Genomic DNA, 115,343 nt, shown 5'->3' with positions numbered 1-115,343 from the left:
CGGAAACGCGGATTATAATATTTATGGCTCTATTACGTTTTGTATAGGCACTAAAAATTCGATTTGTAAATCATAGGCTAAGTCAAGATTTTGCTAATGATATTTTTGGTGAAATTTCACTATTGTTTTAAGATCGTATTTTTTAATTAACTCTTGATTATCAATATTCTATATCTTCGTAAGTGACAGATTCGGCCAGCCAAAAAAATAGCAATGACGTTTTGAACCTCCATGATCTTCTCCGGTGCACAGGCAAAGTGCGCAAAGGCCAGACTGCACGCCGGGCCGGGTTTGGCTTGTGGGTGGAAGGATCGGGCAGTCTTGACTTTTTGGTTACCTTTTGTGTCAAGACAAAAGTAACAGCCCTTCGCGCGGCGATTGAGCGTGCCGATGCTCTAATTTAAGAATACTGATTGTCGGAGCAAAGATAGCACATTGATAATCAGCGCACCTAATATGATGCATACTTACCGCTTTTAAAAGATCCCTCCTCGCGTCGGGATGACATGATGGAGAGGGATTTAGTATTGACAATCAAAAACTTAACAGTACGTCATTATAAACTGTAATTTACTGGTTTATTTTTCATCAAAAAAGCAGCAAAGTAAATGGGATTTTATTCTATTACAAATTACGGCTTGGAATTCCAGCGGACAAACTATAACTATTTTACCCACGCTATTCGTCATACAGCCATATTTATCGATTAAGCGACAAATTATATAGGGGCAAACATCAAACCAAAAGGATAAATTTTATATTTGATTGATGCCTCAAAATAACACTCCAGTAACCACAAGATACATCGATCCTTTAGTTGATTTTGCGTTTAAGAAAATTTTTGGCAGCGAACCTAACAAAGATTTGCTCATTGCTTTTTTAAACGAGGTGTTCAGAGGCCGTAAGCACATCGCAGACCTGATATACAACAAGAACGAACATCCCGGCGACCTGAAAGATGAGGGCGCTGCCATATTTGATTTGTTGTGCACAGGGATAAACGGAGAGCAATTTTTAATTGAAGTGCAGCGGGGCAGGCAAGGATACTTCAAAGAACGGGCCCTGTTTTATACATCCCGCCTCATCAGTGATCAGGCTCCTAAAGGTAACCGGAAAGCATGGGGATACAACCTGACGGAAGTATATCTGATTGCCTTATTAGAGGATTTTACCTTAGAGAACGGCCCGCAACAAGAATATCTGTATGATATTTGCTTGTGTAACAGGCACACTGGCGAAATATTTTACGATAAGCTGGGTTATACCTATATAGAATTAGTTAAATTTGTAAAAAGGGAAAACGAACTGGCGACTGACTTAGACAGATGGCTATATGTGTTAAAAAACATGAGTAGCATGGATAAAATACCGGTTTACCTGCGGAAACCCATATTTGAAAAACTATTTAGCATAGCCGAATATAGTAACTTAAGCAAGGAGGAAAAAACGATGTACGATAGCAGCTTAAAATACAAATGGGACAATCAGAATGTTCTTGATTATGCGGTTAATAAGGCTCGTGAAAAGGGACGAGAAGAGGGTATTGAAGAAGGCATTGAAAAAGGTGTTGAAAGGGGGCTAAAGAAAGGTCGCGAAGAAGCACAAATCCAATTAGTTAAAAACCTTATTGCTCAAATTGGCTTATCTGATGAACAAGCCGCAAGCGCAGCTGAGCTATCTGTGGACTTAGTAAAGAAAATCCGATCGGAACTGAATAAATAGATTAACACATCCATTTTTCTTTATCTCTTTCAAACCCTGAAAAAACGATGTACGATAGCAGCTTAAAATACAAATGGGACAATCAGAATGTTCTTGATTATGCGGTTAAGGCCCGTGAAGAAGAACGCGTTAAATTAGTCAAAAATCTTATTGCTCACATTGGCTTATCTACTGAACAGGCTGCAAGTGCCGCTGAAGTATCGGTGGACCTGGTAAAAAAAATCAGATCGGAATTAAATAAATAGATTAATGCCCCTTATCTCTTAAGCCCTGTTAAGAAAAAAACGATGTACGATAGCCGCTTAAAATACAAATGGGATAATCAGAATGTTCTTGATTATGCGGTTAATAAAGCTCGTGAAGAAGGTCGCGAACAGGCTCGTGAGGAAGTACAAATCAAATTAGTGAAAAATCTCATCATTCAATTTGACTTCCCTGATGAACAAATTGCGCAAGCTATTGAAGTATCGGTTGACCTGGTAAAAAAATCCGGTCAGAAACTAACCAACAAGAGACTAACAAATAAACTTTTTCTGCCTTCGCTAATAACAGGGTAAACGCTCTGTAATTCCCGTTCAAGTTGTAGCTTTGTATCCGGCATCGTCGCCTGTTCAATAATATTAAATATGCCTTCTGCATCTTCCCTCAAATACAAGCACCTCTTTTTTGATCTTGACCATACCATCTGGGATTTTGACCGGAATGCCGAAGAAACCCTTCATGAGTTATTTGCCGTTTACAAACTGCATCAACTGGGCTTAAACTCGGCCGAGCTGTTTATCGAAACTTATACCCGTAATAATCATCAGCTTTGGGCTGATTATCATCTGGGCCGCATCAGCAAAGAAACCCTGCGCGAAACCCGGTTTAAAAAAACTTTTCTGGATCTGGGCGTTAGCCATGATGTAATACCCCTTCAGTTTGAAGACGACTATGTACGTATTTGCCCTACAAAAACCAACCTGTTCCCCGGTGCTCACGAAACATTGCAATACCTTCAGCAACGCTACCGGCTGCATTTAATATCCAACGGCTTTAAAGAATCTACCGAACTGAAGGTAATTAAAACTGATATAGGCCGGTATTTTGACAATGTGATCATATCCGAAGTAGTGGGCGTTAATAAACCGGATAAAGCAATTTTTGAACACGCGCTTAAACTGGGCGGTGCACAAAAACACGAAAGTTTAATGATTGGCGACAGCATTGAGGCCGATATACGGGGTGCACAAGGCTTCGGCATGGATGCCATTTATTTTAACCCCATGGGGCTGGATAAACCGGCCGACGTACCGATACAAATAACCCATTTAAATGAATTAGCTTTGTTATTATGAGTATAGCCGCCGATAAAAAACTGATTGAAGATACGCTGAAAGAATATCGCCGCCGTTTGGATACCATTCCCGACGATCAATTTAATGCAATGCCACCGGGTGGCGGATGGTCATACGGCGAGGTGTATTCGCATATTTTACAGGCTGATCTCGGCTCGTTGATCGCCATTGAAAAATGCACCAACGGAACCGGTAAGGTAGACAACAAAAGGCTCGGGTGGTTTGCCATGCTCATTTTTTTTGCCGGTCGTTTTCCACCATTTAAAATCAAAGCTCCTGCCAAAATAGAGGCCGCAGTTAACAATATAGGTAAAGAAGAGGCCCGTAATCTCATCATCAAATTAAAAAACCGCATGGATCAGTTAATTCCTGTTATTAACAAGTCATCCAGCTTTAGCAAAATAAAGCATCCGCGGCTGGGTTTGCTCAATGCAAAACAGTGGTTTAAGTTTATTGGCATTCATACCAAACACCATTTAAAGCAATTGGAGCGCATTGAAAAAAAAATTAAGTCGGCTTGAAACTTTTCATAATTAACAGCGTCTTAACATTCAGATAATCTGCTAATCAGATATTTGCACTTAACACTTACTAAGATGAATCAGGAATTTATCCATGTGTTTGAAGTTGGCTTGCTGTTAGTTTTAGTTGGCATTTTTTACTTCAGCCCCTTTGAGCTCAAAGTTAATGATGACGACGAAGACGACGATTAATTATCAGCAAGGCAACTTCCACTATTTAACCGGTTTTTTAAACCGGACTAAATATGCACCCTTAATATTTTGTCCCCCCTCCCAATATTGAATGGTAAAGCGCGAAGTTGATATTGTTGTTATTTCTGATGTGCACCTGGGTACCTACGGTTGCCAAGCCCGCGAGTTGCTGAAGTACCTAAAAAGCATCAAGCCAAAAATTTTGATCCTGAATGGCGATATTATAGATATATGGCAGTTTAGTAAATCGTATTTTCCGGAAGCGCATACCAAGGTATTACGCCGCATTCTGAAATTTGTAGCCGAAGGAATCCCGGTATATTATCTCACCGGTAATCACGATGAGATGCTGCGCAAGTTTGCCGATTTTAACCTGGGCAGTTTCCAGTTGCTAAATAAGGTGTTGTTAAATATCGACGGCAAAAAGGCCTGGATATTTCATGGTGATATTTTTGATGTTACTATGCAGCACTCCAAATGGCTGGCTAAACTGGGCGCAGTTGGGTATGATACCCTGATCCTGATTAACAGTATGGTAAACTGGTGCCTCAGATTGCTTGGCCGGCCTAAAATGAGTTTCTCGCAAAAGGTAAAGGCCCGCTTTAAGGACGCCGTTAAATTTATCAATCATTTTGAGCAAACCGCTGCCGACCTGGCCGTAGATAAAGGCTATGATTATGTGATATGCGGGCATATCCATCACGCAGAAATCAGGGAAATTAAGGGCGAAGACAGGGACGGCTCGGTATTGTACCTCAACTCCGGCGATTGGGTGGAGAGCCTGACGGCGTTGGAATATCAAAATAATACCTGGAGCATTTATAAATACCAACCGGATGATTTTAAAACAGAAGCCGAGGATGACGATAAAACGGATTCGGAAGATCTGGATGCTAAAATGAATGTGCTGGACCTTTTGGAGCGTTTTAAGCAGGAAACTAATTAAATAGGCACGAATTCCACTAATGGAAACTAATTTTCACGAATGGAATGGGCAAATTGATGGCGCTAATTTCTTAACAGCGAATAGAAGATAAGGATTTTACGGATGCCAAAGGGTAATAAAGCAATTAATCTGGTTAAAGGTACCTATCTTTGCGGGGCCTTTTGGATAACAAGCTAATGAAAATACTATACGCGATACAGGGAACGGGCAATGGCCATATCAGCCGCGCCCGCGAAATTGTCCCTCTGTTGCAACAATACGGTGAGCTGGATTTATTGGTAAGCGGTACCGAGGCCGAGATGTCGTTACCGCAGCCGCTTAAATACCGGTTGCACGGTGCCAGTTACGTTTTTGGCAAAACCGGCGGTATTGATAAGTGGGCCACCTTTAAGCTCATGGATCTGCGCCAGCTTTGGCACGACATGCGTAGTATTCCGCTTAAGCAGTATGATTTGATTGTGAACGATTTTGAACCTGTAACAGCATGGGCCTGCCGCCTTCAAAAAGTTAAGTCAGTTTCCCTGAGCCATCAATGTTCTTTTATATCAAAAAAAACGCCCCGCCCTGCCAAGTGGAATTTTGCCGAACTGATTTTTAAATACTATTCGCCAACAGATGATCACATCGGGTTTCATTTTGACAGGTACGATGATTTTATCCATACCCCCGTTATCCGCAGCCAGATCCGCAACCTGGAGCCGAGCCATAGGGGCCATTATACGGTGTATCTGCCCGCTTATGACGACCGCACCCTGGTAAAATACCTGAAACAAATAGATGTACCCTGGCAGATATTTTCAAAAAGGCAGAAGACAACCTATCAGGAAGGTAATGTGCAGGTTAACCCGGTTAATAACGAATCCTTTAATCAAAGCATGGCCAGTTGTGAGGGCTTATTGACGGGTGGCGGCTTTGAAGGACCGGCAGAGGCGCTGTTTCTGCAAAAAAAAGTGGTGATGATTCCGATGAAAGATCAATATGAGCAGCAATGCAACGCTTTGGCGGCATCAAGGTTAGGTGTGCCTGTTATCCACGAGATAGACGACACTTTTGTAGCTAAAATAAAAGCCTGGGTAGAAGACGATAATATCATCAAAGTAAATTTTCCTGACGAGACGGCCTCCATTATTGAAAACATGGTAAAAAAGTATGCGCGGTAGGCACCAACTGCCAGGTACTGGTTTTAAAACCAGGGCTTAAATTGATCTAACGGCGTAACTTGCTTTTAGCTTCGCTGTTTTTCTGCTAATATTGCTGCAAATAGTTCAAACCACATGATCAACGTTTTCAGAGCGCTTAATCCATTTAATATTCTTTGGCTCGGCATCGTTCTGATCGTGTTGCGTATAAGCTATTTAGTCTTGCCGCCTAACCATATCGAATTTACTTTTGTTGAGCCCTTTGCACGCCTGCTTATCCCGGTTAATTACGAAAACTTTTTTACCCCGGTTAATAATTTATTAATAGCGGCGGTAATGATTTTTATTCAGGCCCTTTGGCTCAACCAAATGGTTAACAAATATAGCCTGTTGGGCAGGCCTACTTTTTTGCCCGCGCTAATGTACGTTACCGTATCGGCCTTATTTACCGACTTTTTAATACTTAGCCCGCCGTTAATTTGTAACTTTTTGATATTGTGGATGATTGATAAGCTGCTAAAGCTTTACGACCCTACCAGCGCTAAAACAACAACATTCGATCTGGGCATGATAGTGGGGATAGGCACCCTCATTTATTTCCCTTATATCTATATGTTTTTAGCCGTTTGGGTGGGGCTTGTTATCTTCAGGCCCTTTAACTGGCGCGAATGGGTTTCCGTTTTGATGGGCTTTATTACTATATTCTTTTTCCTGGCGGTTTTTTACTACATGAATGACCGCATCGATCAGTTTTATAAAATATGGCTTCCGCTGGGCCACAGCTTTCCTAATAAGGTAAATATCAACTATTATCAATATATTGTATTGATCCCGGTAATTGTAATTTTGGCGCTTGGGATTTTTAGGCTGAGGGGAAATTTCTTTAAAAGCTACGTTCAAATACGCAAGGCTTTCCAATTACTCACGGTGATTTTTATTATTACCGCACTCTCCTTTTATGTAAAAACAAACTTCAGGTTAAGCCATTTTATTTTATGCGCCATACCCGCCTGCACCATGATGGCCTACTACTTTTTATATGCTACCAAGCGCTGGTTTTACGAAACCCTGTATCTTTTATTAATTATAGGCATCATTTACTTCCAGTTTAACAATTTTTAACTTTTAATTTCGTGCAAATGTGCCTGCTTGTATTAGTTTTGTAACATGAAGTTCGGCGTAGTCATTTTTCCTGGCTCCAATTGTGATCAAGATATCATTTATGTATTGGAGAAAATTATGGGTCAGCAAGTTGTGCAGCTTTGGCACAAAGATCATGATCTGCAAGATGTTGATTTTGTAATCCTGCCCGGTGGGTTTTCCTTTGGCGACTATTTACGCTCCGGCGCCATAGCACGCTTTTCGCCCATTATGCGCGAGGTGATCAGCTTTGCAGCCAAAGGTGGATATGTATGGGGTATCTGCAACGGTTTCCAGATACTGGCCGAAGCCGGTTTGGTACCCGGGGCCCTGCTGCATAACCAGAGCCGTAAGTTTATCTGCAATAATATTTACCTGAAGTCGCAAACTTCAAACTCCATGTTAACATCACAGGTTGACGCCGATAAGGCGCTAAAGATACCTATAGCACATGGCGAGGGTAACTTTTTTGCCGATGCGGATACCATTAAAGAACTGAATGACCGCGAGCAGGTGCTTTTCCGCTACTGCGATGCCGGTGGCAATATCTCATCGGCTTCAAATCCAAACGGATCAATTGAAAACATAGCCGGGGTATGCAATAAAAACCGTAACGTATTCGGCATGATGCCCCACCCTGAGCGTGCGGCCGACAGCCTTTTGGCAAACGAAGATGGGCTTGCAATTTTTGAATCCATATTATCGTTTGTGAAAGCCTGATGGCTAACCTGGTTATTGATATTGGTAACTCATTTACTAAAATAGCGGTTTTTAGCTTTAGTGAATTAATTTGGACCAAAAGTTACGTCGATATTGATAACCAGCTCATTGATGATGTTTTAAATGATTTTAAACCGCTTAAGGCCATCCTCTCAACAGTAAAAAAACAGCATACCGAAACCTGGGAGGCCTATTTGAGTACGCGCCTGCAGGTGGTTAAGTTTAAGGCAACTATGGCTAAATCCATCAAAAACCATTACCGCACGCCGCAAACCCTTGGGGCTGACAGGTTAGCGGCAGTTGCCGGGGCCAGGGCTCTTTATCCGGGCAGCAGTAATATGGTTATAGATGCAGGCACTTGTATTACTTATGATTGGGTAGATAAAGAGGGAAATTATTTTGGAGGGAGTATATCGCCGGGTTTAAACATGCGTTATAAAGCTTTAAATTATTATACCGCTGCCCTGCCCTTGCTCGAAGCGGATATGCAATTTAATGCAAATAGTGGCGACGATACCCAAACAGCTATCCGGTCTGGCGTGCAAAACGGCATCCGGTTTGAAGTTGACGGCTTTATACAAAGCTATTTTAATACAGGGGCTCCAATGAATATATTACTAACCGGGGGCGATTCTATTTTTTTTGATACTCTATTGAAAAATAGCATCTTTGCCGCTCACATAAAAATTGAACCTCATTTGGTTTTAAGTGGATTAAACGCAGTTATACAACAGCATAATGATTAATTATATCAAGTTTTTTTTAGTATTTCTATTTTCTGCCTCGGCAATAAGCGTATTTGCGCAAAGTAACGCTACCACAAGCTCCCCCTATTCAAAATATGGAATAGGCGATATTGACGAAGCCCTTTTACCGCAAACCCGGGGCATGGGGGGCATCAGTACAGCGGTGCGGAAGCTAGGCGGTAATGCAAGCGCTTATAATGATATTAACGTAATGAATCCGGCGTCATATAGTTCCATTAGCTTAACCACTATTGATATTGGCGCCTTTGGCAGCTTTACCTCTTTACGAACCAGCACTGTTGGCTCCCAAACCAGCACCAACTTCAGGTTAAGCCACATTGCCTTTGCAATTCCGGTAAGCAGGCATTCGGCGGTAAGCTTCGGTTTATTGCCTTATTCCAATTTGGGCTACAATTACCGCCAGCAAAGCTCGGTGCCTTTAAACAGGGCTTCATCGGGCGGTATAGATACCAGCACTGTAGTTAACAGCATATACTCCGGTGAGGGCGGCTTGTCGAAAGCTTATATCGGGTACGGTTTTGGTTTGGGCGAAAATTTAAACCTGGGCTTTAACGTAGCCTATATTTTTGGCAGCGAAAAGCAATACCGCTCAACCGAATTTCCGGAATTGGCTACAACCATTAATTCAAAAATGGAAAACAGTTTTACCGCGGGTGGTTTAAATTTTGATTACGGTTTGCAGTATAATATCAAAGTGAGCGAAACAAGGCGCTTCACCATCGCTTATTCGGGCTCGTCCTCGTCAAGCATCAGTGCCAATAGCAAATTCATCGTAAGCCAATACTTTCTGGCATCCGATGGTACTGCCGATATAGCCAGGGATAGTCTTATAAGCACATCAACCTCCGGTAAAATTAAATTGCCACTTATCCACAGGTTCGGTATCGCTTACCAAAAAGATGGTAAATTTATGATCGGTGCCGATTTTAAAACCGGCCAATGGTCAAATTTATCTATCTTAGGTGTAAATGCCGGTTTACAAAACAGCCAAAGCTTTGCCATCGGCGGGCAAATTACCCCCAATATCGATGCGATCAACAATTACTTAGCCTGGGTTGATTACCGCTTTGGCTTAAAATACGATAAAACCTATATCAATACCAACGGAACCGATATTAAGCAATACGCGGCAACATTTGGCTTTGGTTTGCCTATATCCAGCGAAAGGCGCACAAGTATCTACAAAGTCAATATATCGGCAGAGGTAGGCCGCAGGGGCACGCTTGACAATGGCCTGGTGCGCGAAACCTATTATAACCTGCACTTAGGGTTTACCATTAACGATAAATGGTTCCAGAAATACAAGTTTGATTAATTTGCAGCATGAAGCAACCGAAATGGTTAGCCGGAATATTCTTACCAGCATGGTTAATTGCCATGCTGCTGCAGGGCTGTGAGAATGATTTAAATAAGGTTAAACAAATTTCGGCGATGGAATCAAATACCCATGTGGATACCACCAAGGGTGCCGAGGTAATTTACAGCGACTCCGCTAAGGTTAAAGCGCGGGTATTAGCGCCTTTAATGCTTCACCATACTATATCCCTTCCTTTCTACGAAATGCCAAAAGGGGTAAAGATTACTTTTTTCGAGGAAAATCTGAATAAAACCAAAGATAATCCGGAAAACCATATCCTATGCACTGTCGTGTCCGATTATGCCATCACCAGCAATAACGATAAACTGATCGAGTTGCGTAAAAACGTAGTGGTAAGCAATCCTGCCGGTGATGTCTTAAAGTCGGACGAGCTGTTTTACGATTCGATTAAAAAGATAATTTACAGCAATAAAAAATGTTGGTTAAATAAGGCTGATGGCACTGCCCTGGATGGAACATCATTTATAAGCAATGAAACTTTTACCGATTATCGCTTTGAAAAGGGTAAAGGCGACATCATAACCAAAGGTAATTTAACCAATTAATACGGATAGAAATCTATTATGTAATGAAGTATTTATTCATTTGTATGGCGGCCTATCGATATCATACAGAATGGGCTTAATTAATAAAAGGGAAACCGAATCAAAAGAGCAGACCAAGGATAACATTTCATTAAATGAAAATTTTAGAAGTAAACACGTATAGTTGATTGATTTTTGAAAACGATTTCCCAGAGCATTTAATACTAACAAGTACTTAAGCATGGGCCGCTTTGACATTGACAGTTAGCATCTGCTTCCCTATATCCGCAGTAAAATATAGTGTTTCCACAGTATCCAAAAGCACTACAGCACAAGTTCATAGGACATGTTGCACCTCCCGCTTGATAACCACACTCCACATCGCCTGTTGAGGTTTTCCCTCCGACAATTCTTTTTAGTTGTTCCCTTGATAATTGAACGTTATTTTTCATTTTCTAAAACGTTAAATGGTTAAACTTAAGTATCACTATTAATATGGTGCTAAATTTAAAATAATAAATTAATATTATTGGCATTTGAAGCGCATTTGCCTATGTGACACATTGCTAGCTATTGGATAGCAATCGGTAATTTATATTGATTCGATTCTGCGTATATATCCACGGGTGCTATTTTCCTTTATTTTAGCGAAATGGAAGATTTTCGTATGGGCAGAAAAAAAGCAACATTTACTTATTGATATTATTACAATAACGATATCTAAGCGGTATGAAAGTCATGATGATTTATTGAATTATCCTCAATCATCTATAAAAAATACGGCGGATTTATGATTATTACCTTAATCCAAAGAGTTGCATTGGTTCATAAAGTGTAATATTTTCGGTACTGTTTATAGCAATCGTCCAAAGGACTTAAGTTACTTATAATCAAAGTAACTTTAATATGAACCGGCGTTGTTTTATAACCACAAAATGTATATCTTTAATTGTGATTTTTATAGAGATAAGTAAATCAATCTAATAGTATATTCATCGAATATGTGTTCACTTGATTTGTTGAACGTTCCGGTAATATTGAATAGAATATTATCATATTTGTTACCTCCTCATTAAACACTTCTTTTTTATCTGACTTTCAAGCAAATACATCGTTGCTTAATGTTTTTAAAATCATGGGATTAGGCATTTCTGTTTTATTGCTAATTCAAAGTATTGATAACACAATCCGTTAATTCATAAATTATGTTTGGGGGTCAGAAACAAGCTGCAACACTATTCTTTCATAAAAAACGTCAAAAATTCTTGGAGGGGTCAGTTGAAAGCATAACTGCTAGCAGGGTTATGAATTTGACGGATCTTGATTAATCGTCTAGCGACGATTCAATTGAAAGTTCATTAACATCCATTATAAACTCAATATTGGTTAGCATTGTCATTAAATAATGGATATAACAGTTAAATTTATGATTTTATCTTGAAAAGATACCATATTTACTGTATAATCTAATTTTAGTTGTATAAGCATTATGTTTTACTTTCCTATTTATAAACAACTTAACGCCATGGATTGTGGTGTGACTTGCCTAAAAATGATATCAAAGTATTATGGAAGGTATTATAATACATCTCGATTAAAAGAGATAGCAGGTTTCAATAAAGATGGAGTATCTATGTTGGGGATAATGGAGGCTGCTCAGGCTATTGGCTTTGAAAGTTTTGGCGCTCAATTGACTTACGACGATCTTATAAAGGAAATACACTCTCCCAGTATCCTGCATTGGAATCAAAATCATTTTGTGATATTAATACCTTCAAAAAGACTAAATCGAAAAAATAAATTAAAAATTGTAGATCCTAGTAGAGGGCTACTCATTATTAACAAGGACGAATTGTTGAAATGCTGGTGTAGTACAGATAGGACTCAAAACGAGTGTTTAGGAACGATCCTTGTACTTAGGCCGACTGATAATTTCTATAAAATGGAGGGAGATAAAGAAAATGGAATTGGCTGGAGACGAATATTGCAATACCTAAAACTTACAAGATGGCAGATAATCCAGGTATTTATTTCTCTTTTTATTACATCAATATTGCAATTTGTATTTCCCTTTTTTACGCAAAGTTTAGTTGATAATGGAATTGATACTAAAAATTTAAATTTCATAGTTCTTGTGCTTTTGGGTCAACTAATGTTAATATTTAGTAGAACTATAGTCGATTTTCTTCGCAATCGACTATTACTTAATATTTCGATGATTATAAATATCTCAATATTGTCGGATTTCTGGATTAAATTAACAAATCTCCCTATTGCTTATTTTGACATTCATCACTCGGGAGATACATTGCAACGTATTAACGATAATAAACAAATCCAAACGTTTTTAAGCGGATCGGTTTTAAATACATTGTTTTCTTTTTTTAACTTATTCATTTTTTCAGTAATTCTAGTTAAATATAACCGTACGTTGTTTTTAATATTTATAGTTAGTACAATAGTTTACATGTGTTGGATTTATTTATTCCTTTCGCTTAGAAGGAAAATAAATTATCAATCTTTTCATAATTATTCTCGTGAAAATAGCCTGACTATCCAGCTAATTCAAGGTATGCAGGAAATAAGGCTGAATAATGCCGAACAAGCGAAAAGATGGGAATGGGAGAATGTTCAGGTTGATATTTTTAAACTTAATTTTAAGACACTAACATATAATCAGTTTCAGCAATCTGGTAGCTTATTTATCAATCAAGCAAAAGATGTAATTATAACTTTTTTAGTTGCCAAATTAGTAATCAATGGTGGTTTGACATTTGGCGCCATGTTGGCAATTCAATACATACTTGGTCAACTAAATAGCCCAATTGAACAGATTATTTCTTTTGTTCAAAGTGCTCAAGATGCTAAAATAAGTATTGAAAGGTTGAACGAAGTACATCAAGTTCCCAATGAGGAAAATCATGACAAAACGTGTTTAACAACATTACCATCGGACAAAAGTATAAAAATCAATCAGTTGTATTTCAATTATCCAGGCGGCGCGGACGAGTTTGCATTGAAAAACATAAATTTGGAAATCAATGAAGGTGAGGTTACTGCGATTGTTGGAAATAGCGGCAGCGGTAAGACCACGTTACTTAAGATATTATTAAAATTTTATGATTCTTATGACGGGAGTATATGTTTAGGTGGGGTTGATTTCAAGGATATTAATCCGTCCTTTTGGAGAAGTAACTGTGGTTCTGTACTCCAAAATGGATATATATTTAATGATACCATTTTAAACAATATAATTATAGGAAAAGGAAGTGTGGATTTTAAAATGCTTATTGAAGTATGCCAATCTGTTAATATCTTGTCCTTCATAAATTCCCTTCCTAATAAGTTTGAAACTATAATTGGCAGTGAAGGAACAGGTCTTAGTCAGGGGCAGACTCAGCGCATTTTAATTGCGCGATCAATATATAAAGACCCCTCCTATTTGTTTTTTGATGAAGCGACTAATGCCCTGGATTCGAACAACGAAAGATATATATCTGAAAATTTAAAGGAAATATATAAAGGAAAAACCGTGGTTATTGTAGCTCATCGGTTAAGTACGGTGAAAAATGCAAACAAAATAATAGTTTTCCATGATGGAACAGTCGTTGAGTCAGGAAATCATAAAGACTTATTAGCTTTGGGGGGATATTATTATGAATTAGTTAAAAATCAATTAAATACAAAAAACTAATAACAAGCATGAAAAACTCCCTTAGATCGCAGGCGGTAGAGAATATTATACATAATCGTTCAGGCTTTATATTACAATGGTCATTCTCTGTTTTTTTTTTAATTCCTTTTTTACTACTATTCACAATGTGGTTTATGAAATTCCCCATGTTAATTGCCACAAAAACAGAATTAGAAGTACTTAGCAATAATAATTATAAAATGAGAATCTCCCGATCAGGTCCATTACAATATCATTCCGGAGATAAAATTAAATTGACCTTTGATGTATATCCATTCGAACGTTATGGATTTATAGAAGGCAGATTAGAGAATATTTATCCTTTATTATTGAGTCATGATTTAATTGTTGAAATATCAATTCCCAAAGAATTCACCAGCAACAATAATGTTAAATTTTCAAGAGCTGCATGCTTAAATTCAAAAATGCACGTATTAAAAGAAAGCAATTTCCTATCGCTTTTTTTGAATTATATCCAATCCCAAAAAATATCCTTTTAATTATCATGGGCGGTATAAATAAGACACATAATAGTAGGCTATCAAAGGGTCTTGCCTAAAACAGCCTACTATCTATATAAGATATTTATTTACCCGAAACACTTCGTACAAGGGCCACTTATGCAAGGACAGCTAGAGCCAGCAGGGTAGCCTGACTCCGGTGCTCCCATGCAATAGTCAGAAGTACTGCCACAATAACCTAACCAACTACAGCATAAATTAAGCGGACAAGGCGTAGCATCCGAACATGATAAATTTAAGGTTTGTTGAGCACCTCCAAGAACTCTCTTTAATTGATCTCTAGATAATTGATTCATTTTTTTTATGGTTTTAAGTGTTAAATAAAATATTTAATGTCATCCACTTGATATGGCTTGGGTAACTTATATCCGTTTATTAAAATTGTCGGTGTAACCTCGATTTCGATTAGATTACACCACTCTTGTTGTTTGTCGAATTTTTCTGTTGTTTTACCAAAATCGCCCACTGGAAATCTTTCAATTAATATATTGTAGTTCTTCTTATCTAAACTATACCAGTAGTTTAATGCATGAATACCGACAGTCTTTTCTTTGTTTGTAGTTAAATCTATCATGTGTCGCACCACAACTTCGCTTTCTTGATTGTTTTTAATGGCCAAAAAAATAATTTGAAGTTTAAAGTCAATGAACCCTTTGGACATCCATTCTTCAAGTTTACTATGTGTTTTTGCACAAGGACCGCAATGAAGGTTTGTTATAATTGTTACTATATTACTTGATTGTGGATTCCCGATTATGAAGGAATCATCTTCGTTAAGCAGCCTATACCTTGTTTGATTTTTCAGAAGCGTTTCAAATAAATATTCATTAGCTTTAAAAGCCTTTAAATCTTCTTTGATTTTTTTTATTTCTTGTAGTTTAATCAAATAGGGTTTTAAAATTGACCAAAGCAAGATAGGTAATATAAAACATAGTAACAAGTTAATTAAAGAGTAATTATTGTTTATATCTGAATCGAGCGGACGTAAAACATATCTGTAAAGTTGTGTAAATTCCAACCAAAGTAAAATTTGTATTGAACAACAAAGTGTACACCATTGCTTGGCGACAACACCTTGATAATAAATGGAGTAAAAAGTAAATGGTAGACACATGACATTCATTATTGACAAAAACTGAACTACTCGACCTGAATTACTATTTAAGAGAAAAACCAAGAGGGTACCTAAAAAATAAAAGAAGCCTATTTCGGATAAACTTATTGTCCCTCCCAATACCTTTGCTGCTTTAGATGACAATATAGAATTGCAGCTCGTAATAGTTCCGATGCAAAATTTGCCGATAAATGGATTACTATAATCAATACTCTGAATTAATAGAAGGACTGAAAAAAACAACCCCAAAAGCTTATAACCCACCAGCATTTCATTTTGTAAAGTTAGATTATTAAAAAATGGGCTGTTCCTCAATAATAAATATGATAGGATTATTGAAGAAAAGAAAATAGTTGTAGGTAAATGTAATTTATTGTAAATGAATTTGATTTTGTTCTTTAAGTATTGTGGATCTCCTGAAGCCGACGACGGTTCAGCAATCAAAATAGCACCTGAAAACTCTTTGGAAAATTCTTCAATAGCTATTTTTTTGTCTTTTCCATCCTTGTCTAAAATACTAAACATGCCGTTCCTGGATTCTTTAACTAAAACAAAATCGTTAGACACTAAATGAGCTATGTATGGGATTTCGAGATTGCCCAAATCACTAACAGTCGAATAATAAGACATGTTTTTAACACCGTACTCAGTTAAAAAATCACTTATAGATAACAAACTCGGGTAATTTGGATGCTCGATTAATTCTTGCTGTACGGTATCAATATTTATCCGAATTTTTAAGATTTTAATTAATTTAACAAGTGTTAATATCGTGTTATCCATAGGTGCTTTTAAAAGTTTAGATGTTTTATACTGTTTTTAATCCAAATATAATGATAATAATTTTTTGATAAAACTTTTTACCAAAAGTTGTATCTTGCGCGCTCTTTTGAATAATTTAAATATAGATATTGTATGGGTATAATGGGGTTTTTGCGCGAAAGGTTTGGAAAAATAGTAGCTGCTATTATTGGCCTCGCGCTTTTTGCTTTTATTGCAACCGAAGTAGTTCAGTATGGCAAGTCGTATTTTAACGGTTCGGCTAACGATGTTGGCGAGGTTGACGGCGAAAAAATAAAGAAAGACGACTTTGATAAAAAGGTTGATCAAAACACGGCAAACTTTAAGCAGCAATCAGGCCAGGGTGCTATTAACCCTCAAATTACAAGCTACATCCAGGAAACCACCTGGAGCCAAACGGTAAGCCAGCTTATCCTTCAAAAAGAAATTGATAAATTAGGTTTGGTAGTTGGTGTTGACGAAACCAAGGACATGATCAGCGGCCCTACCCCTAATCAGTTAATCCTGCAAAATTTTGGCAACCAGCAAACCGGTCAGTTTGACAGAAGCGCGTTAAACGAGTTTTTAGGCAGACTGAGAGTGGCCAAGGCCGACGATCCGATTAAAGCTACCTGGGCAAATTTTGTTACCCAGATGATTGAGGGCAAAAAGATTGAAAAATACATAACCCTTGTAAAAAATGGTTTGTATGTAAACAGCCTTGATGCTAAAGATGATTACGAAGCCAAAAATAAACTGGTTAACTTTAAATATGTAGCCCTTGATTATGCTTCTATACCTGATAACAAGATAACCCTTACTGATGATGATTATAAAAGTTATTATGATGAACATAAAAAACAATTTAAAAATCAACAGGAGTTAAGAAGCCTTGCATATGTTGCTTTTGATGCATCGCCATCTAAAGACGACTCTGCTGCCGTAAAAGAGCAGATCACCAAATTAATACCCGAGTTTAAAGCGGCCACTGACGATTCGTTATTTGTAGCTGTTAATGCAGAAAGCAAAACGCCGTTAATCTATCAGAAAAAAGGACAACTTGATCCGCAGATAGATTCATTGATGCTTAACGCATCTAAAGGATTTACTTACGGACCGTATTTTTCAAACGGTTACTATAAAGTAGCCAAATTGGTTGATTCACGTTTTAGCCCTGATTCTGTTAAGGCTCGTCATATCCTGATCAGTATACAAGCCGAAGGGAGCCCTGAAAAAGCAGTTGCCAAAGCCGATTCATTAAAAAAACTGATCCAAAGCGGTAAAAAAACTTTTGCCGAGTTAGCCCCGCTAAACTCTATCGATAAAGGATCGGCTGTTAAAGGCGGCGATCTGGGAACTTTTGCACGCGGATCCATGATCCCTGTTTTTGAAGATGCGGTATTTAACGGCAAAAAAGGAGACATTAAAATTGTTACTTCACAATATGGTGTCCACCTGATTGAAATTTTAGATCAAAAAGGATCATCAAAAGTAGTTAAAGTAGCTGTTGTTGATAAACCGCTTGAGCCAAGCAGCAAAACTAAATCAGCAGCTTACTCTAAAGCTCAGGCATTTTTAGGATCGTTAAACAAAAATAACTTTGACGAAGAAGTTAAAAAGGCAGGCTTGACCAAAAAAACAGCCGAAGATTTAAATGGCTTAGCTTCATCAGCCCCAGGCTTGGATAATATCCGCGATTTGGTACGCTGGGCATTTAAGGCTGATAAAGGTGACTTTACAGACCAGGTTTACGAACCAGGTAACGAATATGTTATCGCTCAATTAACCGAAATTAAACCTAAAGGTGTTTTATCTTTAGAGGCAGTTAAAAAACAAATACAACCTGCGGTTTTAAATATTGCCAAGGCTAAGCAACTTGCTCCTAAATTACAGGCTGCAACAAATGGATCTTCAACTATTGATCAGGTTGCTCAAAAATCAAATACGCAAGTTACGCCGGTACAAAACATTGTTTTTGCTAACCCTATTGTTCCGGGAGCAGGACAGGAAAATAAATTGATTGGCGCCATATTCGGTTCGCAGCCTAATAAGGTATCAAAGGTTATAGAAGGCGATAGAGGCGTATATGTTTATGTTGTGGATAGCTTTTTAAATCCTGCGCCTTTAAACAATGCGCTACGCCAGAAAGAACAAATAGGCCAGATTTTACTTCAAAGAGCAGAAGGTGGCATATTAGAGGCTTTGAAAAATAAGGCGAATGTCAAAGATTACAGAGCTAAGGTTCTGTAACAATATTTAAGTAATTTTGTATCCGGGATTGGTAATTAAACCTTTTCCGGATTTTTTGTTTAATAGAAAATGGATATCCAGGAAGAAATAGTAAATAAGGTTGCCCAAAGCGGTTTGGTTAGCCTTGACCCGGCAAGTTTTTACCCACCGGGTGAGCGTGTGGTTTACGATATCAAAGAAAATCTTTTTATGGGCCTGATGCTTCGTGAAAAAGATTTCCGCGAGTTTGTTAAAACTCATAACTGGCAGCAATACCAGGATAAAAACGTGGCCCTTACCTGCACTGCTGATGCCATTGTACCTACCTGGGCCTATATGTTGCTGGCAAACAGGATGGCTCCTTATGCCCGCGAAGTTGTTTTTGGCGATTTAGCTACCTTAGAGACTGTATTGTTCGAAAAAGCAATGTATGCTTTAGATGTTGAACAATATCGCGACCAGCGTGTTGTAATTAAGGGATGCGGAGATATACACGTTCCAGAATCGGCTTATGTGGAGTTAACAAAAAGGCTAACTGCCGTAGTAAAAAGTTTAATGTATGGTGAGCCTTGCTCAACGGTACCGATCTATAAACGAAGAGATTAATAATTTTGGATTGCTTTTTGTAATAAGTGCTGTATGAAATATTTGTTTTTGTTTTTTTTAACTGCACTTATCAGCATCAATGCCGGTGCCCAAGAGCTACCTAAAGACGCAACATCATCGTTCCAACCGGGGGAACATTTGCATTACAAGTTAAAGTACGGAATTTTTACCGCTGCCGAGGCTGAACTGCAGGTGCTTAATGGCGATATTAAATTTGATGGTAAACCAAGCTATCATATTATAGCCGATGGAAGAACTACCGGTACCTTTGATATTTTTTACAAAGTGCGCAACCGGTACGAATCATATATCGACTGCAATACCTTACTGCCCTACCGCTATAAAGAGAATCGCCGTGAAGGCAAATACAGGCATAGCGATGATATTACCTTTAATCACGACGATAACAAAATTACAGCTACTAAAGGTGTGTATCCATTTACCGGCAAGGTGTTTGATTTTCCGTCGGCTTATTTTTATGCGCGCTGCCTGGATATGTCGAAAGTGAAAATTGGCGAGAAATTAGTGTTTCATTACTTTTTAGAAGATAAGATTCAGGCTCTCACCATAACCTATATAGGTAAAGAAACCGTTGACTGCTCCATGGGTAAATTTAACTGCCTGAAATTTAATCCCGAAATTATTCCTGGTAATATTTTCAGAAAGGATAGTAAGTTTTATCTTTGGATTACTGACGATAAAAACCGGATACCGGTAAAGGCTCAGGTTGAAGTAATTGTTGGTAGCCTCACCATGGATCTGGTTGAAGCAAAAGGCTTAAAATATCCCTTAAATAATCAATAAATGATTGAAGTTCAAAGCACGCTGGTGCATGAAGATGTTGTGAGAGAGAATTTTGTGTGTAATCTTAACAAGTGCAAGGGTGCCTGCTGCCTCGAAGGCGATTCGGGCGCGCCGCTGGAAGCTGCGGAACTTGATATTTTAAATGAGATATACCCCAAAGTAAAACCCTTCATGACGGCTAAAGGAATAGCGACCGTTGAGGAGGTGGGCACCTATGTAACCGATTTTGAAGGTGATTATACTACACCTTGCGTAGACATCAATAAAGAGTGCGCCTACGTGATCTGGGAAAACGGGATTACCAAATGCGCCATTGAAAAGGCCTGGGAAAATGGCGCTGTGGACTGGCAAAAGCCCATTTCTTGTCATTTGTACCCCATTCGTGTTACCGCATACCCGGAGTTTGACGTATTGAATTACGACCGCTGGAGTATTTGCAGCCCGGCATGTACCTTTGGTGACGAGTTGCAGGTACGCGTACACGAATTTTTAAAAGGTCCGCTTATCCGAAAATACGGACAGGAATGGTATGCCGAGTTAGAAAACCAGGTTTCTGGAATGTAGGCTGCCTGTTTTGATGTTAATTGATATTATTGCAAACCACTCATATAAATCTTGAAAATTGAAAGGAATTATACTTGCCGGGGGATCGGGAACAAGGTTGCATCCCCTAACTTTAGCCGTTAGTAAGCAGTTGATGCCGGTTTACGATAAACCGATGATCTATTACCCGCTTTCTGTGTTGATGCTTGCCGGGATCAAAGAAATCCTGATCATTTCAACGCCTCATGATTTACCCCACTTTGAAAAATTATTGGGCGACGGATTCAGTCTGGGTTGCTCATTTAAATACGCTGTACAGGCGGAGCCTAACGGGTTGGCGCAGGCGTTTGTTATCGGTGCCGATTTTATTGGAGACGATAAGGTTGCTTTGATATTAGGCGATAATATTTTTTACGGTGACGGTCTTTCTCATCTGCTCCAACACAGTAATGACCCGGATGGCGGATTGGTTTTTGCTTACCAGGTTTCGGATCCGGAGCGTTATGGCGTAGTGGAATTTGATAAAGATAACAATGCCTTATCAATCGAAGAAAAGCCATTGGAACCAAAATCTGATTATGCAGTTCCAGGGTTATATTTTTATGATAACTCCGTTGTCGAGATAGCCAAAAATATCCCGATGTCTGCAAGGGGCGAGTACGAGATTACCGATGTTAACAAAGTCTATCTTAAAAACGGAAAATTAAAAGTTGGTATTTTAAGTCGTGGCACAGCCTGGTTAGATACCGGTACCTTTGCATCACTAATGCAGGCCGGGCAGTTTGTACAGGTAATTGAAGAGCGCCAGGGCATGAAGATTGGTTGTATTGAAGAGGTTGCCTATCGCATGGGCTTTATTGATGAAGCTCAACTGGAAAAAATTGCCGCTCCTTTGGTTAAAAGCGGATATGGCCAATATTTGTTAAAATTGTTAAAAAAGAAGAAATTTTAATTGGCAGCAAACAACTGTTAGTTAGCCATTGAAAATATATTTTGAGCTCCGTAGCTGCTTCTATTACATGAAATTATCCAATTTCGGGGAGCAATTACGGAGCTTTGTTATAAGAAACCGATCCGGCCAGCCTAAAAAAACAGGGATGACGTTCGAACCTGCTGTAATTATTAGAGCACAGGCAAAAGCGGGCAATGGCCTGACTGCACGCCGGGACGGGAGTTGGCCTCGTGGGTGGAAGGATCGGGCAGTCTTGACTTTTTGGTTACTTTTATGTCAAGACAAAAGTAACAGCCCCTGCGGCTATTGAGCAGGCCGATGCTCAAAATTAAGAATACTGATTATTGGAGCGAAATACACGCGCTGATAATCAGCAATTTAAGGAGGCGTCGTTATAGGTAAGTATCTTAGCCTATAACAAATGTTAGGTTAACGGCCAGGGATAATGAATTAAAATTATTGTTGATAAACGAAACTGGCTCAAAACTCCGGACTCAGGCTTAAGATTAAGTACTCGATAGTAGATTAGGTTATTTATGAAGAAAGCATTAATTACAGGCATTACCGGCCAGGACGGCGCCTACTTAGCCGAATTTCTGTTAAACAAAGGTTATGAAGTACACGGCCTGAAGCGCCGGTCGTCATTGATCAATACCGAAAGAATAGATCATCTATATCATGATCAGCATGTGGCAGGCCTGAACTTTAAACTCCATTACGGCGACCTTACCGATTCTACCAACCTGATTCGCCTGATCCAGGAAATTCAGCCCGACGAGATTTATAACCTGGCTGCCATGAGCCATGTTAAGGTAAGCTTTGATATGCCAGAGTATACCGCTAATGCCGATGGCATTGGCGTACTAAGAATTTTAGAGGCGATTAGGTTATTGAACCTCACGGCGAAAACAAAAATTTACCAGGCCTCTACCTCCGAATTGTATGGCCTGGTTCAAGCTGTGCCACAAAGTGAAACCACGCCTTTTTATCCGCGCTCTCCTTATGCGGTAGCTAAACTATACGGTTACTGGATCATCGTTAACTATCGCGAGGCCTATAACTTGTTTGCCTGCAACGGCATTTTGTTTAACCACGAAAGCCCGCTGCGCGGCGAAACCTTTGTAACCCGTAAAATTACCAGGGCCACGGCAAAAATTGGATTTGGCGTACAGGATTGCCTTTACCTGGGTAACCTATCTGCCCGCCGCGATTGGGGCCATGCCAAAGATTATGTAGAGGCCATGTGGCTGATGCTGCAGCAAGAGCAACCCGAAGATTTTGTGATAGCTACCGGTATTACCACCACCGTACGCGATTTTGTACGGATGTGTTTTTTTGAGATTGGTATTGAAATTGAATTTAGCGGGAGGGACGCCAGCGAAAAAGGTGTGGTGATTGATATGGACGAAGATAAACTCATTTCACTCGGCCTTAAACCCGATACCTTACGCTTTGGGCAAACCGTGGTGAGGGTTGATCCGCGATATTACCGGCCAACCGAGGTTGACCTGCTGGTAGGCGACCCGGCAAAGGCGAAGCAACAATTAAACTGGCATCCCCAATACGATCTGGACGAATTGGTAACGGATATGATGGCTTCCGATTTGCAATTGGTTAAAAAAGACGAGTTTTTAAAAGCCGGTGGGTTTACAACGCATAATTATTTTGAATAACCGTGGAGCAAGCACAATGTGATCAGTTAAGAATTTGATTGCTTATGAGAATTATAAATGAGTCACGCAAAGGCGCCAATAAAAGCGACATATATTTAATTGATTAGCACATTAAAAGTAAATCTGCACATTTGCATATTAATTTATTTGCACATTCATAAAAATGTCTTCTCATCACATCATTCGCGAAAAGCAGGAACCGGCATTATTAGTTTTAGGACTGAATAACTTCCCGGATGAACTATTGGGGCAACTGCTGGAATGGAGCCCAACCCTGATAGTTACCATCGATACCTCCGAAAGTATGAATGCCTTTGGTATTAAATATGATGCTCTGGTTGGCGAGGGCACGGTATCCACAACAGATCAATCGGATATAAAATACATCGCAGCCGGAAGCGACCATCCGGCGCAGGCCGCATTAAATTACCTGGTGGCCAACAATTACCCCGCAGTTAATGTAATAACAGATGATTTGGTATTGGAGGATTATTTGAGCTACGCGAGCCACATCAACATTGTGCTGTTTCATCGCGACGAAAAGATCTACCCCGTTACAAGCGGTTTCAGTAAGTGGAAACCGGCCGGCGAAACGATCAGGATAATGAGCGAGGCGGATGGCCTGCAATTCACCGGGCTCGAAAACGTTGGCAATCAGCTGTACAGAACCCTGGTCAATGGTCTGTTCAGCCTGCAATTTAATAATCCCTTTATTTTTATTGCCGAAAGTATCCTGTAGTACTTCTTGCCATCTTTGGGCGTAAGCATTATTTTTAATAGCTTCATGGCTTAAAATAAATGCTCATCATGAAAAATATTTTCTTAGTCTTCGCGGCCATGCTGCTCGCTTCAGGCAGCTTTGCTCAAAAGGCCATATTTTACTCCATTTCTTTTCCAAACGCTAATCATCACGAGGCCGAGATCGTCATGACGATTCCCGAAGCCTCCACTTTGCCAGTCAAGATCCGTATGAGCCGTTCATCCGCAGGGCGCTATGCTACTCACGAGTTCGGTAAAAACATTTATAACCTCAAAGCTTTTAATGTGGATAGCTCCGCCTTAACCATTAAACAACTGGAGGGCGACCTGTACGAAATTCCGGAACACGGGCCAACCGTTAAAATCAGCTATACCCTGTATGCCAATTATGTGGATGGTACTTATTCGGGTATTGATGCCAGTCACGCCCATTTAAATATGCCGGCCACCTTTATCTGGGCGGTTGGGTATGAAAAACGTCCGCTTAAGTTTCAGTTTGCCGATCTGGATCAGCATGGCTGGAAGGTGGCCACCCAGTTAAAGCACGACGGAGCCAATGTGTACAGCGCGCCGGATATGCAATACATGATGGATAGCCCCACTGAGCTTTCGGCATTTAAAGAAACCAACTGGAGCGTAACCAATACCGATGGCAAGCCCGAAACCATACGCCTGAGCACACACTCCGACGATGCGCAACCAGTGGTAGACAATTTTGGTAAAATGTTGCAAAAGGTGGTGCTCGAAGAGAAGGCTGTTTATGGTGAGTTACCCGCTTATGATTATGGCGAATATACTTTTTTACAGGATGTATATCCAACCGATTCTGGCGATGGTATGGAACATCGCAATTCAACCTGTATTGTAGAGGCTGCCGATAAGGTTGAAGGTAACGAGGTAAGGATGTTAAGCACCTTCTCTCACGAATACTTTCACAGTTGGAACGTTAAACGCATCCGCCCAAAATCATTGGAGCCCTTCAATTTTGAACATGCCAACATGAGCGGCGAACTTTGGTTTGCCGAAGGCTTTACACAATATTATGGCGAGTTATTGCTGGTTAGGGCGGGCTTCCATACGCCCGATGAATATGCCCGCACCATGTCGGGGTTGATAAACAGCGTTTTAAACACGCCTGCCGCTGCTAAATATTCCCCGGTACAAATGAGCAACTACGCTGTTTTTGCAGATGCTGGAGTCTCTATCGACCCCGCCAATAAAGCTAATATATTTACCAGCTATTATTATTATGGCGGTGCTACAGCCCTGGCACTCGATCTGCGCTTACGTAGCGAGTTTAAATTAACGCTCGACGATTACATGCGCCAGGTATGGCTTGACTATGGTAAGCCCTACATCCCGTATACCATTGCCGATCTGCAAAAATCATTAGCCAAGGTAACCAATAACAAAATTTTTGCCGCCGACTTCTTTAAGCGCTACATCCTGGGTATCGAAAAAAACAATTATGTGGATCTGCTAAACAAAGCCGGATATATCATGCAAAAAACAGCGCCTGGAAAACCATGGATGGGAGCAATAACCGCCAAATTGAATAACGGCAACGTAATTATTACCGGCAACTCCATCATCGGCACACCAATTTACAAGGCAGGTATAGATGTAGGCGATATTCTTAAAAAAATGGACGGTAAAGCAGTAGATGGCTCAGAACCGCTGGCCAGCTATCTGGAAGGGAAAAAGCCGGGTGATAAAATAGTAATCAGCTATCAGAATCGTACTGGCAACCACCAGGCAACCATTACTTTAGAAGAAAACCCACAGATGGAAGTAGTAAGCGCCGAAAAGGCCGGGCAAGCCTTAACCGCCGAGCAGGAAACGTTCCGCAAAAACTGGCTGTCTTCTAAAGTTAAATAAAGCAATGATGAAACAATATATAGCAGCTTTTGCCTTAATAGTAGCCTCGGCACAGCTTCAGGCCCAAAATGTAAATAAATATATTCAGCAAAGCGATGTAGAACGCATCATCAAAACCTTGTCGGCTGATGATATGGAAGGCCGGGCAACCTTTACACCAGGTATTGAAAAAGCTGCTAAATTTATTGAGGCAGAATTTAAGCAAGCCGGCCTTGTTCCATTGCGGGGTAATAAAGGTTTCAGGCAAAACTTCAGCTTAACACGGATTAAGCCAACCAAAACTATGGTTAGCATCAACGGAAAAGTTATGCCTGCCGATAGTGCCTTTACCGTATCGGGTTTGCCCGTATTAAACTGGACCAATAACAGCGATGTACAAATTGTAAAAGTAAGCGCCGATAAAAATTTCGAGATCGAATATCGTACCTACCTCAGAACGGGAAAAAAAATGCTGGTACTGGTTGATCCGCATTTTTCGGCTGCTTTTAATCGCCTCAATGAGCGGATTAAAAGCGGCGTTATCAGCCAGCAGGTTAATAAGGAGCGGGCCATCGTATTTGTACAGGGCGATTTTAGTGAAGTCAAGTCATTCTCGGTAGCTTATACCGGCACAGCGGAAGAATTCCCTTTGTTCAATATCGCGGGCATGATTCCCGGTAGATCTAAAAAAGCGAAAGCAGAGTATGTGATATTTGGCGGACACTATGATCACCTGGGAATTTTAAAGCCTATGCAAGGTGATAGCATTGCCAACGGCGCCGATGACGACGCCTCGGGCACAACGGCGGTAATCAGCCTGGCCAAGTACTACAAAAAACTAAAAAACAACAGTCGTACACTGATATTTGTAGCCTTTACCGCCGAAGAAATTGGGGAATACGGCTCGGCTTATTTTGCCAAACAGGTAAATGCCGATAAGGTAGTAGCGATGTTTAATATCGAGATGATTGGCAAGGCATCTAAATTTGGGGTGAACTCCGCGTTTATTACCGGGTTTGAACGATCTGATTTTGGCAAGATACTACAACGTAACCTGGCAGGCACACCATTTAAATTTTATCCCGACCCATACCCGGAACAAAACCTGTTTTACCGCAGCGATAACGCATCCCTGGCTAAATTAGGCGTACCGGCACATACCATATCAACCGACCAGATAGACACCGATCAACTTTATCATACCGTAAAAGATGAATTTTCAACTTTGGATGTCGGTAACATTACCTCCACCATCCGCGCTATAGCGTTGAGCTCGCGCAGCATAGTGAGTGGGAAGGATACGCCTAAACGGGTTGGTAAACTGGAGCAATAGTATTAAGTCAAGAGTACTTAGTCTGGAGTCTTGAGTCAAGGCAACGCATTAAAAAAGTTCATTTGATTTTATTGACGCAAAAAGGGAAACCTACTGAACAAGGGGGCACCTACGGAGCCAAAACTTCTTTTTTGTTCCCTAAACAGGAAGCTCCCACTGGAGCTCTTTAACGGTTTGTTTTTGACTCCAGCGGAGTCGCCTGTTTATAGGAAAGGCCTTAAACCTGTTTTGGCTCCGTAGGTGCCTCCTTTTACTTTTTTAATGCCTTTGCCCTGAGTTCTGAGCCAATTTCTGACATAACATGGATTAATTTGGCTCAGAACTGCCCGAAATTTTATCGTTGACGTGACAAGATTTCGTGTTCGGTGATATTAACTCCGCAAGAAACGGGTTCTTAACGGCACCGGCCATCTATAGTTTTGTATATCAATATTTGAAAAATGGAAACGCAAAACTTAACCGACTATAGCCGGATTGCCCAGGCAATTGACTATATCAAAATCAACTTTAAAAAACAGCCAGCTTTAGACGATGTTGCCGAGAAGGTGCATCTCAGTCCCTTCCATTTTCAGCGGATGTTTAAAGACTGGGCGGGAGTGAGCCCTAAAAAGTTTCTGCAATACCTGAGTGTTGAATACGCCAAAAACATCTTGAAAGATAAGCAATCAACCTTGTTTGATGCTGCCTTTGAAACAGGCCTCTCCGGCACCAGCCGCCTGCACGATCTGTTTATGAACATCGAGGGGATGACGCCCGGCGAATATAAAAACGGCGGCGAGCAGCTATCCATCAATTACAGCTTTGCCGAGAGCCCATTTGGTAATTTGATTGTGGCATCAACCGCTAAAGGCATTTGTTATATGGCTTTCGCCGATGATGAGCAAACCGCTTTCAACCATTTACAGCAGCAGTTCCCCAATGCGCAATACCACCAGGTGGTTGATATGATGCAACAGAACGCGCTGTACATTTTCACCCGCGACTGGAGCCAACTGAACCAGATTAAGCTCCACTTAAAAGGTACGCCGTTCCAGTTAAAGGTATGGGAAACCTTGTTGAAAATCCCGGTGGGTAATTTATCTACCTACTCGGCCATCGCACAATCTATAGATAACCTGGGCGCTTCAAGGGCGGTAGGCTCGGCAGTTGGCGCCAACCCGGTCGCCTTTTTAATTCCCTGTCACCGCATTATCCGGTCCACAGGCGAGTTTGGCCAATACCATTGGGGTAGCACACGCAAAGCGGCCATGATAGGCTGGGAAGCGGCTCAGATCAATCCGGAAATTTAACGGGTCAATCAAATGGAAACAATAACTGAACGGATTGAAAAATGCGATTGGGAAGCTATATACCAGCAGATGAACAATAGTGGCTATGCGGTAATGCCACAGATATTAAGCGATGCGGAATGTGATGACCTGGTACGCAAATATGACCAGAAGGAGCTGTTCCGTAAAACAGTAGTGATGGAACGATACCGCTTTGGCTTGGGCGAATACAAATATTTAAGCTATCCCTTGCCGGGGATGATTCAAAGCATCCGCGAAACCGTTTATTCGCAACTGGCACCCCTGGCAAATAATTGGATGAAAGTGTTGAATATGGAGGCTGTTTTTCCTGATCAATTTGCAGAACTACAAGCGCTTTGCCGCGCTCAGGGGCAAAACAAACCCACCGTATTGTTATTGAAATACGGCGAGGGCGGCCACAATACCCTGCACCAGGACTTATATGGCGATCTGTTTTTCCCTATCCAACTGGTGTTGTTTTTAAACGAGCCGGGCAAGGATTATACCGGCGGCGAATTTGTATTAACGCAGCAAACACCGCGTGCGCAAACCAAGGCAATGGTATTGAAGCCGGCAAAAGGTGATCTACTGTTGTTCACTACCAATTTTAGGCCGATTAAAGGCGCTCGCGGATATTACCGGCTGAATATGAAGCACGGCGTAAGCGAAGTGCATAGCGGGATAAGACATACTTTAGGTATTATTTTTCACGATGCTTTAACGTAAAATGATAGCGCACCAGCAATTAGGCAATAGACCGCTCCAGATTAGCCGTAAGTTGAAGATGTTGATTGATGCAGGGATGATAACTTTAGGCGGAAACCGGAAGTTGAAAATATACGGTAAATTGAACTGCAAATCGGGCAAGCGGATGAAAGCGGCAAACCGGGTATTCTTTTCGTCGGAGGTGGAAGCTGTGTGCGCAGGCTACCGGCCTTGCGGGCATTGTATGAAAGGTGAATACCGGTTATGGAAAGCCAAAGCTTAAAAATTTGTAATTTTTGTTTTGAAATGCCGTCCATTATGCTTTTATTGAACTTAAATTGATGGTACGGAGAAAAACTATCATACAAAATAGCGAAGCCGATGGTCATGATTTTTTAACAGGGCTTAGTACCAATGAGTAACGAACCCGGACGGCCGGAAAAAAATAGGGATGAGGTTTGAAACTTCGGTAATTATTGGAGCACAGGCAAAAGCCCGACTGCACGCCGGGCCGGGAGCTGGCCTGTGGGAGGAAGGATCGGGCAGTCCAAAGCCCCCTCTAAACCGCGTTAGCGCTCATGCACACCCAAAATAAACCAAGGTGCATAATCTCCCCCGGTAGGGGAGACTTTTTAAGCCCTCCCTACCGGGGAGGGTTGGGTGGGGCTTCTTCCCGCGGCGATTGAGGTGCGCCACGAGGCGTGCGTATTAGTAATAATTAAATACCTAAAGGATGAAAGAGCCTTACAACCAAATTTGCCGTTCGGGTTGAAGTAAGCCTGGCACATTGGGAAGAAATGAACAATGTGAAGCTCAGGCGAGATGGTTCTGTAAGCTGCACCAGTAAGGCTTCGTTACGCCAAAGGATATCGGTCAAGCACCCTCATTTGCTTAAACCTGCCATGACAGTGGGAATAACGGCAATAAGAACACTGTCAGATACCCGGAGTAGAATGGTGTTGCGTGCAGGACGAAGGTAGCGCATGAACGTGGGAGACCCTAACGGGATATGCATGTCGGCATATTGCCGAGGGAGTCGGATATGTCCATAGTAGTGTTTGAGTCCCGAAAAGGTAAAAGCGGGAGTAGCGAAGGGGCATTACTATGAATAAGGTTTCCAAGAGAACAAAAACGGACAAAATTGATGGTAACAAATCATAAGAAGGTCGAAGCAGAAGGGAAGCAGGGCGAGCTGTTTAAAAGACGGCGGCGTGAGATCCCGGATGCGGAAAGAGTAGAAACACTCCGGGGGAAACTATATCAGAAAGCCAAGCAGGAGCGGAAGTACAAGTTTTATGTGCTGTATGATAAGCTGTTCATACCGTATATGCTAAGGGCAGCGTGGAAACAGGTTAAAGCCAATGACGGCGTAGCCGGAATAGACGGAATCCGGATATCAGATGTAGAACGGGGAGGCGTAGAAACCTACCTGCACACACTGGGAGAAGAATTACGAAAGCAAACCTACCGTCCGGAAGCAGTAAAACGGGTGATGATCCCGAAGGCCAATGGCGGGGAACGGCCCTTAGGCATACCCACGGTAAAAGACAGGATAGCCCAGACGGTATGTAAAATGATCCTTGAGCCGATATTCGAAGCAGACTTTAAAGAAGTTTCGCACGGGTTCAGGCCTGGGCGGAGTTCAAAGGATGCGATGACAGCGATCAAGGGGCATTTGCAGGCAGGGAAGACGGAAGTATTTGATGCAGACTTAAGCAAGTATTTCGACACGATCCCGCATGATAAACTGCTAAAAACGCTCAAAGAGAGGATCAGCGATCCAAGGATACTAAGACTGATCAGCATGTGGCTGAAAGTGCCTGTATTTGAGGACGGACAGTTTAAGGGCGGGAAGAAAAATGAGTTTGGCACCCCACAAGGCGGCGTGATATCACCGTTGCTGTCTAATATCTATCTACATCTACTGGACCGGATAGTAACAAAACCGGAAAGTATATTTAGCAGGATGGGCGTATCGATAGTCAGATACGCGGACGATTTCGTACTGATGGGGAAGGTCATACCTAAGGAAGTACTTGACAGACTGAAAATGATACTGGGGAAGATGGGATTGACCTTGAATGAACTCAAGAGCAAACAAATCCAATCGGAACAGGCGCCTTTCAGCTTCCTGGGGCACACGATCCGGTACGACAAGAGCCTGGTGTCCAGAAATGGACGCTACTGGAATATATCTCCGAGCAAAAAATCAGAGCAGCGATTGCGGAGTGGGTTAAGTGAATATCTGAAAAAGCACGGTCATAGTCCGGCAAGTGAAATAGTAGAAGAGCTTAATAGTCGTATCCGGGGATGGCTGAACTACTATATCATAAAAGGAGTCAGCTACGTACAGGTGAGCAAACGTCGGTTACGAAATTATCTTCACGAAAAGCTCAATCGCTACTACAACCGCAAGAGCCAAAGAAAGTGTAAGCTTTACAGACAAAGAGCTTTTGAGGCCTTGGTTCAAAAGAAAGGACTAATAGACCCAACAAAATACGCTTTCTGACGGTTCAACTGTGAATGCTGATGACGAAGTTTTTAGGAAAGCCGTATGCGGGAAAACCGCACGTACGGATTGACGAGGGAGTCGGGAAAGTGCTTTACTTTCCCGCTCTACTCTACCGGGCCGATGACCTAAGTTAAGAATACTGATTGTCGGAGTAAAACAGCACATTGATAATCAGCGCACCTAATACGATGCATACTTAACGCTTTTAGAAGATCCCTCCTCACGTCGGGATGACATGATGGATATATTTTGGTATTAAAAATCAATAAAACAGTATAAACAATATCAGCATAAAATAAAAACATGAGTATAACAGAAACCAGCCAGGTTGCGCACAATAGTTATTTTGACGGAAAAGTTCAAAGCCTGGGCCTTGAAACCGATAAAGGAAAAGCTACCGTTGGCGTAATGAAGCCCGGCCAGTACACCTTTGGCACCGCATCCCCCGAGTTAATGGTTATTATTTCGGGAGAGTTAAATGTAAAGTTGCCCGGCGCCGAATGGAAGGCTTACCATTCGCAAGAAACATTTGCCATAGCCGCCAATCAATCTTTCGATGTAAGCTGCAATCAGGATGTATCCTATCTTTGTTATTACGGGTAACAAGTAAAGCAAGCGCATAGCCTGCTTCTTGCCTCTTCTTTCTTACCTCCTGTTTCTTGCCTCTTGCTTCTAACACACCCTCCCATCATCATTATGTCAAAAAAACAGGAGTTAAAACTATTCTGCATACCGGGGCGTATTTATAAACGACATCAGTTTACTGGTGTTTGATAAGGTTTGATTTAGGGGGAGCCACGGGTTGGTTCCCCTTTTTTATTGCACATCAATTTTCGTATTTTTGATATCTTATGGATTTTAAGATCACATCTCAATATAAACCTACCGGCGACCAACCAGAAGCGATCAGGCAACTGGTACAGGGGATCAATAATGGCGATAATTACCAAACGCTGTTGGGTGTTACCGGATCGGGCAAAACATTTACCGTTGCCAACATTATTGAGCAAACTCAAAAGCCAACGCTCATTTTAAGCCATAACAAAACGCTTGCCGCGCAGTTGTATGGCGAGTTTAAGCAGTTCTTTCCCGAAAATTCGGTTAATTATTTCGTTTCTTATTACGATTATTATCAGCCTGAGGCTTTTATCCCCTCTTCAAATACTTATATAGAAAAGGATTTACAGATTAACGAGGAGATTGAAAAACTCCGGATCAGGACAACCTCGTCATTAATGTCGGGCCGGAGAGATATCATTGTGGTATCATCCATTTCGTGCATTTACGGTATGGGTAACCCCGAAGATTTTGCCAACTCGGTTTTCAAATTTGCTGTAGGTACACGTGTTAGCCGTAACGCGTTTTTACACCGCCTGGTTGAAATTTTATATGCACGCACCACCGCCGATTTCAGGCGGGGTAACTTTAGGGTAAAAGGCGATATTGTAGATATCTGGCCCGCCAACATGGACTACGCCTACCGGGTTTCTTTTTTTGGCGATGATATTGAAGAGCTGAGCACCTTTGACCCAACAACCGGAAAAACCATCGAGAAAATGCAGAATATGGTGGTTTACCCCGCCAATCTGTATGTGGCCCCTCGCGAGCGGTTCCAGCAATCGGTATGGGAGATCCAGGAAGAGCTGGAAACCCGTAAAAAGCAATTTATTGATGATGGGCGCTTTTTAGAGGCCAAACGGTTAGAAGAAAGGGTTAACTACGACCTGGAAATGATCCGCGAACTGGGTTATTGCTCCGGTATTGAAAACTATTCGCGCTTTTTTGATGGACGGAAGCCCGGCGCACGCCCCTTTTGCCTGCTGGATTACTTCCCCGACGATTATTTGATGGTGATTGACGAGAGCCACGTTACCGTTCCGCAAATCAGGGCGATGTACGGCGGCGACAGGTCGCGCAAAATATCGCTGGTAGAATATGGTTTCCGTTTGCCTGCTGCTTTGGATAATCGCCCCCTCAACTTTCAGGAATTTGAAAGGCTGGCGCCGCAAACCGTATACGTAAGTGCCACCCCAGGCGATTTTGAGCTGGAAAAATCGGGCGGCGTGGTAGTAGAACAGGTGATAAGGCCAACAGGCCTGCTGGACCCGGTGATTGAGGTACGCCCGGTGATTAACCAGGTAGATGATTTACTGGATGAGGTTGATAAAACCATTAAGTTAGGCGACCGCATCCTGGTAACCACCCTAACCAAGCGCATGGCCGAAGAACTGGCCAAATACATGGATAAGTTGGGTATTAAGTGCCGCTACATCCACTCGGAAGTAAAAACCCTGCAACGGGTTGAAATATTGCGCGGCCTGCGCTTAGGCGAGTTTGATGTGCTGATAGGCATCAACCTGTTAAGGGAAGGGCTTGATTTACCGGAGGTATCCTTAGTGGCTATTTTAGATGCTGATAAAGAAGGTTTCCTGCGGTCAGAGCGATCGCTTATCCAAACCATTGGCCGCGCGGCCCGTAACGACAGGGGGCGCGTAATTATGTATGCCGATAAAATTACTGATTCGATGCGCATAACAATGGACGAAACCAACCGCAGGCGCGATATCCAGATTGCCTATAACCTGGAACATGGCATTACGCCGATAACGGTAGGCAAATCGCGCGAGGCCATTATAGAGCAAACATCCGTGGTTGATTTTAAGGGCGGCGTACAATATGCTTATGTGGAGAACACCGCAGCTACTCTGGCTGCCGATCCTATTGTGCAGTACATGAGCAAACCCGAACTCAAAAAATCTATCGAGAACACTAAAAAAGAAATGCTGGCAGCAGCCAAAGGCATGGACTTTTTACTGGCAGCCAAGCTGCGCGATGAGATGTTTGCACTCGAAAAAATGATGGAAGAGAAGTTTTCCTGAGCCGGGAGTGTTTTGAGTTCTGAGTCCTGAGCCGGGAGCCTTGAGTTCTGAGTCGGGAGAGTCTTGAGTCGGTATCTTGAGTTGTGGATCGAAAGCGCCTTGATTCACTTGCACATTTGCATACTTACTCATTCGCACATTTACTCACATTCGCACATTAACTGTAACAAGTTTGTCTACATAGGCTTTGGCGGTATAATTTCATCAAAAATTCATTTAAGCTGGTTATTGTTGTTGCGTTATTTAAAACCACATCAGGCAATGGTAAGCATTATCAAATACGCATTCATCCTATCTTTATTTTCGGGCATCGCCTTACAGGCAAATGCACAAGAGAAAACCCCAACTATGCAAAAGGCGCCTGCCAATATCACCATTGATGGCAGGATGACTGAGTGGGGCGATTCCCTGGCGTTATATGACCCTAAAACTAAACTGAATTACGCTATTGCCAATGATGATACCATGCTTTATGTGGTAGCCTTTGTATCCGACAGGCAGCTTAAACGCAAAATAATGGCTGGCGGCATTACCATATCGGTAAACGGCGAAGGCAAAAAGCATAAAGTTTACAGCATGACCTATCCCATACCTGATAAAGCGGCGTTGATGAGCCGCCCCAGCCCGGAAGATGGCGACGATGTAAAACGTCCTTCGCTTATCGAGTCGACCAGCATCAGGGTAGCAGGTTTTAAGGATGTGGAGAGCGATGTGATCACCACATCAAACACCTACGGTTTTAAGGCCGCCATTAATTTTGACGACAAACATAACCTGGTTTATGAAACTGCCATCCCGCTAAAAATGCTTTACTTAAAACCCAACAAAAAGAAAGAGAACGAACTTGCCATTAACATATCCATCAACGGGATAGAGCGCCCCAGCGGTGCAAACGGCGATCGGAGAGGCGGTATGGAAGGCGGCGGTATTGGCGGCGGCGGCGGAATGGGCGGCGGTGGTGGTATGGGAGGCATGGGCGGTGGCGGCGGCCACAGAGGCGGCGGTGGTCACAGAGGTGGTGGTGAGGGCGGCGGACAGCAACAATTTGGAGATATGGCGCAGCCGACCGATTTCTGGGTTGAGCTTACACTGGCAAAACACTAATAGCTTCCGGGATCACTACTTTAAGGTAACTTCTTAAACAAAATCGTCAATCCTTAAAAAAAACATTTCGACCAGTGGTAGAAATCCTTTATGCCGGGATATGTCTGCTATAGAAATGCGCCCGGTTGCCCTTCTGTTGCAGAAGATTTCTCTCGTTCCTCGTTCGAAATGACATTTTTGGGGTATCTTAAACATTGTCATTTCGACCGTAGGGAGAAATCTTCTTCGCGTGCAAGGTCACAATGTGCTTTGGATATCACTGCGCTGTTTTTAAATTTATCAGGTGAGGGTTTAAAAAGATTTCCATCGAAAATTTCACGCCTATCATAAGCAAACATTTTTATCGTTATTAACTTATATATTTGTACTTCTTTTATAAGTATTAACAATGTTTGTAGTCGAATTTTTAGTTATTCTGGCCTGTGTGTATTACATTATACGCCTGCTTATACGTTTGGTATTGCCGATGCTTTTCCAGGGCTTGGTTAATAAGGCACAGCAACATAGCCAGCAGCAATATAGCCAGCCGCGCCCACGCCATACAGATGGCTCAGTAAGAGTTGATAAAATCCCCCAAACCAAAAGTTCTATTCCCGATTCGGAAGGTGATTATATTGATTACGAAGAAATAAAGTAATTATGCTTCCCGAAGGGCTATATAAACGCAAACATTTCGGTACACCCGAGTCATTCTTCCTCATCACTACCAACTACATCGTGCTGGTTTTAGGCATGCAGTTTTTTGCGGAATGCACCCAGATCAATTGGTTTTTCTGGGTTGTAATAGGCCTGCTTGCTTTATACAATATCTACAAATTACGCCGCGAGCGCGAGGAATACGATAAAATACGTATCATTGCTTACCTGATCAGCATAGCCGGAATGGCGTTGCTATTTTTTGCATTGAGGAGCGGCGCGCAACGTTGTTAACAATCTAATACAACTAATAGTTTCAATTCTCGCTCAATTTCCTATTTTTGAAAATCATATCTCACATTAATGAACAATTGGTTTAAACAAAATGGCATTCACTTGGCCATTGTTGGAATTTTTTTCGCAATCTGCTTTGTTTATTTTACACCCGCATTTAAGGGTAAAGCACTGGGGCAAAATGACGTTACGCGGGCACAGTCCACCCAAAAAGAAATTATGGACTATCGTGCCAAGGATACCACCATCCTATGGACCAACCAGGTTTTAGGCGGTATGCCTACCTTTCAAATATGGGCACCTTATTCCGCCAATATTACCAGCCATATCATCAGCACAATCAAATCGATATTTCCTAACCCAGTTGATACAGTATTATTGCTGTTGTTAGGGTCGTACCTGTTACTTTGCGTATTAAAACTGAATCCCTGGCTGGCTGCTGCGGGCGCAATTGCCTTCACATTTTCATCATACAATATTATATTGCTGGTTGCGGGGCATTCAAACCAATCGTTTGCCATCGCTTTTTTTGCGCCAATTTTAGCCGGTATTATCTTAGCTTTACGGGGTAAGTACCTTTTGGGCGCCGCATTAACCGCATTCTTTCTGGCGATGGAGATTAGGGCGAATCATATCCAGATGACCTATTATCTGATGTTCGCTATCATGATTTTGGTTGGTATTGAACTTTACCACGCTATTAAAGGGAAAACAACAGCTACATTTTTTAAATCCATAGGATATTTAGCACTTGCCACTTTATTGGCCATCGGTGTTAACGCATCCTCATTATGGAGTACTTACGAGTATGGAAAAGATACCATCCGTGGGCAATCAAACCTTACACAAAACACCAAGGAGCCAAGTAATGGTTTAGCAAGGGATTATACATACGAGTATAGCCAGGGCGTTGCCGAATGCCTTACCTTTTTAGTACCGAACGTATATGGTGGCAGCAGCAGCACCACTGCCGGAGAAGACTCAAAGGTAGCCAAGGTTCTGATAGACAAAGGCGTGGACCCGACGCAGGCGGTTAACTTCTCGCAGCAATTGGGCCTTTATTGGGGTGATAAACCCTTTACCGAGGGGCCAAACTACTACGGCGCAGTAATATTCTTCCTGTTTGTTTTGGGGTTGATCATTGTAAAAAACCGCATCAAATGGTGGTTGCTGGGTGCGGTACTGCTCACCGTATTCCTTTCATTCGGTAAAAACTTACCTTTCCTGTCCGATCTTTTCTTTAACTACTTCCCGCTATACAATAAATTCAGGGCGGTTGATTCTATTTTGGCTGTCGCGATGCTGTGCTTCCCTGTATTAGCCTTTTTAGCGGTTAACGAAGTGATCGCCACCAAAGATAAAGCGCCTTTATTTAAAAAGCTGCTGATAGCCTTGTACATTACAGGAGGCATCTGCCTGATCATCTTAGTTGTTCCGGATCTGTTCCTGTCGTTCAGAAACAGCCAGAACCAAATGCTTACCGACCAGTTAACACAAATATTTAAGGGCGACAGCGGCATGGCCAACACGGTAGTAAACGCTTTAACGCAAGACAGGATTTCGGTAGCTCGTTCAGATGCTTTCCGCTCGCTGGTTTTCGTGCTCCTCGCTTTCGGCCTGCTTTGGGCATTTATCAAACAAAAGATCAACGTTACCGTACTTTCGGTGGCATTTTTGGCTATTACCCTGGTAGATTTGTGGACAATTGACAAACGTTATTTAAAAGATGAGAGTTTTGTTGATAAGCAAGACGTTCAGCAACCTAAACCACGCGATATCGACCAGATGATTATGCGCGATAGCGACCCGGATTACCGCGTATTTGATACATCGCAGCCTATTAAAACTGATGCCTTTACACCTTATTTCCATAAATCCATCAGTGGCTACAGTGCGGCCAGGTTAAAACGTTTTGATGAGTTGATTGATAACCAATTCAGCAAAAGCATCAACCAGGATGTACTGGATATGTTGAACACCAAGTATATCATCACTACCGACCCTAAAACACAGGCCTTAAGTATGCATGCCAATGAAACCGCATGCGGCCATGCCTGGTTTGTAAAAAATGTAAAGTATGCCCAAACTGCGGATGAGGAAATGCAGGCCATTAGCAGTTTTGACCCGGCAAATGAAGCCATAGTAGATAACAAATACAGCAAATTGATTGATGAGAAGCAGTCGGCTTTAGATACTACCGGCTTCATTAAACTGGTAAGTTACAGCCCCGATCATTTAGTTTATCAAAGTGGTTCAACTACGCCGCAGATTGCTGTATTCTCTGAAATATATTATGATAAAGGTTGGAAGATGATGATAGATGATGTGGAGAAACCGTATTTCCGTGCGGATTATGTATTACGTGCCGCTCAAATCCCGGTTGGTAACCATAAAATTGATTTTATATTTCACCCTGCATCTTATTATACCGGCGAGAAGATTTCGATGGCAAGCTCCATTATCCTGGTATTGGTGTTGATTGGCGCTTTGTTTTTGGAAACCAGGAAAAAAAACTTTGGCGTACCCGCAGAGGCAAAAAAATAGGATTTTTTAATTGATAAAATCGGCCTTGTTGAGATGATCAGCAAGGCCGATTTTGTTATTGGATGTTTTAATCGATGCTGGTACAAGTTTTGGACCATCCCAGTTATGTCATCCCGAAGAATGAGGGACCTTTTGCGAGCGATAAGCCTGTAGCAAACCAGGTGCGTGCAGAAGAGATAAATCGGCCTTCTTGAGATGAACAGCAAGGCCGATTTTGTTATTGGATGTTTTAATCGGTGCTGGTACAAGTTTTTGGACCATCCCAGTTATGTCATCCCGAAGAATGAGGGACCTTTTGCGAGCGATAAGCCTGTAGCAAACCAGGTGCGTGCAGAAGAGATGAAATCGGCCTTGTTGAGATGAACAGCAAGGCCGATTTTGTTATTAGATATTTAATCGGTGCTGGAAAAAAATTTTTGAACCATCCCAGCTATGTCATCCCGAAGAATGAGGGACCTTTTACGAGCGATAAGCCTGCAGCAAACCGGTCGCGTGCAGAAGATTCCTCTTCGTACCTCATCGGAATGACGTTTTTAATTAATAACGCCCAGCCCTATTATCCAAAAAGATATCAGGCGCGCCCTCCGGGGAGAGCTAATCGCATAAATGCCACCGCTAACTATACCCATCATAATCAACCTTTGGATGTTTATTAATTCACAAATCTCCCGGTTATATCTACCATCCGTGCAAACGGATTGATAAACTTGTTGGTTAAAACAGCAAACTCGCGGCGGGTAACTGGCCTTTTGGTGTCAAAGTCTGATGTAAATTTATAGGTTGTTTTCCAGGCGGCTTTCATTTTATGCTCCAGGTTTTCGGGATCGGCTAAGGTCATTTCGCTGATAAAAGATAGCAGGTTGCCAACCGTAAACAGTTCGCCGGGTTTGTTTTTATTGTACCATAAAAACGACCGGGTATAAAGATCGAGCATAATGGGTTTGATCTCGCTGGTTTTTACCGCCGAATCGGGCAAAAAATATACCGCGCTTGTTTTTCCATTCACTTTTTGTACGCCTCTCAGCATACCGGTTGCACCGACCTGCTGTATCGACCTGAAATAGACATCCTTAGGATCTATATCCACAAAGGGCATCAAGTAGCCTTTATAGTCCAGTAGTTCGGTTTGTATTTTACGCACCTGCAAATTTTTTGTGGTGGTTTTAAAAAATGCGCAATAAGCGGCAATAGTACCCGCGCCCTGCCCCAATGTCATTTGCACAGAAGGATAGAAGGTGCTCGCGTTGGTGAGGTGCGTAGTAGACATGGCCTTCTCGGTAACCAGCAAATTATCAAGCTCTTTAATCACCACGGCTCCCATGGGTATACTATAACCGGGCATCGGCGGGTAATTAGTTTTAGGTGCATTGCTCCCCGCGGCATAATGCTGACCCGGACTGGCATCGCCAACGGCGATAGATGTACGGTATAGCTTGGACGCATTATCGTAGGGCGTATAAATATCATTCAACGACATCCGGATCAAGCCCTTGGCACGGCGCGCCTCGCGCATGTATGGGATGTAAGGCAACTTGTCGGGCGTGCCAAATTCCTGGAAATCAAGGCTCAGGTTTTTGAGGCCCAATTCGGTTTCCATATAATAGATCAGCCCCAGTGTTTTCAGTTTTGCCTTTTTATAAAAGGCATCGCGCTGCTCCGGTTCCAGTTGTTCCATAGTAACCGGGAAACTGTTGGCGCATTCGCCCCACTTAATCATGTATTTGTCGTTGGGCAGCCTGCCATCGGCAAGCATTTTTTTAATGTCTTTGCTTTTCAGGCAAGCGTAATCGGCAGCATTATATCCTTCCGGCTTGGGTATTGTGCGGTCGGCAGCGCGGCCATAATCCTTTAAAATAGCTATCCAGGTAATTTCCTGTATCAGCGGCGAGGCCTCATTGGGTGCAAGGGCTTCGCCGGTGGTTTTATTACTTTCAAAACCTACATCAAACTTAACTCCCGCTTTCGCGGCAACATCGCCCGTTTCGGTAGCATCAATCACTACGCTTGCTTTTACAATAACGGGCTTGCCATCCTCGGTAATCGTCACCTCCCAGCCGTCGCCATTTTTTTTGATCGCCGTCCAGGGCGTTTTTGTTTTAACGGTAAGGCGTTTTACGGTATCGGTTATCTTTTTTAAGATGGCTGAACCGGTGTATGGTTCAAACTTTAACGCGGCGTTTAGCGCAGTATCGTATCCCGGTTCCTTTTTATAAAAATCGCGCACGTGCCTTCTAAACTCCCCCCATATCCCTGATGGTAAATTACGATTGGCCTCAACGATGCAATTCCCCCCGGCGGTAAGGCTGCCCCCAAGCCAGGGGCCGGGCTCTATAAGCAGGGTTTTAACCTTGCTCCGTGCCGCTTGTATAGCTGCGGCAACGCCGCTTGCCCCGCCGCCAATTACTACCACATCGGTTTTAATGGTTTGCCCGTAAACGGGTGCTATGCCGCAAATTAAAATAATAAGTAATAACTTTTTGATCATGCCTCAGATTTAAAACAACTACAGAACGCTAAATTAAAGCAAAGCTTTTACCAGCGATTAAAAATTCTGCCCAAAGATATTTTATATTATTTATTACCTGCATGTTAAGCATTATTTTGAGTGGGCTGGTCCGGACAAAATCTATAGTTAAATTTCGTTGCCGTCAGCATCGTATGGGCTGATGTGCAGACTAAAATATCCTGGCTCACATCACTTTTTTTAAAAAAATATCCTATCTTAAACTTTTAAAACCAACTAAGTTTTACCTATATGAGCACCGCACTTGACCCGGCCAAATATCCGATAGGCAAATTCACGGCTCCATCCTCCTATACCCAACAGGAAATGCAGGCCTGGATAGACGACATTAAGACCCTTCCGGGGAGGTTACATAAAGCTGTGATGACCCTGACCGAACCCCAATTGGATACCCCTTACCGCACCGGCGGATGGACCATACGCCAGGTGGTACACCATGTGGCCGACAGCCATGCCAACGCGCTGATCCGTTTTAAGCTGGCCCTTACCGAGGATAACCCCACAATAAAGCCATACGAAGAGGCCGACTGGGCGCTATTGGCAGACTACCGGTTGCCGGTAGAGCCGGCCCTGAGGATGCTGGAAGGCCTGCACCTGCGCTGGGCTGCCATATTGGAGGGTATGGATGAGGACCAATGGAATAAAACCTTTTATCATCCCGCAAGTGGTGAAACCGCGCCGTTAAGAAAAATTCTGGGTATGTATGCCTGGCATGGCAAGCATCATTTGGCGCATATTACCGGTGTGAAGTTTTAGTATTGCGATGGATTGATGTTTGCAACTGGTTTCTGTTGTGCTTGATAATGCGGGCGAACGTCATCTTTCAATATCATGCCATAGAATAGCTGATTGGCTTTTCGGCTTGGCGCCTTTGCCGGTATTTTAAAATGAGCGGTCTGTTAAGGGTAAATGGCAGCAGGATACCGCTTGTAGAGGCCGCCACACCGTGTTTCGACAGGCTTATAATGACGTCTACTTAAATCATTGATTATCAGAGCGTCTGGTTTTGATCCGAAAATCAGTATTCTTAATTTACGACATCGGCACGCTCAATCGCCGCGTGAAGGGCTTATTACTTTATTCACTGTTGTTTGTTTTTGGTGTGAATGATTGCTAACGCAGTTTTGTCTTGATACAAAAAGTAACCAAAAAAATCAAGACTGCCCGATCCTTCCGCCCGCGAGACCAACTCCCGGCCCGGCGTGCAGTCGGGGCCTTTGCCCGCTTTTGCCTCTGGACCAAAAAATCTACCGGGTTCAAACGTCATCTCTGTTTTTTCAGGGCTCGCGCGGTAGGCCACTCAGCATGACACCCTTTTTTGTGCGTGAAAGCGATCTTCCTGAAACTTCGCCAGGCTCAGTAGTCGAAGGACGTGCGATATGGTCTTGTAAAAGATATTTTGGTGAGGCAGTGTGAGATGCTTGCCTCACAAACTAAAACTAAATTTCGCCCCCGGAATGGAATGAAGTTTGAACTAAGGCTTGTTAAACATATATCATGCCCGAAGGACCTTCCATTGTTATCTTAAAGGAGTTAGTTCAACCATTTAAAGGCAAAACTGTTGAGAAAGCCGCCGGGAACAGCACAAAACTGGACACCGGCAAACTTGCAGGGCAAACCATTACCGACTTTAAAAGCTGGGGTAAAAACTTTTTTATTTGTTTCGACCAATTTAGTATCCGTATTCACTTGATGCTGTTTGGCTCCTACCGTATTAATGAACATAAAGACAGCCCGGCACGCCTAAGCCTGCAGTTTGATGATGGCGAGCTTAACTTTTATACTTGCATAGCGGAATTGATAGAACAACCGCTTGATGATCTTTACGATTGGAGCGCCGACATCATGAACCCCGCATGGGATGTTGCCAAGGCACTAAGCAAAATGAAGGCCCAGCCCAATATGCTGGCCTGCGATGCGTTGATGGACCAGCACCTGTTTGCCGGTGTGGGCAATATCATCAAAAATGAAGTGTTGTTTCGCATCAGGTTACACCCTTTAAGTAAATTGGGCAAAATTCCTGATGAAAAGCTGGAAGAAATGGCTCAGGAAGCGGCGATTTACGGATTTGAGTTTTTAAAGTGGAAAAAGGAGTTCACCCTGAAAAAGCACTGGCTGGCGCATACAAAAAAAATATGCCCGAGGGATGATGTGCCTTTTATTAAAGACAAGCTCGGCAAAAGCAACCGGAGATGTTTTTATTGCGAGGTTTGTATGGTGAGGTATCAATGAATCGGAATAGGCAAACCATAGCGCCGTAATAATGTGATTTAAAGTCACTCATTATCTGTTTTGGTTTTGAATAACAATCAATAGCTCTTAAATAAGCGCTGCTGACATTCAAAGCACTTCGCCTCGCCTTACACACGTAAAAGATTTCTCCCGTTGGTCGACATTCTTTTTAATTCGTTAATCTCAAACTATGTCATTCCGACAACGGAGGAACCTTTTGCGCGTGCTTAGTATGCCGTAGAACTTTCACAATGGACTTGTTTGAAGCAGAAGATTCCTCTTCGTACCTCATCGGAATGACATTTTTTTTAGTTCGTCAATCTCAAGCTATGTCATTCCGACAACGGAGGAACCTTTTGCGCGTGCTTAGTATGCTGCAGAACTTGCACGATGGACTTGTTTGAAGCAGAAGATTTCTCTTCGTAACTCATCGTGACATTTTTTTAGTCTTGATTAATTTGTTATTTATCCTTCTGAGGCTGTCATTTTGAAGCCTGCTAACCTAAGAGCGGTATCCCTGCCTGGTTCGCTATTCTCTAATCCTATAGATTTCATCAACACAACTATATTATCAGTTAACCTATTGGCTCTCATCACCAGTCAAATCACCAATAAAATTGGCAATTTATCCACACAAAAACACATTAACTTATAAATAATCAAGCGTTAACATTATGTCACGATAGTAAAAATGTAATATATTATCGCTACCTTTGCGCCAAAATTAAGGACGCATTTTCATGCAAAAAATCAGAAACATTGCTATTATAGCACACGTTGACCACGGTAAAACTACATTGGTTGATAAAATTTTACACGCCTGCTCAATTTTCCGCGACAACCAGGAAACAGGCGAGTTGATATTGGATAATAATGATCTGGAACGCGAGCGAGGTATAACCATCGTATCGAAAAACGTTTCGGTTAGATATAAAGATGTTAAGATCAACATTATCGATACCCCTGGTCACGCCGACTTTGGCGGTGAGGTTGAGCGTGTATTGAAAATGGCTGATGGTGTTTTGTTACTTTGCGATGCTTTTGAAGGCGCTATGCCCCAAACCCGCTTTGTAACTCAAAAGGCTTTGGCTTTAGGCTTAAAACCTATTGTGGTTGTAAACAAGGTTGATAAAGAAAACTGCCGCCCGGAAGAAGTTTACGAGCAAATTTTTGAATTGTTTTTCAACCTTGAAGCTACCGAAGATCAACTGGATTTCCCGGTGATTTACGGTTCATCAAAACAAGGCTGGATGAGCACCGACTGGAAAGTGCCAACCGATAACATTTTCCCTTTAATGGATGCCATTTTAGAGAACATCCCTCCGGCTCCTATTGAAGAAGGTACTTTGCAAATGCAGATCACTTCGCTGGATTATTCATCCTTCGTTGGCCGTATCGCTATCGGCCGTGTTGCCCGTGGTACCATTAAAGAAAACATGCCTGTATCATTGGTAAAACGCGATGGTACTGTTGTTAAAACAAGAATTAAAGAATTATACACCTTTGAAGGCTTAGGTAAGGTTAAAGCTACCGAAGTAAGTTCGGGTGATATTTGCGCTGTTGTTGGTATTGATGGTTTTGATATTGGCGATACCATTGCTGATTTTGAAAAACCGGAACAACTGGCCGTTATTAAAATTGACGAGCCTACCATGAACATGCTGTTCACTATCAACAACTCACCGTTTTTTGGTAAGGAAGGCAAGTTTGTAACATCACGCCACCTGCGCGACCGTTTATACAAGGAAATGGAAAAAAACCTGGCGTTGAAGGTTGTTGAAACCGAATCGCCTGATTCATACTTAGTGTATGGCCGTGGTATTCTCCATTTATCTGTATTGATCGAAACCATGCGTCGTGAAGGTTACGAAATTCAGGTTGGCCAGCCACAAGTTATCGTTAAAGAAATTGACGGTGTTAAATGTGAGCCGGTTGAAACCCTGATTGTTGATGTCCCTGGTGAAGTTGCCGGTAAGGTAATTGAATTGGTAACTCAACGTAAAGGTGATTTATTGGTGATGGAGCCTAAAGGCGATTTACAACACTTAGAGTTTGATATCCCTGCCCGTGGTATTATCGGTTTGCGTAACAACGTTTTAACCGCTACCGGTGGCGAGGCTATTATGGCTCACCGTTTTAAAGCTTACGAACCTTGGAAAGGACCAATCCCAGGCCGCCTGAACGGCGTTTTGGTATCAATGGATACTGGTAAAACTACTGCTTTCGCCATTGATAAATTGCAGGATCGCGGTCGTTTCTTTATCGATCCGGGAGCTGATATTTACGAAGGCCAGGTTTTGGGCGAGCACATCCGCGATAATGATTTGGTGATCAACTTAACCAAGGGCAAGCAATTAACCAACATGCGTGCATCCGGTAGCGATACCAACGTACGTATTGCCCCGGCTATCAAGTTTTCGTTAGAAGAAGCGATGGAGTATATCCAGGCTGATGAGTACATCGAAATAACTCCGGTTGCCATGCGTTTAAGGAAAATTTACCTGAACGAAGGCGAGCGCAGAAATAATGCTAAAAAGTTCACTTCGCAATAAAAGCGAACTCGTAAAAGGCTATTACAAGAGGCTGATCATAAATGGTGTGACCCCAAAAAGTTGGACAGTTTACAAAATTAAGTTTTTTGTACGAGAGCTCGGTATTCCACCGGGCTCTTTCCATTTAACCTGTTTTTTATTCTTTCATTGTTATAGTAATGAATGTATTCTTTTAACGAAGTTATAAATTCTTCCGCAGTTTCAAAGCTCTGTTTGTACAGTAATTCTGTCTTTAAGATCCCAAAGAAGCTTTCGGCCAAGGCATTATCCAAGCAGTTTCCCTTTCTGGACATGCTTTGAATAATTCCATGTTTTTCCAAAGCCTTTCTATATCCATAATGTTGATATTGCCACCCTTGGTCAGAGTGAAAAATAAGTCCCCTTATATCTTTCACTTTATCAAAAAGCCTCATATAACATTTCATCTATCATCTGCATATTTGGAGATTTTGAAATACTATAAGAAATGACTTCCCCGTTGAACATGTCAATTATAGGAGATAAATAGATCTTCTCCCCTTTAATGTTCATCTGAGTGACATCCGTAGCCCATTTCTGATTAGGCAGATTTGCCTCAAAATCCCTTTCAAGTACATTAGGGGCAATTTTACCAACCTCACCTTTGTATGAGCGATAACTTACTTTCCTGATATTGCATTTTAGGCCTAATGTTCCCATCAATTTTTGGACAGTCTTGTGATTTATGCTATAACCCCGGTTCTTCATTTCGGCGGTGACCCGCCGATAACCATATCTGCCTTTATGCAAGTGGTATATACTTGCGATCTCTTCTTTTTCATGCTTGTATTTATCATCATTTAGGCGCTTGCGATGATAATAAAATACAGAACGAGCCATCTGTTTGCAATCCAATAGAATTGAAACATCATGTTCGGGCCTTAGTTCTTCGATGGCTTTTGCCCACTCATGCGTTCGCGGGCTTCTTTTTCCTTGACTAAGGCCGTGACTTTTTTTAATAGTGCGTTCTCCGCCCGCAAACGGCTATTTTCCGCCTGGAGCTTCTCTACTTCTGTTTCAGGTTCAAGCTTCTTTGATCTTCCCATGCATTTAGGTGGTCGTCCAGGATTCTTTTGCTGGTATAGTACTGCATATCCCTCAACCCGTACTGATCTTACCCAGCGCTCTAAAGCAGTCTTGCTTAATCTATATTCCAGAACAACCTGATTTAAAGGTACTTTTTTTTCTATGACAAGCCTTACAACTTCTTCTTTGAAATCAGGCGTGGGCTTGACGTTAGGTTGTTTGAGCAGCCCACTTTCGCCATAAAGATCATATTTCCGAACCCATTCCAATATCATGCCTTCACGGATATGGCGTTCGCGGGATATCCGTAGAATCGGCTTTCCCTTTCTTACTTGAGAAACTACATCAAGTTTCTCTTCAAATGTGTGCTTTGACATAAATAATAAACCCCAAAAGTTTTTGTCTAACTTTTGGGGTTCACTTCAAAACTATGATCGGCCTCTTTTTTATATACCATTAAGCCATAGCAATGAGTATGGAGTTAGATTTAAGAGTTTTTAACTTCGTACGGATGGATTTTGGCACTATAGCGATAAGTTTTAGTTTGTCCGCTGGAATTCCAAGCTGTAGTTTGTAATGAAATAAAAGCGCATTTGCTTTGCTGCTTTTCATGATGAAAAACAAAGCAGTAAATTACAGTTTATAATGATTCGCTATTAAGTCGTTGATTACCAGTACTAAATATCTCTCCATCATGTCATCCCGACGGGAGGAGGGACCTTTTGCACGTGGTAAGTATGCAGCATATTAGGTGCACTTATTGTCAATGTGCTTATTTGCTCCGACAATCAGTATTGTTAATTCAGAGCATCGGCCCGCTCAGTCGCCGCGGGAAGGGCTTTGTTCTTTTTTCTTGACAAAAAAGAACCAAAAAGTCAAGACTGCCCGATCCTTCCGCCCACAGGCCAACACCCGGCCCGGCGTGCAGTCGGGGCCTTTGCGCACTTTTCCTATCTGCGCTTGGTAATCTATAAGGTTCAAACGTCATCCCTGTTTTTTTCGGGTGACCGGATCTGTTCCTTATAATGACGTCTTTAGTTATTGATTATCATTGTGTTGGTGTCATGCTGATACTTCGTCAGGCTCAGTAGTCGAAGCACGGTGTGGTGGCCTCTGCGAGCGCATGCCGTTATTATTTAACTCCTGGCTAATCAGTATTTTTTTCCCGATAGAATTTTTCCTCCTTATTTTTTCACAATCAAATCCTCTTTGGCCGCCCATAGGCTAATATCCTGTTTGGTTAAGGCCGCCGCCATCAAATCCGGAAACTTATCGGGGGTACAGGCAAAAACGGGAACGCCCAGATCGGCCAGGAACTGCGCGTTACGGTGATCGTATGATGGTGCTCCATCATCATTCAAAGCCAATAGCACCACCAATTGTACCCCGGCGGTAACCAGCTCAACCATTCGCTGGCGCATTTCGAGTACGTTTCCACCTTCGTATAAATCGGTAATCAGCACCAGCACCGTATCAGCAGGCTTGGTTACAATTTGCTGGCAGTAGGTTAAGGCCGCGTTAATATCGGTACCGCCGCCTAACTGCACACCAAAAAGGAGTTCAACAGGGTCGGTCAGTTCTTCTGTCAGATCCGCGACGGCGGTATCAAACACCACCATTTTAGTTTTAATCGCGGGTATAGAAGCCATCACGCTGCCAAATATGCCCGAATAAACTACCGACGAACCCATCGAACCGCTTTGATCAAGGCAGAGGATCACATCCTTTAACGAAGAACGCTTACGCCCGTAACCCACCCGGCTTTCGGGGATGATGGTTTGATATTCGGGTTGATAGTGTTTTAAATTTTTGAGGATGGTGGCGCCCCAGTTAATTTCCTGGTGGCGGGGGCGGGTATTTCTTACACTTCGGCTCAGGCTGCCGGTAACAGCCTGCCGGGTTGGTTCGGCCAGTTTTTTAACGAGCTCATCAACCACTTTGCGTACCACCTGCCTCGCTGTATCTTTGGTTTTATCGGGGATAACCCGGCTCAGCGTCATCAGCGTTGCCACCAGGTGCACATCGGGCTCAATGTTTTCCAGCATTTCCTTCTCAAAAAGCATCTGGGTTAAGTTGAGCCTTTTTAAAGCATCTTGCTGCATCACCTGCACCACGCTCGACGGAAAAAAGGTGCGGATATCACCGAGCCAACGGCTCACGTTGGGAGATGAGGCACCCAGGCCACCGCTCCGGTCGCTATCATATAACGCTTCAAGGGTGCGGTCAACCTTTAGGTCGGCATCGTTCAGTTCAAATTGTGTTCCTTCTTGCTGGTGTCCACCCAAAATCAATCGCCATTTGCGTAAGTGTTGCGGTTCTGTTTCCATTTAACTGGGATTAATAAGGGCTATTTAAGGAAACGAATATTATTTTATACAGATTTTATTTTGTGAAATAAATGTATTGTATCTTTTATAATGTCATACATTTTATTTCTTAGTGACTGATCTTTTATATCTTCGGAAATGCGGATTGTATAATTGCCTTCATTATAATATAAGTCATACTTGAACTTTAAAACAACATCTGGATGTTCCGAAACTAAAACTAGTAAATTATCATTTATTAAGTCTTCAAGTTCTATAAACGTATTTCGTCCATTTTCTATTTTCATGCTTTAATTTTGCTTTTGAATGATAATTTAAATGCTTTTATCTTTTCGCCATACTTTAGGGATATATACAATAGAAATGCCTAAGACGACATAAAAAATGTACTCGGGGAGATCATAAGAATTAAATATTCCTTGAAAGTAATAGCTATCGGTCGATGAATTTCCGAATCCTAAATATTTTTTATAATAAGTAGTAAAAGGCCAGAAATCTGACTTTTCATTTGTTGCCGTGAACAAATTGACTGTGGTGTTTCCATTGTCCGAAATACGACCTTCAATGTCAGCGAGATTAACAAAAAGAGCAAACGAATTAAGAGTAATCCATAAAATCAAAAATCTCTTTTGTAATAACGATAATTTATATTTATTTTCTGACATAAAAGCTACTCTAATAAGGCGCCTTTAAAGTAGAAAAATAAATTGATTGTTGGGTGTTTATTCTTTCCTGATTTCAAAACACACCTAATAGTCGGCCAAAGTTGTAAATTAATATATCATCGCCAAATTTAATAGTTCAAGTATTACCGGCAGCCCCAGTTTTGCGCTTTCGGCATCGAATCCGGCCTGTGTTGCGGTGTGTTGCTGGCCGGATGCACCCCCGGTTCGTACTTTTTCGCCCAGCTTTCTTCTTTCGGGACCCGAAAAATTGGCGAAGGTTCTGCGCAGTAAGGGCAGCACCTGCATAAATGTTTCGTCGGCTAAGCCGGATACCCAATGGTCTATCATCTGCCAAAGATCCTGATCAAGCAACAGCAAGGTACCGCTCCCTTTTAAAAAGCCCTCGAGCCAGGCCGCCGCTGTTACTGGGGCGGTAGCTGCCGACATGGCATAGCTAAAATGCTGTGTTAATTGCTCGCCTGTGAGTAGTTTACCGTCGTTAAGCAGGCGGGTAGTATAACCGCTAATGATAGGCGATGTATTGGTATTGCCTGCAATTACCTGCAGAGTTTGCTGCCATGCCGTGGTTATCTCGGTATCCTGCAATAAATTGATGCCATCATTCAGCTTAAAAAAAAGCTCGAGCAATTTACGGGAAGCGTCATCATCTATGGCAACACAGGCATTGGGCAAACTGATACATACACGCGTGATGATACTGCTGATGATATTGAGCACCACGGTGGCATCGGTTTTACGCACATTGCCATACCTGGCCACAGTAATCAGCCCGGGCACAACTTCCATCAGTTCAATTACATCGGCAGACGCGGCAGCTAAATTCTTAAGGCGGACGATTAATTGCTGTATGGCTTCTGTCAATTCTGCCGGGATACTTTGTTCGAGCAGATTACTGATGATCTTTAAATCGGTTGCCGATTGGGCCTGTTGCAGTACGCTGTTGGCGGCAGCCTCGGCCACGGTATTGCCTAAGTTGCCGCGCTCAATAATTTCAACAGAAAAACCAGGATCCCATTGCAGGCGCCATTGCTCTTTAAACGTGCCTTTGCCGGTTGTAAATTGCTGCCTGCCCCAGGCAATGCCTAATAACTGAAGGCGGTGCAAAAATATGCTGCGTTCCAGGTCGGTATCTTTGCGCAGGTCGAGTGTATAATCTTTAAAATCCGCAGTGGCGGGAAGCCGCAATTTTTTTTGCAATTTTTCAATATCCAGCTGCAATGGCGGCTTGGGTATTTCAGGTGGTACATCGCCAATTTGCTGACCGACGATCAGTTCATCGTGCACCAGTTTCAATAAAATATTTTCGCCGTTGCAAAGCACGCTTAAGGTGGCTTCGTTCAATTCTTCCAAACCTACCTTGGGCAAGCCCCGGAGCGAAGCTAATGAACCGGCCAGCCTAACCGCTTCGATGATGTGGGCAACGGACGTATCCATCTGTTGCTTCCTGAATATTTGCGCCACCCTGGCCATCCAGCGGGTACCATCATCGTTGGGATATTGCCAAACATGGCTATACCAGCCAGGCGAATTAATACCCGCCCCATAGCCACTTTGAAAGCTGAGGCGACTAAATGTCCAGGGGATCCAGGTACACTCTGTTTTTACTTTGGGCAAGCCTTTTAACAGGTCGTTATCCTCTTTTTGCGATACCTTGGCCTGTAATGCGGGTACGTGCCATGCGCCGCAGATTACGGCGATGGTATGGAACATTTCTTTTTCGGCCTGCCGGATGGTGCGGCGCATGTAAGCCTCCCGTAGTTGCTCCAGCTTCTTATCTTTTTGAGGGATGCTTTCGCGTACGGCCTGCATGGCTTCGGCTACGGCATCAAATACTTCATCGTTATTTAAACGGTATTCAAAAGTATGTTCCCACCATTGCTCTTGGTCGGCAAAGCCAGCTGCATCCGAGAGGTAACTGATGGGGTTTTTGCTGAGCTGTAATAGTTCAACAGGCTGTGCCTCCTGGTTAATATACGCCTCGTCGGGCTGGATATCCTGCTGTAATTGCTGCTGCTCTTTTTCAATCAGCATCTGGTTGCCAGCTGGCAAGTCCATAAAGCGGACGTGGATGTTTTGCCGGCGAGCATACAGAATAGCTTGCCACTCCGGGGAAAACTCGGCAAAGGGATAAAAAACGGATCGTTGCGGATCATCGGGTTGGTAACATAGCAAAGCAACCGGCGGCTTCAGTTCCGCGTGTCCAACCCACTGTAACATCGCATCGGCTTCCGGCGGGCCCTCCACCAGTACAATATCGGGCTTTACCGATTCCAGGAAAGCCTTCACGTTTTTTGCCGAGCCCGGCCCGTGGTGCCTGATGCCTAAAATATTTACTGCCATGTAGGGTTGGTATTATAAATCGCGGCAGGCGCGGTAAATATCGCTCCAATCGCTCCGGGGTTTCACTACGGTTTCCAAATACTCCTGCCATACCAGTTTATCCTGCACCGGGTCTTTAACTACCGAGCCAATGATGCTGGCTGCCAGGTCGGCGGCGGTAAGGCGCCCATCGCCAAAGTAAGCCGCCATAGAGAGTCCGCTGTTCACAACCGAAATAGCTTCGGCTGTACTTAAAGTACCTGTGGGGATCTTGATTTTGGTTTTGCCATCCAGCGTAACACCACTGCGCAACTCGCGGAAAATGGTTACAATCCGGCGGATCTCCTGCAAAGCGGGCGGTTCGGCTGGCAGCTCCATTACTTTTTCGAAGCTCTCCACACGGCGGCGTACAATATCAATTTCTTCTTCTATCGAATCGGGCAGGGGCAAAATCACGGTATTGAAACGCCGTTTTAGCGCGCTCGAAAGTTCGTTTACACCCTTGTCACGGTTATTGGCGGTGGCTATCACGTTAAAGCCTTTTACAGCCTGCACTTCGATGTTGAGCTCGGGCACGGGCAATGTTTTTTCGGACAGGATGGTGATCAGCGTATCCTGCACATCCGCGCCAATGCGGGTAAGCTCCTCCAAACGCACAATTTTGCCATCTTTCATGGCGCGCATTACCGGTGTTTCCACCAAGGCGTCGGGTGTAGGGCCCTGCGCAATTAAGCGGGCATAATTCCAGCCATAACGTACCGATTCTTCGCTGGTGCCGGCGGTTCCCTGGATAATGAGGGTAGAGTCTCCGCTGATACCCGCCGCCAGGTGCTCACTCACCCAGCTTTTAGCCGTACCCGGCAAACCATAAAGCAGCAGGGCCCTATCAGTGGTGAGGGTTGCTACCGCTATTTCCATCAGGCGCCGGTTGCCGATGTATTTTGGCGAAACCTCAAAGCCGTTTTTAAGTTTGCCGCCCATCAGGTAGGTAACTACGGCCTGCGGCGATAATACCCAGTTGGCGGGTTGCTTTTCGTGATCCTGTTTTTTGATTTCTTCCAGTTCGTGTGCAAATAATTGCTCTGCATGCTGACGTAGTATCTGTGACATATTTAGGTTTTTACGCGTTAAAGGCCCGAAGCGTTTGTTGCTTTAAGGTGAGTAATTTAATTAAATGATGTTTGCTCTTTTCCCAGGTCTGCCGGATATTGGCATCCGTAGGTTCAATCTTTTCAACCTGACTGATGATCGCTATCGGTATTAAACCGATATGCTGGTTAAAAAATGTCCGGTTATATTGATATGGGTAATTAGCCATATACTGAACTGCCTTAGCTGTGAATGTTAAACCCCACTCCTGGTTACAAAGTAGTGCGTAGTGTATAGCATCTTTGGCCTCGGAATTCATTAAGCGTAACAGGTATTTTTCTTGTTCAGGCGGATCAAGATAGTTGATAAAATCAACATAAAAACCATCGAGCTGCAAAAAGTACCGCATCCAGCTTTCAGCCTTAAAAAGAGACACTGCCATGCCCAAGGCTCCTACCATGGATGGGGCATACTTTGCAAAATGTTGAACTACCTGCTCAGGGCCCATCTCGAATTGTTGCTCCCAAAAAACAGGTGGAATAGCGCTAATCAACTGGTATATGATGTATTCCTCATCAGTCATGGTACTTTTTATACCTGTTAGCTTTTGTATGCCCGATTTAAAGATGCTTTCATCTACCTTGGCCGGTAGTTTTAATTGGATAGAAATTTTTGTCATCATCCCCAATAAAGCTTTCTCCCTTTTCAGAATCACGGATTGGCTCAGCAACTCTTCGTATTGCCTTACAATGGATGAGCCGGGAATCTGTTTGAGCAAAGCCATCACCTCATCCTTTACTTTCTGCGCTTTCTCGTTAAGTAAGCTTTCCAGCCAGGGCAGATCTGCAGCGCTGCTGTTTATTTTTAATATCTTGAGCAGTTCTGCCTTGCTGGCGGCATTCTCTTGCGGCCAGGTTTGCTGTAGCCATTCCCTTGCCCGGTCAGGGGCGGCTCGCCTTGTATTGGTTAGGGCTTTTGCCCTATCTTCGGGCCGGCCGGTTTGCCATAGTTCTTCATCAGGTAAAACGGTAAAATAATTCCAGGCGGGGTTTAAGCGGCCTAACCATTCGCCACGGTTGCCGCCGCAGGCTATTACCAACGGTTGCAATGCTGTTTGCTTTTGGGCTTTATCCAGTAGGCTTGGTAATACATCGGGCAAAAACAGCTGATTGCTTTTGCTGCATTGCGTTAACCAAAATTCTAACAAGCTGATATTATCTTCTTCCAGTATGTTGTTTAAAACGCTGGCCGCCATGCCGGAGCAATAGGGTTTTGTTTCTGGCCCGGCGGCATTTAGGGGCAGGTCGTTCTTCTGCATGGCAACAAAGCCGCATTGCCTGTAGTTATATATTACGGCAGCCTTTTGCAAAAACTTCAATTCTTTATCCAGGTCCTCGTTGGTGTCAATAGCGCCTGCAATTACCGCTACATCTTCCGGCAGATCGGCAACGCCAGGAAAAGGCTTATCTGTACCAAGCATAGCCGTATTAATGATGTGTTCCCAGGCTTTCATTAAATTGTTGTATAAGTACTTTGATACCAAACGCCAAGTGGGCGATAGTTGTTCTCTTTGCCTATCACCGTCATGCTTAAGGGTTCGCCGCCGCTCATGGCCATCAGCTTCCATATCTGTTTAAAATCGGTCGCTATTTTGCATAGATAGCCGTCCTGATCTTGCAGCCACCACTGTTTTTGATATTGTACAGGTTTTAAAGATGCCATAATAAAAGGCATTTCGTTTCTAAAGGGCAGGCGGCTATTGAGTTGAGCTTCGTGAAGGGCCACCTCCTGCCAATTGTTGAAACCGGGACTATCGCCGCTGAGGGCGGGGTGTGCCATGCTATGGTCTTTAATGATGGCCCGGTAAGGCAGCGCCGATGGAAAGAACGATAGCTCGGCATGAAGATATGTACCCGGTGTAAGCACCAGGTGATTAACCTGCCCACCCACCGTAAATTGCAATATCAAAGCGTAACTATTAGTTTTTATACCATACAACCAATTTTGCTCAATAGTGAGCTGCTGCTCCTGCCGGCTTTCTTTACCCAATACCAACCAGGTATCGTTAACGCCGTCCTGTTGTTTAAGTTCGTCCTGGTTGAGGCTGAAGCCTATAGCCGAGCGGATGTCCTGTTGTAATAAGGGGTTGATGGACTCAAGGTGCTGATAAGCCCCGGCCACCAGGTATAGTTGCAATAAATTATCCATAAAGCTGCTTTGCCAGCCCTCGTTCCAAAAATTGGTTGCTCCGAGGTTTCTCACCATAGCTGCCAGCCCGGTGGCTTGCGCGTCAACCATGCGGCGTGCCATGTTATCCCAATAGGGTGCTCCCTTTTCGGGCAGGGTTAAAATTCCGTTTCGTACAATATCTTTTATCCAAACCAGTAATTCGGCAATGCCCGCGCCCACTTTTTGTTCACGTGCCTGTTGCCGTTTGGCCTGAGCATTTTCATCAACGGGCTTCTCCGCCTTTTCTACTTTTTTTACTTCTTTTTCCGACCGTTTACTGATCCAATCACTCACCCATGGAGGCATAGCGGAGTCAGTAAACAAGCCGGGTTGGCGGGCGCGTAGTAACAATAAGCCTAAACCATGCTTACACGGAAACTTACGGCTGGGGCAAGAGCATTTGAAAGCAATTTCGCCCAGATCAACCTGGGTTTGATAGGGCTTGCTGCCGCTACCCTGGCATTCGCCCCAAAGGGCCGTATCGTTAAATGCTTTGCTTACCCATTTGGAAGGCACGGCTAAATCGCGCCCTGCTTTTTTCGAGGCTTCATCAGGCGCGAGGGCGAATATCTGGTCTTCTGTAAGTTCCAATTTTACGCGATTAGTAAATAATAGGTAGTGTTGTTTCGCTTTTAAAAATAGGATAAAATTTAAAATACTCAACCGGATTTTTCCTAAATAATAGGTGGGCCTTAAAATGTCATCATCGCGCTTGCGTTCAACTTGAAAAAATCGCGAAGGAGCGGATAGCTCTGGTGGCGGCGATTGTTGACCGGGGGCAATTACTGTGTACCCTGAGCATGGCCAATAAGCTATGACGCGAGTAGCTTGAGCCTAAAACTAAAAAGGCCCTATCAGTTGAAGTGAACCCCAAAAGTTAGACAAAAACTTTTGGGGTTTATTATTTATGTCAAAGCACACATTTGAAGAGAAACTTGATGTAGTTTCTCAAGTAAGAAAGGGAAAGCCGATTCTACGGATATCCCGCGAACGCCATATCCGTGAAGGCATGATATTGGAATGGGTTCGGAAATATGATCTTTATGGCGAAAGTGGGCTGCTCAAACAACCTAACGTCAAGCCCACGCCTGATTTCAAAGAAGAAGTTGTAAGGCTTGTCATAGAAAAAAAAGTACCTTTAAATCAGGTTGTTCTGGAATATAGATTAAGCAAGACTGCTTTAGAGCGCTGGGTAAGATCAGTACGGGTTGAGGGATATGCAGTACTATACCAGCAAAAGAATCCTGGACGACCACCTAAATGCATGGGAAGATCAAAGAAGCTTGAACCTGAAACAGAAGTAGAGAAGCTCCAGGCGGAAAATAGCCGTTTGCGGGCGGAGAACGCACTATTAAAAAAGTCACGGCCTTAGTCAAGGAAAAAGAAGCCCGCGAACGCATGAGTGGGCAAAAGCCATCGAAGAACTAAGGCCCGAACATGATGTTTCAATTCTATTGGATTGCAAACAGATGGCTCGTTCTGTATTTTATTATCATCGCAAGCGCCTAAATGATGATAAATACAAGCATGAAAAAGAAGAGATCGCAAGTATATACCACTTGCATAAAGGCAGATATGGTTATCGGCGGGTCACCGCCGAAATGAAGAACCGGGGTTATAGCATAAATCACAAGACTGTCCAAAAATTGATGGGAACATTAGGCCTAAAATGCAATATCAGGAAAGTAAGTTATCGCTCATACAAAGGTGAGGTTGGTAAAATTGCCCCTAATGTACTTGAAAGGGATTTTGAGGCAAATCTGCCTAATCAGAAATGGGCTACGGATGTCACTCAGATGAACATTAAAGGGGAGAAGATCTATTTATCTCCTATAATTGACATGTTCAACGGGGAAGTCATTTCTTATAGTATTTCAAAATCTCCAAATATGCAGATGATAGATGAAATGTTATATGAGGCTTTTGATAAAGTGAAAGATATAAGGGGACTTATTTTTCACTCTGACCAAGGGTGGCAATATCAACATTATGGATATAGAAAGGCTTTGGAAAAACATGGAATTATTCAAAGCATGTCCAGAAAGGGAAACTGCTTGGATAATGCCTTGGCCGAAAGCTTCTTTGGGATCTTAAAGACAGAATTACTGTACAAACAGAGCTTTGAAACTGCGGAAGAATTTATAACTTCGTTAAAAGAATACATTCATTACTATAACAATGAAAGAATAAAAAACAGGTTAAATGGAAAGAGCCCGGTGGAATACCGAGCTCTCGTACAAAAAACTTAATTTTGTAAACTGTCCAACTTTTTGGGGTCACACCACAGTTGAGGGCCTTTTTAGTTTTACCAACCATAATTAAAATGATTGGGCACGAAATTTACTCTAAAATAAGGATGGCATTTAATTTATTTTCCATCGACCTTAACTCGTCGGATAAGCTTGGGAAAAGGTCTGCCGCTTGCCCGGGTAGTTGTTCCCAAAGCTTTTTATAGTAGTTAATACCCTCGTGCAATTGGGCTTTAAACTTATTAAGGTATTTCTTTTTCTTATCGTTCAGATCATTCAGATGTGCCTGTATATCTGTTTGCAAGTAATCGATATACAACTCAAGCTCTTTCATAAAAATATGCGGCCGCTGAATGTTTTGCAGCAGATCGAGCTTGCCGTAGATATGTTTAACCATTTCTTCTAACGAATACGTCCTGCCAAAATAAGCTAAGTTAGGCCCTGGGCAAACCGCTACAGCCCTGCTTTCCTTAGGTTTAACAATATCGTACTTGATAAAAGTTGAAGCGCATAAACCTTCGCAAAGGCAAATTTTTTCGGTAATGGAATTAAAGCGCTGATCATATTCCCCGGATGGTAATTCCAGGGTTTGCAATTGTTTGATCTTTAAGTTCTGATACTCGCGCGATGCAGTACAAATGGCCTGCTCGGTAAATTCGGTATCGGTGCATAAAAACTTTTTGGTGCAGGGGCTGCCGGGCCTGCCTTTTTCCAAACGTGCCAGGCGTTGCAGGTCGATGCCGCTATTTTTAAAGTTATTAAACAATATCCCTAATGGCGATGCGGCACTGGTGTAAAAATCATCTTCGCCTGCTGTGGCCAACTGTGTTAAGGTAGCATCATCAACGTTGGTAACTTCGGGCACCAATAAAAAAGGGCTTCCCCAGCCGGTTGCATCCAACTGGTAATACTCGAGCAGGAAATCGTTTTCACTCGCGGTGCCAATGCCTCCCTGGGCACTCAGGCGTTGTCCCGGTGTTTGGTTTAAAGCAATTCCTTTATTCACTAAGGCATTTTTGTACAGCTCACAAAGCTCAGCCAGCATCTCCTGTTTTTTTTGCTTAAACTCTTCTAAAATAGGGCCCAATAAATAGCCTTCGGTTGCAAAGGCATGCCCGCCGCAGTTCAAGCCCGACTCCACCCGGAACTCGGAAACCCAAAGACCCTTTTTAGCCAAAAATTTGGCCTGGATGAGGGCCGACCTAAAATCGCTTACCTTCAGGATAATCCTCTTTTTCAACCGGCCGTTAACATCAGGAAAAAAATCGCTAAAGCTTTCAATATAGCTGTACAAACGTGGATTCATTCCTGCGGATAATACCACCGACGACTCCAGCCTACTTTCGGCAAAGCCGCGTAAAGAGCAAAGGGCGTCGGTATTTTCGTTGCCTGTAAAGTTGCCGTCGGCATCGAAATTCATTTTATCCACTTTGGCCATGATATTAACATCAATAGAGCCTTTGGTAATCATTTTGCGCAATATATTCTGGAAGATGCTTTTGCGCGGCCCGTCCGGGTACTCCATCATCAAATCATAACCCTGTTTTAATTGTGATGATTCAGGCAGTAGTTCAAAATAGCGGGTAATGTCGCTGCCGGGTTCAAATGGTTCGTTCTTTAACCTTTCAAACTGAAGGTCGACATATTTTTCGACCATATTGAGATAAGCGGTGATGCGTTTGGAGCGGCTATCCGGTTCTGATTTTGAAATGGCAACGTAGTTTTCGCCGTTACTTTTCAAGTGGTACTCCCGCATTCTTTCTATAAGCTCATCATCTACTATTGACATAACGGACGAGATGCCATAGCGGGAAACTTTGAGCGGTGTATCAACAGAATAGCCCAAACCCAATACCGGGATGTGAAATGTATGACCCATGTTGTTTTTTGTAGTGTGTTTTAATGTTAGCGTGATCAATTAGTAATTTCCAAGCACCCAAAATTAGGTCTAATGTTGCGGGCGAAAACTGACGCAAGTCATGTTTTTATCAATCAATGATCATATACAAACCAGCGGGGCTCATTGCGCAATCAATAATTATTAAATAAAAATGATGAGAGTCATTTTTATTTCCGACTACAATCAAGTACCGATTGAGGGCCATGCCATATTTTTGAGAAGAAGCCATTTAACATAGTCGTTGAGTGCTTTAACAAAATGGTATTTAAACTAAGGCTTCTGTAAGGGCACAATTAACCCATTATCAACCAGTAAATATTGAGACCATGAAAACGATATTAGTATTAACAGATTTTACCATCAGGGCCGAGCATGCTGCCCGGTACGCCTTAAAACTTGCTCAAAAAATTAAAGCGGACTTACTGCTATGCAATATATTCCAGGTTCCATCAAACGAGCCCATGGCCGCCCAGGCATCATGGCCACTTGAAAACTATGATACGCTGGAAGAGGATAGTATGAATGATTTAAGCGAACTGGCCAGCCGCCTGAGAAAACAACTGAGCACCCATGTAGCTGAGGGGCAGTTTAAACCAGTAATTGGCTACTGCACCCGGTCTGGCGATATTGGCGATACCGTTAACGAGATTGCCAGCACGCGGCATGTATTAATGGTTGTTGTAAGCATGCATGGCGCCAATGGTTTAAGTTCGTTTTTGTTAGGCAATCATGCCAGCGAAATTATTGAGGAGGCGCACTGTCCGGTATTGGTGGTACCGTACCAGGTTCCGTTTACGGGCTTACGAAAAATAGCTTTCGCTACTGATTTGAATCAAAACGGCATGGATGTGTTGAACTGCCTGGCTGGCCTGGCTAAATACTCGGACTCAGAAATTTTAATTACCCACGTAACCGATAGTAAGCAAACTGAGCAGGTAGACCGCCCGGCTTTAAAATACTTTTTTCAGCAGGTATCATCAAAAATAAAATATCCAAAAATGTACTACCAGGCTATCGAAAATAAAAGCGTTACACGTGGTCTGGGCTGGCTAACGCAAAATACCGATATCGACCTGCTGGTGATGGTTCATCGTAAACGAAACTTTTTCCAAAAAATGTACGATGGCAGCGTTACCCAAAAAATGGCCGATCACCTGGTTAAGCCTATGTTGGTTTTCCCATCGTCTAAAATAGAAGAAACCTTACCTGTATTTTAATACCTTATCACAATTCCATCAATCACAATGCCCATCATTAATTATTAATGGTGGGCATTTAATTTTTGTATAAAGGGCGGTTAGTCGCGCAGAATTAATAACGGAGTTTTGTGGCGGTATAACATTTTCTTACTGTTGCTACCAGGAATAAATTCGCCGAATATTGAGCGCTGGTGGTGGACCATGACAGTCAGATCCGGGTGGGCCAGTAACAGAAACTCTTCCAGCTTTTCGCCCACATCTTCTCCGGGGATTTGTTTCGAGGCAACATGAGTATATTCAAATACATTCTGGATCATATTTACAAACTGGCTGGGATTGATATCACTATTGGTACCTATATGTAAGGTTATAATTTGCGATTGATGGATCCTGGCGATATCAATTAAAAAGCCCACCGCTTTAGGATAGTATTTTTTGAGATCAACAGAAAATACAATTGTTTTTAAATTAATAAAACTGCATTGGTCGGGGATGAACAGAATGGGGCACTTTACTTCTTCGAGTACCGCATTGGTTTCGCTCCCATATAGTATATGCGATACAATATCATCGCTTTTGGCGCCCATCACAATCAAGTCGATATTTTTTTCTTCAGCAAGCTGATGGACATTACTTCCCAGGTCGCCCATGTCATTGCAAATCTGGATCATTGGCTTAAAGTTACCGTGCTGATGATGTTTTGCGAGCCTGTCGCCCAATTTCTTTAACTCTACCAGGCTTTCATTTTTAATATCCTCATAACCATCCATCGGCCACATGCCTGTTTCGGGCAGTACTACAGACCTGAATACCTTAAAACAATGGTAAAGGATTATGTTGGCACGTAAATTTTCGGCGAGCTTTAAAGCATATAACGAAGCGTTTTCCGCTTTTTTTGAAAGGTCTGTTAATACAAGTATAGTTTTCATTTTACTATGGTTTAATATATAAAACTGCTGCAAGGCATCCATATTTAAAATGATGTCCATCATATTTCTTCACAACACACATCATTCCGGGCGTAGTAAAACCGGTCTACTTTTGATCATAAACAAAAACGAAATGAAAACGAAATTATTTAACAGAACAATCAAGGCTATTCCGGCCATTATAGCTTCTATTATTTTTTTGGCTACACCGCAGTTAAAAGCGCAAACTATTTATAGATTATCGCCAGGTAAAGATGTGGCAATTAAAGTATTAGGATCATCCAATGTACACGACTGGACCATGACGTCGACAAAAATGGAAAGTCAGGGCGATTTTAAATTTGATGGCGAGCAACTGCAAGGTCTTAGCGGACTAAGCTTCTCGGTAGACGCCAAGAGCCTAAAGAGCGAGCACAGCGGCATGGATGACCGTACTTACAAAGCTATTAAAGCCGATCAATATCCTAAAATTACTTACAAACTTAGCTCGGCTGTAATATCTACCATTCAAAAAAATAAATACCTCATTAAAACTAAAGGCGAGCTAACCATAACAGGGGTACCTCAATTAATATCAATGGATGTAACCGCTGTAGTTAACCCCGATAACAGCATCACCTGTACCGGAGCTGAAAAAATAAAGCTGACAGACTTTAAAATTCAACCTCCAAGCTTTATGCTGGGTGCCATGAAGGTAGCTAACGATTTAACTATACAATATACCCTTAATTATAAAAAATAATCTAACCCAATTATCAAATAAATTAATAAATGTATCATGAAAACTAAATTTTATACACTCATTAGCTTTTTAGCTCTTGCTGCGCTCAGCTTTGCGCCAGTGATTGTAAAAGCGCAAGAACAACAAATGCAATTTTTTCGTCCGAATAATAAATTGGGGATTAACGTATTTGAAACCAGCAAGAAAGACACCGTTAAATTTACAGGCCTTAAAGTAAAAGTTGGCGGTGGCTTTACCATGAATTTCCAATCGTTAAGGGCTTCAAATACAGCTACACCAGTATTGAAAACCGTAGGTACTACCGTTTATAATACTAACGCGCTAACACCACTTATTGATGGTTTTAACCTGCCAATGGCCAACATGAGCTTTGATGTTCAACTGGCTGATGGTGTACGTTTAAACCTTACATCATACCTGGCTACCAGGCACCACGAAGAAACCTGGGTAAAAGGTGGCTACATCCAAATTGATAAGGTTGAATTTTTACACAGCGAGTTTTTAAACAGGATAATGAAAAGTGTAACCGTTACCATCGGTGAATCTGACATCGATTACGGCGATCAACATTACAGAAGGTCTGACGGTGGTAATACCATTTACAATCCGTTTGTTGAAAACTATATCATGGATGAGTTTTCTACCGAAATTGGTATGCACATCTATTACAAATGCGCTAAAACAGGTTTATTTGCAATGGGTGCCATCACCAACGGCGAGTTAAATCCAACTACTATCGAGTCAACTAAAGTTGATGCAGAAACTGGTAATATTAATAAATACCCACCAGCATTTTTAGGAAAATTAGGTTACGACAAACAGTTGAATACTGATTTCAGGCTGAGGGTTACAGGATCATTCTATACCGTAAACAGTGCTAACAGCAGCACCTTATTTGGTGGCGACCGTTCTGGATCAAACTACTACAACGTTTTTTCAACTCCTTACGGGGCTGCAACCACAACTACAACCCAAGCTATTGATTATAACGCCTTCTCAGGAAGGTTTAACCCAGGCTTTAGCCAGGAAAACCACAGCTATATGGGCAACTTGTTTTTAAAATACAAAGGGCTTGAGTTTTTTGGAACTGCCGAAACTGCAAAAGGCCGTACTATTACCGAAGTATCAAACCGTAGCGCTAAACAATTTGCCGGCGATTTAATTTACAGGTTCCCTGAAAACAAAGAGAACTTTTGGGTAGGTTACCGTTACAATACCGTTAGCGCTACCATTGTTGGTAACACAACTGATGTAACTATCAACCGCAATGTAGCTTCAGCAGGTTGGTTCCTTACCAGAAATATTATGATGAAAGGTGAATACGTAGACCAAAGATATAAAGACTTTGATGCTACCAGCCTTTATAACGGTGGAGTGTTTAAAGGCTTCATGTTTTCAGCAGTTGTAGGATTTTAGGTGTTTTGATTGATTAGTGAAAAGTCAGGCTGAGCTATTCGGCCTGGCTTTTTTAATTAACAATAAAAATTTACGGCGATGTTTTATAAAAAGGTTTTACCGGCCTATTTATTGTTGCTTTTTTTGACTAAACTGGTTGGGCTTGGGCAATTAAACCCACCAGCCGAAACAACCCGCTGGATGGTAACCGAAAGCAGTAGCCTGAGCGTGAACGGCAGTACCAACATCAACACATTTACGTGCGATATTCCCAATTATAACCAAACAGATACTTTAATAGTATATAAGGGCAAATGCGTAAAAGGTGTTGTTTTATCCGGAAGCATTAACCTGAACATCCAAAGTTTTGATTGCCATAACAGCATCATGACACATGACCTGCGGAAGACCTTGAACGACAAACAATTTCCGCAGTTGCACATCAGCTTTTTAACGCTCAACAAACTCCCCCAGATAAGTACCCAGCCCGAAATGATAACCGGGATGGTGGATATTGAGCTTGCCGGTACCCGCAAGCGCATGGAGGTAAACTACCAGATATCCGAAGATGCCAAAAAAACCATCCATTTATTAGGCTCACGCGATATCAATTTCTCCGACTTTAACCTCACCCCACCCCGAAAATTAGGCGGAATGATTAAAACTGACGATAAACTTAAGGTTGCTTTTCATTTAAAAATGAGGGCGATGAATTGATGGGAGGTGAATTAAAATGTTGATAGGTTATCCTTATTAACGTATTAGCCTCTTAGCCGCAAACGAGGCTATTACTGTATTCGCTCCCGCTTGTTTTTGGAACGCTTTTTTGACGCATTACCCCAATACCAATAGAGCCCTTGAAAGCGCTGAAAAATAGAGAACAGTATGACTTCAAGCCTCGATCTTCAAATTAACAGAGGAGGCTTTTCTTCCTTTACCTCTGCATCAAACATGTAACCCAAATCAAACTTAATCCCTATTTTTTCCAGTCGGCCGGGTCAATACTTATGATGAACTCTATTTAAGTTACCGACACCTGCTGTCGGAATCGCACGTTATGCATTGATATATACGCAAACACCCTAAATATCCTGTGCAGCGGTATCCGGTAACGGTCCTCTTAATTTCCTTTTATCGATATATTTTTCGGCAGTAAGCAAAAACGCAGGGAGCAGGGTTAAGTTACAGATCATCGCGACAAGTAAAGTTACAGATAACAGGATGCCCAGCGCAACCGTGCCCCCGAAGGTAGAGGCTGCGAAAACGCCGAAACCAAAAAACAGGATGGTGGCGATATAGATCATGCTGATGCCGGTTTCGCGGATGGTATCTGATATAATTTGCGAGATGCTTTTGGTTGTGGTACGCAGCTCGTTGCGGTACCGGGTTAAAAAGTAAATGGTTTGGTCGGACGAGATACCCATCGCTATGCTGAAGATCAGGATGGTAGATGGTTTCAGTGCGATGCCCAAATAACCCATCAGCCCGGCGGTTATGACCAGCGGAATCAGGTTGGGTAATATCGATATGGCAATCATCCGGATACCCCGGAACAAGATCCACATCACCAGCGCGATGAGCACAATGGCCAGGCTTAAACTTTCGTAAAGGTTTTTAACCATATAGTTGGCGCCTTTTACAAATATCACGCTCGAGCCTGTTAACTCCACGTGGTATTTGGCGGGGTTAAAAATAGAATCAATGCGTGGTCGTAACTGATCGAATATCACGTTGAGCTTTTTGGAGCCCACATCAACCATCTGGAAACTTACCCTGGTAATTTGTTTGGTGCTATCTAAATAGTTGCGCAGCATGTTATTGCTTTTGCCCGAGTTGGCGGCGTAGCTTAAAATAAAATTTTGTTCCATGCTGTTAGGCAGGCGGTAATAAGTGCTGTCGCCACCGTAAAAGGCCTGGGTAGAGTATTTTAATACCTGGGTTAAGGAGATCGACCGGCTAAACTCCGGGTAGGCTGAGATCATGTTTTCAAGCCGCTCTACCTTGTGGATCATGCCGAGGTTCATTAACCCGTTCTTCCGGCGCGAATCTATACTGAGCTCCAAAGGCAATACGCCCTTAAAGTTCGATTCAAAAAAGCGCAGGTCGGTTAGGGTGCTGCTCTTTTTAGGCAGGTCATCAACAATATAACTGTTTACGTTTATTTTAGACACACCGTAACCGCTGATGATCAGCAATACTATAACGCCCGTGTAAATAAGCTTGCGCTGATGATGCACAAAATGGTCAACCTTAACCAGCAGCACCTGCATAAAACGCCTGTCCTTAATGCCGCTTTGGCTTTTACCCGGAGCGGGCAGGTAGCTAAAAATTATCGGGATCAGGATCAGCGTTAGTGCGAAGGTGAGCATGATGCTAACGGAGGCGATCAAACCAAATTCGGTTAAGATCTGGCTGTTGGTAAAGCAGAGTACCCCAAAGCCGATGGCTGTAGTTACGTTGGCAATAAAGGTGGTGATACCTACCTTTTCGATCACGGTATGCAGCGCTTGCATCTTATCCCCGGTAAGGGCAAACTCATGATAGTATTTATTGAGCAGGAATATGCTGTTAGGGATACCGATGATAACGATAAGCGGCGGAATAATACCGGTTAGCAGGGTGATGTTATAGCCTTTTAATACCAGCAGCCCGAGGCTCCATACAACACCGAAAATTACCACGATAACCGGGAAAAGCACCGGGTAAAATGACCGGAAGAAGATGAGCAGGATGAAGGCGGTAATACCTAACGACAAACCTAAAAACAACACAAACTCATGCGATACCAGTTTGCTGACCACCGTACGGATATAAGGCTGGCCGGATACATGTACGGTAAGGTGTTGCCTGGCCTCAAACGGTTTTATGGCGGCTAAAATGGCGGCTATCACCTGGTCGCGCCTGGGGGTATTTAATATTTTGGTATCGAAGGAAACCGCCATCAGCGACGATTGCTTATCGCCGCTTAAAATCAGGCCCTTGTAAAAAGGCATTTGGTACACCTGGGCTTTAACGCTATCAACCGCTTGCTGCGAGGTAGCAGTATCGGTAATCAGTGGTTTTAATACAAAGCGATGTTCGGCCGTATCTTTTTGAAGTTTATAAACATTGGCTAACGATACCACACCGGTAATGCCTTTAATGTGGCGGATATGATCGCCAAGGCGGTACCAATCGTTAAAAAAATCCTGGCGGAAAAGGTTGGGCGATTTGATGCCGAGCACCATCGCGGTAGCATCCTCGCCAAATAATTTACGGAATTGAGTATAACGGATGTAAGCCGAATCGGTAACAGGAAGTATTTTGCCGGCATTATAAGTAAGTTTAACCTTACTGGCCTCGAAGCCCATAAACACACTCAAGGCCAATACGAAAGATAGAATGGTTAAACGATTTTTGAGAATCAGGTTGGCAAGTTTTTTCCAGATCATTAGCACAATAATTTCGGCTGCGGGCGCAAAACTACGAAATTTGATTAAACTATAATTTAAAGCGCGATATTGTGACACTATCCTAAATTCAACCAGGCCATGAGAAGATTAATAAGGGGTTTTGGCTATGCCTTTAAAGGCATGGGCTACGCATTTAGCACACAGTTAAACATCAGGATTCATATAATTTTAACGGCCGTAGCCTTAATTTTGGGCTTGAGCCTGCATGTATCAACGCCCGATTGGCTTTGGCTACTCCTTTGCATCGCCCTGGTACTTTCGGCCGAATTATTAAATACTGCCATCGAAACGCTAACCGACCTGGTTTCGCCGGGCTATCATGAAAAGGCCGGGCGCGTAAAAGATATTGCCGCTGCCGCCGTTACCGTTACAGCCGCCTTTGCCTTGGTAACAGGCTGCATTATTTTTTTACCCAAAATTATCCTGTTGTTTAAATAATTTATGCTGCATAAAACCCGGGGCATTGTTTTTAAAACCACCAATTACGGCGAGAGCAGCGTAATTGTGCAGGTGTACACCGAAAAATTCGGATTGCAATCGTACATCGTAAACGGGGTAAAAAAGCCGCGTGCCAAAATTAGCCGTAATATGCTGCAGCCCCTGTATTTGCTGGATATGGTGGTTTATCATAAGGCCACCGGCAACGTACAGCGTATTGCCGAATTAAAAAACTCGCCGGTTTTACAAAGCATCCCTTATGATATGATTAAAACCTCGATTGTTTTGTTTTTGAACGAGGTGCTTTATAAGGCGGTAAAACACCAGGACACGGACGAAAACCTGTTCAACTTTATTTTTCATGGTATTGAGTGGCTGGAACACCAGCAGGAGGGCCTGGCCAACTTTCACCTGTTGTTTTTATTGAAGCTTACGCGATACATGGGCTTTTACCCGGAAGTGAACCAGGATATCAATGCCGATTTTTTTGATATGAAGGACGGCGTATTTAAACGCTACAAGCCCGACCATGCCCTGTACCTATCGCCGCCGCATACCCAAAACTTTAATAAACTATTGCAATATTCGTTTGAGAATATGCAGCAACTCAAGCTGAGCAACGACGAACGCCGTTACCTGATTGCCAAATTGCTGGAATACTATTCCATGCATATTGAAAACTTTGGGCACGTGCATTCACACGAAATACTGGAGGAGGTATTGGGATAGTTTTGAGTCTTGAGCCCTGAGTCATCAGTTCAGAGCCCGGAGTTGGGAGCCGTTGTGAGTCAGGAGCCTTGAGGCGTTCATCAGAGGCTTTATACCGGAGCTGAAAAGCCTTTAATACCGAAAGTCCGTTGGTGGGCTTTAGATGCGTGAAAAATTAAAGTCGATTCTACATTAAAGAATCGCGAATGAAAACCCCAACCCATCACCGGTTCAAGACTCTCCCTACTCAAGACTCCCGATTCCGGACTAAGAGTGCGGTGTCATTACGCGTTTAATTACCTTTTCCAGCTCGTCGATATCGAAGGGTTTGGCTAAAAAGGTATCTGCACCAGCATTACCTGCCAGGGTTTGGATATCATTATTGGCCGAAAAATAAATTACGGGGATATTTTTGAGCTCGTCGTTCTTTTTGAGCATTTGGGTGGCTTGTATACCACCGATATCAGGAATCCAATTGTCCATCAGGATCACGTCGGGTTTAATCCCATTAACTTTGTTAATGATATCATTACAATCGGTAAAGGTATGTACCTGCCAGCCCTGCTCTTCCAAAATATAGGAACAGATGGAAAGAATATCCTCGTCGTCGTCAAAAATGATTATTCGTTTAGGTATAGAATCAGGCATTGTGGTTCGATGTATTTAAGCAATAATCAATTAAAAATCAGTTAAGTAAGTAATACACTAAAAAAGACCAAAAGTTTGCAGAAAAACTCCGTTTTACAAACTTACAAAAAAAGTGAAAAAATATTTTGCAAAAATGTATAACAGTCCTATATTTGCAATCCCAAAACGAACGAAGGTTATCCGAAAAAGTTCGAAAGAAAAGGGAGCTTAGCTCAGCTGGTTCAGAGCATCTGCCTTACAAGCAGAGGGTCACTGGTTCGAACCCAGTAGCTCCCACCATACTGGACAAGTCAGATAATTCTGAACTTGTCCAGTTCTTTTTTACAGCTAACTTACTGTTAATCAGTTCAATATTTCCTAAGATTTCATTTATCCTTATAGTTCGATGTTGAAGACGATTTATTTGAAATTAAAAAGTTAAAAAGTCCAAATACCAGTCTGTCCTTAAATAAAAGCTGGTTTAAAGATAAACTTAACAGTAAAGTTTCTTGGAATGAAATGTTTAATTGGGGTAATAAATTAAGCTCCTTTTATAATTCTCCAGGAATCACGAATAGCTATTTTCAAACCACCCGAATGCAAAATATTGGCTTTTCTTTAGTATATGGTTTCGGCAAAATCAAAGCAACAGACGATGATTTAGTGAACAAGAAAGCAGAAAGTAAGAAAATCAAAAAAAGTTCGCTGTAAGATATAAAGCCTCGTACTACTCTAATAAGGCATATGCCACGTCGAGTAATAAACTGCTTTTACATTAATAATGGGTAACATTTACCTATAGTAATAAAAATGCGAGTTAATCAGCTTTCCAGTGTATTAAATTTATCGGGAAATCCAATAGGCTATAATGGTATGTTAAACAAAGTAGCCGAATACAGTTATGCCGATAACAGCAATATTACAAACGATGGGAATAAAGGTGAAACTATTACTTATAACAATGAGGCAATTCAACTTTATAAATCCAAATCGGGCGATTAAACGCAAATCAGACAGGAAATAGGTCGAGATTTGTATAACACGTTCGCTATACTGGACAAGTCAGATAACTCTGAACTTGTCCAGTCCTTTTTTGATCCCAACTTTTTGTTAATCAGCAACATAGGGATTTGTGGTTGGTATTCAGCTTTTTAAGATTGTAAATGCAGTTTTCGAGGAGTTTATCAATTATCCTGGAGGTATGGATAATATCAGGTAGTTTCTTCTCAAGGGTGCTAATCTCTTTTTCACATTTTGCTTTCACCGCCTGGAAATCTGTATTGGTAAACGCTCCTGTTATTAAAAAATCCCTTGCCTGCTCTATCTTTTTATTCAGTAGTTTAATCTCGTCAATAATCTGCTTTTGGCTGTAATTACCATTATTTGATTGTTGCCTGAAAGCTTTACTTAAGGAATCAATATAGAAAGGCTCGTAACCGTCCCTGATCTTTATCTTATTCACTTCCTGTTCAAACACTATATTCACAGCTTCGGCCTTAAAGCGAACGCCTCAGGACGCTGAACAGTGGTAATAATAGTAGTGTCACCACAGCCTTTAGACGCGCTTTCCGTAAGCTTTCTGTTGCATTTAGGACAATCTAAAAAGCCCCTTAAAGGTATTTTGTCCAGAGATACTATCCTTTATCAACCAGATTGATTTTAAACGTTCAGAAGCTGATGTATACTAAGTGGCTTTTTTATTGTCTTACGTTATTCCGTTAATATCATACCGGCCCATTTATAAGGCGGATTATTTTTTCTTAGTTTACTTTGTGCTTCTTTAAAAGCCGGGTAAATGGAAGCGCCTTTAAATATATCGGTATAAAAATCCCTCATTAACTGATCTGTTTCGGTAGCGGGTAAATCCCACGAACCTAACAGCATGTAATGCACACCGGCTAACTTAAAAGCGCGTTGAAAACCAAAAACGCCTTCTGCGTTCCTAATGTCGCCCAAAGCGGTTTCACAAGCGCTAAGCACCACTAGTTCTGTGCCATTTAAATCCAGATTGGCAATTTCATAGGCGGTTACAATGCCGTCTTCCTTGCCTTCAACAGGTTTTCCGCCACTCCAAACATTATTTGCATTAGCCAGGATAATGCCGCTCCTCAGCATCGGATCATCAGCCAGGACAAATGAGTTACCATCCGAAAAACTATTCTTGGTTGCTGTATCCAACAATGGTCTTGAAAAACCATGCGTTGCCATATGCAAAACGTACGGCGAATGCCCGCTTAGCTGTTTTAAATTTTCTTCGCTTGCAGCTGTATTGGTAAGCAAAATTGTTTTTATGTTATTTGCCGCCAACAGCGTATTAATATAGTTTACCTCATCTAAAGTGGTAGATAGCGGCCCCCAGAATTTGCCTTCACTTGCAGTTCCGTAATCAATGCCGCCAAATAGAACGGCATATGCTCCTACTGGTATCTGGCCCGGTATCACTTGCTCTACAATTTGGCGTATACTGCTGCATTGCCTTATTTCATATTTATCAAACAGGTATTGGTCGTTATCGCCGGGCAATGCATTAAAACTCACACGGGAAAGCAAACCTGCGGTAGCTAGGTAAATTTTATTTATACCTTTTAAAAAGGGTTGAAGTGGTTGCCACACCAATTGATACAGCAAATCGCTCCGCCTGCCAGAAATGGTGTTACCTGCCGGATTAATACCGTTGCCATATAATTTCTCAATAAATTGCTTAGACGAACTGTTGTCGTTTTGCAACAGTCCCGCTAATTTCCTCTCCTCACAAAGTGGCACAAAATGTGGTACAGAATCATTAGCAAGCACAATAAATGCACCGTAATAGGTAGAATCCATCCATTGTTTATTGTAATATTTAAAATGGGTAAATTCTATTGCTGCTTCGTCATTACCTAACTTTTTTCGTATCTCACTAAAATCTGTATGCCGGTTCTTATTGTTATTTAAATAAGCGTTTGATAACAGGTTGATTTTTTTTTCCTGTTCATTCGCAATAGTATTTAAACTATCTATAGTATGGTTTTTAAAAACCGCTGCCGGTTGACTGTATTGCCAGGCGATCGCTTTTTTATTACTCTGCCATTCAGTTAAAAGTTTTTTTAACACCGGGTTTCCATTCTTACGTATATTTTCAAAAACCTTCTGCTCATCGGTTAAAACAAGTCCGTTCAGATCCAACTGCTGATTATACACCTGCGTTATAAATTTATCGGAGGGTTTTGGATCATGTAACATCAGGGATGCCGAAAAATCAAAAGCCGAGATCTCATTATTAATGAGTGACATTTTTTCGCGCTCGCTCAAAAAACTAAAGTTATCGCGTATGGTGTTCATTACCGATTCTAAAACCCTGGCACAATATTGCTCGGCCAATTTAAAATCGCGCGTGTCGTCGTGTAATTGGGCCAACGCTATCACCCGGTCCATGTGATCAATATATTTCTCTCCCGATATTTTTTTATCGTATACCAGCGCCTCAAGTAAATCGGCTTTAGCGGCTTCGTAATTACCTTTCTGTTTGTACAATTGTGCGCTGTGCAATAATGCGGCCCAATATAGCTGCGATGAAACGATATTATTGCCGGATTGGGTTTTATGATAGTTTATTATTTTTTTATACGATGAAAGGGCTTCATCATATTTACCAATTGCGGTGTAAGTATCGGCCAGACGGCTTGCTATCAGTGGATTGGAGACGGTATCTAATTTTTGGCATAAGGTATAAATCGTATCACTTAACAAAGTATATTCTGCGTTTTGCCTAGTATCTTTATAAAGCCCTGCCAGCAAAGCTTTATTTTGTATATAAAAAATATCCGTGCCCTGGTACCGATTATTTACATTGAGTATTTGGTTCATATTGGCTGCAACATCATTTTTTATACCGGCCTGTTTCATAACTTCGCCAGTCATGGGGGCCTTGAGATACATATTTACCAAGCCATTCATAGTTTGATCGCCTCCGTCGGGCTTTTTGTCATCAACTGCAATAGCCTGCTTTATCAAAGCTTCGGCAGCGATATAATTATTTAATTTTTTGTATAGTATAAATAATCTTTGTACTTCGTTCCATGGGTCGTTAAAAATCAGTCCGGATCTGCCGCCGCCAAACTTTTCTTTGCCTTCTTTTAAAGTGTTCAGTTGTTCTGCAGTCGGCGGTGTAAACACCTGCGTATATATATTCTGACTTTTGAATGGGAACATCATGGTTAAATAACCGGCGTTTACGCCCGATGCCGTATCAGTAGCAGCAGCTTTTAACCGTAAGTAGTACGCCCAAAATTTCGCTAGTTTTTTAGATAAAGCTGATGAGTCAGATCCTGTAGATGCCTCCGCTTTTTTAGGTTCTGTAAGCTGCGGGCTTATCCCATATATGGCGAACATTTGATCAAGGCCGGCTTTCGATTTGGCATCGCTGTTGTACAGTCTGGTATAAAATTCAAAAAACTGACCCTTTTCATCAGACTCTTTATAATTAGCATATTCGGAAAAAACCAAATCCTCCAAAATAGCTTCGGCCCCTTCGTTATTGCCCATTTTCTCATATAAACCCGATAGCAGGTTAAGTACCCTAAGTCGTTCATAGCCGTTGTCTAAATCATTTTTTAAATTGATTTCCTCTAAAATAATCTGTTGGTATATCTGCTCCGCTGTCGAAAAATCGCCCATGTGCTCATATATGAGTCCTTTGTTTTGGAGCCATATCAGGTACTCCTGCTTTTTTCCAGGGTCTTTATCGGCCTCGGCTTTTAGCGAGTCCAGCATTTTATTAAAAAGGGGCAACGCCTCGTTAAATTTGCCTTGGTAACTTAAGGAACCCGCTTTTTGTATAAGGGCTAAATTTTGGCCCATAATCGGCGATATCTGGATGGCTAATGTTACCAGGAACAAAAAAAAGCATTTATTTAATTTCATTAAATTCACTATTGATAAAAAAATGTTAGCTTAGGATAAAAGCTTGCCTGTGAACATGCATTGGCCTATAAATATACTCATATGCGGACAATTAAAAGCGGCATTTCCCTTTTTCTATACATTATTTTATTGTTAAAATACCACTCATCTTACGCTGAAACCCATTCGGAAAGTACAGATAGTTTGTTGGCTAAAGCTCTGAAATTATACAGTAAAAACCCAGACGCTGGCATAACAAGAATCCGGCGGATATACCTCTTCGCCAAGAAAAAGGACGACCGGACCGCGGAAATTAAAAGCGCGACATTAATGGCCCGGTTATATTGGTCGGGCGGGCAATATGATTCGGCCGGTTTGTATATCAATTACTCACTTCAGCTTACCGAAAAATTCAATATTGATTCGCTGATGGGCGATTCATGGATGATAGCCGGCCTGATTGATCATAGTACCGCCCGGTACCAACAGGCTATACAAAAGTATAAAAGCTCGGCGCTGTATTATCAAAAGGAGCATAAACTTACAAGTATGGCTACCTCATACCTCAATATTGGTATGTGCCAGATACAACTTTCGCAATATGATAACGCTATCCGTTATTGCCTGCTTGCGGCTAGACTTTTTGAAGGGGCGGGCGATAAAGCTAACCTGGCCAATGCATATAAAACCATAGCGTCCTGCTTTTCATCATTAGGTGAATTCCCCAAGGCCATTCTGTATAATAAGAAGGCGTTATCAATCAGGTTAAAGCTCAGCGATAAGCGATTGATTGCGCAATCGTTAAATAATACAGGAAACGCCTTCAGGCAATACCATCAGCCGGATTCGGGCATAGCCTATCTTTTAAAGTGCCTCTACTTACGCAAAAACGAAAAAGACTCATCAATATTGGTTCTTACCCTGCAAAACCTGGGTTCTGCCTACCAAATGAAGGGGAGCATGAATGTAGCGGAGCGTTACTTGTTACGATCATTAAATATCGCAGAAAAATACAATATGCAGGAAGAGGTAGCCCGTGGTGATTTGGACTTGGCGGCGCTTTATCTCCCTGAAAGAAAGTTTAAACAAGGATTAGCCGCTGCACAAATAACCGAAAAAACGGCAAAGACATTGAATATTCCGCAATTACTGATGGATGCATATGCCATGAAGAGCAATTTATACACTACCCAAAATGATTATAAAAATGCTTTGCTGTATGTTAATTTAAAAAACAGTATAAAAGACACCATCTTTAACAGCGCCAAAAACAAAATAATTAGTGAATTGGAAATAAAATATCAAACCGTACAAAAGGAAAAAGATATTGCGGCACTATCAACACAAAACCGCCTGGGGGATAAAATTGTGCTACAGCAAAAAAGGCTCATCATTATATTTATAGCCGCGTCCCTTTTTTTACTGATATTATCGGCCGCGGCCTATAACAGTTACCACCTAAAAAACAAAGCCAATCAACGCGTGCAGACTTTAATGCGCGAGCTACATCACCGGGTTAAAAACAACCTGCAAATATTATCGGGTTTATTTACCATGCAAATTGGCGAATTGAACGATGAGAGCATACGCAACGCGTTACGCGAAAACGAACTGCGACTAACATCCATGAACCTGGTGCATAATAAATTATACCAGGACCATAACAATACACAAATAGCAATGAAGGAATACCTCGGCAGTTTATTACTACATATTAAAGAATCGTTTGGCAAAGGAGCCGATATTGCTTTAAAAGTAGATGTAGAAAATATAGAACTGGAGGCTGATAAAGCTGTAGCCTTAGGGCTTATTGTAAATGAATTAGCCACCAATGCATTCAAATACGCGTTTGATGGTAACGCCGGCGAACTATACCTGTGCCTTGGGTTGCAGGGTAAATCAAAACTACTGTTTCAATTGAGTGATAATGGAAAAGGTATCCATCACAATTCTTCGGCTAAAAACACATCGTTCGGCTTAAAGCTGGTAAACTTGATGGCCCGGCAATTGGATACAAGCCTTACTGTTCAAAATATGAACGGTACATCGTATCAAATGGAGATCCCCGTTTAAACGACATAAAAAAAGGGTCGCAAATAATTTGCGACCCTGTATAAAATAACGACCGTTATTTTACCTTATGAAATTGGGCTGCCATGTGGCGGCGGGATAGGGGGATTTTCATCTCCCGAATCCATTAAAGGGTGATAGGTTTTCGCCGGGTCCGATAAATCATCTTTTTTACAACCCGTAAAGCTTGCCGCAGCCAATAAAACCACTGCAAAAAACACTAACGTTTTAATACTAAATACCTCCTTTCTGTAAGGAGAGCTGTGGCTTAACAGGTAGGTGGGATAAGCTCCCTTATACCCCACTTTGCCTGAATGCCTTTTGTAAAAAATCCGGATCCGATTTTATTATTTGTAAGTCGACGATGTAAAATTATATAAAGGGGTAACCGTTCTTTCGCGGACGTGGATCACGTACGTGGTCTGGCGGCACGTACGTGCTTTTTGTTAGTGAAAAAACGCAAAAACATATCAGATAGCTTGCTTTTTTTAACATGGGGCATGTTGGCAAGCAATTTTGGAACTTAAATGAAGGGCAAAAACTACGCGTTATACATTTGTTCATAACGCGTTTCGAATGGTAAAGAACTTAAGCCGATGTTTCGACGATCTAATCGTTCTGCTTATTCAGGCAGCTTAATATTTTTTGAATGTCTGGGAATATATCTTGGCCGACTATATATTCTGATCCGGAAAAGTATGCGGTTCGCCGTTCGCCGTCTTTTTGGTAATCAACTTTTACCCATTGGTTTTTATCCCGGTACATGGTATGCGGCGTAGCCCTCTCTATTAGTGAATGCCTTATATGTAAGTCGATGTCGCCTTCAAATACCAGGTCGCCATTGTTGTAAAGATAAATATTACCCACATAGGGGTTGCGTATCAAGTCAATACGTCCGTAGTTTTTGGGGCTATACAATGCAGAAATACTTATAGGCTGTGTTGATGGCGCTAAGATATTTATGGGGGTATCTTTCTGGGCTTTATCCGTTTTTGATAAAGTCTCGCTATCGTCGGTTTTTTTATCTGCCTGATCGTTATTATTGAACGAATCGTTAAATTTCACATAATCTAACTTATCGGCATATTTTAAAATCGGCGTAAATTTATATTCGTTAAATCTTCTTATTCTGATCTGGGGATTACCATCTTCCATCGCTTTAGCCAGGTCATCATAGGTATCCCGTATATAATCCTGGTAACCATTCCAAAAAACGGTATCGTCATTATATTCATTACCATAATTTTCTATTAACTTCTGCTTAAGTTTCGGTGCAAATTTCTCCTTTATTAGTTCGCCTTTAGGGTTTAACAGGTCGGCGTTTTTAAAACATAAATAAAACACGGAATAAGCCGTAATAACATACATTTCAATTTGCTCAGGTCTTTTTTCAATTGTATTTTTATGCATATGTATACTAAAAAAGTAAAGTTATTTGTTTTCGTATTTTTTTTATCTTTTTCGTCGGCATTTTCGCAATCTATTAGTGTTGATAGCATCTACAACCAATGGTTAAGAACCATTCAACTGAACACAATTTTAAAGGTAAGTACCATCACTACTGAAACAAGACTAAACATTGGCGCGATAGCTACCAATCACAATCAATCAATAATTATTACTTTGAAACCCATTGCAGAATATGAAGACCCGCAAAAGTTTGCCACCGCATGGGATTATGTAAGCTCCGGTTTGCAAAACAAAGGTATTAGCATCGAAGACCTTTTATTTTACAGGGCTGTTGAATACACCAATGTACCGGCAACACAATTAAGAATTGAAATACAAACAAGCGATCCCTCCGTTTTTTTTAAGCGAATTTACTTTGATACCCAGTTAGAGCATCAGGAAAAAGTAAATTTGGTGCAAGGCAGTGATATGGAGCTTCATTATGATTTTAACAACGCCGGGATAAGTTCACTTTTAACGCATCAATACACATTAAAACAACCCATTGATAATTTGATTAAATACCTTGACCGGTTTAACGCATTTTTTAAAAAGAGCAAGCATTTACCGCAGGACAGCATACACGTGAACCCTGATAACTCTTTCGGAACAAATAATATTTTACGCCTTACCGTTTATAACGTTTATGGCGAGGTAACTAAAAAGAAATATCACGAAAAAATAACGCTTACCATTGTTGTTAATAGCACGTTAAATCCACAAAAAATGACTTATTGGGGCAATGTATTATGCGCAGCGGGGATTAACAGCGCATCGGAATTTGTTGATGTAGCTACAGAAAATGATGTGAAGGACCAACTGCCATTGTATAATCAAATTTTAGATAAAGCCTTCAGATCAATATTCTATGCAAACATCCAATGAGGCTTCGGTAAAAATTAAAATAGTTTGTGTTGGCTTGGCTAGCCGCCTCTTGATCCTGGCTTCGGCCGCTTTTTTATATAATAAGGGTGGCTTTTTAAACAGCACGTTTAAACAATTTATGTATATACTATTGCCGGTAAGCATTATGTATATCGCATTTTTTTTAAAGTTTATTGTAAAAAACTTATACGGGTATCCGTTTGCGGCCAAAAGAGTTAATAAAGGATATGTTGGCTTAGGATATTATGCGCTTTGGATATTAAACCTCGCCGAGTTTTTAGTTATTATTTACAAGGCTGAAAGTTTCGCCACTTTTCCGGAGATGCCGATTCAGGATTTCTTTTTGTACGTATCCGCAATTGAAATTACCTTCGGAGTTATGGCAGGCTTGTATATCTCCGAGCTGTTTAGTAATAATAAACAGTCATGATTTTCGGCGGACTTGATGTTCCTAAACTGGAGAATTATTTAAAAACCCTGTCACATTTATACATCCCGAATGTGACAGGGTGTGTTTTTACTTACCTACTAATGCAATTTTCCCGTCGCCAACATCTTTGATGCTGAATTTTGTACCCAGTTTACCGCTAATATAGTCTGCAATATCATCTATGCTGCCTTTGTATTGAAATTTGATATTGCCTGTACCGTCGCTAAGGCCGCGTTCTATTACTTTTCCCTTCATCGCCAGATTGTCGGCCAATAATTTCAATTTGGCGTAGTCCGTATTGCTTACCGTGATCTCAACACTATTTAATAAGCTCCTCCCAACTGCGCTGCTGCCTGATTTTGCAAAGCTAAGGTCTTTTGAGCAAAACTGTGTTAACATATAGTCGGCCACCATGGTACCGGCTTTTCGCAGTGCGGCTTTGCCGGCAACAAACTCACCATTATCTACCGCGCCGGCTTCAAAGCCATTTGTTGCAATTATTGTGGCGTCATCTGTTCTCACCGATTTAGCTTCAACACGCGCCCGGCAACTTATCTGTGTGCCAATAGTGCCCGCTCTCTCGCTAAAGGCTTCGCCGTAAATAACAATGTCGGCGCCAAACTTTTTGCCTAAGGCAATAGCCTTCATCGGGTCTTTCGCGGCTTCGTCAAACTGCATGGTTTTTTGAAGCGCGGCGTAAAGCGCTGGGTCAACCACCCTAAAGCCGGCATCAATAAATTTACGGACCACCTCAGTTTCGCCCGCCGGATCGGGTAATATTTGGGTAATGTGAAACTCGGGAATAATAACCATTACTTTAGGTATATACCCCGACCTCAGTACACCGCAATTAGCCGAACTGAACGATTTAACCTCCAGCGTTCCGCTGTTGGCGCCAGGCATCGGCATTTGGTCTTTTCGCGATGCGATGTATTGAACGGCTTGCATAATACCTTTGTCTTCGGCGTCCTGGAAAGATTTATGACCGTCAGATTTGCTGTCTAATTTTAATCTCTTTGTAAAAACTCCCAGACCAATAATTTTCTTTCCATCCACGCTGAATTGCTTTGAATCGATAATTTCGCGCGTATTGGTATTAATCAGCTGAATAATAAAGCCGATGTGCGCGTTATTGGCAACGGCTACGCTAAAGTTACCTACCGGGGCGTTTGCACTCTCCGGATCACGGTATTCAATAACTTTGCCTATCACAGTTACCTGTGTGCCTTTATATTGGCCGCTTTCGGTTGGTGCGGCAACTGCTCCGGATAAATTTACAAAATTCTCACCCTCTACCCCCTTCATATCTTTTAACGAGAGCAGTACACTAAAGCACCCCGAGTTTTGCAGGGCATTAGTTAACATTTGCGCCAGTTCATCGCCAAAATGGCCGGGGTTTGAAAGTGTTGATACATCAAAACTAGATACGGACAGCCTCACCTTTTGGTTAAGTGACAAGCCTTCACATGTTGGTTTCATATCAACCAATTTCATTTGTGCGTTTGCATACCCGTAAAAAAATAACGATAAAAACAATAACAAATAATTTTTTTTCATAATACTAACTATTAATTGAGATGATCGATCAAGGCGTATAGCCATCAATTTATCATGCATTGAAATTAGTTCAATTGAATAGTTTCTTGGCAAACACTTTGCGAACGGTAGGTTTTTCTTTGTAAACAGACACTTTAATGATAGCAAAAAATACTGTTCACATCCTGCTTTTATTTTTGGCTCAGTGCCGAATAAAACTGCCCCTCGGTAATGGTGTACTTTGTTCCCGAAGTGCCGACTAATACCCCCGAGAAGGTGCCCTTTATTGAACTGGTAGTTACATCGGTAACTGTTAAGGTAATATTAGCCCCGCTTGATGATGCATCCAAGCCATCGCCTTTATACGCATAGGCCATGCCTACCACATTGGTTGTGGCATTGGGGTTGGATGTAAAGGTTGTATTGGCTTTTAAAGTTGTTGATGTATATAGCCCAATCTCAAAAATATTATTGGGTGCCGCGCTATCAACACCCGCCATGGAGGTAAAATATGTTGTAGTAGCAGTTTGACCAAGATTACTTGTATTGGCGCCTGCTGATGTAAGCGTATGCTGTTCACCATTTATTTTAAACTTTATGGTATAAGCTCCATCGGTAGCTGTATCGGCACTATTATCTTTTTTACAAGAGTTAAAAACGCAGAACAAAAGGCCGGTTAAGATCAATAAGTGTAATGTCTTTTTCATTGTTGTTTATTTAAGTTTGTTAATTATTGATTAGCCTGGTTACACCAGGTTGGGTTTTGAAATTTGAATGCGACGCCAATGTTTATACTCGTTATATTAATTAAAGGCCGATAAATTGTAACAGGATTTATTTTAATTTAACTACCCAGCAATCACTATTGCCATGGTTGCCCGTTACATCACCGTTAACAGAATTACTTTGGCCGGCAACTATATAACCTCCATCGACTGTTTGGATTATCGATCTGGCGTAATCATCGTGTTGTCCGCCGTACGATTTTTGCCACTGTATAACACCCGGGTTATCTGTTTTTACTATCCAGAAATCGTAACTGCCATGGCTTACCGTTACATCCCCATCTGTCGAGTTTTGCGATGTGCCCGCTATAACGTACCCATTATCCGTAGTTTGCTGAATGGCATAAGCTATCTCGTTACCGCTGCCACCGTAACATTTTTTCCAGGTTATGTTACCGTTATTGTCAAGTTTTAAAATCCAGTATTCCTCGCCGCCGTGACCGCCTGTTACATCCCCGTCGTTAACCTCAATATCACCGGCTACAATGTAGCCACCATCAGCCGTTTGCTTTACCGATTTTGCATCGTCATTACCACTACTGCCATAAACTTTTTGCCATTGTATATCACCCACCGTAGTAATTTTAACCACATAATAATCATAGGTGAACGAACCATGGTTAACACTAAAAATACCATCCGACGAAGCCGTATTTCCGGATATGATGTACCCACCATCGGTAGTTTGCTGTATGGCCTTGGCGCCATCATGATAATGCCCTCCGAGTGCTTTGGTCCACTCTATGTTGCCGGCATTGCCTAATTTAATTACCAAAACATCGCCATAGCTTAAAGTAGGCATCAGATAATTGGCGTTTCCAACTACTACGTAACCGCCTTCGGTAGTTTGCTGAATGTCGGCAGCACCGCAACCTACCGTATTTAATGCGAGGCATTCCTGCCATTGCAGGGCTCCGGCACTGCTGAGCTTGATCACCCAAAATGATCCGCCTATCGTGCTGGTATTGTTTGTTATATCGCCATCTTTAGAAAAGGTTTGCCCGGAAACAATATATCCGCCATCATTAGTTTGTTTAACCGATGTTGCATAATCGCTGCTGCTGCCGCCGTACGATTTTTGCCACTCTATGCTACCTGCACTGTTTAACTTCAAAACCCAGAAATCTTCTTTACCATGATTGCCGCTCACATCGCCATTATTAGAGTTTGATGTGCCTGCAATAATATAACCGCCATCTTTGGTTTGCTGTATAGCGTTGGCCGATTCATCGCCACTGCCGCCAAAACTCTTTTGCCATTGTATAATTGGTGGTGTATTGGTAACAACCGGATCAGTATTACTCTGCTGCGATGGTGGTGTGTTATCCGGGCTTTTTGTACAAGCTGCGATTAACAAGATAGCGACCGATAGTACCAATAATTCCCTTTTCATTCTCTAATTTGCATAGTTGAAATTAGGATTATGTTCCGACATGTAAGAACAAAGCTTGCGAACGTAAGCCATTGCCTTGCCAGTGTGCCAGGTTGTTGTGCGAAAGAAAATGCAATGATGTTTTGGCGGTTTAAAACATAATTACGTACTTAATCTGCTCAAAAGATGCTAATTACCGGGTAATGGAAAATGTAAGAATTCTGATCGTAGAGGATGAATTGATAATTGCCGAATCGTTAAAACTGATGCTGGAAGGAATGGGCTATGAGGTTCCGGCCGTATTCAGATCGGGTAAGGAAACATTAGAAAATTTTAAGCCGGGCTTTGCCGATATTATTATTATGGATATACACCTTGCCGGTCAGCTTAATGGAATTGATACTTCTATCGAGATCAGGAAGATTAGTACGGCGCCGATTATTTATATAACTGACAATAAAGATGAATATTTACGAAAAAAAGCGATTTACGAAACCAATACGGTACAATATATAACCAAACCCTTTACTCGGCTTGATATTTCGGTAGCTCTTGATCTGGCTATAAAAGCGATAAAAAGCCACGAGTTGCTCCTGATGCGAGCTAACAACTCATCTTACCTGATTAATGAATCTATTTTTGTGAGAGACGTTCAGGGATTTAAAAAAATTATGATAACCGATATTCTATACCTTAAAGCCGAAGGAAGCTACTGCAACCTGACTTATAAGAATGGTAATGAAAACAACATAGCAAGCATCCTTTTTAGTGAAAATTTGAGTTTTTTAGAAGAGAAGTTGTCTTTTGCAAAAGAGTTGGTCAGAATACACCGATCTTTCATTATTAATGTTAACAGCGTAAAAAAGATACACGAAAATCGCTTGTGGGTAGATGAGAATGAGATCCCGATAGGAAAAACATACAAAAGCGAAATTAGGGACAGGTTCAGGTTTATTTAAAAAATGAATAGTGCGATTTAACAGACATTTTGCTTATCGCTTCAAGGTAAGAAATCAATTAAGAAAAGTTTTTTGAGTGATAATTAACAATGAAATTTCCTCGCTATTCGAAGTTCTAACTTCGAACAATTATGGCTGTCTCTTACTACAGGCTAATTGAAAGCATTCCCACTTGTTGGGTCGGAGATTCTACATTATGAAGCGGATGCAAGGCAATAAGTGGTTAAGCTGGAAACTTAATATATTGGGGTTTAAACGTAGCCTTGAACCCAATTGATTATAAACTCAAAGGAGCAATTAAAGGCATATCAGACAGGAAATAGTTCGAAATTTGTAAAGTAGCCACCACTACACTGGACAGGTCAGATAATTCTGAATCTGTCCAGTTTTTTTGCTCCCAACTTTTTGTTAATCAACAAAATACCACGCAGGAATTCATTGTCAAAAGTGGTTCGATGTTCTTCCACCTATATTTGTTGTAAGTTTTAGATTTATAATAAACCAATCCTTTTTTGATACGCTTGCCACGCTGATTGAAAAGCTGCTTTCCATTATAAAAGAGAAAGACGCTTAGCTGATCCCAAAAATAAAAATGCAGTCAATATAAAGAAGAACTTGCCGTTCCTGAGAGGATATTTCAGCCATCAAACATACTGCTTACGATTTTTACAAAGTTTACATTTTTATTTACAATACAAATTCTTCAAGCTAAAGGATGCCAGGGTAGATTTGCTCGATCAATTTTAATAAGATATGAAAAATAAAAGACATGTTTTGTACGTTCTGGCTATCATCACGGTTAGACTAATTTATTTTCCTGCGCTGGCTCAGCAAAAAAATGGCACTCATCGCGCGAGCTTCTCCGGCGAATGGAGTGCCAAAGAGTCGATAGCTATGGACGGAAATATTGTTTGCTGCTATAACTCGGGAGATCGTATGCTAGCAAAAACAATGAAAATAACAGAGGGGGCAAATTTTTTAACCGTAGAGGTGTCAAGCTCGTTTCCGGGCGCAGCTGCTGTTACCAGCCGGGAGAAACTGGCCTTTGACGGTAAAGCAAGCGAAATTGATCATGGCCCGGGAAGAGGAAAGAAGTTTACCGTAAAATTGTCAGCTGATGGAAAAACTGTGACTGTGAACTCAATTGTACATCTGATGGTTGCCACTCCTTACCATGTAAATGTTCAGAAACAAATGTTTGTTGACGTAACAGAGGTTTGGAAGTTTAGCAATGATGGCAAGTCTATTTCTGTTCAGGCCAACGCAAAATCAAACTTAATTGGCGCCGGACGTTCCTGGAAGACCGTATTCTATAAAGCCACTTAAAATTCAAAACTTTTTGTACCAGCTCGTCTTAGTTGCGGGCTGATAGTTTTTTCTTTGAAATAAAGGGGTAGTTAGAACACCTTCGATACATTCCGTGTTCAATCATAACTTTCTGATAATCAAATAAAAATGCGGCTCTTTTTGGAGCAGCCTAATCAAAATCATAGCGGAATCCCGCGTGTGGAGAAGGAGAGATTCGAACTGGTCTTATAAAGACCTCATAATCAATTCCTTGTATTCGGGTAAAAAAAACTGCCACGAATTAAGATTTCTCCCCATCCTTCCTAAATATTGTTATAAAAGCCCTGATATTATAATGATCGCCTGCCTATTAGGGACAGTTGATCTCAAAGAACATATATCCGAATTGTATCACAAATATAGCTATAATGCGGCAAAATTCAAATCTTAAACACATTCGGGTTACAAGAACTGCCATTGGATCACATTTGCATTTTCAAGTAGTTCGACTTGGAAGAATACGTTTTTGATAGGCATAAACCTGGACAAATCAACAAATTCGGTACAACCTACAGCAGTCTTTACTGTCGTCACCAGGCTGCCTGAAACGGCCAAAATTGCCGTCATGATGATAATATATCGTTATGATTTCAAGTCCGGTTTTCCGTCAAGCAAATAGCAAATGGAAATGGGCTGGTGGTGTTTATTTCTCGTGACCTAAAAGAGTTTGAACTTCTTGCTGAAATCGAAATTTTTATAAAGGTCATACACTTTGCCATCCGCAAAGAAAACTTTGGCTTTAATGGGAAACGTACCCCATAGCGCCATACTTAAATAAAAGTCTTGTTCCGGGTTTGTCATAGTAAGCACCGGGTGTTCCATTGTGTAATGTAAAAAATATTGCACACTATCTATAGGGTTGTTAGAGGCATTAATGACATTTAAGGTAACGTCATAAGGGTTTTTAAATCTCAGTCTTCTTCTCGACGTTATTTTTAAGCTTACATCTCGCTTTTCTACTGCATCAAAGCTTTGCAGGTATTTTACCTCCCCACTTATAAAAATCGGTGTACCACATTGCCGAAGTTGCCAAATCGGATGTGTAGGTATTGGGGTCGTTGCTGTCCAGTTACTGGTATAGGTTTTAGCACGGTCTAAAACATTCGACCAATTGACCTCGGATCTTTTCTTTTCATTGTAAGCTATGTATTCATTTAATGACCGAAGAAAATAGCCGGTAAAAGGTGAGCCATCCGGGCCGGTATAGGTGTCCTTTCCCACCTCACCTGCGGTTACGATGATCTCACATGCCGTGGTAAACAACTTCTTCAGGTTGGCAGTTTGGTTGGGGTCTAATTTTTCTTGCAGGCTTACGATGCCTGATTGCAATCCCATGATGAACCGATCTTGTTTTTCCAACATCGCATAGCCATTGCAAGCCTCAATGATCGTAATTAGAATTTTCGGCTGTTTATTCAATAGAATAAGATGCTCCTTAAATGATTCAATTGCGGAATCAGGTATATCAAGTAGCGGGAACATGCCGGTATGATTTTTTGTCCTGCCGCCATGTGTACTAAAATAGAGTACAACGATATCATCCGGTTTAATATCTGTATGATTTAAAGTGTCATTTACCTGGTGTAAATTGTAATCTACAGATGTTAAATGGTGGTCACCATATTTGTATTTTAAAGCAGCAGCAATAACCTTTAACTGGTTCTCCATATTTACATAATTGATACCGATAAATTTGCCGATGTTTTTATCGTTCGTTTTGCAAAATAAGAAGGCATGCAATACTTGTCCTTGAACACAAGTCAATAAACAAAGCAATAGCATAACCAGGAAGCTAAACTTCATAGATAGGGTTTTTAAATGAATAAAAGAGCTTGGTCAATGTTTACTGCGGAATAATTGTAAAAGATATGGTTTGCGGAAAATTAGAAGTAACAAAGCCGTCGCCGAAATAGTAATTATAACTCAGGCGGAAAGTTGAAGTAATGGCAAAACCAAACGACAATTGATTCATGTTAAAAGACTTATGGTCAGTTTTCGTTAAGTTGTCATAAAAGAGGCCGTTCCCGGCAAGTTGCGCGAATCTGAAATTTGTATAAAAGGTAAGCACATTTAAAGCACCGGTATAAAAAATAGAACCTTCAACACCGAGGTTATAGTTTACGGCGTAAGCACTGTTATCCGTGCCAATTTTAGGAACGTCTAAGGCGAGTTTGGGCGATGCCGCCAGTTTAACAAAGAAGGCATTCTTACTTTGCACATCCAGAATAGGATAGCTAAAACTAAATACGCCGTTACCGCCACCGCCCAATAACCTTTGAACGGCATCATTCTTTGTTTCATTGGGATCTGGCGTTGTTGTGGAAGGGGTTTGCTTATTACTGATCAATGCTCCGAATCCGACACGGATAGGCCCGTAATAATCTGCATAAATTTCATTATAAATAGAAGCCTTGCCTCCATCAGAACTAAAAGCCAACAACGAATTACTTAGGAACTTGGCTTTATTGTCACTCAAAGTACCGTTGTAATACATCTCCGCATCAATGGCATCTTTAACAAAAAAGAAATTGAAATTATTGGCAGTCCTTGCCAAATATCGGTAACCTTTAGCGGCTTTCCGAGCGGCTGATACCTGTTTCATATCTGCTGATCTTTTATCGTTCAAGGCTTTAATGTTTGCATTTAACGCATCGGTATTGGATATATCCAATTTGCCAAAATTAGCTTGATAAGCGATGGCGATAACCCTTTCAACCGAATCGGCGTTTGATTCTAACCGTTGTGCTAAACTGACATAATTGCTGGCATCAACGGAAACATATTTGGTCTTAGTTCCACCCTGTGTTAAAAGAGTTTTGTTCGTTTTTTCGATCCCGCTCAAAGGGATCGGGAATGCCTTTTGATTGGTAAATCCAATGGGAATGGTTTGGCTAAAAATAGGCTTCATAAAACAGAACAAAGACAGGGCCAATAGGGTAAATTTTGTTTTCATGATCAGTTGGTTTAGGTAATGTGAAAAATAAACATATTATTTCACAAATGCAAGACTTTACTTATGTAAAAAACTATGTAACAGGCAATTGAATTATCATCTGGTTATTATTCATAAGTATTATTCTCGCTGCCTTACAGTTGCATGAATTGATTTGACGGGACGCCCAACAAATGCCTTCGCAAAGGTCTTGTACGGGTGGACGAAATAAGAAGTTCGCCCCAAGCCCAAAGCCAAAGGGCTTGGCTTTTTTGAACTTTAGCAGGGGTCAAAGATTAGGGAGCGGATTTTTTCGGTATTATATGGGTGGGAGTGAATACTAACCAGGTTTATAGGAAATGCCATTGAATCAAGTTGGTATCGTCAAGCATCTGTATATGAAAGAACAAGTTTCTGATAGTCATAAACCGACAAATGCCGACATACATCGTTAGCCCGGCTACCGCGGTTACCGTGGTGAGCATACTTTTTGAGATAGCCAACATAAGGCCGAAAATGCCCGATAGAACAATGATGTGTATGAGTAAGATTTGCCAAACCGGTTTCCGGGGAATCTCACCAGCTTTTTTTAGCATGCCGTACATCAAAAAAGTGTACGTAAGGCCAGCAATAATAACGGTAAAAAGTGTTGCCCAAAAGTGGCTGATACCGGAAATTAATTGCCCGATGGAAAAGTGTTGGTGAAAATAAAGATCGAAAACGAGCGGCATACCGATACCTGTGATATAGTATATTACACAGAAGGCAAGGAATAAGGGTCGCGTTTTTACCCTAATAATTGTCGAAAGCCCAAAAGAATAGTTTTGGTTAATTGAGCAAATCATAACACAATAGTTTATATGGACAACATCAAGCCAATTTATCTGATCAGAAGCTCCGGGCCTGCATCTGTTGAGATTGAACCTGGGTGATAACATCATGAAGCAGCGGTATCAGGAGTGTCGACTTTTTAAACTCGCCATGATATTCCAAATAGTTTCCCTTAGAATTACTTTTGCGTGGTGTTGAGGCTCCATGAGTAATACCAATCAGCTTACCCTTTTTGTTGATAATTGGCCCGCCTGAAAACCCATGATAAGTAAAAACATCTATCTCAAAGGTGTTTTTGCCATTATTGATATCGGAAATAACTCCGTTGGTGATGATAGGTATCGTATAGATCGGGCTGGTTGCCAAAGCATAGCTTGTGGGAAGTTCTTTGGTATTCTTTCGTTTCGTTACGGATTCATTAGGATAACCAATTGCGAACACTGGATCGCCATTTTTAACTTTGAAAAGAGTGTCGATATCTTCTATCCCGACTGGTTGAAAGCCACTCAATCTCAGAAATTTGAATAGCCCATAAGCGTAATAGGACGAATCAATATTGACAACTGCCATATCATCATCTACCGGAGAGAATTTAAATAACTTCGTATTATTTACAAATAACTTATCTGAGGGAGTGCCTACCTCAGCCGCAAAAGTCCGATGTGGACGAGGCTCAAATTTTGATCGGTCTATGGAGTGAATGGTGTCGTTTTCTATGATATGGATTTCGCTAAAACAGCTCCCTTTACTTATTGAGACATCTTCAAGCACATGCCTGGCTGTAAGTAGAAAATTATGATTTTGATACGTTAGCCATATCGCGGTACCTGTGCTACCTAAAGCGATTAGCTGGTATATATAGTTTTGATAGGAAACGGAATCGATCTTACCCGCACTGAAAACGCTGTCTAAACTCAACAACCAGTCTCTTTGCAATTTCGAATAGCATAGAACATTGACTGTTGCTTTCGTCCATTTTTCAACAATTCGCTCTTTATCCTTTATATTTTGAGCGTTCAAAGGAATGTTGGAAAAAAAAAGAATGAGTACGAATAGATATTTCATTTTGCACCGATTTTGAATTCCTGTTTTTTATCATTACCAGGCACAATTTCAAACTAAATATAGGGGTTTTAAAATGGGTTACACCAAGGTTTGGATAAATAAAAACATAGCGACGATGACTAAGTGAGTAGCCCTTCCGTTAATTTGCTACTGTCTTTTTACAAACTGAAATAGATTATCAAGGCACCTCAATCACTTAATTTTTTAAGGTTGTACTTATTCCTACAATTAATATAACATTAACCAATAAGTGTTAATATTTAACTCAACCATAAACATGAGCCACAATTTAACTTTATTTGGTCAAATTATATTGGAAAATGGAGGTGTTTTTATTGTTGGTTTTTCCTCAAATCGTAAACATTCTGCCGTGCTTCGCCGCTCAACTCATTGGTTCGTGCTTTAGAACTATACCGTATGTTTTGGCGTTTTCCTTGTAGTCATCTACTGTTTTATCGGTGCAATAGAAAATGTGAACAGATGCCGGATTACAACGGATGTGTGTTTCCGGCCAGTGATCGAAATTGGTGGGGATTCCGCCAGGCACCAAACAGCCTAATTCCCGTCTAAATCCAAGTATCTCCCTGAAAATGCTTTTCTGCATGTCGGTTGCTTTACACTCTGCCGCAATGAATACCTGGTCAAAAGAGGGAGTTCCCGCACAGTTTGGTTTCAACAAGGCAATATCCAATTCGTGATAACTTGATCTTTCCAGTGTTCCGCCAATATCGCTATAACTGAGGGTGCTAAAATAGGTGTCGGTAAAAAGCTCAGCGAAAAGAATACCTTTTTTATACAGCTTGAAATAGGGGAAAGCCCTATTAATCGGCCCGCCTTTCTGTTTTAGCATGACCCTGCCACCAGTACCGATCAGGTCTACTTTCAACCCCTCTATATGGTGAAGGTCTTGAATCATCCGGCTTAACACATGGGCCTCATATAATTTGCCCACCACTTCAGTTTTGGGCAGAATATGACCGATTGCAGCCGGGGTAACGGCAGCAATTGCACTGAGGGATTTGGAAATGGTATCTTTTATCCTGGTAAAGTCAGCGGTTGAAAGTGGCACCATGTTATTCATTATTATTAGAAGATTCACGTAGCTCAGACCGTACTGCACGAAGCATGTCTATCACGGGCTTATGGTTGGGCATCTGCGACAAGTCAAACGTCGTACCGTCTACCAGTAATACGTCAATACCTGTTATCTGCTCACCCGATACATTGCTTTGAAACCGTTTTACGATCTCGTCGTAATTATTCGCGCAGGAATTTTCTAAAATGTCAATGGCATTTTCGATATAGAAAAACAGGTGTCTCGAAGGGCGGCTGGTGATATTTAAGATTTCTTCGTCACCCCGATTCTCGGTTAACCGGATATTTATTTGGTCATCGACGTAGGAAAACCCATTTCTAATGAGTTCGTCAATTAAATGCTGGTGAATTTCTTTTGCCTGGTCGTATGTCATACGAATAACTTTATTATTTCAGTTATGGAAATATTACTACAGAATTAACCCTCTTCCATAATTGCAAGGTATTTGTCATACAGCGCCCTAAAGATGTTGTCTATCAAAATAAGCAAAGTAAACCTGACAAAATAATTGTCGTCCTTATAGTTTTTGCTCAATATCGTAGCGAGCGTTGGCAAATTCTCCTGGTATGATTGCGTATTATGAGCGCATCTGTTTCTATGATCATAAAGCAAACTGTATTTATCTTGTAAAATGTTGACCAATAAATCGTTTTCCGTTGCGAATTGTTCATGGGTAAATAATACGCCACTGCTAAGTTCGAGAAAGCTGCTTTCTGCCCAGCTTGATAAATTTGAATTTAGAAAAAGCTCTCTGATTGCTGTAAACGTGTTCCTCCTTATCTCCACTCTATTGATAGCAGTATTGAGATTGAAATCAGGATTGTTCTTTTTTAATAACCCAATTAAATCTTTGTAGACTATTTTTTTCTCGTCGTACGTAGAACACTCACCCAAAGGTTTTTTTGTATATCGGTTATAGCGGTGTTCGTAATCATTTGTGGCTAATTCCCAGGATATACATTTCATCTTTTGTTCCTGAAAGCCTGTCATTTTTAAGAACACAGACTGCATGATATACTCAGTCAATGGATAAGTTTCAATACCATTTCCGATGGCAGCATTAGCAGCAACCACATCCTTCAGAACGTCAGTAATCGGTGATCGGATAAAATCGGTGTGCTTACTCATGAATATACTTTTTATATATCTCGATTGAAGCATCCATACGGGCCTTTAGGTATTTAAGTGAACCGGGGGCCTTTTTGTGATTATCATCAGCTTTAAATAAAGCTATTTGGGCATCCACATCATTCTTAATATCCTGGGCTTTGGTTATATCAATAACCTTATCATCGAACACGACAATATAGATCAGCCCGAAAAGATACAGGTCAATTTCAATAATGGAATTAAAAGTCTTTGGAATACCCAAATCGTCTATCGTTTGCCTTAACCGGTCAAGGCGCGGTTCATACACACCATTAGGAAAAACAGTCGTGAAATCTTTGAATAATGCAGAAGCCTGTTCACCAACTACAGAAAAGATATACTCTTCATAGTATTTTTCCATTTTTGGCTTAAACCCCCTGGCAACCCTATTGCTATTGCCGTCCTTTGCATACTGCGACAATAGGGACAGGAATCGCACAAAGTCCGTTTTGGTTTGCGTATTGAAGTTTTTTACAACCAGTGCTTTGCTGAAATCAGGATCGAAAAACTTTTTGCGTTCTTCATTCAGAAAATACAAAGACTGCCTGCTTTCCTGCGGCAAGAGTACCTCGCCCTGGATGTTAATGTTTCTAAAAACAGAAGAATAATATTTGAGTTGTTCGTGTTTGACTGCCGAGTGTGGCACCAGGTAAGAAAAACCGAGGAAAGTTTTTTTCAGGAATTGTTCATCAATATTAAAATTGATCTCTTTATAATTGACGGCAGTAATTTTTCCAATAATCTCCGCTCTGTTCTTGCCCTCATTCGTTAACATTTTAAAATTCCATTTCAGGACATCTTCAAGAATTTCTTCATCTTCTTCCACTTCATCATCATTTTCGTCGGCCATTCTTTCAATAGTAGCTTTGAAAGATGCTTTATTAGGATACCGACCAAGATATGCTAATAAAATACTGGTTAACCGTTGCTGCCCGTCGAGAATAAGATTTTGACTTGTATTATCATCAATTTTGAAAGCACCAATAGTGATGGGTGGAACAAATTGTTTCTTCTTCAAGGTTTCGATTAGGGTCTTCACTTTATTTTCGCCCCAAACAAAATGGCGCTGATATTCGGGAAGTATAATATTGCCTTTCAAAATTAAGTCAAGCCAGTGCTTCAGCGAATATTGGCCGTAATATACTCTGTTATCCATTTTGCAAACTGGGTTTAATTTGGGTGTATATTATTGATTTCTTAAAAAAAGAGAAGAAGGCAAACTGAATAGTCCCGCGTTCGTGCAGAATGCCGGAACAGACTTCGGTAGTAGCGTGGTTCATGAATAAGGTTCAGGTTTAGAGAATTAAAGGTAAACTTTTATGGATTACGGCATTCGTCTTTTTTCTTCGATCAGTGCCGCAATAATTTAGATAATATGCATTATAGCGTTATTTATATTTAATCCTCCATAGCTGTGTTTGGTTCTTTGACGAACCGCCCCTGTAATAGATCAGGTGATTTTTGTCGTCGATCAATTCAACCTTGACGACTTTATTGTTTATTTTAATATGCTGCTTATCCAAAATATTAGCTTCGAGCGTAGCATCGAAACCATTCTCCTGTGCAAAGTTCTTCAATTTGCTGAACTCGCTTTTTGACATTTCCCAATAGCCTTCGGATTTCCAGATCGCTACCTTGATTAACTTGCAATCATCATCAAAATATTCTGTTGTTTTGATCAGGTATTGCCGTTGGCGGTATTTAAATAAACTGTCGCTTTCCATAACAGAATATCCAGGCTCGATCAGCATTGCCTTACTTCTTTCAACAACACGGATAGGTCGGGAGCCTGCAAAGAGCAGCGGAAACATCACTAATATGATTAATCTTATCATGGTTTAACTGTTCTGGAGGCAGGTACTTGCGATCTCGGATCAATAACAACTTGTATCTGGCCTGGGTTGTTTTGGCTTTTAGCCGCCTGGGCAAAAATAGATCCAAGAACGCTGTTAACGGTGTTATTGGAGGGGTTGGTTTTGGAGTTGCCCGGATTGACTATGCCAAAGCAAGCCTCCGAAGCCGCAAGGCTGGGATTGCCTTTTGCATTATCGTACCACCCACCCACATGAAATAAGACCCCTGTTGCGGAATTGGCATCTTTGGAATAGCCACCAGCAACCGCACCCGGCCTCGGAGCAGATGGTAATTTGGTGCTGCCGTCGTCTGTGGTAAGATACATAGCGGCGGCTGCACCTTTAGGATAACCGCCTTCCTGCTGATGCCCTTCGTAGGAATTGTCACTGCCTGCCTGTGGCTCAAAAGCGATATTGGACGCGGTTCGGGGACCGTCGCCGTTTCCGTTCTTCATGTAAGCATCCGCATAAGAACCTTTAGAAACTGAAAAGGCATCCCGCGTCACACCGAACTCCATGTGAAAATTGGCGTCTTCCGAATCTGTTACAATTACCTTGTAAACGTTTACGGTCGTCATTGCATATTGTGATGGGTTACTCAAAGCATTAGAAAAACCTAATACCCGTTGTTGAGCGGTTCCGATCACCTCTGTGGTAACTGTTACGATCGGCTCCTTGCCATCCGGGTCAATGGTTTTTATCGGATTATTGGTTACGTAATTATATGGGCTTAATTCAGGGTATTTTGCTGATGCAGGATCTGCGTTAACCCAGCGCAAAAGCTGGTCGTCCGTGATCTTTACGGTCGTGATCACCGAATCCTTTTTATCAAGCAACCGCACCAAATGATGCGCTCGGTCAAAAACAATGATCTTGACCTCGCAATTAGGATTGGCATTTTTGATGCGAAATTCATCCTGCTTTTCAGTTTTATAAACGGTCTTCGTTTTATATCCGAATAGGGCATAGGGGTTATCCTGTGCGACCGCCATCACTGACAGGAGCATCGTAATAAATAAGGTTAACAATTTATTCATGAGGATCAGATTATCGGTTTAGATTGGTTCGCTTTTGTTTTTCCTTCTCAACGGATCTTACCCACTGTTCATAAAGTTCTACGGGCATATCCTTATAACCCAAAGCAGCTACGGTCGCCATCGTCTTCTTGTGTTGGCTGATCTGTGCCAATAGCCGCACACTGTCTGGAATGCCCCTTTTTTGTTCACTTTTGATCATGGTAAGCAAACAATTGGCTTTAAACTGAATAATGGGTACTGCATTAGGGAAATACTTTAGTGCCGTATTGGTAACCTGGAGGACAAAACTATCGTAGCCATATTTCGCTTTATAACCTGCTGCCAGGTCGAACATGGTCATGGCGATACTTTGCTTTGTCGTCAAAGGAGCCATATAGATATTTTTTTTAATGGCCTCCACGGAGATCGCCATTTCTTTGATGATCCACTGGTCACGCGGAAAACCGGGATTGGTCAGTTCAACATTCGTCCACTGATTTTTTTCATCCAGGTGCTTGATATAAATGTGGTTAGGGGCCAATGCCAGAAACGCACTGGCACCAACTTCCTCACAAAGTATTTTATACAAGTATGGTAAAGAGTGACAATTGCCGCCATGTGTTTTAAGCAGTTTGGTCACAAACATATTTGTCCAATCCTTTGCGCCGGTAAAATCGTTAAAATCGTAAGTGAACGGCTTAAAATGGTTGGCAGCGTTGGAATCAGTCATAAATGAAAACGTGGCCCAATTTCCTGCCGTGTGGAACCGGGAAATACCTTTAGTCCTGATCATTTCCTGTAATAAAACGGCTATACCATTGATGCTTTGGCAATAAGATTGATAGTTTAATCTACCGGCACTATAAGCATCCTCCGTTAAAAATACTGCACGTTTAAAATTAACAGGCACTATTCCAGTTAGCATCTGGCTTTGCTCTTTAAATGCCTTGCCATAAAACTGATCCTTTGTTTGGGAATGGCCAGAAAGAAAAATAGTGATAAGTAGTGCCGTTAAAAGTGATTTCATTCCGTAACAATTGACGGAACAATATAGATATATTTATTTTACAATATAATATGTTTGAAAAAAATAAGCGTTCCGTTCGTGCCTGGAAGCGCACCCCAGCCAGCAATTGAGTTTCAATATTTGAATAATACCAACATTTGCATAATTGAACCTTTAAAAGATTAAATTTGTATTATGAAAATAGAATTATATCTTACTACTATTACTGGTACCAAAAGGGTAACGGCGTTTTACAAAACAGTTGAACTTCAATTCGTTCCAGTTACCGGTTACTTTTATTACGATAACGATAAAGTATTTGCGGTAACCACTGTACTATTTAAAGATGATAGGATTCTTTGCGCAATAAGCGAAGCTTCAAAGGAGGGTAGTTTAATTAAGCCGCTAATGGAGTTTGTATAACGATTATACAGTTATAAAATACTTCCCTGGTTTGAAACATCAACAATACTTTCACCAGCGCTTGATAGCCTTTTGCGTTGCTGCTTCGTATTCCCGATAAAGGCGTTCCAGCAATCCAATTTCTCTGCTTCTATATCCGGCAGAAAAATGGGGCTGCTCGCTTTTGTCAGCAGCACCGGCACATAAAACCTCCATTTTATTCTGTTGCATCAAAGCAATATTATTTGTGATAAGTGCATCACTGTTGCCATAGCTTTCAAAATCAAACGTCCGGCTTTTAAGATCGTATATAACTAAGTAGTTCATTGTTCAGTTTTTTCAGTGTTCATAAACAAAGGTCTTCAATTTTGATCATGGTTATATTTTTTTTGTCAATACCCAACATTGCAGCTGCCTTATTCTTTTTCTCTTCCAATTCCTGATCTCCAAAGTAACTGAACGTCCAGGATGCTCCGGGGGCCTGTTTCGCTATGAGTTGAAAATAAGGATTATCCACATCAGCAATGGAGTGGCCCAATACAATAATATTTTTTGTTCCGGCTAACTCCCTGAAGTATTTACCATGTTCATTAATAACTTCATCGGTATCCTTTCGGAACGCATAAAACACAGACCGGGCCGCGCCTTCAGCATCGGTAAACATAGTACGGGAGCTTTCGCCAAATTCGTCCAGTGTGTCGTCTTGTTTTTCGTCGTCCGCGAGGCCGTGGCCGAAGATCAACTCCCCGTTAAACCCTCCGGCTTTATTATGGATATAAAATATCCGGTCGTCGGAGATATGATACAGTTCCTCCAGTGTAGCGGTATAATTGAAAGTAATGAACTTACTACGGTCAGTAATATTCAGAAGTTTTGTTGTGCGACTTGGTTGTTCCGGAAATTCAATACCGTCGATCCACTGGCTGAAAGCATCCCTGATCGATTCTATTAAATTTTCAGCGGCCTCTCTCACTTCGTCTTCCACTGCATAAACTTCACTATATCTGAAGTTTTCGCTCAACGGATCGCACCCGTTGTGAAAATCAAAAAACGATTGTGAAGCGAAAGTGCCTAAATCACATTCAAAATCGCACCACAAATATTTGTGATTCACTTTAAAAGTAAAGTATTCCTCCAATGTATGGGCCAGTTCGGGATCGGTTTCAACAACTGATTTATTGAAATCGGCATAACTTGTTGGTAATTTATGGTGAAGGTCGAAGCCGTTACCCAGGATATAAAGTGTATCCATTCTTTGTCGGAACTAACTAATAGATTTATAATTAAACAAGATAGCCTGAACTTTTTAATGTTTCAGGCTATTTGTTATATTTGCAATATTATTGTAAAGACAATAAAAATTAGGCCATTTGACAGGAGTTGGGAAAAAGTTTTGACGGACCTTCCCGACTTCTCCATTGGCATTATATTGCAAACTATTTCTTCTATTCTTCCTTTGCTTTTATCCTTTGATTCCTGCTATGTAATACCTTGACAGTTTCTTCAAAGGGAGAATTTATATTGTAATCTTTCCGCGTTCTGCTTCTTCTGCTTCTTCTGCTTCTTCTGCTTCTTCTGCTTCTTCTGCTTCTTCTGCTTCTTCTGCTTCTTCTGCTTCTTCTGCTTCTTCTGCTTCTTCTGCTTCTTCTGCTTCTTCTGCTTCTGCAAATGTATAAACTTTTCTTTATATTGTAACAAACTGTCCCAAATGTTTCATTATGAATTAAAATTTTTATGGGTACTCTTCCATTACCCATCTACCAATTGCATCGACATTTCTTACTCGGCTTTTAAATCCTTGATATTATGACTATAGGTAATACTCATTTATATATAGTTGTAAATGCTTTTATCGTTAACTATCATGAGAAGCGCATACCTATTTGGTTTTATTTTCCATCAGCTGATATTTAACCTTGACGTTATTGCCAGCATCAATTATTTAGGCCATCAAAATAACGATAACTCTTGTGATGCCTATTAATGCTGTGTAGAAGTTGAAATATGATTTGTTTTTTCTGTAGCGCTCGCATAATTGCTTTATCAAAAATGCCTTACCTTCATTTAAATTAGTCCATTTAGCGGCGGGATAAGAGCAATTCAACAAGTCCTTTTGCTTTTTGACTATACCTATTACAATTTATCATAAACCGTCCGGTAATGCCAGAAGAACAAAAGAAATTTCATTTTCTCGGTGAATTAGTTTTGAAAAGAAGCCCGTCTTTATCATCCACCCACGAATTTAAAAATGATCCGCAAGAGCGCCTCGCCTTCGATCTCGTCAGGATAAAAATAGGATTCGGATATGAAATTGAAAATCCCGATTCTGCAACTTATGATTCACCTTTTATCGCCAAAATCTTCCTTACGGAGCCAAAAGCGCTTTCCTATATTTATGAAGGTGATGGATACCAGGTCGTCCGAGGCAGAGAATTAATTGGCGAGGTTGTCATTCTCAAAAAGCTATAAGAAAAAAAGCCTATCCCTGTTAAAATTATAATCCATTCGCTTATGCCAGAAAAAAAAATAGGAACTCAATTTACTGCTGAACTTTTTCTTATTCCGCCCACTTCAGTTTCCTCAAATTCGGTTAAGAGTGATTCACAATCGGCTATTTACCTGGACGTTGATAAAACCAAAATAGGGTTTAAATATAAAATAGAAGACCCCGATTCCGCGACGTATCGTGCCTGGTTTGTTGCTGAAATAACGGTTCCCGATTCACAGGCAGCAGAAAAAGTTGAATTGGAACAAGGGTACGGTATTTTTAGAGATGAAAAATATCTTGGCGAGATCGTCGTCATGGGAAAACTGTAACTAAGGGGTCGCAGATTGTTGCTGTTATCCGATGTGGTCATTCTAAAAAAGTTGTAAGGCCAAAATTGCCTTTCCCATTATTAATCATAAACCATTTGCACATGCCAGAAGAAAAACCGGGATTTCATTTTATTGGCGATATTATTCTGAACGCCCCGTCGTCAACAGGAGCCGTTGAATATGTTAAAGATGAATCGCAAAACGGAATTACCCTCAAAGCCGGTGAAGATAAAGTAGGCTTTACATATCAATTTGATAATCCAGATTCCGTTGTTTATGAGGATTGGTTTGATGCTAAAATAAGCATAAGTGATCCGGCATCAGTACATAAGTGATCCGGCATCAGTAAATAGGATCAAGGTGAACACAGGATACCAGATATACAGGAACGAAGAATGTATTGGCGGAGCGATCATTCATCAACAGGTATAAACAAAGGAGGCTAAAATTGCTATCTTTGGAGGAACCCTGTCAAGGCTGCTAAATTAATGGTGCCGAACAAATCCAGTTCCTTATTTGCCCGTGGCGAATTTTATTACTATTGCTTTGGTAGTGGGTTGTTACTTATTGTCCTTTCCGGTATATCGCTGTGGCGGCACCGGGATTACCGGCCTGGAACGCCGGAAACAATCAGGATCGTTGATGCCTATCATCTGGTAACGTTCGCTCTTTTATTCCTCGGATTGGTGCTGGTTTGCATGGCGTCTATCTTATGGTATAAGCGCGTTTATAAGATTATAGGCCGGGTATTGTTGAAAAGAAATTGAGTTGGATTTTCCCCTTAGAAAAAAGCAGGTACACCGGGATTGCTTATCGGCTATGTGCCAATAACAATACCAAAAGATATACCCGCTTTTCCGGCCAGCATCAAAACGATGCTGGCCTTTTTTACAGCCTCAACTATTTTTTTTGATCACCAGATGCGCCATTGCAGGATCATTCATCATGCGTTCCATTTCTGCCTGCGCCAATTCCTCAATGTCCTTTTTGACCTGCAAATAATTGCGGTTGATCATGCCCTGGTCCACCTGGCGGATGATCGGGATAGGCTTGTAGGCGGCTTCCTCTTTATTGATCGCGTCAAAATCGGTCAGCATCTCGCAGTCAAAGGCTTTGAGTTCGATCTTCTGGTCGGGAAGATCGGAAAGGATACCGGCGAACTGCCCTGCCGATAGTTTGGCGATCTTCGATGGTGGTACGGCAGATTCCAGTTGCCTGCTTTTGGAAACCGATGTTCCGCTGTCGCTGATGGATAGGCTCTCCCTGTCCTGCATGATCTTGCCGATCTGTTCGGATAACTGTTTGGCACTGTCTCCCGTTTCCTGTCCGGCGATCAGATTACCGGCTATGCTCATGATCACATCGGCCTGCTCGCGCCCGTATTCCTTGCGTAATTGATTGACACTTTGCACCCCCATGACCACGGCGATGCGATTACTACGTCCTGTCGAGATGGTCGGGATCAAGTCTACTGAAATTGTAGGATATTCATCCAGCAGCAGCATACTTTTCAGTTTATTCTTTTGATTGATGACCTTCAAAAGCCGATTGGCGAACAACGATAATACGGCACCGTATATCTGTATCTTTTGCGGGTTATTGCCTATGCAAAGGATCTTGGGTTTCTCCGGGTTGTTGATGTCCAGGCTGAAGTCGTTACCGGTGAGAACATAATAAAGTTGTGGTGAAGACAACCGGGCCAATGCGATCTTTGCGGAAGCGATCTGACCTTCCAATTGTTCCATCACGTCATTTTCGTAGGCTCGGACGAATGGATTGATCAAGGCTTCCAGCTCTTTTGTACGCAGTATCGTGAACAGTGTATCGTAATCAAGCTGGATCAGCTCTATGGCATGGGGTAAGGTGCAGAACCGGCCATTTTGGTACTGGCGTAGAAACCAGATGATCGCGGTAAAAAAATTAATCGGTGATTCCACGAAAAAATCCCCTTGCCGGGTTTGCCAGACCTTGTTAAGTCCCAGCAAAATTGTCCTGGCCGATTCTGTGGCATCTGTAATATCAGACATGCTTTCCGGCTCCAGTGGGTTACCCCGGTGCGACCTGGAAGGGTCTTCAAAATTGATAAAGAAGCATTCTGCCTCATTCTTGTACTTATGTTTGTTCTTTAAATAATGATTGTAAGCGATCACTGACAGATCAGGGAACTTGAAATCGTAGATCAGCATCGTATAGGGATCATCTTTAGCCAGGGCCTGGCTGATAAAAAAGCGCAGTATGCTGCTTGTTTTACCGCTACCTGCGCTGCCCGACACCAGTGTTGACCTATAAGGGGCTACGATATTCAGAAAGCCTTTGCGCCATTTATTACGCAGCTGGTAGCGCATGGGTAGATTAACCGAGTTCTCATTGATCAAAAGCCGTTCTTCCTGCGGAAAGGTTTCGTTCTCCAGGTTGAATATGTCCTTGTTGTTGAAATTACTTTTGATGATCCTGGATACCAGCGTTCCGCCGGTCAGGATCAGTAGGAACCCCAATGAGGTCAGGCTCATGTAGATGATAGCTACCTGTGTCACAGATAGGCTGATGGAAAAGCATAAGTAAGTAATAAAATAGATCAGCAGCCCGGTCAGGATATAAGCTAAAGCAGTTTTGTAATTCTGCTTATCATCCTTTTTTCCTTTGGCCCCAATGAGCGCCACAATAAGCAGGGCAAGGGCAATTAATTTGGAGCGATGGAAAGTATTAAACAACCCGGTGCTACTGATGTTTTTTAATAGGTTATTTGTTAAGGGCATGGTCAAGCCCCATGCTTGAAATGCGCCATAACAGTAATAATAAAAGTGCAGTGTCAGCAAGGCGATGCTGATCAGCCTGGTCATGTCAAGAATTTTCCTGAGTGCCTGTTCGTTTTCTCCAGTGTTTGCCATAATAATGATTTTTAATGACGGTATCGTTTACGTTTTTTCTTTTTGGTAGACCTGAGTTCAGGGGCCATTTGGTCGGTGCCACCCTCATCCTGGAGCATGGTTTCCAGTAAATTTTTGCCGGATGCTGCCGAACCGTGTTCGGTGGGTGGTGTGGCGGGATCAAGCGGCGCATTGGGTTTCGGGCCGCTTGTTTTACCGCTGTCCGGTTGCCCGGAATCGGTGGATCGGGTTATTCCGGTTTGCTTTACGGCGGCTTGCTGCACGGTACTGTTCTCCGCTAATTTTTGCTGGATGGCAGCCACGCCGTAGCCTGGACCTACATCGCGACCATTGAATACGCTTTTGGTGTTATGATCAACGAATGTGATCCCGTAGACCCGCGCGTCTTTGTTCTCGCGGATGACGGTATGTACGCCGACCTTAGCTAATGCTTTTTTAAATTCCTCCAGGCTGGAAATCCCCTTGTTCATCAATACGCGGTCGATGGCGGTCTTCAGTTTTGACCGGTCCGGCATACGGGCGACTTCGCCTTTGGCGAAGCGTTTTTGCAGGAATTTCAGGGTGGGTTCATTGTAAAAGCTGCTGGCTTTGATCGGTTTGCAATCCTTCTTGCCGTTCTCTTCCAATACGGAATACAAAAGGCCGTTGTGTTTGAACGTGTTGGAATCTTCGCTACCCCGGTCTGCGGTAACATTGTACTGATTGAGTATGGCGTTTAGCTCCGGCAGACTGGTGTATTTATATTGCATCAGCACATGATCCAGGACATTGCCGATCGCCCGGCGTGTCTCGCTTTTCCGCGCCTTCACTTTCTCGGCCCGGATCGGTTTCAGCTCATAAACTTTTTTCCTTCCGCTCTCTTCCGCTTTAACCAGGCCAAAGGCGTTTTCGATCTCTTTACGTGCCGCGCTGCTCTGGTTACGGCCAATGTTAAAGGTGTCGATCCCGTGGCCATCAGGCTCGACGATTTGGGAAACGATATGCAGGTGTGGATGGCCGGAATCGTAGTGCTGATAGACCAGGTAAGGCTGCTGGCCAAAGCCGATCTGTTCCATATAGCTCGCTGCGATCTGGTTTAAAACTTCGGCGCTATCCATATTCTTTTTGGGGTCGAACCGGTCACTTTCCGAAGGGTCGAAATTTAAGGTAACATGCAGGCTGTTCCGCTCTATATTGGCGTTTAGCGCGGCTTGGTTTTCCAACCGGGCCAGCTTCTGATGATACCGGAGATCCTCATGGTCTATCGGGTAGTTCGCGGCACCGATACAAGTGGCCACACCTTCGGATATCTTGTTCTCGTTGTAGTTGAGAATGCGGCGTATGGAGTAGCCGGTTTTTACGATTGCAACCATGTCTCCGCAATTTTTTTGATGCCCAATTTGATCTCGTCGATCTTGTTGAAGAGGATCTTTTTTTCGACCTCCTGCTTTAAGATCCAGGATTGAATTTGCGCGGCGGTATCGCTCATGTGCAGCTTGTGGACCGACTGGTTAAAATTGACGCCGATGCTGTTCAGTTCGCCACGCAGGCGGATCATTTCAGCCATGAAATCATCCAGCGATGCGTTCCTGAAAGTGGTGGTAATGGGCTTCGCCAGCACGACCTTGCGGGTGTACTCGCTGAGCTTGCGGCAGGTGGTTTTTTTAAATCGGTCCTGGATAGCCTGGTATTCCTCTTCTGTCAGGCGTACATGGAGCCACTTATTTCGGTTGGTCTTCTGGTCTTTCATCACATATCATTTTCACGTTTCCAATTCCTAAAACCGATAGGTTAGCCCCGCCAACGACTTCGGAGTGATGGGCGGCAAGATCGGGTTGTGATACAACCCAACATCTTGCCGGTGCAGATCAAGCACCGTGGCTGTTTTCTGGGTAAGCTGTTTTACTCAGTTCGTTCTAAAAGCGCTAAAGGCTGTTGCGGCGAAAGGCTTTAACATTTGAGGGCTTCACAGCTTGCTGGGCCTTCCCGAAATTGACATGCCAGTCGTTGACATCTTTATAGTTTTTATAGAGGCCGCTTTTGTCCTGGTAACAGCTGCTTAACGTCATCGCGTAGCGGGTATAGCTTTGACCGGAAGTTCCCTGGTCAAGATAAAGCCCGGTTTCCCGGTGCTTTTCCATGAATGACCGGGCTGATTCAAAGAAGGAGAGGGAGTTTAAAATGACGTAGTTCAGCCGCTTATGATCCTGCCCCTGGTTGATGGTCATGAAAGAAAGAAAATCAAAAAAGCCTTCAAAAACGGCGGCTTCGTCGGCACCGTTGTCGATGGTGGTGATGCCTTTGGGACTACTGGATAATTTGACCAGGCTGTTGCGGATCTCGTAGCCGCCCAGGTCATTTCTAAAGCCGATAGCATAATAGTTTCGGCCCCCGATCTCATAGCGGATTTCCTTACAAAACCGGTCGTAAATTTCATAGGCGATGCGCCGTTCTTTGAGGTAGCTGACCAGCGGGTAGGAGGATACCAAATGCTCACTGAGTACCTTGATCTTATGCTCCTTTTCCTGGGGGATCACCTGGAAGTCGCTGCTGTTTTTCAGGTCTAAAAAAAGCGCGTCGCCTTTGTAAAATGTTACCAGGTCACGGATCGTCCAGTTGTTGTGTTGCATCGCAAAATCAACGAGCGTTCCGCCGTTGAACTCAGGCGGTTTGCGGTTGTATTTTTGAGCTTTAGCCAATGCCTCCGGCGTTGGCCTGCCACCAAAATCAATCCATTGGTTCTTCAGCCTGTTGACCTTAAATGACGCTGTAGATTCTGATCGGAGCGGAGATAAATACCAATGGTCGTTACCGCTTACTTTAACCGGCTCATACCCTAATTTGGAAAGGTAGCTCACCATATCCATGTCCCTGACCCGGTTCAGGATCTCTTTGATCTCGTCCGGACCGATGTTGTTGTTGATCGATTCCATACCACACATTTTCGTTTACACATTTCTTTAACGGATGCTAATTTAGATAGCCTGGATGTGATTCACTGCTCCTGGTCATATTATGCGCAGGATGGGTATGCTTTCTAAAAATATATTTGTAGTGCAATAAATTGATAACTTAAAAACGTGTACTATGAATTTAACGAGTGATGTGGCCAAAGTTTATGACATGCTCATGAGCTTTCCAGGCATGGAAGAAACAGTGAAGATCGATCTAAGGATCTCTCGAAAAAATGTACTGCTGTTAAACGGCGTGATCGAAAAGGGGGTGAGCGGTAAAGATGATGCCGGGGCCGCTGGCCTGTTGGAAGCCTTGCCCAAAGAAGTAGTAGAAGAGTTTAAATTATTGGCCGCCGACTGTTTACAGAAGGCGGGGCTAACGGAATTTAACAACAAATTGAAAGCGTTAAATTCCAAATGATCTCCAATGTTGGCAGCAAAAAAGGGGCTTTAAAGCAGCCCCTCATTTGCAAATGAGTAATAACCTTCCCGCGTAACAATGACATGATCTAAAACCGGTATCATTAGTAAGGCCCCGGCTTCCACTAACAGCCTGGTCATAGCCTTATCGTTGTGGCTTGGCATCCAATCGCCGGATGGGTGATTATGTGCTAAGATGATCCCTTTTGCATTGGCCTTTAAAGCGGCGGCGAAGATCAACCTGGGGTCAGCCGTTGTGGTAGAAGTCCCTCCGCTGGAAACTTCAAAGATGCCGATCACATTATTATTGGTATCCAGCAGCAGGATCTTAAACTCTTCTATAAAGTCTATTTTATCTGCGTCCCAACATTGTTTCAGTATCTTATACGCATCGTGGGCGTGACCTACTTTGGGTCTGTCGCTGCGTTTTACTTTGAGTTTGTAGCTCAATTGGATCTCTGCGACCTCGTAATGCGCTGTAGGCATGATTAACTTTTTCATAATGGATCTTTTTAAGTTGAATTAATTATGAAATGCGCTCCGGTCAGTGGCGACCAAGACCAAGAAGCAACGGAATAAAAAGCGCAGCGGTTTATGCCGGAATTTCTTGGTCGCCCCGGAGCCATCTTGCCGACCTTTGTGTAATAATTGATGTGTACTTATTTTATAAACAGCTATTTACTCCAGCATCCAGAGGGCAAACCGATAGCTGTTAGACCCGGCTGTCCAAGTTGCGCAATTGCTCCAGCATATAAGACCAGTACGACACCTGATCCCCGTAAGCCATCTCCTGGTCGTAGCTGCGGTTCTCAGGAAATGTGGCCAGGTTTGCTTCGGCCTGCGCAATAGCTTCCGGTAAATTTTTGATCGTAATTATGTTGTCGTATAGGTCAGTGATCAGCGGTGGCGTATGTTGGTTTTGCATGATGTTCGATTTGAAAAGTGATCTAAAAACAACCCGGTTTGCAGGCGTACTACCTGCAAACGGGTTGTCGTTGCAGCCCGATCAGGATCAGCCGGGATCATTAAATTTTATCAGGCGTTCATCATAATCATACTGCTGAACGGCTCCGGTAACCAGGTAGCGAAATACTACACTTTCTTCCTTGTCCCGCAGAAGGATGCCCCTGATCTCGAACCCTCCGGGGATCTCCACGCGGTGGAATTGTCGGCCCCCGAACAAACCCCTATAAGCCAGTAATTCTACTGCTATATCCTGGGCGGCTTCCGGTGTTACATGCTCAAAAGTTGTTTTCATCGTTGTTCATTTTAATCAGGTCATTTGTACCTGCGCATATTTTCAAAAAAGGCATACACGCCATGTATATCTTTCTCCGTAACCAATTTGCGGAACGTATTACCGTCTGTTTGGTAGCCATATTTCGGGTAATAGCATACGCTGAGTTCATAGCCCTCACTGGCCGGAAACTTTTCGTCCATCACTTTAAAAACTTTGATCAGCTTGGTTGTATCATTGATACTCCTGTCGTGGGTAGCAAAAAAGTGTGATCCGTTCAGTGCTACATTGATTTCGTAAGACATCATATTTTAATTGAATGGTGAAGAAAAAGGAACAGGTGGGCAGCGAATCCACCGCCCGTCCTGCATACCTATTTTAAAAAACCCTGCTGTTTGATGTTCTCAAACCAGATGTCGGCAAACTCTATCAGGTCGCTTTGCATTTTTCGATGAAAGGATTTAGCAGTGCCATCCTCGATCCTGACGCATTCCTGATAGATTCCTAAACTGTCTAACCGGTACATCTGCGGGTAGATCTCCAGCAGTTCCCAGGTATCAGGAAAGGGCCTGTTATCTACTACGATAAAACACATTTCGGGATCACGCATTAGATCGCCATTTTGTTCATAGTAATGGGCCAGGCTATATAACTTCCCGATCCCAAACGGTGTGCTGACCTGTTCGCCTATCAGCTCGATCACTAAAGGCATATACTCCGGGATCTCAATGCGCAGATGTTGTTTACCATTCAGTTTGACCAGTAGGTCACTGCATACTTTTTTACTGTTTTCATTTACACTTATCATAACGTTCACGGTGATCGAACAGCACCGCCACTGTTTTTAATTATGCAATTGATCTGTATTGATGCCCGTTAATGGTTTGGCTACCATACTTTTGTTTGATCTCATCTAACGACTTTTTACCCCCTTTGCATTTGTAATCATCGGTTCGGAAATACCAGGCGATCTTTTTGGAGGCGTAGAAAAAGCCTGCTTCTTTGATCTGATCTTTCACGGGCCTGGTGTCACCGGTTACCCAGATCCAGTTACCCACTAACTCGATCACGATACCCGGTAAATGAATGATCTTTTCAATGGCCTGCCGGTACGCTTCGGAATACTCCATCTGTTCGCTTGCCTGTTCATCAGACAGACCGGCACCCTTGTAGATCTGCGCACAGGCATACGCATACTCCGTATTGATGGCCTGCATAGTCACCACATCCCCGCCAACGTCGGGATGATTTTCTTTCGCTAACTTTTTGTAAAGCGCTTTTACTTCGTCGATCGTCTGGCACTCTTTAAAGAATTTCATAGTTGTAATTTTTAATGATTGATCATTTTGATTCTCTTTTTTTTCACCCGCGCCTTTCTGTGTTCCAGAGCCGGATCGGTTGAAAAAGAAAGCGATTGAATGACGCCCGGCAACTTTGATTCTGGAAAGTCCCGAAGGGTGGATGGCGGGAATTTGGTGTATACCCCGCCGTTCATTCCGTAGAATCAATTTTGCCAGTCATTATCTTTGCTGGCCTTTTACAGATCCGGTTTTGGGACACAGCATAAAGGGGTGGGCTGAAAGAAAACGATCGTTTAGCCCGCTGATCCTTGATCAGCATTTTAAAAAATCATAAAGTTTTGAACAGGAAAGGGACGTTATTCAGAAGTGGGGGATAGGGTGGCGTTAAAGCCAAAGGGAAGTATCCTGCTTGGCCTTAGCCGGATCATGGCCGGGTAAGGTCGAGGTGGATAACAGGAATTACAAATGCTGTGACAGATGCGCAGCACCGCCCGGCGGGCAGCGGTGTCTTTCTCCGGGAAAGTCGCCGCTGATCTGGCGCTGCATTTGTTTCGGAAGGATCACGAGGTAGCTTGCAAAATGCGTCCGCCGATTGAGCGGGTATCCTTTTCCTTCAGGAAAAGATAAGAGCGGAATGAGTGCAGAACGCCCAAATCTTTTTTAAATAGAGGCCCTCAACATCAGGCTGATACTGATAAAAGACGTATTTTTAACATATAAAATATTGTAAATGAACTTGCCTATTGAAGACGGTTCCGAAGAAGAAAAGTTAAGGGAACTGATCCCTGGAATTGTTAGAGGAAATAAGCGGGCTATGGATCAGTTTTATGATCTGTCTTTTGATAAACTTTGTCGGCTGACCCAGCGTTTTATTAAAGATGATGATACTGCCTGCCAGGTCATGGGCCAGACCTACAGTGACTTTTATAGGAAAGGTCAGCAGCTATTAAGCGTCAGGTATCCGAGTGTGGTACTTGTTAAAATGGTTATGAGTTTGATTCAGAAGTTCAATGCGGCCAATGGTAAATTTAGTTTACCTGGGGATTCTTCGGCACCGCTCATGCAGGGACAGGAAAATGCAGTGTCCTTGTTACAGGCAGGTGCCATCATAGAGGAAGCGACCAATCAACTGACGGGGACAGAACGGCGCGTGTTTGATCTTCACTATCGGAAAAAAATGTCGCTGGCTGAAGTAGCATTGGAACTGGGTTACACGGAAGGAGAAACAGAATATTACTTACAATTGGCCATGACCACTTTACGTAAGATCATGGCTGAATCGGATCTGATCGTCGGTGGGTCACTAAGTTGGAGAAAGCCCAAATATCTCATTACGGGTATCTTTCGCAGAGGGCGTAAAGGTTAAAAGTATACCCCGTTGACCATAGGGCAAAAAAAAGCGGGTCCGGCTTTAGAGCCTGGACCCGTAACAGATGCTATCATTAAATCAGCTAACCATAGCGATCTGTTTCAGGGGCAAATGTTTTATTTCGGCCCACATATTAATAAGGCTGTACATGCCTGATAAAAAACTCGATGTCGCTTAAACTCACCGGGTCCGCGCTCTTGCCGCCAGACGTGGAAATTTCCGCCAGTTGCCTGTTCAGGCCATCCAGGAACTTAGGGCGCTCTGATTCACCATACCAAATTCTTTTAGAAACACCTCCATTGGCCTGCATCGAAAGCATATAAGTAACGTTATACCTGCTTTTATAATGGTCAGCCAGGTAATCATTGTCTTGGGGATCATAACTGGCGCTCAAGAAAACGTCGCGCATGTACTGATAGGTTTCCGGGTAGGTGCGGTGTCCTTTAAAACTTAAGCAAGTACGTTCCTGGTTCGTTATGCCGTAATAACTGGAATCAGGGTAGATGTGTATGAAGTTTTGAATATAGACGCTTGTGTCCGTTGGCCAGTAATAACAGACATAAATTAAATCCGGCAGTACCGCTGGCTTACCGTCTTCCGGCTCACTGTTATGCCTGCAACTACATAAACAGGCCAGCATGAACAGCGTAAAAGTGATCTTGATATACCTCATATAACAATCAGTGTTTAATTGGTAGCTGTTTTAAACAAGCGTTTTATTTGGAACCTTTATGATTATAATCAGTCCGGGTGATCCCGGACTGAAGTGACAAAAACAGGCTAACTGTTTCAGTAAAACAACAGGGTTCGCCGGAAGCATGAATCCATTTATACTACAGCTAAAAACTCGGACCCCGGAACCTGGACAAGTTGGGCTGCTTCCGCTACACCGGTGCCTGTTGACCGCATCCGGTTGCGCGAGACTTAGGCTATTTGCCCTTGCCTTCTTACATCGTTAGAAAACGAAGTAAGGGTCCTTCACCAATAAACGGGTGAAAAAAAACGATCGGTCTTTAACCCATACTATTAATGTCTGAGGCTGACTTCGATCATCCTGGTATGGTGAATTTTCCATCTCCCAGGCGGCCCACGCCAAACCAGCTATCATCAGCCCCATTGCTATAAAAAAGATCACGAACAAGATCAGCGCATATTTATCAATTGACTTTTTGCCATTCTGAAAGTCTCTTTCAAGATCCGCATCAATTTTTTGAGCGTGTTCAAATTCATCCAGCATAAGCAATTTTACTTGAAAAATGTAAACAATGGGCTTGGTAGACACCAAGCCCGTTTTTTTCCAATCATGAATACTTCTCAGTATCATCTAAGAGAAGGCATGTGCAAACCAACCATTTCTGCCATCTCTGTGTTGCGACAAGTACCCCTTGCCGGACTTAGGGAGCTGAAGGCCTCCCTTCCCGCCGTTCTTGACAGATGCGGGGTGTTCTCGGATGCTTGCTAAAGAATAGATTTAGTGATCTTCATTATGAATCCCTGTATCTGTTATAAATATCATTTGGTGAATAAGGTGGCGGATTTTTTAAATATACCCGGCACCGTTCTAACGTAAATTCCCACATGATCTCTTCGTTTCTTCTATATTGATTTAAACGGAAACGGTATTTCCATATCAGTCTAAAGGTGTTATCTACAACTTCCATCGCCAGGTCACTGCGTTTGAGCAAACTGAAACTGGCTCCATACAGATCGTCATTAAACAACTTTTTCAAATGGCCCAATGCCTCGTAGTTACCCAGGCTTATTTCGGTAAACAGGCTGTCCTTGTCTTTAGGGTTATCTGGTACCGGAAAAACGACCTTAAAATCACCAAGATATTCCGGCACCTGGTATTCCGGTGGTTCGGTAAACCTGTTCCTGTATTGAGGCGGCCTCTCAAAATAAAATTCGTCCGCTAAACCTGCCGATGTTTCCTCAATAAACCTGTCGAATTGAAAGGTGTTATCCGCTATATGTTTAAACCGGTACCTGAAGATCCAGGTACCTTCAAATACCGCTTGAAATAAAGCATCAGCACCAGCAGGCACATACAGTTTCTTTAGCCCTATGCCTAATAGCTGTTCCTTATATAAACTTCCGAACAATTGGTGCGCTTGCTGACTGCCTTGCGATATTTCGTACAGCAAGACTTGATAATCCCGATGCTCTTCCTGGTTTTTTAAACGGTGGTGTATTTTCGGCATTACTTCCTGTATACTAAATAATGAGCATAAGCATAGAAAAGCACAGCACCTAATACATAGATCAACATAACAACAACAAGGATCAAAATAGTCCCGGATCGCAAGGTTATATTGTCTTTTGGATCAGAAAAATCAATATGTTGCTCATGCAAATTGTTATTCCTGGTTTATGCTCTTAAATGTTGCAGCCTTTTCCGAAGTTTCTCTAATGCTGTGTGTAGGTGCGTATGCACCGTACTTTCACTGACCCGTAGCAATGCAGCTGTCCTTCTCCGGTTTACGCTTTCCATTTTACTTAATACAAATGCCTGCCGCTGCCGCTCAGGCAATGACCATATCGCCGTCATGATCTCCGTTCTTATCCAGGTCTTTTCTGCCGGATCGGAAAATGGGAGATAAGCTGTACCAATACTGTTCATCGTATACTGTGCTAAGACCTTGGCTGTTCGCTTTCTCCGGCGGTGGCTGTCCGTGGAACGATTCGTCAATGCTCTGAACAGATACGCGGAAAGATCATCAATGCTCATAAAATGTTTTTTCTGCCAAAGGTCCAAAAGAATATCCTGCATCATGTCGCCTCCATCCTGGCCATTATCAAAATGAATAAAGTTTTTGGATCGCATCAGTTCCAGGCAGGCGCTATACACCTCCTTAAAAGCATCGCTATCCCCACGCATCAGGCTTTCCCGTAAATTATCAGTCATCATACCTTTTTTGATAGGCTTTTAAATAAGCCCCCTATGTGGAAACATTGGGGCGTTGCTAACCTATGAAAAACACCGAGTTAAATATCTTCTTGCGCCAGCTGTCCTGCGCTTTTTGCAAAGCGGAAAACAGGCTGACTAAATCAGGCTTGACCGAACGGAGGCAAAATAGTGTAGTAAATCAACCTGCTACCTGTTGACCTCAGCTAAAATTGGGAGTTATATAGCTGGAGACAGTAATCAGATTTCTTACTGCAAATTAAGATAAAGTTTTAATAACCTATCATTTCATACCTTGTTTTTTTTAGGTGTGATGATACTTTTTTTAAGAGCCAGTATCAGAAAAGGCTTAATACCTGGCAGAACATCCCCTATCAGGAATACTCAATGCCAGCATGTTGTCTATACTCAAATAATTAAGTATTTAGTAGGTGCAACGCGGCCCCACCTTACGGCTGAACAAACAGCCTCCGATCCATTTTAACAGGCTTGCGAGGTGGTGCCACCTAATAGCCTAAGTGATGTTTACCGGCAGAAATGAAACGCATCATGATCATGAATTGTCGTCACGCCAGCATGTTGTCTATACTTTAAAAGAAAAGTATTTAGTGAGCGCTACGCGGCCTCACCCTACGGCTGATACAAGCAGCCTCAAAATCTTTGCGAAGCCGAACGGCTAATTTACCTGGCCGTCACGGTTATGCCTTTCAGATTTCCTTTATAAGTGATCTTATCCTTTAAGTTATACCAGCTCCAGTTGTGCAGGAGGCATTCATCCTGTTTCGTTCCTTCCTGTGCTTCCTCCACGTTCACCAGCACTAAAGACGCGGCCTGATGCTTGACACACAGGTCTATTAGCTTACGCGAGTAAAAATGAATACGGCTATTGATATAATTACTTTCCAATGCCTGAAACTTATGGGTAGCTTTCATCTTTCTTTTGCGTCCCCGGCCACCGCGACTGCTCGATGTACCTTTTTGTGTTCTTGACAGGCTGTTTTGGATAGCGATCCGACGATACATAAATTCTTCTTTGTTGCCGATCTCATATCGGTACTTGCCGATCGTTACGACGATAGGTGTATCGATGGTTAGCGTTGCTTCGGCAACTTCGTCGCTGTCCGTAACGGTCAATTTCTTTTCATAAGAAAATGTGGCCATCCAAAAGATCTTCCCGGCCTGCATCTTCATGCTGCTTGTACACAATTTCACTTTGTTATCCAATAGCCCATCCATCAATGCGGATTTATCAAAATTCTTCTCCCGGCCCAGGTAAGTTTTAAAAGGTATGCCGAATATGTCAAAGGTATAGTTCCGGCCCTTCGGTATTTTAGCGAAGTGCCTGAAGTCTTTAGCGGCGATCGGCATTGGGATCTCACGTTTATAATTGCGTAAAGACCGCGTTCCAAGATTGTAGCCCATCCTTTCCTTTTGATATGTGCCACACAGGTTATTGTTGAGCGCACTCAATATGGACATTGGCATTTCACCCTTGAATTTTTGGGACAGCATTTGGTAAGTGCTGTTCTTTTTTGATGTGCGTAAAATGCCGCTTGGGTCTTTGGCAACGTTGGTTAATTTTATTTTGATATCCTCGGTTAAATAGATCATGTCTTTTAAGCGATCCTGCATATAAAGCTCACTGAGGATCAGGTTAGCGGCCCTGCGGCAGGTACGCTGCCACTGACACAACAATTCGAAGGCTTTGTTCTGTGCCTCCTGGTCTTTGATGTTGAGTAGCAGTTGTATTTTCCGTGTCAATACAATTTTCGTTTTCGCTTCCTCTGCTGCTTCCAATGCGCTCATGGTGTAATGCAATTGCGTTTTTAAATTGGCGTCCTGTAGACACAGGACAGCCGATGTCTGACGACATATGAAATTACAAGTTAAAAGAATTGGTATCCGGTGCCGGTGCGGATCAGCGCAGTGACAACCTGGACCTGTCAGGTTTGACGAGTGAAAGCAAATAGTGTAGTAGTGGTATCAACCGACCGGAGCGCTCAACAATAACCTGATCAGTTCACCGACCATTTATTAAGCTCTAACGCAGTTGTTTGATTTATTGACGCGGCTAAATTAACGTAAACCTATATTCAAAAAACATTTCATTCAGATTTTTTTTATTGCGGCATTATGCGTTCATTATTTTTTGAATACGAGATATGCTTGCTATAACGTTTTGTCAATGGGCTGTTAGGAAGCCAATGCGATCAGCTGAATACCTGTTTGGGATAAACCGAAGCGGTTTTTTGCGCTTTTTTGGGATTTAAAGGGGCCTTTACCGATAACAAATAATTTTTTTATTGGTCTTGCCCTATATTTGACAAAGTTTATTTAACCCTTTTCAGCAGGTCTTAAAACGAACTACGGTAATTAGCCGTATGTAAAACACATTCCCTGAAATCTAAATTCTATGGAAGGCTCTTGATAAGCAGTAATTATTATTGTAATTTTAAGATGTGTAATTGCTTACATATGTGGAGACTTCTGAATGAATCACTTTAAGAACCACTCGGACAATGATCTGTTTTCGCTGATGCGTGAAGGCAGTGAA

General features: G+C 42.1%; 107 protein-coding genes, 1 tRNA gene and 3 pseudogenes (2 of these 111 only partly in view). 60 read left to right on the top strand and 51 right to left on the bottom strand.

What is annotated here, in order from left to right; all coding sequences use genetic code 11:
* The 15 genes and pseudogenes from MUCPA_RS15005 to MUCPA_RS14935 form a co-directional block, all read left to right on the top strand.
* Window positions 1–18, top strand: partial view of a ligase-associated DNA damage response DEXH box helicase gene (locus MUCPA_RS15005; protein WP_008507476.1) — the end only. Its footprint begins 2,721 nt before the window's first position; only the last 18 of its 2,739 coding nucleotides appear in the window; its start codon lies off the left edge, out of view; the stop codon is at window positions 16–18.
* A gap of 750 nt (window positions 19–768) precedes the next feature.
* Window positions 769–1,722: an Rpn family recombination-promoting nuclease/putative transposase gene (locus tag MUCPA_RS15000; protein WP_008507471.1), complete on the top strand. Its 954-nt coding sequence runs from the start codon at window positions 769–771 to the stop codon at window positions 1,720–1,722.
* 23 nt (window positions 1,723–1,745) lie between these two features.
* A pseudogene (locus MUCPA_RS14995) lies at window positions 1,746–1,967 on the top strand (Rpn family recombination-promoting nuclease/putative transposase); the annotation flags it as partial.
* Window positions 1,968–2,009: 42 nt separating this feature from the next.
* Window positions 2,010–2,279, top strand: coding sequence for a hypothetical protein (locus tag MUCPA_RS14990; RefSeq protein ID WP_008507469.1), 270 nt, complete (start codon window positions 2,010–2,012; stop codon window positions 2,277–2,279).
* A gap of 69 nt (window positions 2,280–2,348) precedes the next feature.
* The gene (locus tag MUCPA_RS14985) at window positions 2,349–3,059 is read left to right on the top strand and encodes a YjjG family noncanonical pyrimidine nucleotidase (protein ID WP_008507468.1); all 711 of its coding nucleotides are present in this window, start codon (window positions 2,349–2,351) and stop codon (window positions 3,057–3,059) included.
* A complete protein-coding gene (locus MUCPA_RS14980) occupies window positions 3,056–3,580 on the top strand; it encodes a DinB family protein (RefSeq protein ID WP_008507467.1) in 525 nt (174 codons plus the stop codon). Before MUCPA_RS14985 ends, MUCPA_RS14980 begins: the two co-directional genes overlap by 4 nt.
* Before the next feature lie 283 nt (window positions 3,581–3,863).
* A complete protein-coding gene (locus tag MUCPA_RS14975) occupies window positions 3,864–4,718 on the top strand; it encodes a UDP-2,3-diacylglucosamine diphosphatase (RefSeq protein WP_008507462.1) in 855 nt (284 codons plus the stop codon).
* 176 nt (window positions 4,719–4,894) lie between these two features.
* Window positions 4,895–5,878: a glycosyltransferase family protein gene (locus MUCPA_RS14970; protein WP_040625998.1), complete on the top strand. Its 984-nt coding sequence runs from the start codon at window positions 4,895–4,897 to the stop codon at window positions 5,876–5,878.
* Between the two features lie 114 nt (window positions 5,879–5,992).
* Window positions 5,993–6,979 (top strand): DUF6427 family protein, encoded by a 987-nt coding sequence (locus MUCPA_RS14965; protein ID WP_008507458.1) that lies wholly within the window; start codon window positions 5,993–5,995, stop codon window positions 6,977–6,979.
* A 45-nt stretch (window positions 6,980–7,024) separates the two neighbouring features.
* Window positions 7,025–7,717, top strand: coding sequence for a phosphoribosylformylglycinamidine synthase subunit PurQ (gene purQ / locus MUCPA_RS14960; RefSeq protein WP_008507456.1), 693 nt, complete (start codon window positions 7,025–7,027; stop codon window positions 7,715–7,717).
* Window positions 7,717–8,463, top strand: coding sequence for a type III pantothenate kinase (locus MUCPA_RS14955; protein WP_008507454.1), 747 nt, complete (start codon window positions 7,717–7,719; stop codon window positions 8,461–8,463). The genes purQ and MUCPA_RS14955 overlap by 1 nt, the downstream gene beginning before the upstream one ends.
* The gene (locus MUCPA_RS14950; RefSeq protein WP_008507453.1) at window positions 8,456–9,799 is read left to right on the top strand and encodes a hypothetical protein; all 1,344 of its coding nucleotides are present in this window, start codon (window positions 8,456–8,458) and stop codon (window positions 9,797–9,799) included. The genes MUCPA_RS14955 and MUCPA_RS14950 overlap by 8 nt, the downstream gene beginning before the upstream one ends.
* An 8-nt stretch (window positions 9,800–9,807) precedes the next feature.
* Window positions 9,808–10,407: an LPS export ABC transporter periplasmic protein LptC gene (gene lptC, locus MUCPA_RS14945; RefSeq protein ID WP_008507452.1), complete on the top strand. Its 600-nt coding sequence runs from the start codon at window positions 9,808–9,810 to the stop codon at window positions 10,405–10,407.
* 1,468 nt (window positions 10,408–11,875) lie between these two features.
* The gene (locus MUCPA_RS14940; protein WP_008507449.1) at window positions 11,876–14,080 is read left to right on the top strand and encodes a peptidase domain-containing ABC transporter; all 2,205 of its coding nucleotides are present in this window, start codon (window positions 11,876–11,878) and stop codon (window positions 14,078–14,080) included.
* Between the two features lie 8 nt (window positions 14,081–14,088).
* A complete protein-coding gene (locus MUCPA_RS14935; RefSeq protein WP_008507448.1) occupies window positions 14,089–14,580 on the top strand; it encodes a hypothetical protein in 492 nt (163 codons plus the stop codon).
* A 337-nt stretch (window positions 14,581–14,917) separates the two neighbouring features.
* Here MUCPA_RS14935 and MUCPA_RS14930 read toward each other — a convergent pair whose 3' ends face one another.
* A complete protein-coding gene (locus MUCPA_RS14930; RefSeq protein WP_008507447.1) occupies window positions 14,918–16,498 on the bottom strand; it encodes a vitamin K epoxide reductase family protein in 1,581 nt (526 codons plus the stop codon).
* 132 nt (window positions 16,499–16,630) lie between these two features.
* Here MUCPA_RS14930 and MUCPA_RS14925 point away from each other — a divergent pair, with 132 nt between their 5' ends.
* From MUCPA_RS14925 to MUCPA_RS14825, 20 genes are all read left to right on the top strand, one after another.
* Window positions 16,631–18,745, top strand: coding sequence for a peptidylprolyl isomerase (locus MUCPA_RS14925; RefSeq protein WP_008507446.1), 2,115 nt, complete (start codon window positions 16,631–16,633; stop codon window positions 18,743–18,745).
* 69 nt (window positions 18,746–18,814) lie between these two features.
* Entirely contained in the window at window positions 18,815–19,330 is a 516-nt protein-coding gene (locus tag MUCPA_RS14920) for a DUF2480 family protein (protein ID WP_008507445.1), read from the top strand.
* A gap of 33 nt (window positions 19,331–19,363) precedes the next feature.
* A complete protein-coding gene (locus MUCPA_RS38535; RefSeq protein WP_008507443.1) occupies window positions 19,364–20,134 on the top strand; it encodes a DUF3108 domain-containing protein in 771 nt (256 codons plus the stop codon).
* A complete protein-coding gene (locus MUCPA_RS38530; RefSeq protein ID WP_008507441.1) occupies window positions 20,135–20,698 on the top strand; it encodes a DUF3109 family protein in 564 nt (187 codons plus the stop codon).
* 58 nt (window positions 20,699–20,756) lie between these two features.
* A complete protein-coding gene (gene rfbA, locus MUCPA_RS14905; protein ID WP_008507440.1) occupies window positions 20,757–21,629 on the top strand; it encodes a glucose-1-phosphate thymidylyltransferase RfbA in 873 nt (290 codons plus the stop codon).
* A 536-nt stretch (window positions 21,630–22,165) separates the two neighbouring features.
* Window positions 22,166–23,302, top strand: coding sequence for a GDP-mannose 4,6-dehydratase (gmd, locus tag MUCPA_RS14895; RefSeq protein WP_008507438.1), 1,137 nt, complete (start codon window positions 22,166–22,168; stop codon window positions 23,300–23,302).
* 163 nt (window positions 23,303–23,465) lie between these two features.
* Window positions 23,466–24,041: a hypothetical protein gene (locus MUCPA_RS14890; protein WP_008507436.1), complete on the top strand. Its 576-nt coding sequence runs from the start codon at window positions 23,466–23,468 to the stop codon at window positions 24,039–24,041.
* 68 nt (window positions 24,042–24,109) lie between these two features.
* A complete protein-coding gene (locus tag MUCPA_RS14885; protein ID WP_008507434.1) occupies window positions 24,110–25,939 on the top strand; it encodes a M61 family metallopeptidase in 1,830 nt (609 codons plus the stop codon).
* A gap of 4 nt (window positions 25,940–25,943) precedes the next feature.
* Window positions 25,944–27,251: a M20/M25/M40 family metallo-hydrolase gene (locus MUCPA_RS14880; protein ID WP_008507432.1), complete on the top strand. Its 1,308-nt coding sequence runs from the start codon at window positions 25,944–25,946 to the stop codon at window positions 27,249–27,251.
* Window positions 27,252–27,691: 440 nt separating this feature from the next.
* On the top strand, window positions 27,692–28,540 hold the full coding sequence (locus tag MUCPA_RS14875) for a bifunctional helix-turn-helix domain-containing protein/methylated-DNA--[protein]-cysteine S-methyltransferase (RefSeq protein ID WP_008507431.1): 849 nt from the start codon (window positions 27,692–27,694) through the stop codon (window positions 28,538–28,540).
* A 12-nt stretch (window positions 28,541–28,552) separates the two neighbouring features.
* A complete protein-coding gene (locus MUCPA_RS14870; protein ID WP_008507429.1) occupies window positions 28,553–29,266 on the top strand; it encodes a 2OG-Fe(II) oxygenase in 714 nt (237 codons plus the stop codon).
* A 1-nt stretch (window position 29,267) separates the two neighbouring features.
* The gene (locus tag MUCPA_RS14865; protein ID WP_008507426.1) at window positions 29,268–29,528 is read left to right on the top strand and encodes an Ada metal-binding domain-containing protein; all 261 of its coding nucleotides are present in this window, start codon (window positions 29,268–29,270) and stop codon (window positions 29,526–29,528) included.
* An 861-nt stretch (window positions 29,529–30,389) separates the two neighbouring features.
* On the top strand, window positions 30,390–31,754 hold the full coding sequence (gene ltrA / locus MUCPA_RS14860) for a group II intron reverse transcriptase/maturase (protein WP_008507195.1): 1,365 nt from the start codon (window positions 30,390–30,392) through the stop codon (window positions 31,752–31,754).
* 306 nt (window positions 31,755–32,060) lie between these two features.
* Window positions 32,061–32,360 carry a pyrimidine/purine nucleoside phosphorylase gene (gene ppnP / locus MUCPA_RS14855; RefSeq protein WP_008507425.1) on the top strand — a complete coding sequence of 100 codons (300 nt, stop codon included), beginning with the start codon at window positions 32,061–32,063 and terminating at the stop codon, window positions 32,358–32,360.
* Window positions 32,361–32,608: 248 nt separating this feature from the next.
* Complete coding sequence (uvrB, locus tag MUCPA_RS14850) at window positions 32,609–34,636, top strand: excinuclease ABC subunit UvrB (RefSeq protein ID WP_008507424.1); 2,028 nt, start codon at window positions 32,609–32,611, stop codon at window positions 34,634–34,636.
* 261 nt (window positions 34,637–34,897) lie between these two features.
* Window positions 34,898–35,740, top strand: coding sequence for a hypothetical protein (locus tag MUCPA_RS38675; RefSeq protein ID WP_008507423.1), 843 nt, complete (start codon window positions 34,898–34,900; stop codon window positions 35,738–35,740).
* Between the two features lie 388 nt (window positions 35,741–36,128).
* Window positions 36,129–36,377, top strand: coding sequence for a hypothetical protein (locus MUCPA_RS14840; RefSeq protein ID WP_008507419.1), 249 nt, complete (start codon window positions 36,129–36,131; stop codon window positions 36,375–36,377).
* A 2-nt stretch (window positions 36,378–36,379) separates the two neighbouring features.
* A complete protein-coding gene (locus MUCPA_RS14835) occupies window positions 36,380–36,670 on the top strand; it encodes a hypothetical protein (protein ID WP_008507418.1) in 291 nt (96 codons plus the stop codon).
* Window positions 36,671–36,739: 69 nt separating this feature from the next.
* A complete protein-coding gene (locus tag MUCPA_RS14830; RefSeq protein WP_008507416.1) occupies window positions 36,740–39,214 on the top strand; it encodes a glycosyltransferase family protein in 2,475 nt (824 codons plus the stop codon).
* 359 nt (window positions 39,215–39,573) lie between these two features.
* On the top strand, window positions 39,574–39,870 hold the full coding sequence (locus tag MUCPA_RS14825; protein WP_008507415.1) for a hypothetical protein: 297 nt from the start codon (window positions 39,574–39,576) through the stop codon (window positions 39,868–39,870).
* On the opposite strand, the gene MUCPA_RS14820 is transcribed toward MUCPA_RS14825, so the two are convergent.
* The gene (locus tag MUCPA_RS14820; RefSeq protein WP_008507414.1) at window positions 39,867–41,699 is read right to left on the bottom strand and encodes an FAD-dependent oxidoreductase; all 1,833 of its coding nucleotides are present in this window, start codon (window positions 41,697–41,699) and stop codon (window positions 39,867–39,869) included. The genes MUCPA_RS14825 and MUCPA_RS14820 overlap by 4 nt on opposite strands.
* A gap of 270 nt (window positions 41,700–41,969) precedes the next feature.
* On the opposite strand from MUCPA_RS14820, the gene MUCPA_RS14815 reads away from it, so the two are divergent.
* Entirely contained in the window at window positions 41,970–42,494 is a 525-nt protein-coding gene (locus MUCPA_RS14815) for a YfiT family bacillithiol transferase (protein ID WP_008507413.1), read from the top strand.
* A 325-nt stretch (window positions 42,495–42,819) separates the two neighbouring features.
* On the opposite strand, the gene MUCPA_RS38270 is transcribed toward MUCPA_RS14815, so the two are convergent.
* Window positions 42,820–43,005, bottom strand: a complete 186-nt coding sequence (locus MUCPA_RS38270; protein ID WP_083839419.1) for a hypothetical protein — start codon at window positions 43,003–43,005, stop codon at window positions 42,820–42,822.
* A 230-nt stretch (window positions 43,006–43,235) separates the two neighbouring features.
* Here MUCPA_RS38270 and MUCPA_RS14805 point away from each other — a divergent pair, with 230 nt between their 5' ends.
* Window positions 43,236–43,970, top strand: a complete 735-nt coding sequence (locus MUCPA_RS14805) for a DNA-formamidopyrimidine glycosylase family protein (protein WP_008507411.1) — start codon at window positions 43,236–43,238, stop codon at window positions 43,968–43,970.
* A 740-nt stretch (window positions 43,971–44,710) separates the two neighbouring features.
* On the top strand, window positions 44,711–46,522 hold the full coding sequence (gene typA / locus MUCPA_RS14800; protein ID WP_008507408.1) for a translational GTPase TypA: 1,812 nt from the start codon (window positions 44,711–44,713) through the stop codon (window positions 46,520–46,522).
* Window positions 46,523–46,599: 77 nt separating this feature from the next.
* Here the strand turns inward: typA and MUCPA_RS39680 are convergent.
* The 9 genes and pseudogenes from MUCPA_RS39680 to MUCPA_RS14755 all read right to left on the bottom strand — a co-directional run bounded on the left by MUCPA_RS39680 (window position 46,600) and on the right by MUCPA_RS14755 (window position 56,807).
* Window positions 46,600–47,500, bottom strand: a pseudogene (locus MUCPA_RS39680) (IS3 family transposase).
* Window positions 47,422–47,943: a helix-turn-helix domain-containing protein gene (locus MUCPA_RS14790; RefSeq protein ID WP_008503751.1), complete on the bottom strand. Its 522-nt coding sequence runs from the start codon at window positions 47,941–47,943 to the stop codon at window positions 47,422–47,424. The pseudogene MUCPA_RS39680 and the gene MUCPA_RS14790 overlap by 79 nt, the downstream one beginning before the upstream one ends.
* Window positions 47,944–48,750: 807 nt before the next feature.
* Window positions 48,751–49,893, bottom strand: a complete 1,143-nt coding sequence (locus MUCPA_RS14785; protein WP_008507406.1) for a VWA domain-containing protein — start codon at window positions 49,891–49,893, stop codon at window positions 48,751–48,753.
* A 44-nt stretch (window positions 49,894–49,937) separates the two neighbouring features.
* Window positions 49,938–50,180 (bottom strand): hypothetical protein, encoded by a 243-nt coding sequence (locus tag MUCPA_RS14780; RefSeq protein WP_008507405.1) that lies wholly within the window; start codon window positions 50,178–50,180, stop codon window positions 49,938–49,940.
* Between the two features lie 27 nt (window positions 50,181–50,207).
* Window positions 50,208–50,558 (bottom strand): hypothetical protein, encoded by a 351-nt coding sequence (locus MUCPA_RS14775; RefSeq protein WP_008507404.1) that lies wholly within the window; start codon window positions 50,556–50,558, stop codon window positions 50,208–50,210.
* Window positions 50,559–50,666: 108 nt separating this feature from the next.
* On the bottom strand, window positions 50,667–52,919 hold the full coding sequence (locus tag MUCPA_RS14770; protein WP_008507403.1) for a DUF5682 family protein: 2,253 nt from the start codon (window positions 52,917–52,919) through the stop codon (window positions 50,667–50,669).
* Window positions 52,920–52,931: 12 nt separating this feature from the next.
* A complete protein-coding gene (locus MUCPA_RS14765) occupies window positions 52,932–54,008 on the bottom strand; it encodes an ATP-binding protein (RefSeq protein WP_008507402.1) in 1,077 nt (358 codons plus the stop codon).
* Window positions 54,009–54,018: 10 nt separating this feature from the next.
* Window positions 54,019–55,500: a DUF5691 domain-containing protein gene (locus tag MUCPA_RS14760; protein WP_008507401.1), complete on the bottom strand. Its 1,482-nt coding sequence runs from the start codon at window positions 55,498–55,500 to the stop codon at window positions 54,019–54,021.
* Window positions 55,500–56,807, bottom strand: coding sequence for an SWIM zinc finger family protein (locus MUCPA_RS14755; RefSeq protein WP_008507400.1), 1,308 nt, complete (start codon window positions 56,805–56,807; stop codon window positions 55,500–55,502). Before MUCPA_RS14755 ends, MUCPA_RS14760 begins: the two co-directional genes overlap by 1 nt.
* A gap of 316 nt (window positions 56,808–57,123) precedes the next feature.
* On the opposite strand from MUCPA_RS14755, the gene MUCPA_RS14750 reads away from it, so the two are divergent.
* Window positions 57,124–57,588, top strand: coding sequence for a helix-turn-helix domain-containing protein (locus MUCPA_RS14750; RefSeq protein ID WP_008507398.1), 465 nt, complete (start codon window positions 57,124–57,126; stop codon window positions 57,586–57,588).
* Between the two features lie 37 nt (window positions 57,589–57,625).
* Window positions 57,626–58,465, top strand: a pseudogene (locus MUCPA_RS14745) (IS3 family transposase); the annotation flags it as partial.
* A gap of 91 nt (window positions 58,466–58,556) precedes the next feature.
* Here the strand turns inward: MUCPA_RS14745 and MUCPA_RS14740 are convergent.
* Window positions 58,557–60,344: a hypothetical protein gene (locus MUCPA_RS14740; protein WP_008507397.1), complete on the bottom strand. Its 1,788-nt coding sequence runs from the start codon at window positions 60,342–60,344 to the stop codon at window positions 58,557–58,559.
* Between the two features lie 347 nt (window positions 60,345–60,691).
* On the opposite strand from MUCPA_RS14740, the gene MUCPA_RS14735 reads away from it, so the two are divergent.
* Window positions 60,692–61,582, top strand: coding sequence for a universal stress protein (locus MUCPA_RS14735; protein ID WP_008507396.1), 891 nt, complete (start codon window positions 60,692–60,694; stop codon window positions 61,580–61,582).
* 80 nt (window positions 61,583–61,662) lie between these two features.
* On the opposite strand, the gene MUCPA_RS14730 is transcribed toward MUCPA_RS14735, so the two are convergent.
* Complete coding sequence (locus tag MUCPA_RS14730; protein ID WP_157543917.1) at window positions 61,663–62,493, bottom strand: universal stress protein; 831 nt, start codon at window positions 62,491–62,493, stop codon at window positions 61,663–61,665.
* 133 nt (window positions 62,494–62,626) lie between these two features.
* Here MUCPA_RS14730 and MUCPA_RS14725 point away from each other — a divergent pair, with 133 nt between their 5' ends.
* The 3 genes from MUCPA_RS14725 to MUCPA_RS14715 all read left to right on the top strand — a co-directional run bounded on the left by MUCPA_RS14725 (window position 62,627) and on the right by MUCPA_RS14715 (window position 65,347).
* Window positions 62,627–63,235 carry a YceI family protein gene (locus MUCPA_RS14725; RefSeq protein ID WP_008507393.1) on the top strand — a complete coding sequence of 203 codons (609 nt, stop codon included), beginning with the start codon at window positions 62,627–62,629 and terminating at the stop codon, window positions 63,233–63,235.
* A gap of 36 nt (window positions 63,236–63,271) precedes the next feature.
* On the top strand, window positions 63,272–64,651 hold the full coding sequence (locus tag MUCPA_RS14720; RefSeq protein ID WP_008507390.1) for a hypothetical protein: 1,380 nt from the start codon (window positions 63,272–63,274) through the stop codon (window positions 64,649–64,651).
* A gap of 78 nt (window positions 64,652–64,729) precedes the next feature.
* Window positions 64,730–65,347, top strand: coding sequence for a YceI family protein (locus MUCPA_RS14715; protein ID WP_008507388.1), 618 nt, complete (start codon window positions 64,730–64,732; stop codon window positions 65,345–65,347).
* A gap of 365 nt (window positions 65,348–65,712) precedes the next feature.
* Here MUCPA_RS14715 and MUCPA_RS14710 read toward each other — a convergent pair whose 3' ends face one another.
* Window positions 65,713–68,061 (bottom strand): efflux RND transporter permease subunit, encoded by a 2,349-nt coding sequence (locus MUCPA_RS14710; protein WP_008507387.1) that lies wholly within the window; start codon window positions 68,059–68,061, stop codon window positions 65,713–65,715.
* 99 nt (window positions 68,062–68,160) lie between these two features.
* Here MUCPA_RS14710 and MUCPA_RS14705 point away from each other — a divergent pair, with 99 nt between their 5' ends.
* Window positions 68,161–68,520, top strand: coding sequence for a diacylglycerol kinase family protein (locus tag MUCPA_RS14705; RefSeq protein ID WP_008507385.1), 360 nt, complete (start codon window positions 68,161–68,163; stop codon window positions 68,518–68,520).
* 3 nt (window positions 68,521–68,523) lie between these two features.
* A complete protein-coding gene (recO, locus tag MUCPA_RS14700) occupies window positions 68,524–69,249 on the top strand; it encodes a DNA repair protein RecO (RefSeq protein ID WP_008507383.1) in 726 nt (241 codons plus the stop codon).
* Window positions 69,250–69,495: 246 nt separating this feature from the next.
* Here the strand turns inward: recO and MUCPA_RS14695 are convergent, their stop codons facing one another.
* Window positions 69,496–69,876 (bottom strand): response regulator, encoded by a 381-nt coding sequence (locus MUCPA_RS14695; RefSeq protein ID WP_008507382.1) that lies wholly within the window; start codon window positions 69,874–69,876, stop codon window positions 69,496–69,498.
* A gap of 201 nt (window positions 69,877–70,077) precedes the next feature.
* Between MUCPA_RS14695 and MUCPA_RS14690 the strand changes: the two genes are divergently transcribed.
* Window positions 70,078–70,155: transfer RNA gene (locus MUCPA_RS14690), tRNA-Val, on the top strand.
* A 510-nt stretch (window positions 70,156–70,665) separates the two neighbouring features.
* The gene (locus tag MUCPA_RS38260; RefSeq protein WP_008507379.1) at window positions 70,666–70,857 is read left to right on the top strand and encodes a hypothetical protein; all 192 of its coding nucleotides are present in this window, start codon (window positions 70,666–70,668) and stop codon (window positions 70,855–70,857) included.
* Window positions 70,858–70,969: 112 nt separating this feature from the next.
* On the opposite strand, the gene MUCPA_RS14675 is transcribed toward MUCPA_RS38260, so the two are convergent.
* Together MUCPA_RS14675 and MUCPA_RS14670 are read right to left on the bottom strand one after the other, a co-directional pair.
* On the bottom strand, window positions 70,970–71,341 hold the full coding sequence (locus MUCPA_RS14675) for a hypothetical protein (protein ID WP_157543916.1): 372 nt from the start codon (window positions 71,339–71,341) through the stop codon (window positions 70,970–70,972).
* 224 nt (window positions 71,342–71,565) lie between these two features.
* A complete protein-coding gene (locus MUCPA_RS14670; RefSeq protein WP_008507378.1) occupies window positions 71,566–74,757 on the bottom strand; it encodes a CHAT domain-containing protein in 3,192 nt (1,063 codons plus the stop codon).
* 81 nt (window positions 74,758–74,838) lie between these two features.
* Here MUCPA_RS14670 and MUCPA_RS14665 point away from each other — a divergent pair, with 81 nt between their 5' ends.
* Window positions 74,839–76,809, top strand: a complete 1,971-nt coding sequence (locus MUCPA_RS14665; protein WP_008507377.1) for a tetratricopeptide repeat-containing sensor histidine kinase — start codon at window positions 74,839–74,841, stop codon at window positions 76,807–76,809.
* Window positions 76,810–77,415: 606 nt separating this feature from the next.
* Here the strand turns inward: MUCPA_RS14665 and MUCPA_RS14655 are convergent.
* Entirely contained in the window at window positions 77,416–78,216 is an 801-nt protein-coding gene (locus tag MUCPA_RS14655; RefSeq protein WP_008507376.1) for a hypothetical protein, read from the bottom strand.
* Here MUCPA_RS14655 and MUCPA_RS14650 point away from each other — a divergent pair, their 5' ends adjacent.
* Entirely contained in the window at window positions 78,217–79,140 is a 924-nt protein-coding gene (locus MUCPA_RS14650) for a hypothetical protein (RefSeq protein ID WP_008507375.1), read from the top strand.
* Window positions 79,124–79,570, top strand: coding sequence for a hypothetical protein (locus MUCPA_RS14645; protein ID WP_008507374.1), 447 nt, complete (start codon window positions 79,124–79,126; stop codon window positions 79,568–79,570). The genes MUCPA_RS14650 and MUCPA_RS14645 overlap by 17 nt, the downstream gene beginning before the upstream one ends.
* A gap of 87 nt (window positions 79,571–79,657) precedes the next feature.
* Here MUCPA_RS14645 and MUCPA_RS14640 read toward each other — a convergent pair whose 3' ends face one another.
* The 3 genes from MUCPA_RS14640 to MUCPA_RS14630 all read right to left on the bottom strand — a co-directional run bounded on the left by MUCPA_RS14640 (window position 79,658) and on the right by MUCPA_RS14630 (window position 83,284).
* On the bottom strand, window positions 79,658–81,127 hold the full coding sequence (locus MUCPA_RS14640) for a CsgG/HfaB family protein (RefSeq protein ID WP_008507370.1): 1,470 nt from the start codon (window positions 81,125–81,127) through the stop codon (window positions 79,658–79,660).
* Window positions 81,128–81,297: 170 nt separating this feature from the next.
* A complete protein-coding gene (locus MUCPA_RS14635) occupies window positions 81,298–81,813 on the bottom strand; it encodes a hypothetical protein (RefSeq protein ID WP_008507368.1) in 516 nt (171 codons plus the stop codon).
* A gap of 127 nt (window positions 81,814–81,940) precedes the next feature.
* The gene (locus tag MUCPA_RS14630) at window positions 81,941–83,284 is read right to left on the bottom strand and encodes an autotransporter outer membrane beta-barrel domain-containing protein (RefSeq protein ID WP_008507366.1); all 1,344 of its coding nucleotides are present in this window, start codon (window positions 83,282–83,284) and stop codon (window positions 81,941–81,943) included.
* A 182-nt stretch (window positions 83,285–83,466) separates the two neighbouring features.
* On the opposite strand from MUCPA_RS14630, the gene MUCPA_RS14625 reads away from it, so the two are divergent.
* Both MUCPA_RS14625 and MUCPA_RS14620 read left to right on the top strand, forming a co-directional pair.
* On the top strand, window positions 83,467–84,222 hold the full coding sequence (locus MUCPA_RS14625; RefSeq protein ID WP_008507364.1) for a LytR/AlgR family response regulator transcription factor: 756 nt from the start codon (window positions 83,467–83,469) through the stop codon (window positions 84,220–84,222).
* A gap of 753 nt (window positions 84,223–84,975) precedes the next feature.
* Complete coding sequence (locus MUCPA_RS14620; protein ID WP_008507362.1) at window positions 84,976–85,548, top strand: hypothetical protein; 573 nt, start codon at window positions 84,976–84,978, stop codon at window positions 85,546–85,548.
* A gap of 423 nt (window positions 85,549–85,971) precedes the next feature.
* On the opposite strand, the gene MUCPA_RS38255 is transcribed toward MUCPA_RS14620, so the two are convergent.
* From MUCPA_RS38255 to MUCPA_RS14565, 11 genes are all read right to left on the bottom strand, one after another.
* On the bottom strand, window positions 85,972–86,136 hold the full coding sequence (locus MUCPA_RS38255) for a hypothetical protein (protein WP_008507361.1): 165 nt from the start codon (window positions 86,134–86,136) through the stop codon (window positions 85,972–85,974).
* Between the two features lie 90 nt (window positions 86,137–86,226).
* Window positions 86,227–87,372 carry a pYEATS domain-containing protein gene (locus MUCPA_RS14615; RefSeq protein ID WP_008507360.1) on the bottom strand — a complete coding sequence of 382 codons (1,146 nt, stop codon included), beginning with the start codon at window positions 87,370–87,372 and terminating at the stop codon, window positions 86,227–86,229.
* A gap of 40 nt (window positions 87,373–87,412) precedes the next feature.
* Window positions 87,413–88,522: a hypothetical protein gene (locus MUCPA_RS14610; RefSeq protein WP_008507359.1), complete on the bottom strand. Its 1,110-nt coding sequence runs from the start codon at window positions 88,520–88,522 to the stop codon at window positions 87,413–87,415.
* A gap of 867 nt (window positions 88,523–89,389) precedes the next feature.
* Window positions 89,390–90,397 (bottom strand): S1 family peptidase, encoded by a 1,008-nt coding sequence (locus MUCPA_RS14600; protein ID WP_008507357.1) that lies wholly within the window; start codon window positions 90,395–90,397, stop codon window positions 89,390–89,392.
* Between the two features lie 382 nt (window positions 90,398–90,779).
* Window positions 90,780–91,469: a hypothetical protein gene (locus tag MUCPA_RS14595; RefSeq protein WP_008507356.1), complete on the bottom strand. Its 690-nt coding sequence runs from the start codon at window positions 91,467–91,469 to the stop codon at window positions 90,780–90,782.
* A gap of 1 nt (window position 91,470) precedes the next feature.
* Entirely contained in the window at window positions 91,471–91,866 is a 396-nt protein-coding gene (locus MUCPA_RS14590) for a hypothetical protein (protein ID WP_008507354.1), read from the bottom strand.
* Between the two features lie 44 nt (window positions 91,867–91,910).
* On the bottom strand, window positions 91,911–92,621 hold the full coding sequence (locus MUCPA_RS14585; protein ID WP_008507353.1) for a hypothetical protein: 711 nt from the start codon (window positions 92,619–92,621) through the stop codon (window positions 91,911–91,913).
* Window positions 92,614–93,798, bottom strand: coding sequence for a DUF262 domain-containing protein (locus tag MUCPA_RS14580; protein ID WP_008507351.1), 1,185 nt, complete (start codon window positions 93,796–93,798; stop codon window positions 92,614–92,616). The genes MUCPA_RS14585 and MUCPA_RS14580 overlap by 8 nt, the downstream gene beginning before the upstream one ends.
* A gap of 232 nt (window positions 93,799–94,030) precedes the next feature.
* Window positions 94,031–94,477 carry a hypothetical protein gene (locus MUCPA_RS14575; RefSeq protein WP_157543914.1) on the bottom strand — a complete coding sequence of 149 codons (447 nt, stop codon included), beginning with the start codon at window positions 94,475–94,477 and terminating at the stop codon, window positions 94,031–94,033.
* Window positions 94,474–95,532: an RHS repeat-associated core domain-containing protein gene (locus MUCPA_RS14570; RefSeq protein WP_008507347.1), complete on the bottom strand. Its 1,059-nt coding sequence runs from the start codon at window positions 95,530–95,532 to the stop codon at window positions 94,474–94,476. The genes MUCPA_RS14575 and MUCPA_RS14570 overlap by 4 nt, the downstream gene beginning before the upstream one ends.
* A 10-nt stretch (window positions 95,533–95,542) precedes the next feature.
* Window positions 95,543–96,538 (bottom strand): hypothetical protein, encoded by a 996-nt coding sequence (locus MUCPA_RS14565; protein WP_008507346.1) that lies wholly within the window; start codon window positions 96,536–96,538, stop codon window positions 95,543–95,545.
* Between the two features lie 174 nt (window positions 96,539–96,712).
* Between MUCPA_RS14565 and MUCPA_RS14560 the strand changes: the two genes are divergently transcribed.
* Window positions 96,713–96,940: a hypothetical protein gene (locus MUCPA_RS14560; protein WP_008507345.1), complete on the top strand. Its 228-nt coding sequence runs from the start codon at window positions 96,713–96,715 to the stop codon at window positions 96,938–96,940.
* Between the two features lie 51 nt (window positions 96,941–96,991).
* On the opposite strand, the gene MUCPA_RS14555 is transcribed toward MUCPA_RS14560, so the two are convergent.
* The 3 genes from MUCPA_RS14555 to MUCPA_RS14545 form a co-directional block, all read right to left on the bottom strand.
* The gene (locus MUCPA_RS14555; RefSeq protein WP_008507343.1) at window positions 96,992–97,246 is read right to left on the bottom strand and encodes a hypothetical protein; all 255 of its coding nucleotides are present in this window, start codon (window positions 97,244–97,246) and stop codon (window positions 96,992–96,994) included.
* A 19-nt stretch (window positions 97,247–97,265) separates the two neighbouring features.
* The gene (locus MUCPA_RS14550; RefSeq protein WP_008507340.1) at window positions 97,266–98,171 is read right to left on the bottom strand and encodes a bacteriophage abortive infection AbiH family protein; all 906 of its coding nucleotides are present in this window, start codon (window positions 98,169–98,171) and stop codon (window positions 97,266–97,268) included.
* 251 nt (window positions 98,172–98,422) lie between these two features.
* Entirely contained in the window at window positions 98,423–98,587 is a 165-nt protein-coding gene (locus tag MUCPA_RS14545; RefSeq protein ID WP_157543913.1) for a hypothetical protein, read from the bottom strand.
* A gap of 492 nt (window positions 98,588–99,079) precedes the next feature.
* On the opposite strand from MUCPA_RS14545, the gene MUCPA_RS14540 reads away from it, so the two are divergent.
* The 3 genes from MUCPA_RS14540 (at window position 99,080) to MUCPA_RS14530 (ending at window position 100,071) form a co-directional block, all read left to right on the top strand.
* Window positions 99,080–99,388 carry a hypothetical protein gene (locus MUCPA_RS14540; RefSeq protein WP_008507337.1) on the top strand — a complete coding sequence of 103 codons (309 nt, stop codon included), beginning with the start codon at window positions 99,080–99,082 and terminating at the stop codon, window positions 99,386–99,388.
* A 42-nt stretch (window positions 99,389–99,430) separates the two neighbouring features.
* Window positions 99,431–99,736, top strand: coding sequence for a hypothetical protein (locus MUCPA_RS14535; RefSeq protein WP_008507336.1), 306 nt, complete (start codon window positions 99,431–99,433; stop codon window positions 99,734–99,736).
* 101 nt (window positions 99,737–99,837) lie between these two features.
* On the top strand, window positions 99,838–100,071 hold the full coding sequence (locus MUCPA_RS14530) for a hypothetical protein (RefSeq protein ID WP_008507335.1): 234 nt from the start codon (window positions 99,838–99,840) through the stop codon (window positions 100,069–100,071).
* Window positions 100,072–100,632: 561 nt separating this feature from the next.
* On the opposite strand, the gene mobC is transcribed toward MUCPA_RS14530, so the two are convergent.
* From mobC to MUCPA_RS14505, 4 genes are all read right to left on the bottom strand, one after another.
* Window positions 100,633–102,624 (bottom strand): conjugal transfer protein MobC, encoded by a 1,992-nt coding sequence (gene mobC / locus MUCPA_RS14520; protein WP_008507334.1) that lies wholly within the window; start codon window positions 102,622–102,624, stop codon window positions 100,633–100,635.
* An 11-nt stretch (window positions 102,625–102,635) separates the two neighbouring features.
* On the bottom strand, window positions 102,636–103,976 hold the full coding sequence (locus tag MUCPA_RS14515; RefSeq protein WP_008507333.1) for a relaxase/mobilization nuclease domain-containing protein: 1,341 nt from the start codon (window positions 103,974–103,976) through the stop codon (window positions 102,636–102,638).
* The gene (locus MUCPA_RS14510) at window positions 103,961–104,353 is read right to left on the bottom strand and encodes a plasmid mobilization protein (protein WP_008507332.1); all 393 of its coding nucleotides are present in this window, start codon (window positions 104,351–104,353) and stop codon (window positions 103,961–103,963) included. Before MUCPA_RS14510 ends, MUCPA_RS14515 begins: the two co-directional genes overlap by 16 nt.
* Window positions 104,354–104,528: 175 nt before the next feature.
* Window positions 104,529–105,536, bottom strand: a complete 1,008-nt coding sequence (locus tag MUCPA_RS14505) for a toprim domain-containing protein (protein ID WP_040625977.1) — start codon at window positions 105,534–105,536, stop codon at window positions 104,529–104,531.
* Window positions 105,537–105,690: 154 nt separating this feature from the next.
* On the opposite strand from MUCPA_RS14505, the gene MUCPA_RS14500 reads away from it, so the two are divergent.
* Complete coding sequence (locus MUCPA_RS14500) at window positions 105,691–105,978, top strand: hypothetical protein (RefSeq protein ID WP_008507330.1); 288 nt, start codon at window positions 105,691–105,693, stop codon at window positions 105,976–105,978.
* A gap of 29 nt (window positions 105,979–106,007) precedes the next feature.
* On the opposite strand, the gene MUCPA_RS14495 is transcribed toward MUCPA_RS14500, so the two are convergent.
* From MUCPA_RS14495 to MUCPA_RS14470, 6 genes are all read right to left on the bottom strand, one after another.
* Complete coding sequence (locus MUCPA_RS14495) at window positions 106,008–106,478, bottom strand: JAB domain-containing protein (RefSeq protein WP_008507329.1); 471 nt, start codon at window positions 106,476–106,478, stop codon at window positions 106,008–106,010.
* Between the two features lie 211 nt (window positions 106,479–106,689).
* Window positions 106,690–106,902: a hypothetical protein gene (locus MUCPA_RS14490; RefSeq protein ID WP_008507328.1), complete on the bottom strand. Its 213-nt coding sequence runs from the start codon at window positions 106,900–106,902 to the stop codon at window positions 106,690–106,692.
* 87 nt (window positions 106,903–106,989) lie between these two features.
* A complete protein-coding gene (locus MUCPA_RS14485; protein ID WP_008507326.1) occupies window positions 106,990–107,235 on the bottom strand; it encodes a hypothetical protein in 246 nt (81 codons plus the stop codon).
* A 20-nt stretch (window positions 107,236–107,255) separates the two neighbouring features.
* On the bottom strand, window positions 107,256–107,522 hold the full coding sequence (locus MUCPA_RS14480; RefSeq protein ID WP_157543912.1) for a hypothetical protein: 267 nt from the start codon (window positions 107,520–107,522) through the stop codon (window positions 107,256–107,258).
* A 65-nt stretch (window positions 107,523–107,587) separates the two neighbouring features.
* Window positions 107,588–108,022: a DUF6908 domain-containing protein gene (locus MUCPA_RS14475; protein ID WP_008507323.1), complete on the bottom strand. Its 435-nt coding sequence runs from the start codon at window positions 108,020–108,022 to the stop codon at window positions 107,588–107,590.
* Between the two features lie 40 nt (window positions 108,023–108,062).
* Complete coding sequence (locus MUCPA_RS14470) at window positions 108,063–108,533, bottom strand: molecular chaperone DnaJ (RefSeq protein WP_008507322.1); 471 nt, start codon at window positions 108,531–108,533, stop codon at window positions 108,063–108,065.
* Window positions 108,534–109,245: 712 nt separating this feature from the next.
* Between MUCPA_RS14470 and MUCPA_RS14465 the strand changes: the two genes are divergently transcribed.
* Window positions 109,246–109,881, top strand: coding sequence for an RNA polymerase sigma factor (locus MUCPA_RS14465; RefSeq protein ID WP_008507321.1), 636 nt, complete (start codon window positions 109,246–109,248; stop codon window positions 109,879–109,881).
* A 136-nt stretch (window positions 109,882–110,017) separates the two neighbouring features.
* Here the strand turns inward: MUCPA_RS14465 and MUCPA_RS14460 are convergent, their stop codons facing one another.
* The 5 genes from MUCPA_RS14460 to MUCPA_RS14440 form a co-directional block, all read right to left on the bottom strand.
* Window positions 110,018–110,557 (bottom strand): hypothetical protein, encoded by a 540-nt coding sequence (locus MUCPA_RS14460; protein ID WP_008507320.1) that lies wholly within the window; start codon window positions 110,555–110,557, stop codon window positions 110,018–110,020.
* Between the two features lie 282 nt (window positions 110,558–110,839).
* Window positions 110,840–111,121 (bottom strand): hypothetical protein, encoded by a 282-nt coding sequence (locus MUCPA_RS14455; protein ID WP_008507319.1) that lies wholly within the window; start codon window positions 111,119–111,121, stop codon window positions 110,840–110,842.
* A gap of 247 nt (window positions 111,122–111,368) precedes the next feature.
* A complete protein-coding gene (locus MUCPA_RS14450; RefSeq protein ID WP_008507318.1) occupies window positions 111,369–112,085 on the bottom strand; it encodes a hypothetical protein in 717 nt (238 codons plus the stop codon).
* Window positions 112,086–112,252: 167 nt separating this feature from the next.
* Window positions 112,253–112,792: an RNA polymerase sigma factor gene (locus MUCPA_RS14445; protein ID WP_008507317.1), complete on the bottom strand. Its 540-nt coding sequence runs from the start codon at window positions 112,790–112,792 to the stop codon at window positions 112,253–112,255.
* A gap of 678 nt (window positions 112,793–113,470) precedes the next feature.
* Window positions 113,471–114,595, bottom strand: coding sequence for a transposase (locus tag MUCPA_RS14440; RefSeq protein ID WP_008507316.1), 1,125 nt, complete (start codon window positions 114,593–114,595; stop codon window positions 113,471–113,473).
* Between the two features lie 685 nt (window positions 114,596–115,280).
* Here MUCPA_RS14440 and MUCPA_RS14435 point away from each other — a divergent pair.
* A protein-coding gene (locus MUCPA_RS14435; RefSeq protein ID WP_008507315.1) for an RNA polymerase sigma factor crosses the window boundary here: on the top strand, window positions 115,281–115,343 show its 5' end (the start). The gene runs 537 nt beyond the window's last position; the window shows 63 of its 600 coding nt (coding positions 1–63); the start codon lies at window positions 115,281–115,283; the stop codon falls past the right edge of the window.

Source organism: Mucilaginibacter paludis DSM 18603 (assembly GCF_000166195.2).
Lineage (GTDB): Bacteria > Bacteroidota > Bacteroidia > Sphingobacteriales > Sphingobacteriaceae > Mucilaginibacter > Mucilaginibacter paludis.
This window is presented reverse-complemented; position numbering and strand designations above follow the sequence as displayed.

Excerpts from the sequence above, each read along its gene's own strand:
- MUCPA_RS15000 (WP_008507471.1), top strand. The coding sequence starts at position 769 with ATGCCTCAAAATAACACTCCAGTAACCACAAGATACATCGATCCTTTA.
- MUCPA_RS14990 (WP_008507469.1), top strand. The coding sequence starts at position 2,010 with ATGTACGATAGCCGCTTAAAATACAAATGGGATAATCAGAATGTTCTT.
- MUCPA_RS14985 (WP_008507468.1), top strand. The coding sequence starts at position 2,349 with ATGCCTTCTGCATCTTCCCTCAAATACAAGCACCTCTTTTTTGATCTT.
- MUCPA_RS14980 (WP_008507467.1), top strand. The coding sequence starts at position 3,056 with ATGAGTATAGCCGCCGATAAAAAACTGATTGAAGATACGCTGAAAGAA.
- MUCPA_RS14975 (WP_008507462.1), top strand. The coding sequence starts at position 3,864 with ATGGTAAAGCGCGAAGTTGATATTGTTGTTATTTCTGATGTGCACCTG.
- MUCPA_RS14970 (WP_040625998.1), top strand. The coding sequence starts at position 4,895 with ATGAAAATACTATACGCGATACAGGGAACGGGCAATGGCCATATCAGC.
- MUCPA_RS14965 (WP_008507458.1), top strand. The coding sequence starts at position 5,993 with ATGATCAACGTTTTCAGAGCGCTTAATCCATTTAATATTCTTTGGCTC.
- purQ (WP_008507456.1), top strand. The coding sequence starts at position 7,025 with ATGAAGTTCGGCGTAGTCATTTTTCCTGGCTCCAATTGTGATCAAGAT.
- MUCPA_RS14955 (WP_008507454.1), top strand. The coding sequence starts at position 7,717 with ATGGCTAACCTGGTTATTGATATTGGTAACTCATTTACTAAAATAGCG.
- MUCPA_RS14950 (WP_008507453.1), top strand. The coding sequence starts at position 8,456 with ATGATTAATTATATCAAGTTTTTTTTAGTATTTCTATTTTCTGCCTCG.
- lptC (WP_008507452.1), top strand. The coding sequence starts at position 9,808 with ATGAAGCAACCGAAATGGTTAGCCGGAATATTCTTACCAGCATGGTTA.
- MUCPA_RS14940 (WP_008507449.1), top strand. The coding sequence starts at position 11,876 with ATGTTTTACTTTCCTATTTATAAACAACTTAACGCCATGGATTGTGGT.
- MUCPA_RS14935 (WP_008507448.1), top strand. The coding sequence starts at position 14,089 with ATGAAAAACTCCCTTAGATCGCAGGCGGTAGAGAATATTATACATAAT.
- MUCPA_RS14930 (WP_008507447.1), bottom strand. The coding sequence starts at position 16,498 with ATGGATAACACGATATTAACACTTGTTAAATTAATTAAAATCTTAAAA.
- MUCPA_RS14925 (WP_008507446.1), top strand. The coding sequence starts at position 16,631 with ATGGGTATAATGGGGTTTTTGCGCGAAAGGTTTGGAAAAATAGTAGCT.
- MUCPA_RS14920 (WP_008507445.1), top strand. The coding sequence starts at position 18,815 with ATGGATATCCAGGAAGAAATAGTAAATAAGGTTGCCCAAAGCGGTTTG.
- MUCPA_RS38535 (WP_008507443.1), top strand. The coding sequence starts at position 19,364 with ATGAAATATTTGTTTTTGTTTTTTTTAACTGCACTTATCAGCATCAAT.
- MUCPA_RS38530 (WP_008507441.1), top strand. The coding sequence starts at position 20,135 with ATGATTGAAGTTCAAAGCACGCTGGTGCATGAAGATGTTGTGAGAGAG.
- gmd (WP_008507438.1), top strand. The coding sequence starts at position 22,166 with ATGAAGAAAGCATTAATTACAGGCATTACCGGCCAGGACGGCGCCTAC.
- MUCPA_RS14890 (WP_008507436.1), top strand. The coding sequence starts at position 23,466 with ATGTCTTCTCATCACATCATTCGCGAAAAGCAGGAACCGGCATTATTA.
- MUCPA_RS14885 (WP_008507434.1), top strand. The coding sequence starts at position 24,110 with ATGAAAAATATTTTCTTAGTCTTCGCGGCCATGCTGCTCGCTTCAGGC.
- MUCPA_RS14880 (WP_008507432.1), top strand. The coding sequence starts at position 25,944 with ATGATGAAACAATATATAGCAGCTTTTGCCTTAATAGTAGCCTCGGCA.
- MUCPA_RS14875 (WP_008507431.1), top strand. The coding sequence starts at position 27,692 with ATGGAAACGCAAAACTTAACCGACTATAGCCGGATTGCCCAGGCAATT.
- MUCPA_RS14870 (WP_008507429.1), top strand. The coding sequence starts at position 28,553 with ATGGAAACAATAACTGAACGGATTGAAAAATGCGATTGGGAAGCTATA.
- MUCPA_RS14865 (WP_008507426.1), top strand. The coding sequence starts at position 29,268 with ATGATAGCGCACCAGCAATTAGGCAATAGACCGCTCCAGATTAGCCGT.
- ltrA (WP_008507195.1), top strand. The coding sequence starts at position 30,390 with ATGGTAACAAATCATAAGAAGGTCGAAGCAGAAGGGAAGCAGGGCGAG.
- ppnP (WP_008507425.1), top strand. The coding sequence starts at position 32,061 with ATGAGTATAACAGAAACCAGCCAGGTTGCGCACAATAGTTATTTTGAC.
- uvrB (WP_008507424.1), top strand. The coding sequence starts at position 32,609 with ATGGATTTTAAGATCACATCTCAATATAAACCTACCGGCGACCAACCA.
- MUCPA_RS38675 (WP_008507423.1), top strand. The coding sequence starts at position 34,898 with ATGGTAAGCATTATCAAATACGCATTCATCCTATCTTTATTTTCGGGC.
- MUCPA_RS14840 (WP_008507419.1), top strand. The coding sequence starts at position 36,129 with ATGTTTGTAGTCGAATTTTTAGTTATTCTGGCCTGTGTGTATTACATT.
- MUCPA_RS14835 (WP_008507418.1), top strand. The coding sequence starts at position 36,380 with ATGCTTCCCGAAGGGCTATATAAACGCAAACATTTCGGTACACCCGAG.
- MUCPA_RS14830 (WP_008507416.1), top strand. The coding sequence starts at position 36,740 with ATGAACAATTGGTTTAAACAAAATGGCATTCACTTGGCCATTGTTGGA.
- MUCPA_RS14825 (WP_008507415.1), top strand. The coding sequence starts at position 39,574 with ATGAACAGCAAGGCCGATTTTGTTATTAGATATTTAATCGGTGCTGGA.
- MUCPA_RS14820 (WP_008507414.1), bottom strand. The coding sequence starts at position 41,699 with ATGATCAAAAAGTTATTACTTATTATTTTAATTTGCGGCATAGCACCC.
- MUCPA_RS14815 (WP_008507413.1), top strand. The coding sequence starts at position 41,970 with ATGAGCACCGCACTTGACCCGGCCAAATATCCGATAGGCAAATTCACG.
- MUCPA_RS38270 (WP_083839419.1), bottom strand. The coding sequence starts at position 43,005 with ATGACGTTTGAACCCGGTAGATTTTTTGGTCCAGAGGCAAAAGCGGGC.
- MUCPA_RS14805 (WP_008507411.1), top strand. The coding sequence starts at position 43,236 with ATGCCCGAAGGACCTTCCATTGTTATCTTAAAGGAGTTAGTTCAACCA.
- typA (WP_008507408.1), top strand. The coding sequence starts at position 44,711 with ATGCAAAAAATCAGAAACATTGCTATTATAGCACACGTTGACCACGGT.
- MUCPA_RS14790 (WP_008503751.1), bottom strand. The coding sequence starts at position 47,943 with ATGTCAAAGCACACATTTGAAGAGAAACTTGATGTAGTTTCTCAAGTA.
- MUCPA_RS14785 (WP_008507406.1), bottom strand. The coding sequence starts at position 49,893 with ATGGAAACAGAACCGCAACACTTACGCAAATGGCGATTGATTTTGGGT.
- MUCPA_RS14780 (WP_008507405.1), bottom strand. The coding sequence starts at position 50,180 with ATGAAAATAGAAAATGGACGAAATACGTTTATAGAACTTGAAGACTTA.
- MUCPA_RS14775 (WP_008507404.1), bottom strand. The coding sequence starts at position 50,558 with ATGTCAGAAAATAAATATAAATTATCGTTATTACAAAAGAGATTTTTG.
- MUCPA_RS14770 (WP_008507403.1), bottom strand. The coding sequence starts at position 52,919 with ATGGCAGTAAATATTTTAGGCATCAGGCACCACGGGCCGGGCTCGGCA.
- MUCPA_RS14765 (WP_008507402.1), bottom strand. The coding sequence starts at position 54,008 with ATGTCACAGATACTACGTCAGCATGCAGAGCAATTATTTGCACACGAA.
- MUCPA_RS14760 (WP_008507401.1), bottom strand. The coding sequence starts at position 55,500 with ATGAAAGCCTGGGAACACATCATTAATACGGCTATGCTTGGTACAGAT.
- MUCPA_RS14750 (WP_008507398.1), top strand. The coding sequence starts at position 57,124 with ATGTCAAAGCACACATTTGAAGAGAAACTTGATGTAGTTTCTCAAGTA.
- MUCPA_RS14740 (WP_008507397.1), bottom strand. The coding sequence starts at position 60,344 with ATGGGTCATACATTTCACATCCCGGTATTGGGTTTGGGCTATTCTGTT.
- MUCPA_RS14735 (WP_008507396.1), top strand. The coding sequence starts at position 60,692 with ATGAAAACGATATTAGTATTAACAGATTTTACCATCAGGGCCGAGCAT.
- MUCPA_RS14730 (WP_157543917.1), bottom strand. The coding sequence starts at position 62,493 with ATGAAAACTATACTTGTATTAACAGACCTTTCAAAAAAAGCGGAAAAC.
- MUCPA_RS14725 (WP_008507393.1), top strand. The coding sequence starts at position 62,627 with ATGAAAACGAAATTATTTAACAGAACAATCAAGGCTATTCCGGCCATT.
- MUCPA_RS14720 (WP_008507390.1), top strand. The coding sequence starts at position 63,272 with ATGAAAACTAAATTTTATACACTCATTAGCTTTTTAGCTCTTGCTGCG.
- MUCPA_RS14715 (WP_008507388.1), top strand. The coding sequence starts at position 64,730 with ATGTTTTATAAAAAGGTTTTACCGGCCTATTTATTGTTGCTTTTTTTG.
- MUCPA_RS14710 (WP_008507387.1), bottom strand. The coding sequence starts at position 68,061 with ATGATCTGGAAAAAACTTGCCAACCTGATTCTCAAAAATCGTTTAACC.
- MUCPA_RS14705 (WP_008507385.1), top strand. The coding sequence starts at position 68,161 with ATGAGAAGATTAATAAGGGGTTTTGGCTATGCCTTTAAAGGCATGGGC.
- recO (WP_008507383.1), top strand. The coding sequence starts at position 68,524 with ATGCTGCATAAAACCCGGGGCATTGTTTTTAAAACCACCAATTACGGC.
- MUCPA_RS14695 (WP_008507382.1), bottom strand. The coding sequence starts at position 69,876 with ATGCCTGATTCTATACCTAAACGAATAATCATTTTTGACGACGACGAG.
- MUCPA_RS38260 (WP_008507379.1), top strand. The coding sequence starts at position 70,666 with ATGCGAGTTAATCAGCTTTCCAGTGTATTAAATTTATCGGGAAATCCA.
- MUCPA_RS14670 (WP_008507378.1), bottom strand. The coding sequence starts at position 74,757 with ATGAAATTAAATAAATGCTTTTTTTTGTTCCTGGTAACATTAGCCATC.
- MUCPA_RS14665 (WP_008507377.1), top strand. The coding sequence starts at position 74,839 with ATGCGGACAATTAAAAGCGGCATTTCCCTTTTTCTATACATTATTTTA.
- MUCPA_RS14655 (WP_008507376.1), bottom strand. The coding sequence starts at position 78,216 with ATGCATAAAAATACAATTGAAAAAAGACCTGAGCAAATTGAAATGTAT.
- MUCPA_RS14650 (WP_008507375.1), top strand. The coding sequence starts at position 78,217 with ATGTATACTAAAAAAGTAAAGTTATTTGTTTTCGTATTTTTTTTATCT.
- MUCPA_RS14645 (WP_008507374.1), top strand. The coding sequence starts at position 79,124 with ATGCAAACATCCAATGAGGCTTCGGTAAAAATTAAAATAGTTTGTGTT.
- MUCPA_RS14640 (WP_008507370.1), bottom strand. The coding sequence starts at position 81,127 with ATGAAAAAAAATTATTTGTTATTGTTTTTATCGTTATTTTTTTACGGG.
- MUCPA_RS14635 (WP_008507368.1), bottom strand. The coding sequence starts at position 81,813 with ATGAAAAAGACATTACACTTATTGATCTTAACCGGCCTTTTGTTCTGC.
- MUCPA_RS14630 (WP_008507366.1), bottom strand. The coding sequence starts at position 83,284 with ATGAAAAGGGAATTATTGGTACTATCGGTCGCTATCTTGTTAATCGCA.
- MUCPA_RS14625 (WP_008507364.1), top strand. The coding sequence starts at position 83,467 with ATGGAAAATGTAAGAATTCTGATCGTAGAGGATGAATTGATAATTGCC.
- MUCPA_RS14620 (WP_008507362.1), top strand. The coding sequence starts at position 84,976 with ATGAAAAATAAAAGACATGTTTTGTACGTTCTGGCTATCATCACGGTT.
- MUCPA_RS38255 (WP_008507361.1), bottom strand. The coding sequence starts at position 86,136 with ATGACGGCAATTTTGGCCGTTTCAGGCAGCCTGGTGACGACAGTAAAG.
- MUCPA_RS14615 (WP_008507360.1), bottom strand. The coding sequence starts at position 87,372 with ATGAAGTTTAGCTTCCTGGTTATGCTATTGCTTTGTTTATTGACTTGT.
- MUCPA_RS14610 (WP_008507359.1), bottom strand. The coding sequence starts at position 88,522 with ATGAAAACAAAATTTACCCTATTGGCCCTGTCTTTGTTCTGTTTTATG.
- MUCPA_RS14600 (WP_008507357.1), bottom strand. The coding sequence starts at position 90,397 with ATGAAATATCTATTCGTACTCATTCTTTTTTTTTCCAACATTCCTTTG.
- MUCPA_RS14595 (WP_008507356.1), bottom strand. The coding sequence starts at position 91,469 with ATGGTGCCACTTTCAACCGCTGACTTTACCAGGATAAAAGATACCATT.
- MUCPA_RS14590 (WP_008507354.1), bottom strand. The coding sequence starts at position 91,866 with ATGACATACGACCAGGCAAAAGAAATTCACCAGCATTTAATTGACGAA.
- MUCPA_RS14585 (WP_008507353.1), bottom strand. The coding sequence starts at position 92,621 with ATGAGTAAGCACACCGATTTTATCCGATCACCGATTACTGACGTTCTG.
- MUCPA_RS14580 (WP_008507351.1), bottom strand. The coding sequence starts at position 93,798 with ATGGATAACAGAGTATATTACGGCCAATATTCGCTGAAGCACTGGCTT.
- MUCPA_RS14575 (WP_157543914.1), bottom strand. The coding sequence starts at position 94,477 with ATGATAAGATTAATCATATTAGTGATGTTTCCGCTGCTCTTTGCAGGC.
- MUCPA_RS14570 (WP_008507347.1), bottom strand. The coding sequence starts at position 95,532 with ATGAATAAATTGTTAACCTTATTTATTACGATGCTCCTGTCAGTGATG.
- MUCPA_RS14565 (WP_008507346.1), bottom strand. The coding sequence starts at position 96,538 with ATGAAATCACTTTTAACGGCACTACTTATCACTATTTTTCTTTCTGGC.
- MUCPA_RS14560 (WP_008507345.1), top strand. The coding sequence starts at position 96,713 with ATGAAAATAGAATTATATCTTACTACTATTACTGGTACCAAAAGGGTA.
- MUCPA_RS14555 (WP_008507343.1), bottom strand. The coding sequence starts at position 97,246 with ATGAACTACTTAGTTATATACGATCTTAAAAGCCGGACGTTTGATTTT.
- MUCPA_RS14550 (WP_008507340.1), bottom strand. The coding sequence starts at position 98,171 with ATGGATACACTTTATATCCTGGGTAACGGCTTCGACCTTCACCATAAA.
- MUCPA_RS14540 (WP_008507337.1), top strand. The coding sequence starts at position 99,080 with ATGCCAGAAGAACAAAAGAAATTTCATTTTCTCGGTGAATTAGTTTTG.
- MUCPA_RS14535 (WP_008507336.1), top strand. The coding sequence starts at position 99,431 with ATGCCAGAAAAAAAAATAGGAACTCAATTTACTGCTGAACTTTTTCTT.
- MUCPA_RS14530 (WP_008507335.1), top strand. The coding sequence starts at position 99,838 with ATGCCAGAAGAAAAACCGGGATTTCATTTTATTGGCGATATTATTCTG.
- mobC (WP_008507334.1), bottom strand. The coding sequence starts at position 102,624 with ATGGCAAACACTGGAGAAAACGAACAGGCACTCAGGAAAATTCTTGAC.
- MUCPA_RS14515 (WP_008507333.1), bottom strand. The coding sequence starts at position 103,976 with ATGGTTGCAATCGTAAAAACCGGCTACTCCATACGCCGCATTCTCAAC.
- MUCPA_RS14510 (WP_008507332.1), bottom strand. The coding sequence starts at position 104,353 with ATGAAAGACCAGAAGACCAACCGAAATAAGTGGCTCCATGTACGCCTG.
- MUCPA_RS14505 (WP_040625977.1), bottom strand. The coding sequence starts at position 105,536 with ATGGAATCGATCAACAACAACATCGGTCCGGACGAGATCAAAGAGATC.
- MUCPA_RS14500 (WP_008507330.1), top strand. The coding sequence starts at position 105,691 with ATGAATTTAACGAGTGATGTGGCCAAAGTTTATGACATGCTCATGAGC.
- MUCPA_RS14495 (WP_008507329.1), bottom strand. The coding sequence starts at position 106,478 with ATGAAAAAGTTAATCATGCCTACAGCGCATTACGAGGTCGCAGAGATC.
- MUCPA_RS14490 (WP_008507328.1), bottom strand. The coding sequence starts at position 106,902 with ATGCAAAACCAACATACGCCACCGCTGATCACTGACCTATACGACAAC.
- MUCPA_RS14485 (WP_008507326.1), bottom strand. The coding sequence starts at position 107,235 with ATGAAAACAACTTTTGAGCATGTAACACCGGAAGCCGCCCAGGATATA.
- MUCPA_RS14480 (WP_157543912.1), bottom strand. The coding sequence starts at position 107,522 with ATGATGTCTTACGAAATCAATGTAGCACTGAACGGATCACACTTTTTT.
- MUCPA_RS14475 (WP_008507323.1), bottom strand. The coding sequence starts at position 108,022 with ATGATAAGTGTAAATGAAAACAGTAAAAAAGTATGCAGTGACCTACTG.
- MUCPA_RS14470 (WP_008507322.1), bottom strand. The coding sequence starts at position 108,533 with ATGAAATTCTTTAAAGAGTGCCAGACGATCGACGAAGTAAAAGCGCTT.
- MUCPA_RS14465 (WP_008507321.1), top strand. The coding sequence starts at position 109,246 with ATGAACTTGCCTATTGAAGACGGTTCCGAAGAAGAAAAGTTAAGGGAA.
- MUCPA_RS14460 (WP_008507320.1), bottom strand. The coding sequence starts at position 110,557 with ATGAGGTATATCAAGATCACTTTTACGCTGTTCATGCTGGCCTGTTTA.
- MUCPA_RS14455 (WP_008507319.1), bottom strand. The coding sequence starts at position 111,121 with ATGCTGGATGAATTTGAACACGCTCAAAAAATTGATGCGGATCTTGAA.
- MUCPA_RS14450 (WP_008507318.1), bottom strand. The coding sequence starts at position 112,085 with ATGCCGAAAATACACCACCGTTTAAAAAACCAGGAAGAGCATCGGGAT.
- MUCPA_RS14445 (WP_008507317.1), bottom strand. The coding sequence starts at position 112,792 with ATGATGACTGATAATTTACGGGAAAGCCTGATGCGTGGGGATAGCGAT.
- MUCPA_RS14440 (WP_008507316.1), bottom strand. The coding sequence starts at position 114,595 with ATGAGCGCATTGGAAGCAGCAGAGGAAGCGAAAACGAAAATTGTATTG.